Source organism: Mesoplasma sp. JKS002658 (assembly GCF_023566355.1).
GTDB classification, from domain to species: Bacteria; Bacillota_I; Bacilli_A; order Mycoplasmatales; family Mycoplasmataceae; genus Edwardiiplasma; species Edwardiiplasma whartonense.
Genome location: NZ_JAKNSW010000001.1, coordinates 230,687 through 346,029, shown reverse-complemented (window position 1 = coordinate 346,029; position 115,343 = coordinate 230,687). Strand labels below are relative to the sequence as shown.

Below are 115,343 nucleotides of genomic sequence, written 5' to 3'. Positions count from 1 at the left end.
TATAACGTTGTGGGAATCAGTAATGATGATGAAAAAGCTAATGACGACTTTTCTTGTGAAAAAGATTTAGCTTATCCTTTGATTTCTGACTTAACTAGAGAAATTACCAATCAATTTAAAGTGATTGGTGAAAAACAGAGCGGAATTATTCGTAGTACATTTGTAGTTGATTCAGACGGAAAAATCTTAGTTGAGATGCGTAATGTAGAACCAACCAAACATATTGAGGAATTGCTTCAAAAATTAGCTAAATAAAACATTAAAACTGGTCTAACAAAAACCAGTTTTAATTATTTTTTATTGTTGATTTGTGAAGATTAAGAGTAGTTGTCATATATAATGAAGAACCATTAAAGGGGAAGGATATGTATTTAGTTTATAGCGCCGATCACTTTTTATTAAAAAACCAAGTTGAAAAAATTATTAAGAAGCATACTTTGGAATCAGAAGTTCAAGTTTACTCATGAATTGATGATAATTTGAATAGAATTTATGAAAATGTGAATACTGTTGCTTTGTTTGCTCAACATAAAACTATTATTATTAATGATTGTTTATTTTTGACTAACCAGACTTTGGATGAAAAAAAGTATCCAAATAAGAGTCAAAAGGAACTTATGCTAAAGATTTTAGCAAGTAAAAATGACCAAACAACTATTATTTTTAGTGTCCAAACTGATGAGATTTCAACCAAAACTAAAATTGCCCAAAAATTTGCTAATGAGTGTCGAGTTATTGAAGTACCTTTACTTGATAGTGCTCATTTGCAAGCTTATGTTAATCAACGTCTGCAAGCTAAAAAGAAAAAAATCACTGAACAACACATAAAATATTTTTTAACCATCATTCCCAATGATTTGGTGGCAATTAATCATGAAATTGAAAAACTCTCAGCTTTGTCAACACCAATAATTGATCAAAATACAATCGATCAGAATATCAGTAAATATCGCGAGGTAAATATATTCAACCTTGCTGAAGCATTTATCAATAACCAGACTAAAGCATTTATTGTTCAACTTCGTGATTATTTTGAACTCAACAATGATTGTGTGAGTTTGATTTATTTATTAGCAAGTGAACTAGTTTTTACGCGAGACTGTTTTTTACTTAAACAGCGACAAAAAAGTTCTCAAACAATTGCCACACTTTTAAATGCCCATCCTTATCGAATAAAAATGACTTTTAAGAAGTATAAACACTTAGATATTGATACATTAAATGATAAAATATTAGTGCTTTACGACTTAAATAGTTTATTAGTTCAAGGGAGCATTGACCCAACAATTATTGCCAAACTAGAGTTAATTAAAGTTATAGAAAGAGAAAATTAATGGACTCACAAAAAGTATACCAAAGTGTCATTGAACTCTTAAACGTCCTACTTAAGGATGAAAAGTTAAAGTACTGAGTACTTAAAGATGAGAAGTTTCAAAAGCAAGTAATCGGTTTAATTAATGATTTAGTTACTTTAGAAAAAGAGCACCAAGCTTCATTTGAAGACCAAGAATGAGCGGTTATCTTTGGAAAAGCTGTTGTTCTTTTAACTGATCAAAAACATAGGTTTCAACGTTTAGATAATCGGGATGTTGATGCGATGTACAAAGATTATACCGATTTGATTGCCTACATTGCTAAGAAATATGATTTTAAACAAAGTCGAATTGATCCCCACCAACGTATTCATCAAGAAGATATTTTAACTAGTGCGAAGTTGTCTTCTGCAACGATTAATAAGTTTGATGAACAAGAACAAGCAAAAATTAAAACAGCAAAAGAAGCTGAAAAAAAACAAACTGTTGAACCAGAAGTGGGTGCTGGTAATTTTGATGAAAATGTTCAAAGAAACCAAGAATCCAACCACCAATCTCATCAGAATAATTTCTTTAATCCTTTACAACAAGGTTTAGCTGATATGCCTTCATCACCAGCAGTTGATCCACGTTTCTATCCTTACAGTACCAAACCAAAATGAATGCCGATTTTTAAGATGATATTGGGAGTGATTGGAATCATTTCTGCAATTGTTTTGATTGCAGCCAATGCTTATGCAATTAGTGTTAGCTTTACGTTAAATGGTTCAGTTGATAAAATTGCCAATAATGGTGTTAATCCAATGTTGGATTGAACCATCATCGGAACAAACACTGAAAGTAAATGACATGTTTTGAGTGATGTCACTAACAAATATAATTTAGCAGCAATGGGATCTGGTGGATTTTTAAGCATTATTACCTTCGTCTTCTATGCGATTCCAGCAATTTATCTTGGTTATGCTTGTTTTGCTCGACCAAAATCTAACCGAGAAAAGTACCGTATCTCTTATTTTGCTTTATTCTTTACTATTCTTTTCTTTGCTCTATCAATTATTCAAATTTATCGTTTTGCTTCACCTGATAGTTTAAAACAAGGTTGAAAAAACTTCTATAGCAATAGTTTTGACAATTATAATGAAACAACTTTTAATACTTGGTGAGAAGGAATAATGAGGGTGTATCCAGTAAGATGGGTTACTATTTTTATCGATATCTCCCTTGCCTTTTTAGGAATTACCTTAATAATGTGTCTCTTTACCTTGATTGTTAATCCTCGTCCTGACCGTAATAAAATGGTTAAAGCTAATGCTGAATACCAACAAGCAATCGTTGCTACGATGCAGGGACAGTCTTATACTTATGATGAATCACTTTTTGACAATGATGAAGTAATAATTAAGAATAAATCAAAATTCCGTTTATGAGTTGAGAGTCTCTTCAAACATAAATCCAAAAAAGATTCGTCTGATAAAAACGATAATAATTAGTGTTAAAATGATAAAAACAACTGTTTTTTATCATTTTTTTTATTGTTGTAAAGGAGCTGGCAGCGATGTCTTATTATCAACAAGCGAGCAATTTTGAATATAGTGATCACGGACTTCAACGAGTGAAAGAACGTTTGAAGATGAAAGATAAGACCGATTGAGAAGTGCGCGAAGAAGTACGTCGATTGGTCAACCTTTCAACCCATGGTTTTGAAGATAATCATTATTATTATGTGGGGGTGGGTAAATCTAAAGACATGTTTTTCGTCTTTTCAAAAGATGAAAATGTTTTAATCACTTGCACCAAAATTTCTGTTGAAAAGCAAATGAAATTAATTAGTAAGGGATTGAACTAAAACTATGATTATTGGTATTTATGGCAATATTGGTTCAGGAAAAACTACTTTAGCAAAATATTTAGCTAAAAAATATCACTTTGTTTATTTAAGCTTAGATGAATTAGCTCATAATGTGATTATAGAAAATCAAGCCTTAAAAACTGAGTTACTTAATTTGAAAGATCAACAAATTGTTGATCTTTTTGATGAGAATCAAAACTTTGATTTTCAAAAATTAGCTAACTACATTTTTTTAGATAAAAAGAAAAATCACCTCATTTCTTCAATTATTTGAAAATACTTAAAAATCATGACTGATGAAATTATTCTTGTTTTGAAATCAGAAAAAGTTAACTTGTTAATTGAAGGGGCAGTTCTGCCATCAGCTAATCTAACTGGAATCGATAGTTACCTTTATTTAGCTAATCCAAAAATGATGAGTAAATGATCAAAAAATCGATGAAAAAAAACTATTAGTCAAGAAAGAAATCGCTCATTGAAAGAACTTAATTCGGTGATTAAAATTCAAAATGAATATAATCTTCACCACCAGATCGACTATTTTTTAGTTAACAATCCTCGAACAATGAAAACAAATGATCTCTTTATTAAAGGTGATGAATTAATAGCAAAACTCCTTCAAGAACAGGATAAATAAAATCGTTTTTAAACTATTTCATTTTTATTGTTTTTTTATTTGTATACAATGTTATAAATACGATATTCTCAGAAAAGGAAAATGACATGCGAAAATTAATAACAATTTTGGGATCAATTGGTTTATTTACAACTGCCACTACGAGTGTTGTTGCCTGTACAAACAATCAGCAAGAAAACCTTAACCCCACTCCAGATCCTGATGAAACAAAAATTCTCTTGAATGAAAAAATAACAATTAATGATGATAATTCAATTACTGTTATCCTCTTTTATTATGATGGTAGTGAAGTTGCTCTTTTTATTCCAGCAGACGATTCTTTAAATCCAATCATTAAAGAGTTGAAAATCGAAATGGATCAAATTAATCAAAGTTTAGATTCTAATAATAAGGAATTAACAACCACAATTGCAGGATTGTCTAGTTTTGAAAAAGCTTTGTTAAAAGATAGTCAAACAATAAGTAAAGTTCAAGTTGTTTTTGACGGGGTAGAAGCCGAATACAAAGCAGTTGAAAAAATCCTAAATCAAACCGATGAAAATAGCGGAAATTATCAACAAATTAAAAACCTTTTTGAAATAGCAAAAGATAAACTTAACCAAGCTCAAAAACAACTTACTTATGCAAAGAACATTTATAAAATGAATGTAGAAAATGAAGTGATTTGAAGAGATAAAATCACTTGATTAGAAGACAATGTGGCTACAATTAAAAGTGAAAAGTTAGCCAAAGAAAATGATTTACTAATAAGACTGCAAACTGCCAGATTAATTTAAAAACAACATAACCTTGATAAAAATAATCAAGGTTATGTTGTTTTTTGATGTTTATTAAAATGGATATTTTCGCGTTGAATATATTTTGTTTGTTCACGAAGTTTTCCTTGTCCAGCTTGAATGTCTTTCGCTCTTTTAAGCCCAGAATTGCTTAACAGTTGGTTAAACTGCAAGTTGCTTGTTTGAGTAATCTGGTGTTGATAAGGAACTTTGTTTATATTTATCGTATCTTTTAAACTAACACTAACTAAATAAACTCCTTTTTGAAAATCGATTGTTTCTAAAGCGATTTGCACTAAATGAGCATAAATCTCTTCAGCATCATTAGTGTAGTGATCAATTTGAGTTTGGCGGCTTTTGCGAGAATGGTGTTTTGCCTTATCAAAGTTTTCACGATTCTTGTTTTTTCAATAATAGTGAACACTTAAACCAACAGTTTTACTTACCATTTTTTCTTTTTGAGCTCTTTTGGCAACATGAAGGGTAATTTGGTGAAGAATATCTAAAAACTCTTCCTCTTCATAAATAATTTTTGATAAAGTCAAATCGTTACTGATGTTTTTATAATCTGGATGTTTGATTAGAACTTGATTAGAACTTCTTCCCAACGCTCGTTTTTTAAGCTCTAAACTATATTTACCAAAATGAGCATTCAAAAACCGGTCATCACTAAAAACTAAATCTTTAATTTTGTGAATACCAAGCTTTTGCATTTGTTTAACCAGGGATGGACCAATTCCATACATTTGGTTAATTGGTTTCAACCACAAGGTCGTTGATAGGGTCAAAGGATTAAGAGTACCAATGCCATTTGGTTTAAATTCTTTACCAATCATTTTTGCTAAGAACTTAGTGTTACTAATCCCAATCGAACAAGATAGTCCAAGCTGTCTTTTGATTGCAGTTTTAATCGCAATTGCCATTTTTCTTGGTGTGCCATGTTTTTTTCACTGTTGGGTGACATCTAAATAACATTCATCAATTGAAGCAATCTCCACTAAAGGAGTAAATTCTTCTTTAATGAAAGCAAACACCTGGTGGTTATAATCAGAAAATAAATCATATTCAGGATCAACTCGAATGATTTGGTGATGACTAACTTTTTTAGCCAGATATAAGGGCATCGCTGTTTTTACCCCCAATTTCCGAGCTTCATAACTTGAAGTAACTACGATTGATTTTCGGTCATTATAAGCCACTACAATGGGTTTATGAGCGAGATTTGGGTATTTTTGTTGAAGACAAGATGCAAAAAAAGCATCCATATCTAAATGCATAATAATTTTTTCTTCATTCATTTTTTCACCATTTCTTTTAAAGCAAAGTTCAAGCTTCATCAATGATTGTTTTAATTTCTTGATCACTAAAAATTCGCGCTTGGTATGAGTTGAAAGTTTCTTGTTTGCCTACCAATAATAAGTATTCTAAGTTACTCTTCTTCTGTCCTTTAATAGGAGATGGGGTTAAACCAAAAGTAAAGAAGTTATCGTCTGTAAATAACTTTAAAACTTTTTTAATCACTTCTAGATGAACATTTTTATCAAGAGCTCGACCGTTTTTGATTTTAGCTTGACTAGTTTCAAATTGGGGTTTAATTAAAAAGACACCAAAAGAATCTGGTTGTAAATTTAACTTGTTAAGTGCAGGAACAATATAAGTTAAAGAAATAAAACTGACATCACAACAATAAAAATCAATACTTGCACTTACTTGAGTGGTTGTAATATATCTAAAGTTAAGATTATCAAGTTGATCAACTCTGGGGTCTAGTTGCAAATTTGACGATAGTTGATCGTGACCAACATCAACAGCGATGACCTTTTTAGCATGATGAAGTAAGCAACATTGAGTAAAACCTCCAGTTGAAGCACCAATATCTAAACAAACTAAACCAGTTAAATTTAAAGCTCAGGTTTCAACTGCTTTAGCAAGTTTATACCCAGCCCGAGAAACAAATTCAACCATCTTAGTTTGTTTAACTTCAACCACATCATCTTCGCTAACTAAAAATGATGGTTTAGTTATTAAAGTTTGGTTAACATAAACATCTCGTTCACCTTGAATATAACTTCGAGCACGACTGCGACTTGGTGCTAAACTATGATCAACTAAATAAACATCTAAGCGATTTTTACTCATCTTATTCAAAGTTTTCTAACTGATTATCTGCTAAAACTTTTTGAATTCTTGCCTTATTTTGATTTAGTTTAACCTTTGCTTGATTAAGATTTTTAACTCCTTGTTCAAAGAGTTTCATTGCTTCATCCATTGTGATATCACTATCATTTAACTGGTTAATCATTTGTTCAGTTGTTTTCATTAGTTCGTCAAAAGTTAATTCTTTTTCTTCATTATTCATCCTCTTCACCTCTTTTCTTGGTTTCTTTTACAACCGTCGTAATTTCATCAAACCAGCGCATGATTTGTAATTCTTCACCATTATTAATCACTTGATTCGCACTTAGAATTTGATTGTTTCTTTTAATTAAAGCATAACCTTGATGCAGTGGTCTAGTTGGATTTAACAAGGTCAAGGTTTCTTGGTCGTGATTTAACTTATTTTCCCACTTTAAAGTCAGATTCTTGATAATCATTGTTAAAAATTGGTGGCTGGTAGCAATTTTAGTGGTTAAAGTTTGGTCTTTTTGTTTAATCAGTTCCATCAAGTTATTTTCATTATGAATAATTCTTACTTGTTGAGTTTGGATTAATTTAGTAGCAATTAACTTCATTAACGATAAGTTTTTAGCTATTAGAGTTTGGTTATGAAGGGTGAAGTTTTTAATTTCGTTAACAATTTGTTGGGTGTTAATAGTTAAAGTATGAACTTCTTCTTGATAAACTTGTCGAATTGCTTTTTTTAATGTTGTTAGTTGATAAATCAGAGTTTGTTTAATCTCTTCGATATTGGGAGTGGCAAGTTCACCAGCAGCAGTGGGAGTTGGGGCACGTTTATCAGCAACATAATCACTTAAAGTAACATCTGGTTGGTGACCAACAGCAGAAATGATGGGAATGTGAGAATTACGAATTGCTTTGAGAGTTGGCATTTCGTTAAAAGCCCAGAGGTCCTCATAACTTCCTCCTCCTCTACCAACAATCAAAACATCCAAATTAGTAACAAAGTTATTAGCCTGGATGATTTTAGCACCAATATCAATACTTGCACCCTCACCTTGAACTTTAGCAGGAAATAAAAAAATATTTGTTAATGGTCACCTTCTGGTGATTGTAGTAATTAAGTCGTGAATCACAGCCCCAGTATCAGCAGTAACCACCCCAATATTTTGAGGATAAAGGGGCAGTGGTTTTTTTAATGAACGATCAAACCAACCTTGTGATTCAAGTTGGTTTTTGCGTTGTTCATAAATAATTTGAAGTTCACCAATTCCTTCAATTTGAACATCATGAACCACTAAGCTAATTTTTCCATAAGGGACATAGTAATCGATTTTTCCTACAACATTAACTTTCATGCCATCAGTTGGGTGGAGTTGACGCAATTTTTCTGTGTGAGTTTTTCACATCATGCACCCAATTGTCGAAGTTTCATCTTTTAATGAAAAATAAACGTGTCCAGATTTGTTAAAAACCAGATTACTTAACTCACCAGTGACATAAACATCCTGAAACACCAAAGCATCATCAATAGTTGTTTTCAACAATAAATTTAACTCATTAACACTTAAAATTGGTTTAATAGTCCCATCCCCTTAAAACTTAATAAATTGGTCCAGAATCGCATTGACAAACTTAAAGTCAAAGTCTGGCTCGACTGCCTTGCAATATTCAACTAAATCATTAATAATAATTGCTTTTTCATTATCTGTATACTGAATTTCTCAAGCACCTTCTAAAAGCATTGCTTTAATAAGGGCAGGAATCCGATCCATTGTTCAGTTATTTTTTAATTTACTTTCAATTTCGCCAAGAATTTCTGGTGATTTGGTAGCAATATCTAACGCAACGCTTTCAATTGTTGAATCAAGAAAAACCATCTGAGTTTGGTCGAGAATGTCTTGTTTCATATAATCAACATCATTATTCATCAATAAATAATGATAAAAAAGGTTGACTAAGTTTTTCCGATCTTTTTTTAAATTAACGGTTAACATTACTGATTACTTTCTAAAGTTGCAGTACCAGTAACTCCTGTGTTGGTAATTGTTAAGTTAGGTGGAAGCGAACTTGCAAAAGCAGCATCAAGTTGGTAAAGACCAATTTGTTGATAATTGCTATTAGTAATCGTGCCATTATTAATATAATTTAAAACAACAGTGACAACACCAAGAATAAATTTACTTCTTCAATTCTTTACACCCAATTCTGAATCATTAATTTGAGCATTAATACTTTGATATTGCTTGCCATCTTGATCAACTCCTGGAAGATAAAAGGTTCCTGTATTACTAGTGCCTGTCTTTAAAGCAGCGATCCAGTGGTTATTAAAATTATTAGTTGTATCTCCTCAATGGTTTAAACTCATTACTCCATTATCTTGAAGATTTTGACGATCAACTGGATTTAAACTTAACAAAAACTTGGCAGTAGCAAGAAAATCTTTTTGAAAAATTGAGTGAGGGTTATTAATATCATCAGTAATTTTTGTCGCTCCAGCAATACCTGATAAAGTATCATTATCATTACTTAAAACTTTGTAGCTGCCACCACTAACAACTTTAAAACTTAATAACTCACTCTTTTTGGTAAATGAATCAGTTTTTTGTTGAACTTGAAAAGTTGCTTCATAAGCACCTGAGATTTGATCATCGATACTTTGCACATTTTGAATCATGACACTCATACTACTATCACTAAGAATTTCAACAGCTTTATTATAATTAGCAAAACTAGAAGCAATCAAGTTTTTTACTGCCAAACTACCCTGAGCACCTTCATAATAATCTTTAATACTTTGTGGAGTAAATCCTTCTTGTGGATAAAGTAAAATTTTTCCTTCACCCAATTTATTAAAGTTTTTTGCATTGAAATCAGTAAACTTTTGATAATTTACAGGCGAACTTGCCTTATAAGTACAAGCAAGAACACTACTACTGCTAGTAGCACTAATACCAACAGCACTAAGAATGGTTAATCACTTTTTCATAGTTTCTCCTTTTAAAGCTCACTGCTATTAATTATCTCATTAATTAAAGAAATAAAAAACCCTAATCTTGGTTTTCAATTTCACTCATAAAGTCAAAAAATTGGTGATTCTTTAACATTGCAATTTCTTCTTTATAGGGAGGGATTTCTCCAATTCAAGGGGTTTCTAAATATTTAGGAATCATTATCAATTCAGGATCATGAACAATTTTATCTAACGCTTCAAAACCAAGCATCCCATACCCAATATTGGCGTGGCGGTCTTTATGTGAATTTAGTCCAAACTTTGAATCATTGAGGTGAATACAATAAAGTTTATTTAAACCGATTTTTTGGTTAAATTCTTGTTTGACTGCATCTCACTGGTTTTTAATATCATAGCCACTATCGTACAAGTGACAAGTATCAAAACAAACTCCCAAGTCCTGGTTATTATCAACATGGTCAATTAAATAAGCCAACTGGTCAAAGTTAACCCCAACTTCACTACCCTTACCACTCATTGTCTCTAAAGCAATTTTTATTCCCTGAGGTTTTTGCTCAATTACTTGGTTTAAACCTTTGACCAGTTGATTTAAACTTTGTTCTAAACTAGCTCCAACCCCCGCCCCAGGATGAACCACAACGATTTTGACCCCGATCTGATCAGCTCTTTTTAATTCTTGGACTAAAAAATCTACTCCAAAACTAAAGGTGCTGGGATTGATTGAATTTGCCATATTCACAACATAAGGAGCGTGGATTGCTAGTGTATTTAGATCAATCCCTCCCATTTGAGCTTGATGACGAAATTCTGTCACATTCAATTCTTCAATCGGGGTGCGTTTAGTAGTTTGTGGTGGTCCTGTATAGAACATAAAACAATTAGCACCCTCAATTTGAGCTTCAGCAATTGTTCCCAAAAGGTAGTTAGTGCTCTTTTTCATTGGAATAAAACTTCCTAATAAAAGCTTAGAATCTTTATTTATCATTTTGTTTACCTGTTAATTTCTTTCTACTGTTAACTTCATCATTTTTTAATAAAACTTTCAGTTCATCTAAATTTTCAACCACACATAAATCCCGAAGATAAGCTACAAATTCAGTTCGAATCGCTTGGTGATAAAGGTCTTGATTAAAGTCAAATAAGTTGGTTTCAATCAAATAATCACCATCAGAATTGATTCAATAACAACTCATTCCCAAAATCGGAGTTTCTTGAGTGGTTAACCAGTTAATAGTGGCATAAACACCTTGCTTTAAAACAAAGTTAGGGCTAACTTTTACATTTGTTGTAGGATAGTTAATTTTTCTTCCTACCTGTTTGCCTTGATCAATTATTCCTTGATAAGAAAAATAACCACCTGTTAACTGGTAATATTCCTCTACTTTTCCCTTGTGCAATGCTGCAGTTAACTTAGCAATCATTGACCCTTCAGTAATTGTTGGAATTAAGTGCACCGCGCGCGAACCAAAAGTTTTATTTAAAAATTTTTCACTAATTATTTGATTATTTATCAAAAAGTCACTGTTCATAACTACTTGATCAGCATGTAAATTTTTTTGAATTCCTCTAAACAAGTTTTCTAAACCAAATTGTTGTTCATAATCGCCCACCACATAGTTAATTACATAATCAATCTGCTCAGATTTTGCCCATAATTCAATAATTTCATCACTGAGCAAACTTTCTTGTCTTGAAGTAGTTGTTTGCAGATTCATCAAAGCGATTTTTTCACCATTTAAACGTAATTGTTTTGCTCTGGTGATTAATTGGTTTTCATTATCTCCCCAATGACTAAAATTACTAATAATCATAATATTATGATCAACCTTTCACAACATCATTAAGAGTGGATTGTAGTTAATTATCATTTGTGACTCCTGTTTACTTTCTTAATTATACTAATTAAGATTTAAAAACACAGAAAAATCCCACCCTGAATGTCACTAACCATTCAGGGTGGGATTTTATTTTCTTAAAATGGTGTCCGCTGAGGGGATCGAACCCTCAACCCACAGATTAAGAGTCTGTTGCTCTACCAGTTGCGCTAAGCGGACGCTAAGAACATATTTATCTTATAATATATTCTTAAAAAATATAAGGTGTTTTGGTTTGTTTTTTAAAATCAGGTTCGTTGATGGCGGAAGTAAATCTCTTTTAAGAAGTCAACTCCAAACATTAAAATTACCATCGCTCCAATAATCATCAAGTAGAACTCTCATCACGGCGTAACCATATCAAAGGCAGTTTGAATTTTAGGAATCACAGGAAGGGCCAAAAAGAAAGCTACTCCCGTAATTAAAGCAATTGTCAATGGTTTACTTGGTCGACTTTGATAGAATCGGGCATAGTTATCTCTAGCTACCAAGATAAAGGTAATATGAGAGAGACTATCACCAATAAAGATTGAAGTTTGAATTTGCTCTAACTGGTGGATTCAATCGCCTTGTTCTTGACGAATGTTAGTTAACAGGTGCGGGTTAAAAGCAAAGGTTAAAACTAAGGTCATTACAATGTTTAATCCAACTAAAATTATTGCATTTGAGAGGGCAAAAGGAATAATCGACTTTGTTTTTCACTGACTTGGTTTAATCAAATACTGATCGTTAATTTTGTCATAAATAATTGTGTATTCAATCACATTATAAGCCATATTTTGAATCAACAATTCGATTGCTGAGATTGATTCATGATTAAAGAAAAGAATTCCAAACAACATTTTTAAAGTTAATGAAATTGTTCCAGTAACCTTTAACTTAATGTATTTAACTGTGTTCATCAACCCAATCCGTGACTCTTTAATGGAAGTAATTAACTGCATTAAATCCAAATGATTAATCACCAGAGTGGCACAATATTTACCAAAATCATCACTATTAGTTAAGGTAATACCAATATCAGCTGTTAAAAGTTGGAAACTATCTTCACTATCAGCACCTAAAAAACCAATGGTGTTATTTAACTTTTTAAAGAGACGAATAATCCGAGTTTGGGCATTTAAATTCAAGTTAAAAAAGACATTTGCATTCCTAATTTTTTCAGTTAATTGTTTATCAGTGTAGTTAATAATTTCATTACCATCAACTGCTTTTTTAATTTTAAAATTAAGGTCTCGCGCTAAAGCAATTACTTCTCCTAAACTCTTTTTTGAAAATAACAAAACGTTAATATCTTGGTGTTGAATTTCTTTAACAATCGAACTGCTGCCACTTTTAGTTGAACTCAATAAATCAATTCTTCCTAAGAAGATGTAGTCATCATAAAAAAACGTTCCAGTCGAATAATCTTTTGTTCCTTTTTCAAGATACTTATAATCAATTCCAATACTATAAAAAGCACCCTTACGGTTATCCTGATAAAGATGGTCAAGTTTTTGTTCACCAGTTAACTCTACTACTTGGTTATCTTTTTTTATTGCTAAGGTAGCAAGATTTAATGCTTTGTCGATTTTATCACGCTTAATGATTAATTCTTGTTGTTGCTCTTGGTCGTAAAAATGAAGATAAAAACTATTCTGGTTGGTAGTGCGATTAATAAAAACATAACGTTTCTTTAAAGTTTCCAAGCGATTTTGATACTTGGATGTTTTTAAAAGTAAGTTATTCAACTCTAAATTTGCAGAAGGTGAAACACTGATTGAAAGTAGCAAATAATCAAGAATAAGTTCGTTTTTATTGCCATCAATTCCGGTCATACTTTGAATATGGAAATCTTTATCCACAAAGATTTTGTCTACATCAATCGCTAAAACATCCATTGATCCGATATTTTGAACTGATGAAAGTTCTCGAATTTGAATTTTCTTCTTTGCCAAACGCGAACGAACCCGAGAAAAAGCAGCACTAAGCATCATTGGTAAACCATCAGGACTTAATGCAATTGCTACTGCCATCGCAAATAAAACAGCACTAATTCAAGTTTGACCATCACTAAAACCACTTCGTGATCCAGATAATAAAGCAACCATAATAAAAATTGTGGGAACAAAAATAATTAAAAGGTAGATTAAAATTCTGGTCACCCGTTTAACCTGATCGTCAAACGTACTTTTACTTTCTCGAGTCCGAATTTTTTCAACCTGTTCATTGTAAACGTTTTTGTTAAGATCACTAAAACTTAATGCTCAACAAGTTCCGCTAGTGACTTTACTACCACGATAAATGATATCAGTTAAATTAAAAATGTTTGGTGAAAACGAGCTGTTAAAGTACTTCTTATTAACAGGAGTGGTTAAACCAGTTAATAATTCTTGACTAACATAAAAGTTATCTGCATAAACAATGCGAGCATCTACTGGAACAATGTCGCCTGGTTGAAGATAAAAGACATCACCTCGAAGAAGGTTAAGTGCATCAACATCAGTTAAATGACCCATTAAATCATGAGCCTGGAGAGGGTTAGCAAACGGATTAGTTGCTGGATTTAAAACAACGTTGCGTAAAACTTTGACCGTTTCAATGTGATGGTTATAAAAGGTTTGGTTTCCTTTTCAAATACCATAATTAGTATATTCAGTTACCACTACAGAAATTCCAACTGAAATAAAAACTAATAGCGCTCCAGCTAAGTAAGTATAAGCATCTTTAGCGCTTGGATTTAATCCATACATCACCAGATTATAAATAATAATCGCTACTAAAATTAAAGTAAAAACATCTTTAAAAGATTCCAAGAAGTACTTAAGCCAGGGAAAGTGTTCTTTTTTGGTTTGGTTTTTAACTTTTGAAGCTACATATTGTTCGGTTAAACCAAAGCTTGGTGCATCCAAAGAATCTAGGATTTGACCAATAGAACTATTAGCATACTTAATAATTTTTTTAGCCGAAGGTGTCTTGACCACTTGGTTTACTTCTGTTTTTGGCATCCTGAACCCCGATCTATGAATAAGTTTTGAAATCTATTATTCATTTTATTATATTAACTAATAATTAGATACTGCAATTTTTTCTTTTTTTAATTTCCAAATGAGAATGAAAACTCCTCTTATTTTAAAAGGGGAGTTTTCAGACTATTATTCGTTTCGTGTAATTGACTCTTCATCACTATAGTTTGGTTTTTGGACAAAGTCGTGCTCTTTTTGTTTTCACCACTTAAATCCATCATCTAAGCGAATTGCTCGACACGCAAAGTAGAGTTCTTCATCAAAATCAGGTTTTAAAGTGTTCCAGTGGTATTTATAACCAACCCGTCCATGTTTAGTTAATCATTGGTGACTCTTTTTCTCAGTAGCAAAGATCTTTGCTTCTTTGTCTCTGCCCAGGTTCTCCATTGCTTGAACGACAATTTTTCCACGAGGTGAACCCCAATTCATTTGTCGCATCAATAACCGACTACCAACACTCAAACCAAGGGTCATAAATAATACAAAGTAAATTAGAAGAATACCCAATTGTGTGAAAATGTAATTAGTTGTTAAAGCAGTTGTTCCTGATTCAGAAACTCCATAAACAATCGCTCCTAGTCCCTTTAAAACATAGGTGAAAGGAACAACATAACTAATGGCATGGAAGAAGGCAAACTGACTGAGAGCTGGAAAAGTTCCCCCTCCAGCTGCTAAAGAAAGGACTAAAACAATAACACAACAAAATCGTCCAACAGCCTCATCTTCAATTGTGAACCAGACGCCCTGAATAATGGTCATGAAAATTAAAACGCTAAACATCAATCATAACCAGATATAAACCATCGTGCTAACTCCAAGTTGGTGTCACCCTACTGCGTAGGTGACTCAAGTAACAAGTGTTCCTTGAACTAAGGCAATTGTAGCAAAGAGCATTCATTTTCCCACATATCAACTTGTAGCAGTTGCTTTTTTGGTTCTTTTAGCCCGATCAAAAATAAAACTTTGTAGTAATGAACCAACATATAGTCCAATTAAGAGGAAGAATTGCCCTAAACCAATTCCATATAGACCGTATTTGGAACCTTTAATCGTCATCGTAGTCAACTTTTGATTAGTCATTCCATAACTATTTTTAGCAAGTAGTTGTGCTAAAATTCTTGGCAGTAACTCGCTAATGTTAGTAGCTCCTAAAAGATAAGTAGAATTGTTTTTAATATTGATGTTTAAATTCGTAACAAACTGATCGTTGGTCATAATCGCCTTGGTAGTAAAAATTGGTGAAGAATTAAAATTATCATAATTAATATCAGTTCCTGTGATTTGCTTCCAAATTGTTGAAACAATCTTACTTAAATATTTGGTGCTAGCAAGACTTTTTTGACCAGTAGTAACTTGATAAGTTTCATAGTTAAGCGTAACAAAGGTTTGATCTACTGGAGCATTACCCAAAACTCCCTTAACTACAGCAATTACCTTGTTTAGTAAATCAATCACACTTTCTGCATCTCCACTAATGCCAAGCGCTTTAGCAATCGCGATTATTCTGGTTAATAAAGGCGAGTTACTTGCTGTATTTAACACAGTTTTTAACAAATTAATAAACTTACCACCAACTTCATCAGCAGTAGCATTTGGATCTATTTCTCCATTATTTAACCCAGCATCAATATTTCCAAAAACAGTGTAATCACGAATATTAGCATTAGTGGCAGTATTAACTGGTAATTTCGAAGCATCAGGCATGACATAAGTAGTAGCATCTTCTAAAGTTGTTTGCGTGGTTGAACCTTCAATACCTCATAAGACATCTTCACCATTACTTGAACCAATTAACTTCTTAATTGTGGCTCCCTTATAAGAAATGTTAGCCCCAGTATTACTAATTAGTGCGTTGTTTAATATTGTTGGAATCGCTTTGATAAAAACTCCACCAATAACGTTACTAATCGTGGTTAAATAATATCCAAAAATGAAATTTCGCTCAAAGGTAGTTCAAACATCAAGAGGTTTCATACTAGTAACCAATTGGGTCAAAAAGTCTCCATCAAGATCAGTAGTGGTTCCATCATCATTTTGAGTAGCATTACTTTTAGCAAGCATTGTTCCCATATAAGTTAAAAGTTTTTCAATAAAACCATCAGGAATCTTCATTTGAACATAGTACTTTGTTCCTTCTCACTGATGATCAATCTCTTTTTGATTATTTAAATAAGTAATATTAGTTAACTGATAAGTACTATTAATTTTGTTGGATTTAAAAGTGTGAGTTAAATCACTCTCATTAGCACCTGAGGGCTGAAGAACACTTTTAGCAATGGTTCAACCACTCATCACCTTTAAGTTAAAAGTAGGATTGGTTGAATCATAACTAAAACTAGCATTATCTCCATCAACATGAGTGGCTAAGGTAATTGTGGGTGCACTGGCTTGATTATTTAAGACATCCAAAATTGTTGCTTCAAGGTTGGCGATTTTTACGTTCGTATCAATTAAGCTATTAGGAATTAACCAAGCACCATTACTCGATTGGTGGATGCTTTTTGTTTCATCAGCACTATCATAACCCATTTGGCTATTGATGTCATTAACACCAACATCACTGATACTTTCTAAAGGACCAAAAAAGTAAGGATTAGTTGCACTAGTGGTCGTGGTTGGGTTTTCTTTAGTCGATTGAACCATGACTACAGCTTGATCTTGATCCATGATAACCATTGGTGCACGACCAATATTTTGAATCGGGTTTCAGAAAGCAACAATACAAATAACTCCATAAATAATTGGAATAATCGAAATTCCTGCAAACTTAATTAAACGTTTAGGACTACTTAACACTCGGTCTTCAAACTCTGTGATATAAGTTTTTCAGACTAATCCAAACCAGGTACGAATCCTTTTTCCTAAAGCGGGCTTTTGTGAGAGATTGCGATCTTCCTTTTTTTTTCAAACTGACCCAAATCAAGCACCACTTTTTTGTCCTGAATTATTTTTTTTGGGTGAGTTTCCATCTTTGCTCATGATTTAGTTCCTTTCAAAATTTGGTAATTTAACTTAAAAAGATTGATTACTAAAAACTAGTGATTTAAAATTTGTGGTTTTCTGAGATTTTGGTTGAATAAAACCTTCAGCAATTATAAAAGATTTTATCTAACAAGCCTAAGAAAGTAAACGAAAAAAACTTCAATTGCTTTTTTATTTTTCTTCACTTAACGTTTTTTGGCGCCGTTGAATAAAGACTTCTTGTAGTTCACATTCAGCAATTTTAGTCTTTACTCCAACAAGTTGTACTTGCGCAGTTTCTTGTTCTAAACGGCGTGAATAAACCATCGTGTAAATTACTCAACCAAAAATTGGTAAGAACCATCATAATCACAATTTACCGCGAATCCTTTTATAAACTGCTTTTTCTTGTTCTTGATAACTTTGTTTAGTTAGAGTGGTTGTAGTGATCAATTGTTCAAGTTCGCTTTCATTCATTTGACTAGGATCAATTAGATTATATTTACTTTGTTTTGTGCTCATAGCATTTCTCCTTCTTGAGGTTAGAAAAACCCTTTTATTTATTAACGATTAATTTATAATAACATTATTGTATAAAAAAAGGATTGGGTTCGTTTGCATTATCTAGGAATAATTCTCGCTAGTATTACCGCTTATTTAATTGGTTCAATTTCTTGATCAATTATTATTGTTCGGTGAAGACGAGGCATTGATGTTCGTTCAGTAGGATCGAAAAACGCTGGAGCTACTAACACTACAAGACTGCTAGGGAAAAAATGAGGTTTAATTACAGCCTTGTTAGATGGATTTAAAGTCGTTGTGGCAGCTCTAATTGCTGTTCTATTCTCTTTAATCCCCTCTTCTTTATTTAGTGAGACTAGTTATTTTATTCCTGCGGTTTTTGTTTTAATTGGTCATTGTTGACCAATCTATTACAAATTCAAAGGAGGTAAGGCAGTCTCTTGCTTCTTGGGTTTGATTTTTATCTCTAATGTATGATACTTGTTCATCTTCTTAATTGTCTGATTTATTGCTGCTGGTTTTAGTAGAAAGGTCAGTGTTTCTTCAATTATTGGGGCAATAGTTGTTGGGTTAATTATTTGATTACCATGATTAAATGGTTTAAGTTCGTTTGCTTGAAGATGAAACTCGTATGATGTTTGGGTTCAAGAAGCTTGAAGCAGCGTATGATTAAGGTTTGCTTGGATGAATTATCTTCATATGCCAATCGCTGAACACGTTACTCATCTTAAAGGGTTTGCTAGTGGAATGTTAGAAATTCAAATTGTCAACTTAATCGGAGGAGTCATCTTATTGGTGCGTCATTGACCAAATTTCTCTAGAATTGCCAAACACGAAGAACCCCAAACTTTCCCGAAATTAACTGCTCAAGAAAAGGCTAAACTTCGTTATTTACACAATCAACCCCGAATTACTGCTGAAGAACGTAAGGAAATTCAACGGTTAGAAAAGATTGATAAGTTGTCGCAAAAAGCGTTGAAAATTCAAGAAAAAATCGATAAGTTAGATCAACAAAAACCCCCAAAGGATTAGAACCTTTGGGGGTTTTTGTTGATTATTTTGCCCGTTTAACAGCATTCATCGTTTTTTTAATGTCAGCTTCTGAGGGCTTTCGTCCCATACTTAAATACATTGCTCGAATTTGAGCTTCATTAATTGGGGGGTTATTTTTCAATTGCTTGCGAACAACTGCTCGGGTAATAAAAAACCCAGCAATTCCTCCAACAACTAAAGAAACAAGAATCACTCCCACTAGTAGACCTGCTAATGCACCACCAGTCATAAGGTTCCTCCTTTTTATCTCATCGTTTATTTTACCAATTTTAAGATTTGATTACTAATTTTTTGACTATCAAAACCTACTTGACTAATAACTTCTTCACCTGGTCCTGAAGCACCAAAAGTATCAATTCCCAGATTTAAACCATTATCTCCAGTATATTTTGCCCATCCAAAAGTAGTTCCCATTTCTAAAGAAACTTTAAATGTATCTGGACGAATCACTGATTGACGATAAGCAAGGGGTTGTTGGTCAAATAATGAAGTAGAAACCATCGAAACAACGTTAACTTTGATATGATGAGAGGCAAGAATTTTTGCCACATCAAGAGCTAAAGAAACCTCACTTCCACTAGCAATTAAACTAACTCGGGGTTGATCAACACTTTGAATCAAATATCCACCTCGAGCAACTTGTTCAATAACGTTTTGGTGATTCAATTGCACCAAATCTTGACGCGTAGCTACAATTACACTAGGAACTTTCTTTCCTTGCTTGATTGCTCAGTGATAAGCACCAACCACCTCTTGATAATCACAAGGACGAAATAAAACCACATTAGGAATTGAACGAATCATTGCTAATTGTTCAACAGGTTGATGAGTTGGTCCGTCTTCTCCAACTGCAACACTATCGTGAGTGAAGATATAAAGAACTTGTTGTTCCATCAATGCAGAAAGTCGTAGGGCTGGTTTTAAATAATCTGAAAACACAAAGAAAGTTGAAACAAAAGGTAAAATTCCTTCGTGCAAACTTAAACCATTTGCAATGGCAGCCATTGCAAATTCCCGGACACCAAACATAATGTTTCTTCCAATTAAATTTTGTTCAGAAAATTTTCCATCAGCACCAACCACTTTAGTTGAACCACCCAAATCAGCTGATCCACCCATCATGGTAGGAATTTTAGTAGTTAAATTATCTAAAACCAAACCAGAAGAAACTCTTGTTGCTTGAGGCTTAGTCGGAATTTGGTTTAACATAGCATCAAAATCAACCTGATAATTCTTCTTTAAAGCTTGATCTAATGTTTTTGCTAATTCAGGAAACTGGTGTTGATAAATTTTAAACAAATCACTTCACTGGTTATATGCTTGTTGACCGCTTTTTAAGGTGTGTTCTTGATAAAATTGATAAACCTCTTCAGGAACATTAAATTCTTCGTATTGATAATCCCAAGTCTCTTTAACATGGTTTAAATCGTTGCCTAGCGGTGCTCCATGGACACTTGGTGTTCCTTGTTTTGTTGCGCCATGGCCAATGATTGTTTTAACTTCGATATAGGTTGGCTTATCACTTTTTTTAGCTTGTTGAATTGCCTGAGAAATTGCTTCTAAGTCTTCGCCATCCTCAACTCTAATACTATTTCAATTCTCTGCTTTAAAGCGTTCGATAAAGTTCTCTTCTTGACTAGAAGCGATAAAATCATCTAATTGGACATCATTAGAATCATGCAAAAGAATTAGTTTACTGAGTTTATTTTTCCCTGCAAATGAAATCGCTTCTTGAGCAACCCCTTCTTGCAAGTCGCCATCCCCACAAAGCACATAAGTAAAATGATCGATAATCTCAAACTCGGGTTGGTTAAACTTTGCTGAAAGAAATTTTTCAGCAACCGCCATCCCCACTGCAATTCCAATTCCTTGTCCTAAAGGTCCAGTGGTTGCTTCTACACCACTAATACCTAGTTCGGGATGTCCAGGAGTTTTACTTCCAGTTTGACGAAAATTCTTTAAATCATCAATTGATATATCAAAACCAGCAAGATGAAGAGTCGCGTACAACAAAGCACTTCCGTGTCCTGCACTCAAAACAAAACGGTCACGATTAAACCATTGAGGGTGAGTGGGGTCTACTTTTAAATTTTCAGCATACAACGAATACATCATTGGTGCAGCACCCAAAGCAATTCCTGGATGACCCGAATTCGCCTTATTAATCATTTCTACTGCCAAAATTCGTAGAGCATTAAGATTGTTATTACCTTTATTATTAAACATTTTATTATTACCCCTTGTTGATTCTTTTTGATTATACCCTCCAAAACAGACAAATCCCTCCCAGAAAGAAAAGAAAACAAGAAAGTTTAATCCTTCTTGTTTTCTTCCTTTTTTTCTTGAGAACTAACATCTCGTCCTGGTGAATCTACCACTTTAATCGTTCTTAACTGACTTCGTAATCCTTCTTTAAAATTTTTAATGAAACGTTCACGAAGTAACTCACGATAAGCAGCTTCTTCAATAGTTAGCGTGCGAATTTTACTTAATTTAGTTAAACGGTTAATCTCTTGCACTAAGCTCTCTTCGTCTAATTGCTCGATTGATAAAAATTCGTTCTTAGACATTAAATTGTCCATTCTCAATCATTAATTGCATAATAAGCAGCACCAACAATTCCCGCATCGTTTCCTAACTCAGCAACTGAAATCACTACATCTTTTTTATACATGTCAACAATGATATTATCCAATCCTTCTCAAACAATATCAACTAGGTCTTGACCCATTTTTGAGCCTCCACCCCCTAAAACAACTGCTTTTGTATCTAAAGCATAAATCATTAAAGACATATGGGTTAACAAGGGTTTATAAATTTCTAATAACAATTCTTTTAACTGAGGATCTTTGGTTTTCTTATAAACTGTAGCAATATCTTTCATTTCCAAACGCTCGATGTTAACACCGTTTACTTCAAGAAGTTTTTTTACTGGATGTTCAGGGTTTTGATCAAAGATTTTTTTCATCGCTCTTGCCACTCCGACTGCTGAAGTGGTTGGTTCTAAACATTCTTTGATTCCACAATTACATGAAAAAACTTCTTGCATGTGACCACCATGACCAAACTCACCAGCAAAACCGTGTTCACCAGTGACCAACTTACCATCCAGGACAATCGCGCCACCAACTCCAGTACCAAGAATATAAAAAATCTCAGAATTATACTTAGAAGCAGCACCAGTTCAAAATTCACCAAGTGCTGCAGCATTAGCATCATTTAAAACATAAACTGGTTTGCCAATAAACAACTTTTCTAGTTCTGCTTTTAAATTAAAGTCAAACCAATTTAAGTTTCCTGCAATCTTAATAATTCCGTTTTTATGATCAATAAAACCTGGTGAATCAAACCCAATCCGTTCGATATCAGTTTTATAGTCATAACCCCATTCTTTTAAACTTGCCATAACTTGATTAACCAAATTAGGAAGTAAGTTCTTCATGTCGTTTTTGACTTCACCTTTTTGTTCAATTTCACCATATTGATTAATAACACCGAACTTTGCAGATGTTCCCCCCAAATCAATACCTAGTACTTTTTTCATACTTAACCTCATTTCATGACATTCTTATTATAATGATTAAAACACTGTTTTACTTGAAAATAAACAGCTTTTCTTTTAAATCAGTGCCTTTCTTGTCTCGACTAATAAATTAGAATTTTTTGCAGGAACAAAATATCAAACCTCATCCTTAGGGTGAAGTAAAAAACTAACTCAACCCAATTCTTGAACAAAAACATCAATTTTTTGATACCAAAGTTTCTCATTCAGAACAACCTGTTTTTGTTGATAACTTTCTTGATACAACAACCCAGGATGTAGAGTAGTGAAATTTTTATTTAAATAACTTTCAAAATTAGCAGGTTTGGTACGGTGAAGATTGACCATCGGGTTTTGATAAAAATGAATATCTCGAGGTGAACTTAATTTTAAAGTTAAAGCAAATAAATTACCATAAACAAAAGTTTGGGGCTGATCGATTTGAAAGGTTACTTGCTTTAGTTCTTTTTTAAAGTAAAGGTATTTTAACTCTGATGGAGCAATCAAGGAAGTAAAGGAATTCTTTTCAATAATCCCTGGTGTATCAACCAAGGTGATGTTGTTATACTCTAGTCTGATTAAATCAATAGTAGTGTTTAAAAAAGGTGATTCAACAATGCTTGGAGTTTGATCCAAAGCAGTGATTAAACTGTTTAAAATTGAGGATTTTCCCACGTTAGTTCGACCAATAAAGTAGTTATTTTTGAACTTTTTCACAGCTTTTAATAGTTCGTCAATTCCTTGTTTATTAACTTTAGAGAAGAAAATAATTTTCACACCCGCTAAACCAGTGGAAGCAAATAAGGATTCTAAGTAAGTTGCAATCTTCTTTAATTTTACTGCTTTTGGCAATAAATCAACTTTATTGATAACAATTGTGCTCGTGCTTGGATTTAAACTTTTTTCTAAATTAGGAATTCGACTAGCATTCAAATTAAAAATATCTAACAAATAAAAAAAATGATCATTCTCATCTTGTTTGTGAATTAAATCAACTACTTGTTGCTCAAACTTCACTCCATCAATAGAGGTATCAATCACCACTAAATCGTTATAGTTTTTAATCCGAAAGCATCGATAGCAATAGTCTCCTTCAATTTTGGGAGTATAACCTCAATTTTGGGGATCAATAGTTTGTAATTCTCGTCCACAACCCTTACATTTTTTCATCACTAACCACCTTGCTATTTTTATTAACTCCATAAACATAAATAAAATTAATCAAATACAATAACTTTAAAACATCATTTTGGCAATGACGGCGAACTTCTCTAATTTTTTCATTATAACTATTGAATTGTTCTACATCAGCGAATTTGGGAATTGTATAAAACTCCAAAGCGCTAATACACAGTTGGTAAATATTGGTTTTTTCAGCTAAAAAATTACCTTGATAATAACTATCAAAATAATCAAAAAATTTAGCTAAGCCGGGAAGTTGAACTGTTTTTTCACCCATTTTACCTGGTTTCAAGTTTTTTTGGTTGTAGAATTCAATACCAGTTTGATTAAAATTGGTAAAACTAAACCCGTTTTCTAAGGTTTTATAAATATCAAAAGTATTAATTTCAATTTTTTGAGTAACTTTTGAACGAAAGAAAAGTTCAGTAGTTTTATTGTTTAAAAGCGTGGGATGTTGGTTAATTCAACGTTCTAAAATTCTAACATCATTGCTTTGTCCAGCAAAAACTAAAGTTTTAATCTCTTTAGTTAAGCAAGTATTCACAAAAGAGGTCAACATTTTATCCATCGTCTTTTTAAAGTTAAAGTGCTTTTGTTCATACCTACGTCGGACATAAAGAGTAGAAATCGCCTTTTTATTCTTTCTTTGTAATAAATCCATATAACTTTGAGCAAAAGAAAAAGACAAAGTGTAAATCAGCGAAGGTTCTGCTTCATTATAAAGCTGGGTATCAAAATTACCCTTATCGTGAGAACGGTTAAAAAATTCTGTATCCATAACTACAACTGGAAACTTAATTATTTTTAATAAATGTTCTTTTACCAACTTTTGATCCACATAAAACTTTTGGTACTTGTTCAATTTATAGTGATCGCCCTCTTGTTTAAAATCGGTCTTCTTCATCATAACCTCAATTCTATTTAGTTGATTGCGAACCCAAATTAGATATAATATAAATTATATAAGAAAGTTAGGTTAGTTTTTACATGAAAATTTTTAAAAATTCAATTGACCAATCAACAGTAAATTGAACCCAAGAAACAGTCAAACGTTTGGTAAAACAGATTCAAAGTGACTTTAGTAAGTTAGATGACGATTCTGAATTACCCGCACAATTGCCAAACATTATCATCGATAAACAAGAGTTAACTAACGAACTGAACAAAATCACCCGTGAAGCATCTTATTTAAAAAGTTTTTCTGATGCAGTTGGTTTTATCAACAGTCAAAAAATTAACATTACTGATAAAGATGGACAAATTTCTTTAGTTGACTTGCAAAACTTGGTTCAGTTTAATCCCACTACTGGAATTGCTCCCCCAATGGCAAAACTAATGATTAAAATTCAATTTGGTCGCACTTTTAATCAAGCGAGCAAAGTCTTAGATTTTATTCGTGATTTGCAAAATAAGATTGGCAAAGAAGAATTGGTGAAAGAAATTGATGCTGTTGATGTTGAATACCTTTTAAACAAAGGAATCAAAGAAATCGGTGTTGACATCGAAAATTATATCGAAAGAAATAAAAATAATAAGAACAAAGATATCAGTAAGGATATTAGTGAAGAAGTAGCGGTGATTAATTCTCCAACGGTTACTTGAGCTGAAAAGACTCAAGCTAAAGATGTTATTGTCATGTTTGCTGATAGAAGTTATCAAAGTTATGTTAATAATAATTTGTCAATTGATACTTTGCTAAATGTTGAAACTAAACAAAAAGAATGGAAAGAGTTTATTGCCATTTCTGCTTTAATCAATCAACTAACCTTAAAGATTGATTTTGGTGATTGTCTATTAAAACAAATCCAAATTGATGCTAAAGTTGAGTAATTACTCAACTTTTTTTATGAATGCTTCACCCTTAGCTGTAATCATTCGTCCTTTATTAGTTCTAATTACATATCCTTCACCAATTAAATAGGGTTCGATCATTGATTTAATTATCTTTCAAGGAATGTTTAAACGTTGCATAATATTTTCTAATCCCAATGGTGAAGATGAGGTCAACACTTGGAGATATTTCAAATCATCACTAGTTAATCCTTGCTCATAAAGTCCCATTTGGTGTAAAATTTGCTTAAGATTTTCTTGATTGTTAAGATTTTTGATTTTTCCTGTTAAATAAAAATCATTAATTCTTTTTGTTAAATTAAGGGCAATTCGTGGAGTTTTACGAGCATAACCTCCTAAATAAGTCGCCATCATTAAATTTAAAGGTAAATTAATCGTTTGTGCATAACCAGCAATTATAGTGCCAATTTCTTCACAACCATAATCATCCAGGCACAAATAAATAGGAAACCGATTAAGAAAAGGAGAAGCGAGTTGATCTAATTCTGTTGTTGCAGTAATTAGGGTAAAGGGTGGTAAAGTAATTTGAATATTTTTAGAATTGTATTCTTGACCAATAATTAAACTAATTTTGCCTTCATCAATCACTGGATAAAGAATTTCACTAACCTGGGTACTAATTGCATGAACTTCATCAATAAAAATAATCTCATTTGGTTTCAGAGTTGTCAAAACTGAAATAATATCACTTGGTTTTTGCAAACTTGTTCCGTTAAGTATATGAATCTTTACTTTCATAACTTTGGCAATTAATTTTGCTAAAGTAGTTTTTCCCATTCCACTTTGTCCATAAATCAACGTGTGATCAAGGGGTTTTTCTAAAATCATTGCTGATTGAACATACATTTTTAAATTGGTAATAATTCTATTCTGTCCTTGATACTCAGCTCAAACATCACTATCTTGATTCATTAACTTCTCCTCCTAACCACGTTAATAAAAACTGCAAACATTCTTCATCATTTCTGGTTAAATCTAAATTTTTAATGACATTTAACACTTTAATTCGAGAATAACCAAGACGGGTTAAACAACTAATCAATTCCTCTTCACGCGAAGAATAAGTCACGTTAAAAAGCGTTTTTTGGAGTTTTGTAATGACATTTTTAGCCATTTTAGTGCCAATTCCTTTTAATTCAAGTAATTTAGCTTCATTATTAGTTTTAACAATCATCAAAATTTCTTGGTAAGTGTAACTTTTCACCAGCAATTGAGCGTTTTTCAAACCAATTCCAGGAATTTTTAATAATTCTCGAAATAAAGTTCGTTCGTGTTGGTTATAAAAAGCTAACCAAATAGTATTAAATTCATTGTGATAAACTAATAAATAAACCTTTTTGGTAGAAACTTGTGCTTTATAAAAGATTAACTGATAAATAAAGGTTTGATCTTGAACCAGAAAATAAAGTTGATCTTCTTCTAAATAATGATTTGATGACTTTAATAAGAGACTGTCAAGCATTTTTACCCCATTAAAGAATACGGAGAAAAACAAAAAAAGTACCAAATATGCCTTGGTACTTTTAAAATTATGCAATGAACATTACTTGTATCGACGATTCTGCTTTTGCTTGTAGATACGTTTTTCTTTTTTGCTTAAGTAGTATTCCCTTTTTCTTGCCTCAGCTTTATTTACTGAAGCTACTTTTTGGAAACGCTTTAAAGCCTTATCAATTGGTTCACCTTCGTGCACAATTACGCTTGCCATGATCTATTTCACCACCAATTCATTTCCCTTATATTATACCTGAAAATTGGTTAAAACTAAACAAATTAAGTGGTTAAAAATCATTAGAAAGGCTTATTTTTTCTTAGTTTTTGAAGTTTTAATCTTCTTTGTTTTTGCAGCTTCTTGTTTTGCTAAAGCACGTTGTTTTTTATATTCTGTCTTTTTTTCTTTTTGCAAAGCTTTAAGTTTAGTTTTGAACGCTGCTTTTTCTTTTTTCATCAATTCTTTTTGTGGTTTTAAACCATCAAGTTGTTTTTGATAATCACTCTTTAAAGTTGCTTTTTCATCCTTGTCACTAGCTAATTTTAAAGCCATTTGGTAATCAGCTTTTGCTATTTGACGTTCTTGTTGATGGCTTAAGGCTCACATCTTCACTGTATGTTTATATTTCAGTTTATCAATTTCACTTGTGTTTAGTAATTGATCTTCTTTAAATTCTCAGTGAGCGTTAATCTTGTTAATTTTTTCAGCGTGAACTAATTTTGCTTTGAAGACTTTGATATTTTCATTAATCTTTGTTCTTAAAGTTTGCGCTGCTGCTTGATCTTTTTTATCACGGGTAGTTTTAATAAGTTCTTTGAAACTCTTTTTCAAGTTTTTTAGATAAACCTGACGTTCAAGATCGTCATTACGCATTTTAACAATGCCTTCAATCATTTCTAAATATTCAATTCCTTGATTAGAAACAACATCAATTGTATACTTGTGATCTTTTTGTAAGGTTTGATTCAATTTATCTTGGGTAAAGGCGTTATTAACCACTAATTCTGGTGATTTAACTGTGACAATCACTTGACCTTTATCTTTTGGCTCTACATCAGAAATGTTTTCTAAACCTCCAAAGTAAAGTACTAATCCATCATAATCTTCTTTAATACGTTGGTATTTTGAAGTAGAAACTCCAATACCTTGTTCTGCTGCTTTTGATCCTGGAGCAGCAAATTCAAACTTAATAAAGATTCATCTAAATAATGGGAACGCAACTGCCGCTCCAATTAAACCAAGAATAAATGGAATATAGATGTTAGTTTGTGCTACTGCTTCATGTTTTCTAGTTGCAGTTGGAATAATTCCGTTAACCACAAAGTCTAACAATCCTTGAGAGAAGGTTGAACCCAATCTCACTTGGAACAAGTTAGCTGCACCAAAGAAAAGTCCGAAGAATGGAGCATAGAATCCAAAGAAAATTAATGGAGCTGAGAAGGCAAATAAGAATTCGATTGGTTCAGTAATTCCTAAACCAACACAAGTTACAACTGCCCCCATGTAGTATCCAAATTTCTTTTTACGAGCTTCTTTATCTAAAGTTGACCACATAGCCATTCCAACTGTTGGAATGATTAATAAATCATTGGCATATCCTCCAGAAATAAAGCGAGTAACTTTTAAGTTAACTGCTCAAGCATCACGAAGGTCGAAGTAAGGGTTATTATTTACCAATTCCATGGTCATAAATTGATCCCCGACAATCGTTCAGTTAATACTACTATATGCTTGGGTAAACAAATCGTTTAACTGCGCATTTTGAGCATCAGTAATAGTTTTATTTGAATCTCTAAATGCTTGAATAATACCATCATACAATTGTTGACGAATAGCTTCAAAACCATTAGATCCAGTTCCGTTTACTCCGATTGTATTTTTAATAAAGTCATACAAAGTTGTTCCATCACTTAACTTAATACCATTTAAGTAATTTGTGACATCATGAGCATAGAAGTTTAACTCTTGGCCAACACCAGGAGCTAATCCTCCATAAATTCTAGCCACAGCTGCACCAACGATTTTATATTCGTTAGCTCCTAATTGACCTCCAGCTGAAGTTCATCATAACGGTCCGTAGAACGCTGGGTGGGCTTCAAATGGAAGTAATAATCTAGTTACAAATCCATATAATAGGGAATCTAATCCAAAGGGTAAGTAGCTTAATCCAATTCCGATATATCCCAATCCGTAGTTAACTGCTGGTCAAACAATAATAAACGTACTTGCAACAATTGGAGCAAGGACAATATTTAGTAAAGCGACAAACTTTTCTCCTTCAAAGAAAGCAAAAGCAGTTGGTAATTTTAGGTCTTTGAAACGGTTATAAGTTCAAACATAAATGAACCCTAAACAAATTCCTCCTAAAACTCCAGTGTTTAAACTTTCTAATCCTTGTCATGAGTTGTGAACTAAGTATTCTTTACCACCAAGTTCACTAACAGCTCCTGTTCCCAATCCCAAGACGCTGGTTAATTGAGTACTCTTTTCTAAATCATGTCAGAACCAAATTGAAAACTTAGTTCCGTTAATGTCCCCACCATTTCAACGAATGAAGGGAATCGAAAAGGCGACAAAGGCTATGTAGGCAAGTAACCCTGCATAAACTGCCATTCCTTTATTGCCAGTAAATCCGATAATAATTGCAAGCATGAAGAGTAATCCCATGTTAGAAAGAACAGTTTGACCCATTCCCTTTAAAACTAACCCCAGAGTAGCCACTCCTTCATTACCAGCATATGTTAAGACAACCCCACCAATAGCAGCCAGTAAACCAGCTAAAGGCAAGGTGACAACAACTAATCCTAATGAATTACCAAGTTTATGGAAAAAAGTTTTCGCTTTAGTTTTGTTATAACTCTTGACTAAAAATTCTTCTTGACTGCGAGCTAATTCATCAACATTTTGGTCCTTAATAAAATCATTTACAGTTTTATTTGTAGCACCAATAATTTGCTGTTTAGGCATCTTTTATTTTCCTTTCTCTTTTTTATAGTTAAACCAAACATCAAAAAAGGCAGCAGCCTTTTTTCAACATTTAGCAACACTACATAATTTATAAAATTTTTCCAGACAATACAAGATGAAACAGAGAATTCTCTGGTTTTATTTTCCAGTTTTATTTCCAAAAACTACTTATCAATTTCTTCAAACCCAACTCATAACTCTTCTTGAGTTAAATTGTTTTTAATTTTGATCCGAATTTCCTCTTCGTCAGTAACACTATTCTTGATTTGGCTAGCTTGAATGATTGTTCAAATCTCTTCTTGATAAAAAACTTCCTCACCAATTGTAAAAATTTCTTCGATCATCGTCAATTCTTCATTAACTTCTGCTTGAGATACTCCCTCTTCATTACTTGAAGGTTGCTTTTGAATAAAAGCAACCAGTTCTTGGTTATTATCAATTTCCAAATTATTAGAAATTGTTGTTGGTGAATGGTCACTTTTTGCCTTGTTTAGCATTTTTGCAACACTATTTAAAGTCTTAATTTCCAAATCAGTTAATTGACCACTTAGTTCATCAACTTGTTGTGCTAAAGTGGTGTACTTTTCACTCAATTCGTTAACTGAAGTAAGAATCGTTTTTAACAAACCACTGAAAGTTTCTTCCATATTGTCGTTATACAAGTTACGAATATGAATTGAATCTGATAAGTCAGTCAATGCTTGAACAATCTTTTGTTCCTTATCTAGCAAATCAGCAACTGTTACTCCTGTTTTTTCAACTTCATCAGACTGACTAACTCGCTTAACCTCTTCACCAACCACTCTAACTTGAGTATGTTGTAGTTTACTCATCATTTCATCATACTTTTGACGATCACTTTCACGAGTGTTTAAATCACCTGCTAAAAAAGTGGTTGTATCATCAAGCAGGGTGGCATCAGTTTTGGTTTCAGTATCACCAATCACAGGATGATCATACCGGTAATCCATTTTATTTAAAAACTGCTCAAATGCAGCGCTAGTATCCTTACCATTCTGACAAACTGACTCTAAAAACTTCACGTAGTTGTAAGTGATTTTCATCATCTCTTTATCAAAATCTTGTAAAAAGAAGTTTAAATCGCGCATGACCTGGCGTGCTTCTTTACCTTCCTTAACTTCAGTCAAAATTTTTTCTTGAAGTACTGGAGTTAAACTAGCAATAATCTTTTTCCGAACTGGTGTCATTAAATTCTCCCTTATCGTTTATGTTCTAATGATTAATATTCTTAATTATAACGTTTTGCCTGTAAGAAAACCTCAGCAGTTGAAAAATTGATGTCAAAAAAACTTCCCTTAGGGAAGTTTTGCACCAATATTTACTTAATTGCTTCGCGAGCTTTTTGAATTGATTGGTTTAAAGTTGCACAAGATTGGTTAAATTGTGTTTGTTCTTCTTTGGTTAAATCCCATTCAATAATACTTTCTCACCCTTGAGCAGAAATAATTGCTGGTACTCCTGTATACAAATCACTATTTTCATACTCACCACTCAGTTTCGCACCAACCATTAAAGTTGAACGTTCATCATTGAGAATAGCTTTAACAATTCTGGTTAAACAAGCACCAATTCCATAAAAAGTAGCTCGTTTTAATTCAATAATTCGATAAGCCATGTTAATTGCTTGAGTTCGAGTTTCATCTAATTGTTGTTGAGTAATTTGATTACTTTCAATGTATTTACTTAAAGGTTGACCCATAATTGTCGCATGTGATCAAACAGCTACTGATGAATCACCGTGTTCTCCCATTAAAAAGGTTTCGACATTAGTTGGAGAAACTGCTAATTTTTCTCCAACTAATCTTCTTAAACGAGCTGAGTCTAAAGTAGTTCCACTCCCAATAACCTTGTGAGGGTCAAAACCAGTTACTTCTTGATACACTAAGGTTAAAACATCAACTGGGTTAGAGGCAATCACAGTAATCCCACTAAAACCAGAAGCTTTTACTTCCAAAGCAATTGACTTCATAATTTGGGCGTTACCAGCAACCATATCTAAACGGGTTTCTCCTGGTTTTTGAGGACGACCAGCAGTAATTACCAGAACATCAGCATCCTGACAATCCTGATAACTTCCCGCCTTAATGCGAGCAAAGGGGGTCGGAAGGACAGCAGCAGTATCAGCTAAATCTAATGCATTTCCTTCTGCAGCGTCTGGAAAAGCATCAATCAGCACATAATCAGCAGCAATTCCTTGGTTAATTGCAGAATATAAGAAGGAAGTTCCAACTGCACCAGCCCCAATCAAGACAACTTTGTTTGCGGTGTTTTTCATTCTTTTTATCTCCTATCATCAATTTGTTTTCTTTACGAAAAATCACTCTATTTTGATTATATAACGATAAGCAACAATTAGCAGGGGGTTTTCTAAAGTTTCTCCACCCTCAGTTTTATTCAAGCTTAGTTGATAAAAAAGTGCTAATTTTTAGATTCAACTAGTTGGGAAATTGGTGAATGAAGATAATCTTAACTAATTTTAACCCATCTAAAAAAGGGCAGAATTAAAAATTTATTAATCAAGAGCATTGTTACATGTGCAAGTAAAACCCCAATGCCAGTTCAAAACATACTAAATCCTAAGTCGCTTCACCAGTGACTTAAAGAAACCGCTAAAGAAAAGAACATATCTAGATAAAAGATTAAACCAATCACAAACCCAATCCGACGAATGATAACTACTTGTTTATCGTGGTCATCTTTAAAAAGATAAACTGTCAAACAAATCCCAAAAGTTGCTACCATATGACCACTAGGAAAGGCACCTTCATCAGGAATTGCTGCTGCTAACAAGTTATTATCTCCGTTTCAATTCCCTTGTCCGGTTGGTTTATATCAAGGATAAGTTTGGTTTGAATCAAAGTAGTTTCAACCCCTACGAGGATTGTTAAAGAGATCACGAGGACTATTTTCAGGAAAATTGAAGTAATAATGGTTATTAATTGCAATCTGGTTGGCAGGATGATTTTGATTTCAATCATCAACTCAAGTCTGCACCAGTTGTTGTTGATTTTCGACATACTGATAATACCGTTCACCAAACAAGGCTTTTAATTGTTCAGCAGTGTAAGGATTAGGGTTAAAACCTGCGTTACGATGCCAAGTAGTTGGACTTTGATTCAAGTAATGAGCAAAACGTTCTGGAGCTTGACTTTGCATTTTGACAAATAAATCACCAAAGCGAATGTTATATAAATACGGGCGACCAAAACCAGTTTTTAGAATTAAAACCGGGATATAAATAAAACCAATACTTAGTAGTGCCACACAAGCACGCTTTCAATACTGCTGAACTAAAAAGTCGTGACGACGAGCTAATTTTTGGTGCACATACCAAGTAGCAGTTCACAAATAAACTAACTGAATTGTTAGTGAAACAACAAATCCAGGGATTAGATAGCTTCACCCAGTTTGAAACCAGTACCAGTATCCCTGACCAAACCCTTGATCACCAAAAAAGAAGGTAACAGAGCGAAGGGTAACTCCAGCAGTTCACCCTCCAGACATGAACAAATAAATTCAAACAGAAGTTGTGTGATAATGGGCAAACCATCCGTGAGGACGAGCTTTTTTCATCGCTAAAAGAAAGGATTCAATAACAATATATCCCATTGGAAAAATAAAAGTAATTACTCCTTCAAAGCCATCTAAAACCCGAAACATAGTTCAAAACCGGATAAACTTGTACTTCATTCCATGATCCAGGACTTCAGAAAACTTTAAATCCACAGAATAATTACTAGCAACAATTCAACTAATCAAGCCAAAAATACAAAAGATAGCAAGCACACCAAAAGCAAGGAGATTTTCTCAACTATAAGGGTTTTTAATTTTTCTTAACATTTTAAATAAATGCCTTTCTTCGATTAAAACTAAAAAATGACAAGAAAAGAGCAGTTTGTTGTTTTCTTGTCAAATCTATAACTATTTTTTTCTTGATAAGTTAACTCCAATTTGATCCACATTACGTTTTGAGAGTTTTTTCGCATCAAGCGAATTATTTTTGGTGAGGTTGGTTTCAATTCTTTACTCACTTAAAGAACGGATTCACCAAAACCTTTGTCCCCAACATTGTTACTCCATAAGCTGTTATTAGGGCTGGTCCTAACCAAAACATCGTAAAACCAAGATCACTTCATCAATGGCTTAACGAAATTGCCAAAGAAAAGAACATATCCAAACAGAAAATTAATCCTGCAACAAACCCAATCCGACGACCAATTACAACACTTTTTTGACGATCACCTTTAAAGATATAAACTGTCATACAAATTCCAAAAGCGGCTGCCATATGGCCACTAGGAAAAGCTGATTGGTGAGGAATCGCTTCTTTTAACAGGTTGTTATCGCCCCTCCACTTTCCTCATCCGGTTGGTTTATATCAAGGATAAGTTTGGTTTGAATCAAAGTAGTTTCAACCTGTACGAGGATTGTTAAAGAGATCACGAGGACTATTTTCAGGAAAATTGAAATAATATTTATTGACTAAAGTAATCGGATTCTCAGGATGATCGGTATTTCAGTTTTGGATTCATTCTTGAATATAAGCCTTACGGTTTTGCACGTATTCAAAATAACGCTCTCCAAACAAATTTTTTAAATCAGAATCAGAATAGGCATCAGGATTAAAACCATAGTCTCATCCACCAACCCCCCCCTGGTTAAGATAGAAGGCAAATCGTTGGGGAAAATCAGTTTCCATCCGAGTCAGTAAGTCTGCAAACCTAATGTTATACAAGTATTCCCTACGGAGACCAGATTTAAAGACAGCAATTGGGATATAAATAAAACCAATAGTTAGTAGTGCCACACAAGCACGTTTTCAATATTGATTGGTTAAAAAATCGTGACGACGAGCTAATTTTCAGTGCACATACCAAGTAGCAGTTCACAAATAAACTAACTGAATTGTTAGTGAAACAACAAATCCAGGGATTAGATAACTTCACCCAGTTTGAAACCAGTACCAGTATCCCCGACCAAACCCTTGGTTACTAAAGAAAAAATAAACTGACTCTAAGGTAATTCCTGCACTTCATAAAGCGGCCATCAATAAGTATACTCAAGTAAAAGAAGCATGATGGTGAGCAAACCATCCGTGAGGACGAGCTTTTTTCATCGCTAAAAGAAAGGATTCTGCAATCACAAACACCATTGGCAGAATGAAAGTAACTACTCCCTCATATCCATCTAATACCCGAAACATAGTTCAAAACCGGATAAACTTGTACTTCATTCCATTATCCAAGGCTTCAGAAAACTTTAAATCCAAAGAATAATTACTAGCAACAATTCAACTAATCAAGCCAAAAATACAAAAAATCCCTACTACTGCAATTGCAATAATATTTTCTCAATAATAGGCCTGGGTTTTGTTTTTAGTCATTCTTATAATCAAAACTTTCTATTTAAAATTAAAAACTAAGAGAAATTTTACCACGAAAACCAGAAATTTCCGCTTTGTGTTTTGAGAATATTTTAAAATGAAACTTATTTTTCATTCTCCTCTAATGACTGTTCACTTAAAGCATTTTGAATTTCTGCTTTTAAATCTTCACTAACAGCAGAAGTAACTTCGATTTCACTCAACAGTGATTTTCCTTCATTAGTTCGTTTAATTCCTTGTTCAGAATAAGCAGCTTGTTCACTTCGATCTTGCTTAGCAATTGCTTCTAAACGCTTGTTTTCTTCTTGGTAAAGATAAATTTGTTCATTAACTCGACTCATCGATTCAAGCATCGAAGCAGCAATTAAACACAAGACCTCGATTAGATAAAACGGAGCAAAAACAATCATGATGGTTTTTGCAGGAGTTAGAGTTAAGGTAAAAATCAAAGTGATTAAAGCAAAAAAAGCACCACTAAGATAAACTCCGATACTCGAATAAAACAACTTTAAATCTTTAGCAGTATGAACGTAGGGAGTTTTTTTCTTCAAGTTCTGACGAATTAATAAATAAATCCCAATCAAAAAAGCACCAAGAAGGGTCAAGGTTAAACTTACCCCTTGTAAAGCAGCTTGATTGTGATGAAAGATGTTTTTTCAAGCTTGTAAAAACCCTAACAACGGACCAGTAAATAAAAACACCGACCCAATCGTAGAAATATACTTAGCTAAATTATAAGTCTTTGTGTTCATTTTGATAAACCACCTTTCCCTTAATAATCGTTTGTTCAACGACTAAATCATTTGATAAAACAACAAGATCAGCATCCATTCCTGGTGCAATCATTCCAGTATGATCAATGATGTTTAGTTGTTTAGCAATATTAGTCGCACTCATATGTGCTAGTTCAACCATCGGAATCTGACATAATTGTGCATAAGTACGCACGTTATGATCAAAACCAGCCGGAGAAGCCGCCAGGGTATCAGTACCTTTTAAAACCACTCTTAAACCTTTTTTTGTCACTGATAAATCGCCTAAAAGATAATCACCATCCTTCATTCCCTTAGCAATCATTCCATCAGTCACAATCACGATCCCCTTAGATCCTTTAGTTTTATAAATCATTTCCAAAACTAAAGGATCTAAGTGAATTCCATCAGAAATTACTTCACATAAAATGTCATCGCGATCCATTGCAGCAACTACTAGTCCAGGATGGTGGTGATCAACACCACTCATTTGGTTAAACAAATGAGTAACATGACGGACCCCTAACAAGTATTCTTGTTCAAGAAATTGCTTAGCTCCGATGTTACAATGTCCAGCACTTGGTAAAATCTTGTTTTGGATTAATCACTTCGTGTAACTACCATCCTGTTCTTCAGGAGCATAGGTGACAATTTTTAGGTTTTCATGGGTTAACTGATTTCATTGTTGGGTTAACTTAATGTCGGGTTTTTTTAGCAATGTAGCATCATGAGCTCCCTTTTTGCTAGGAGCAATAAAAGGACCCTCCAGATGCGCTCCTAAACAAGTAGCTTGTTCTCCGTGATTGAATTCAAGCATAAACTTTCCAAATTCAGCATAATACTGGTTATTTTTTTCAACCGTATTGGTAACTGAAGTTAAACAAAAACTAGTAACTCCTTCTTGGGGAGTTTTTTTCGCATATTCAACATAATCTTCAATCCGACCACTTTCAAAAGTAATTCCATACCCACCATGGACATGACAATCAATAAATCCTGGCATGATTCAAGACCAATTGAGATCAACTCCAAGTTGATCAGTTTCTCCTGGACAAATTTTAACAATCTTATCATCTAAAATTTCCATTCATCCCTTGACAACTTGGTCAACTAAAACAATTTGAGCATTTTTAATAATCATGATTATTCTCCTTACTTGCAAGTAATTGCTCTTTTATTTTAATGGTTAAAGTCGTGCTTCGCACAATATTTCTTTTATTAATTCCTTGGTAGAAAGTATCAAAATCACCAAGGATAGTCAAACTTTTCTTTGCTCGAGTGATTGCAGTATAAATCAATTGATTAGTCAAAAAGATTTGGTTCATTCCTTTTTCCAAAACTAAAATCACGTTCTGATATTCACTCCCTTGGGTTTTATGAACACTACAAGCATAACTTAAACCTGTAAAGTTAAAGTTATCAGCGTGAAATTGTTTGGTTAAATCATTAAACTTAACCATTGTGTCTTCTAAGTGATTATTAACGAGAGTAATACTTTCAATGATTCCTACATCCCCATTACTCAATCCCAAATCACCATCATTGACTAGATACATAATCTTGTCATCCTGACTAAAGCGAAGGTTCTTCTTAACTAAAGTTTGAGAAGTTAAAACTTCTGGGGTTTTTTTCAAAACTTTTTCTTGATAACTGTCTTGCAAGATGGCATTTAAAGTATTAATCCCCAAATTACCCTTATAAAAAGGAGCAATCACCTGAATGTTTAACAAGTTTGTCGCTGGAGCACTTTTAACAAACTTACAAAAAAGTTCTTCAAGAGTTTTTGCTTGTTCTTCAACACTTTGATCAAAAATAACTTCAACATTACTCAATCTTTTTAAATCATCAGGAGTTTGAATCTCTTTATTTAAAACCTTGTACGCTAAATCAATAATCCCATTACCATTCTTTTGACGATAAGGATTAGTCAAGCGCACTTGACTTAACTGTTCAACTGCTAACAAATTAGCAAACAAATCCCCATATCCCACACTTGGTAGTTGGTTTTGATCACCAACCAAAATAATTTTTTCCACCCCAAGACTAGCCTCACTTACCCGAGCAAACAAGAAGTTTTCAATCATTGAGGCTTCATCAAGAATTAGACAGTCGAAATCAAACTGATGATCACGATTAAACCGAAACGTTTTATTCTCTTCAGCACCTAAAAGTTTGTGAATAGTTGTTGCTTTTAAATGATCATCAATTTCGTTTAACCTAGCACTTGCTCGTCCTGTTGGTGCAGCTACCCGAATCTTAATTCGATCATTTAAATAAGTTAAAAGTTTATAAATTCCTTTAATTACCGTGGTTTTTCCAGTTCCTGGACCACCAGTTAAAAGTAAGAAATTTTTCTCAACAGCCATTTTTAACGCCTGTTGTTGTTCTTGGTCATACTTAAATTCTGGTAATTTCAATTCAAAAGCAAGTTCTGCTTCAACTTTAGCAATTAAAGAGTCAAGTACTTTTTCATCGACTAACAAACCTTCTTGTGCTTCGATACGTTGTTTAATTGTTGTGGCAATTAAATTTTCATCATTTCAAGATTCTGCAGAATAAATCCTCTGGTCAATAAAGTAAAGCAGTTTGAGTTCCTTCGCTTTTAACAATCCTTGATAGATAACTTCAGAATCAAACTGGTGGGTATAAGTTTGTAGTTTGAGAGTTAATTTTTTTACATTCGTGTAAGTATTACCAGACTCATACAAGAGTTCTTCACTCTGGTTGTGAGCAGCTCACGCAAGACGTTTGGGATCATCGACACTTAGTTTTTCAAAATAAACCGCTACTTTTTCCACTTCACTAAAAGGAGTTAAGTGGTGATCATAGGCATATTCATAGAAACTATTAGTTAAAATTTCATCAATTTCAGTATCACTTTCACTGTGTTCTTTTAAATAGTTATAAAAATCAATTTTAAGGTTTTGTTCATAGAAAATTTTTGTTAACTGGTTCTGATTAACAATCTGGGCTAAAACATGTTGAATTAAACTAACCTTTTGAGAACTTAAACCTTTAACTAAAGTTAAACTATCAGGGTCAGCATTGATTTTTTCAATGACATTATCCTGATAGTGTTCAGCAATTAAGGTTGCTGCTTGTCTTCCAATTCCAGGAAACAAGGCACTTGAAAGATAGTTAATCACTTGAGTTTTGCTTTTACCAACTCCCAGTGAGGCACTCAAAACATTAAAACTCTTTCCATACTTGTTATTGTCTTCAAATTCTCCTGTTAATTCATAATTCACATGAGCTTGTAAACTACCAATTTGGCCCTTAATTTTTACTGAAGCATTACTTTGTTCATCACTTTTAAAAAGTGCCACTCCCCACCCAGCTTGGTTTTGAAAGAGAAATTTAGTAATTGTTCCAGAAAGGATTAAAGGTTGTGTTTCATCTTGTGCACTCATTTTTCCATCCACTTTCTTTGTTGCTTTAATTTTATCAAACCTAAATCAAGACAAAGTCCAAACAAGAAAAAAGAGTGGGTTAAACCACTCTTTTGGTAAAAATACCTTAGCACTAGCTAGCACTTTAGTTTGTTTAATAACTCTAAACCCATATAACAACAAAGATTTAGGATATCAATTTAAATAGTGATTCTAATTGATTGACAAAGCATTTTTAGAGCAATAAACACTTGATCTAATTAGAAACAACTACTAACAAGCATAACCATAGTAGATGATGATGGTTAACTTTTTGGAGAGAAAAATTTAATAAAAAATATTAAAGAGAATTGTTTTAAGAAAATAATGTGTAGTTATCATGAAACCAAAAGTTAAAAATAAGAGAGAGCAAAAACTCTTGGAAGATAACCACTGTCCATATTTCAATCAACGCAGAATTCATGGCAATTCTGTTGTTAAAATAAAGAAATTAGGACTTGACGAGCAATAGACATCACCTTTAGCGGCATAAATAAAGGTTTGAAAGAGAGCATCTAGGAATAAATCCTATAGAAATTTAATTAAGAGAACAATGCATTTACATTAGTTTATCAACACCCAGATCCAATTAAATTGTTTGACCAACCATAAGAATAAAATTAACAAGAATAGTGATTAAAACATGAGATTAGAGAGAGAATTAGTTTTAAAAAATTCTTTTTTACTTACTTAAACGCTGGTAAAACTAGTTGGGGTAGGGTATCATAAATATTTAATTAGGTTAGAGAGCAAGCCTAATTAGTAGAAACGATCAGTCCGAACAGATCTTGTTGATTGTCATTATCAATCAACTTCATCCACAATATTTAAAACTAACTAAGAAATTAAGTTTATATCAAAAGTAAACGACTTGTGTATGTTTGTATTTTGTAGAGAGAATTGTTGCAATCCTTGAGCAGAGGACTGCTTTTTTTATCATCAAAATGACTAATGGCGAGTTAATCAAGAATTAAAATGACGATTTTTTAATTAATGTTGGACGAAAACATTAACTTTTAAGTCCCACTCACCACTACTTGGTTATTAAACTTTATTATCTGTACAGGCTTCAGATCTTAATAAAGTTTAGTGATTTCAATAACTTTTTTGGCATCATTATTATTGAAAAGCACAATTTCTAGTAAAAAAACTTATAAGGTACTAAAAACCAAAGCTGATTTTAATTAATTAGTTTTGCTGAGCCTGAATAGCATTCACATACCAAACATCCATTACTGGTCCAAAGACCTCATAATGTTGATGACTAAAAGTCATAACTCATAACCTTGAATCATGAATCCAAAGCTAATTAATCAGCAAGGTTTAGTGATAATTCACTTGTTTTTTACCATTTTTAATAGTAGAAAGCAAAGTACCTAACAGTTTATATCCTAAGCTATTTTACCGATTCGCAATTAATTTAAAACTTTGCAAAGTTTTTGTGAAAACTAAACTTGTTAACAAAAATAACCATTTCTGCTATCGTCAATTCCACAGAAATTCTTTTTAAAATTTCTCCTTAATTGCTAATTTTAGTATTACACTTTTTCGTTATTAAAACACCAAAAAAGACTAAAAAGTTGTATTTTAAGAAAAATAGCAAATATAAACCTTTTTATTTTGATACTTATTTTTAGTTTTCCACAAACAATAACTTTTTCCAAAAATTAAATAGTTTTTAGAAAAATCTCTAATTAAGACTTTTTATTATTCTTTTCTAAACATCAAAGCGATTATACTGATAATTTTATCGTTTTTATACCAATGATTAAAAAATCTAACCTTATTAAGGTTAGATTTCAATAAGAGAATAAATCAAAACTTTATTCTTAGTTCAATTTAGATTAATCTATTTACTTTTAGATTTATTACTCATTTTAAAGAAAGCTGCTGCCACTCCACCCAAGGAAATTCCTAAACCAAGACCTAATAACACGTAATCTGCAGCAATTAAAGTACCAGAAAAATTATCCTTAGGGTTGATAAAAGTTGAACCAGTTTTTCGATCATCAATTACCAAAGTTCCAGAAGCAGTAATAAATAGCGAAATTGCAGTAATCATCAAAGCAGCTCCAATGACTTCTAAAAACAACGCTACTCCTCCCAAAGCAGCATTAGTTTTAGGCATTTTCCCCAAAAAGAAGCCCACTAACGGAAGCGCAAGAACTGAAAAAGCAACGACTAACCCAGCGATTCCTAAACCATAAATATCTAACATCTTTCCTGAAGCATGATTTAAGTCACTTAGTCTTGCAGTATGCAAAATTGAATAACCATCTCCTCCATCAGTGCTAGTAGCAAAACCAATTAATTCAAAAGCGATTAATGAGAACACCAAAAAGCCTAGAATTCCTAAAGTGGCTCATAACATTCTAAAGTTAATTTTCATATTCTTTTTCCTTTTCTTTTCTTTAATATCTTTAAGTATAAAACAATTGCAACTTAATAAACAGAACAAATTTCTTATCCTTAATAAAAATCACTTTTAGAAGTGATTTTTATAGTTATTTAATTGGAGTGCTATTTTGGTTAAAACCACCAATCGTAATCGTTTGATCGTCATCAATTTCTGATAAAACTGGACTTGGTTCAATTGGTGATGAACTAGGAACACTTGATTCTTGTTGTACCACTGGTTTAACCTTAGTAGTTTGATTATTTAACTTCGGATTAGTAGTTGAAGTTGCAGAAGTTGATGCAGAATCACCTAATGATTGAGGATTATTTTCTTTATTGGTTCTGGTTTTGTTAAACATTTTAACAGTTCAGAAGTTGAAATTGAAGAATCCACGCGTAATTCCAGCTAAGGCAATCAATCACCCAATAACCAAAACAACCACGATTCCCGCAATCGCCCCACCATTAACCTTATAAGTAGCTAATCCATCAAAACTCTGAAAATCTCGAATGAATAAACCGATTCCAGCCAACATCAAGACTCCTGCTAGAACTGTTAAAACCATTGGAATAATTCCCAATCATTTGGTTAATTTCGGACTTGGACTTCAAAACATCATCGCAAAAGGAACAATGATTGTAATTCAAGCAATCACAATTCCTGCAACCGTTGCTCCATAAGTAGGGTTATGATCAGTTAAATTACCAATCGGAATTAATAAAGAAACAGGAGCTCCTAAAACTGTTGTTGAATTTTTTACCCCGAACCCCATGCTAACAAAAGCAATTAAAGATAAAGCACCAAATAAAAGAATTCCAATAATTGGATAAAACATCTTTCAATCAACTTTATGCTTTTTTGTTTTTACTTTTTTTTCTACAGTAGTATCTTTCATTTTTTATCTACTCCTTTTTTCCTTATCTTTTTTTATCTTTCTTTATTATAAAGGTTTTCTGGTTAAGTAACTAATTTAAACCTTATTATCGTCTTCATCAGCTAATAAATCATCAAAATTCAACTGAGTTTCATCAACATTATTCTTTGTGGTTAATCCAAAATCAAAGTCATCAAGAAGAGAAGAACCTAAGCTATTAACTTTTTTTTCGATATCTTCTTGCAATTGTGAATCAACTTTTTGTTTTGTCTCAAGGGTTACTTTTTTAGTTTTTTTAACCTTAGCAGTTTTTGGTTCTACCAGAATTGAAGAAGTTTGTTCCTCAACATATTCTTCACTTCCTAAAACCTTAGTGTGTGGATCAATCATTTCACGAGCAATCACATAAGCATCAACAACTTGCTTAATTGGCAATTTGGTAGCTGTTGCTCCTAATTGTCCGACTTTGGTTGCTTTAATTGGTAAAGCCTTAATGTCATCATCAGCGTTTAATAAAACAAGTTCATCATCTAAATTAACATTAAAGACCTTACTGATTACTTCTGGTTTGCTCTTCAAAGGAGTAAACAACTTAACCCCTTTCTTGGGACGAACATAAAGGGGGAGTTGGTCTTGACTTAGACGTTGGTAGCTATCTTGTTGAGTTAAGAATAAAACTTGTTCTTGTGGAGTTAAAGGGACTACACCGCTAATTAAATCATCTTTACTAGAAGCTTTTACTCCCTTAGAATTCAATCCTTGAATCGGGATATCTTCTAAACTATACCGTACTCCATAACCAGTTTTGCTCACTACTCCCACATATTTAGTTTCAGATGCGATTAAATTAGCACTAACTACTTCATCACCCTGAGCTAGTTTCATAATTCTAAAACCTTTGTTAAAACTTTTAGTTTCTAAATCACTCAGAACCACTCGTTTAGTTAACCCTTGTTTGGTTCCTAATAATAACTGTCCTTGACTGGAAGCAAAATCATGCAAACAAAAAGCAGTTAAAACCACTTCCTCACCACCCATAGAAGCAAACTCATTAATATGAATTCCGTTATCTTTTCATTTACTAAACCCGACTTTAAACAAGGGAATTGAATAGTAATTTCCTTGGTTCGACACCGCAATCAACTGGTCCATGTTAGAAACTTCTTGGTGATAAATTCACGCATCACCAGGTTTGCGACCAAAAGTTTCAATTTCATTTTTACCATAAACATCATTACTAATTGCTTTTAAATAACCATCCCTAGAAAGGTAGAGGTGCAAAGTTTTTTCCACAATGGTATCTTTAATTTCAACTTCTAAGTTTTCGACTTCTTTTTCAATCACCGAACGACGAGGACGACCATATGAGGCTTTAACTTGATTTAAATCATCAATAATTGCTTGGTTTAACGCTAAATCATCTTTTAATAAAGTTTTATATTCTTTAATTAAACCCTTTAATTCTTTTTGCTCTTGTTCTAGTTTAACAACATCAGTTGAAGTTAGCCGATAAAGTTGCATATCTACAATTGCTTGAGCTTGGGCCTGACTAAAGTCATAACTTTGGATTAAGTTTGTCATGGCATTACCACGGTTATCACTAGCGCGAATGGTTTTAATTACTGCATCTAAATTTCCCATTGCTTTGATCAAACCTTCGACAATTTCTAAACGCTCAAGCGCTTTGTTAAGGTTATACTTAGTTTTCTTTTGATAAACATCGACATAATGATTAACATAAGAATCTAAGATTTCTAATAATCCCACTTGACGAGGTTGTTTATTAATAATCACCACGTTGTTATAGTTATAAGAGATTGAAAGGTTAGTTTGTTTAAATAAAACTTTTCTTACGACTTCTAGATTAGCTTTTGCACTTAAATAAATCGCAATTCGAATGGCGTGTTCTCTTCCTGATTCATCTATCACTTCTTTGATTTCCAACCCAGGATTTTCATCAGCCACCAGACCAATATCTTTAACTAAATCTTGTTTAATTACTTCATAAGGAATTTCATCAATAATTAACGCGTGTTTTTCTTCGTGTCATTTTGAGTTTAAGATAACTTTTCCCCGACCCTTATGAAAGGCATTCTTGACCCCATCAACACCCTGAATAATTCCTCCCGTAGGAAAATCAGGACCCTTTAAAAATTTCATCGCTTCTTTTAAAGTTAACTCCGGGTTTTTGATATAAGCAATTGTTACATCAACCACTTCATTAAGATTATGAGGGGGCATGTTTGTGGCATATCCTGCAGCAATTCCAGTCGATCCATTAACCAAAATATTTGGAAAATAAGCTGGTAGTACGGTTGGTTCTTTTAACTTATCATCATAGTTTGGAGCAAATTCAACTGTATCTTTATCTAAATCACTTAATAATAACTCAGAAATTTTTTGCAGTTTTGCTTCAGTATAACGGTATGCTGCAGCACTATCCCCATCAATTGAACCGTTATTTCCCTGCATTCTTACTAACGGAACACCCATCTTTCAATCCTGAGACATTCGCACCATCGCTTCATAAATCGAACTATCACCATGGGGATGATATTTACCCATCACATCTCCAACAATCCGAGCTGATTTAAGAGTTGGTTTATTATAAAAGATTTTCAACTCACTCATCCCATACAAGATCCGACGTTGCACAGGTTTTAAACCATCACGTACATCAGGTAAAGCCCGGTCTTGGATAATATATTTAGCATAACGACCAAAACGATCTTCCATTAAATCATCAATTGGAAAAGAAATAATTTCGTTGTTTTTTGTTAAATCAGAGTTTTGTTTAGCCATTTAGTAGCCTTTCTTAAATAGTTATTTTCCAGAATTGGATTTTGGTTGGTTAAATCAAATGGTGGTTAGAACCTGTAGTAATGATCCTAAATCTAAAACTTGATTCAAGATTTTTCCACCATCAGTCAACGATCATTGTTTAGAGAATAATTTACTGGTGTAAACTACTGGTTCTTGAAGACTTTCAGCCTTTCGATAAAAATCCAAAGTTGTAATCAAGAGTTTTGTTGTTTTACTATAAGTAATCAAACCTTCATAAAGCGTTGCTAAACTATTACGAGTTCAGTTGAAGTTTAATTTCAATAACTGTTGTTCATTTAATAATACTTTTATTTTAGAACTTTTTTGTGCAGAAGAGAGGTCAAGATGAAATTTTGGTGAACCTTCAAAAAAATTAATCCGGAAAATTGCATCTTTGATTGTTTTAATTTCAACCACAATCTTTTGTTCTATTGAAGTTTTAGTTTCTTGTTCTAAGGGTTGGACCAATTCTTTAATATCGACTGTTTGATAACCTGCTAATAAATTAAAAAAATCTAAGTGAGCTAAACTAATTAATTGTTGTACAGTTCGTTTTCTGAACAACTTTTTGTTATTAACGTTTCACTTCTCACTCTTGGTATCAAGAAGATATAACTTTTCTTGAGTATTATAAGTAATTACTTTATCAAGAATAATTTTTAATAAAGTTTGTTGACGATTAGCAACTTGAAAAAATCAGGTTGTACTTGCTTCATCTTCAACTAATATTTCAACTTTATTAATGATTGTTTTAGCGCCATCCATTCGGGAAGAAACTACTTCGATCAAGATTCTTTCATCATTACTAACACTAATCAAATAATGATTAGGAACAAACCCGAGAAACTGTTTTAATTCATCAGCTTGATGATTTAACTCCTCAATAACATCGCTTATTTGATTGTTTAACACTTTTTTCATTTTTTTGCCTTCTCTCTTGTTAACTATTTTATAAGATAATGCCAGCTTCTTCATCTTCAAGTGTAAACTTAATGTTTTCTTGAATTCACTCTTTTCTTTTTTCGACATTATCACCCATTAAAACTTTAAACGCGCGGTCAGCAGCATGACCATCTTCTAAATCAACCTGAATTAACTTCCGTGAACTTGGGTCCATTGTAGTTTCTCACAACTGGGTATCATCCATTTCTCCTAACCCTTTAAACCGTTTTAATTCATAGCGTTTATTTTGATTAGCCTGGACAAATTTTTCTAAATCACTTTCATCTCACAAATAAATTGACTTCTGGTCACTAAAAATAATTTGGTATAAAGGAGGTAGAGCAATATAAACCTGGTGTTCTTCAATCAATTCTCTCATGTAACGATAAAAGAAAGTTAATAATAAGGTTTGAATGTGCGCTCCATCAGTATCAGCATCAGTCATAATAATAATCTTTTGATAATTACTATCTTCTAAATCAAATTCACTACCAACCCCAGCGCCAATTGCACTAATGATGGTATTGATTTCTTCGTTTTTCAATAAATCTGTAAGTTTTGCTTTTTCAGAGTTAATTACCTTTCCTTTTAAAGGTAGGATTGCCTGAATCTTCGAATCTCTTCCCTTACGAGCACTTCCTGCAGCAGAATCTCCTTCGACTAAGAATAATTCGTTTTTAGTTTTATCTTTACCAGAAGCTGCCATTAGTTTTCCAAGCATTGCTTTGGTTTTGTTTTTTCCTTTCGCGTTCCGAATTGCTTGACGTGCTTTCCGTGCTTCTTCGCGAGCTTTCCGTGCTAATAAAGCTTTTTCAATAATCGTCGTCGCTAACTCTTTGTTTTCTTTTAGTCAAAAAGTAAAATTCTGATTCATGATTGTTTCAGTAGCGGCTCTTGCTTCACTAGTTCCTAACTTACCTTTAGTTTGACCCTCATATTGAATTAATTCTTCAGGGACTTTGACACTAACAATTGCAGTTAAACCTTCTTTTAAATCATTACTATCCAAGCGAGCATCTTTTTCTTTCAATAAACCAATTTCTAACGCATAGTTATTGATTGCTTTATTCAATCCAGTTTTGAATCCAGTTAAATGCGTCCCACCATCAACTGTCTTAACGTTGTTCGCAAATCCTAAAACATTTTCTTTATAGTCTTCAGTGTAACTTAAAGCGATTTCCACATCAATCCCTTTTTCATTACCTTGAAGTTGCACCACAGGAGTTATCGGGGTGTGGTTATGAATTAGTTCTTTAACAAATTCAGCTAACCCGTTAGTGAATTTATAATCAACTTGTTTTACTTCACCATTTAATTGAGTTAAGTGAATTTCTAAACCAGAAGAAAGAAAAGCCGATTCTTTCAAACGTTCACTAATGGTTGAAAAATGGAATTTGGTTGATGAAAAGATAGTTGGATCTGGTAAGAAATTAATTGTGGTTCCAGTTTTTTTAGTCGTTCCTACTTTAGTTAAGGGTTTGGCAAGTTTACCACCATTTTTAAACTTAATTTCGTTGATTTCTCCTTCACGATAAATCGTGACATCAAAACGCGTTGACAAAGCATTAACTACACTTGAACCAACCCCGTGTAATCCTCCAGAGGTTTTATAACCTCCACCACCAAACTTTCCTCCAGCATGGAGTACAGAAAAAATCACTTCAGGAGTGGACTTTTTTAACTTCTTGTTCATTCCAATTGGGACACCCCGACCATTGTCTTCAACAGTAATTGAACCATCTTTTTCCATTGTGACGTTAATCTTAGTCGCAAATCCTGCCATCACTTCATCAATTGAGTTATCGACAATTTCTCAAACCAAGTGGTGTAATCCGCGAGTATCAGTTGATCCAATATACATTCCAGGACGTTTACGAACTGCTTCTAATCCTTCTAAAACTTCAATCGAATCATCATTATAAGCGGTAGTATTTTTCTCAGCCATTAATAAACTCCTGTCTTTTTTATTATCCTTGGTCGTAAATGTTTTCTAAAATTCATGCTTGGGTATCAAGAAAATCTTGACGTAACTCCACACTTAGAAAGGGTGACTTTTTATCTTGATATAAAAACTTAACCACAACTTCTAAGAGATCATCAAGAACCATTTCATAAGCAAACCCTACGTTGGTGAAATTAGCTTGTTGAATTTCATATAAGTTTATACCTTGCTGATTATCATTACTACTAATTTCTTTTAAAGAATTAATTGGTTTAATTTGAACTGGTTTCTCTAAAATGTGATCTAAATAACTTAACAAATACTTCGTTCAAAACCACGAAGCGTCAGGATTATTAGCATCCTGAAGATTACCTTGTAAATAACTTTTAAACTCTTGAGAATCAAAATCAACACCTTTAAAAACAATAAAATAAAGTTTATCTTTAATTTTACTTACCAAGAATAAACCATACAAAGTTTGTCCATCATCATACAAGTAAAAATTCTTAATAATCGGGTTATGGTTATTATCAATTTTTGTGTAGTTTAATTTCATAATTTTACCTCGTTCTAATCATACCGTAGTTAGTCCTTTTCAAAAAAGAAAAAAATAATTTAAATAATAAAAAAGACCTTATTAGTAAGGTCTTTTAAAAGAACACGGTCATATCTTTAGACAGAACATTGTATTAATCTGCCAAAAAGATTTTCATTGGGTGAATCACATTTTCAGGATCAATCTCGGCACGCTTATTCATTCTTCGGTCTAATCCAGCTAAAACATCACCATTCATCTTTACTCGGTCAAGAATGTCATTGTTTTCATCAATTTCAGTTCAATAATCTTTAATAAATCAAGTATAGAATTCACCAGTTAAATAATCATGGCGATCAACTGCTTTTCTCTTAAAATCTAAAGCAAGGTCTAAAGTTTCTTGGCGCATCTTAATATAGTATTCTAAAGCTTCTTTTGGATGAGCAATAGTAAATTTTTCAAATACTGGTGAAACTAACTGGTAATCTTCAGCTCCTAAACTTCCTTGTAAGTAATTAATAATTCGACGTTGGTGCATAAATTCATCAACAGATTGAACTTGATAAAATCAAGCAAAACCAGGAAAACCGTTTTTATTTAATTCTTTAGAAAGTTGCATGCAACGCAATTGAGTTGAAAGGTGTAAGTTTAAGAAGTCAGTAACTTCTTTGATAGTATCTTTATTAATCATTGTCTTTATCTCCTAATTAATTTATTTTTTTCAATATTTGGTCTTTTATTTGTTCAAGCGTTTTTGACTGAACTCCGACATTTTCTGAAATAGTTTCTATTCTATTGCTTATTTTGTTTAACTCTAGTTCATCAATAGTTATCTTAAAATCATCACTCATGTCAAAATTATAAAAAATTTTATCATTATCCAAGGGTTTATTCGGATTTCCTGGATCTTTTCCGTTTCACTTTAAATTAAAAATTGATGAATTGGATTGAGTTATTCAGCCCGCTCCAACCTCGCTTATTGCTCCTCAACTTCCTTTCATATTTTCACTATAAACATATATGACATGCATCTTTTTATTTACGACACTATTAACAAAAAAGGTTCGTAGATAATTATAAATATTTTCATCTTCAGGAATTCTTGATAAAACATCATCACAATTTGAATATAATATATCTTTGGGATCTATATTATTATCAACCAGAACATCATAAACAAAATCGCAAAACTTTTTATCCTTTCCGGAGTGACTAATCATAATCTTCTTTGTTATTGACTTTTCATTGTCTTTTAATTCTAATAATGTTCTAATTTCTTCTTTGGTTTTTTGTTTTTTTGAAGAATCAACGAAATCATCACTTTTATATTTTTCAATCTTTTCGAAAATTTCATTAATTTTTTTATTGTTCTTTTCAGATTTTTTGGCATCATCCGCACTATTCAATTTTGCTCTTTTTGAAAGAATTTTATCAACTTCTGGTTTAATCAAATTAATAAATTCTTTTCATCTAGGATCAGAGGTGGAATATCCTTCTCTATTCGATGACGCCATGTCATTAAGAGAGCTATCTTCAAATATATCAACCTCAAGTATTCCTAACAAATACGATTCTAGGGTTCGATTTTTTGTAATCTTTGGACGCAAGTCAAACAATCCAACCTTTTTATTTGAAACAATTGATATATAACTTTTTGAAAAATCTTCAATATCAGTTTTATTTTTCTTTGTAATTGTTTTTAATGCACCTAATCAACCTTTTATTTCTACTTCTTTTTTCGCCTTTAAACCTTTATTGTTATTAATCTCAATTTCTTTCTTGAGTGAGGGAATTGATTCAAATTTCTTTTCTTTTGACAATTCTTGATTCTTTATTTTTTTAAGAATTAATTCAATTTTATCTTCGGAATATCCATAAAATTTTACAAAAGCCAAGTCATCAAAAACGGAATAGTCAAACGAATCTAAAATTTCATTTTGTTCCTCTTTTTCGTCAATACAACAAATATGTAATTTAAAATCATCACTAAAAAAAGGAAATAATTTAGAAATATTAGTCTTATAAGTTTTAGCTTTTTTAGGAATAGATGATTTTACATTATTTATTTCTATTTTTGTGCCGTGTCCATTTTTGTTAATTTCTTTTCTAAAATTTATCTCATCGTCTTCTAGAACACTAAAAAAATCATCTTTTTGAATATTCAACGTAAAAATAAAGCCATTAGTTATATAGTCTTTTATTGATTCAACGTACATTGATTCAGATAAGGTTAAAGCAGATAATTTACCTATACCTTTTCTACCCATCTTCTTCCTATTTTTACTGGTAAAAACGTTCATATCATCTTCTCTTGAAGTTAATGCTATATCTAAATACTTATCATTAATATCATCATATGACATTCCGATTCCATCATCTTCAATTGTTATATTATTTTTTTTATGATCAATTGTTAAATAAACATTTTCTGCATCCGCATCATATGAATTTGCTATTAATTCTCCAATTATTGAATATACATTGGTATATAACAATGGACCCAGATATTTCAACACCTTAGGTTCAATTTGCATCTTAAACTTTTTATTATCATTCATTCTTTTTCACCATTTTCAAATTGTCCAATATCATTTCTCCTAAAACCTTAGCATAAATCGGAGGAACAGCATTACCTATTTGTCTAGCTATAACTGTAGTTCCGAGAGAAGAATCAAATTCATAATCAACAGGGAAAGTTTGGAGCAAGGCTCCCTCCCTAAGAGAAATTGCTCTGTCTTGCTCATAATGACCATATCTTCCTGTTCCATATCTATTAAACTGAGTTGTCAAAGTAGGAGATACATCATGTTTCTTCATTCTTCCATATACAGAACTATATGTACTGCCTGATTCTCTTTTGTAGCAATCTGGCAGAATATCCTTAGGTCAATCTCTTCAAGTACCACCTTCCCTTGAATTTTTGATTCTTTTCAAATTCAAATCACTTAATTTTGAAGATTGATGTAAAAAATCAGTCTTATTGATTTCTCCATTATTTATTTTAGGTAGATAACCTATGGTATCAAAAACGGTCTTTTTATTGAGGTTCTTAATCTTTTTATGTACAACAAAATCTCTAAAATTTTTTACAGTTTTTTTATTAACAGCTAAAAATAAAAGACGCATTCTGCGTTGAGGAGCTCCATAATCAGCCATATTAACTACTTTATAATCAACATGGAAGTTATTTTCGCGAAAATATTCAACGAACTGATTTAAAAATACATCATCCTTTATTAATAAACGCACATTTTCCATAACAACAAAATCTGGTTCCACTATCTTAACAACTCTTAAATATTCCTCAATTAAACCATAGGATTTATGATTTGATCTACTTTTGAAATCCTTGTTTTTTTGATAAGAAGAATAGGGTTGACACGGTGCACAACCGGCAATTAATTTATAATCGTCTTGTTTTAAGTCGCTAAAATATTTTTTGAAATCCTGTTCCCCCAATTTCTTTATGTCTCCACAAACAAAGTCAGGAAAACCATTATTTTTTTGGGAAAACGATTTTCTGCAAGTTTCATCTATATCAAAACCTGCTCTTATTTCAATGTTAGATTGAACTAAACCATTAGTTAAGCCACCTATTCCACAAAACAAATCAATCCCCACCACTTTTGTCACGAAACTTTTTTCTCCTTTTACTAATATAAATTGCAGTCTCATTAAAGAAATCAAAATTGAGATAATCTTTTTTTCCTATTATAATATAAATCAAATGTGATTTCGTAATTTGAGATTATTTTTGAAAGGATGTGATAACACAAATGAAGAAATATAACGTTTTAGAGTTGTGTGCTGGAGCAGGTGGCCTTGCTCTAGGTATTGAAAAAGCCGGTTTTAAAACTAAATATGTCGTAGATAATGACAAAGATTCAATCAAAACTTTAAAGATGAATAATTCAAAATGAATTGTCATAAATTACGATATTAGTAAATTGGCAAATGATGGAATAAAAAATATAATTTCCGTAGATGATATTGATTTAATATCAGGAGGTTTTCCTTGCCAACCATTTAGTTACGCGGGGAAAAAAATGGGTTTTAAAGATGAGCGAGGAAATTTGTTTTTTTCATTTGCTAAAATAATAAATTCAGTAAAACCAAAAGCTATTCTTTTTGAAAACGTAAAAGGTTTATTAACCAACGACAGTGGAAAAACTTTTAAAAAAATAAAAAAAACTTTAGAAAAAAGTGGCTATGTAATATACCATAAAGTGTTAAACGCTTGAGATTATTCTGTAGCTCAAAAAAGACAACGACTTTTTATAGTAGGGATAAGAAAAGATTTGAATATAAACAAATTTTCTTTTCCAGAACCATCAAAAAAGAAAAAAGTTCTTAAGGATGTTCTTAAGGATGTTCCGAATTCTCCTTTTACGCCGTATTCGGATAAAAAAAAGAAAATTTTGGAAATGATCCCACCCGGAGGATGCTGAAAAAATCTTCCAGATGACATAGCTAGAGAATATATGAAGGGAAGCTATGCATTGGGAGGAGGGAAGACAGGAATTGCTAGAAGAATATCATGAAATGAACCTTCCTTAACGTTAACAACCTCGCCATCTCAAATGCAAACAGAAAGATGTCATCCAGAAGAAACTCGACCTTTCACAATTAGAGAGTCTGCACGAATACAAAGCTTTCCAGATTATTGAAATTTTTATGGAAGCATCTCAAGTCAATACAAGCAAATCGGAAATGCAGTCCCAGTTGAATTAGCAAAGAGAGTTGCTATAAGTATCAAAAATTATTTAGAGGGAGTAGAAAATGAACGAGAAATTATTTAAGTTTATTTCAAAAGAAAGTTTAAGAAAATATGTAAAAACTGAATTAAAAAACTATAAAGAGGCTTATTCAAGCATAACATTAGAAGATTTCAAAAAAACTCCGACTGATCCATTTAAGTTTTTATTTGATAGTTATTTACTTGAAAATAAGCAAGACGAATTAATTACTGATGAAATATTAAGAAGACATGGAAAGAAAACCGAGAGCAAAATCGGATATTTTCATCAGTATATATTTGAATACACAAACTATAAAAAATGAAACGTGCCAAAGAAAGGGTGGGATCTAGTAAACGAAGAAGAACATATATATGTAGAAATCAAAAATAAATTTAATACAATGAATTCTAGTTCTCAATTGTCAACGTTTGAAAAAATGGAGAAAAAAATTAAAGATGACAGTAAAGCCACATGTTACTTATTACAAATAATGGCAAAAGGTAGTAAAAATGATATTTGAAAAATTAGTAATAAGGAATGCCATGAAAATATAAGATTAATTTCAATTGATAAGTTTTTAGAATTGATAACCAGAGAGAGCAAAATGTTCTATTATTTATGTCAAGGAATTAAGGAAATAGTTTCAGAAGAAACTTTTATTTCAACTAATAATATGAAAACAAGTATAGATTTATCAGAACAAATAAAATCTCAAGCTAATGAAGAAAAAAAGCCTTTAATTGATATAATCTTTGAATATGCCTTTGAAGATTATGAAGGTTTCAAATAAAAAATATCAATCAACTATAGACCATTATTTAACACAATTAAAAAACTCTTTGTAATTAGCAAAGAGTTTTTTAATTAATTACTTTCCTCAACTAAGGACGCAATTTTAGTAGCCACAATATCTACTGCAACATCATTTCCTTCATAATAAGGAACAATCAAGTCAGCAAAATCAATACTTGGTTCAACAAAGAATTGGTGCATTGGTCGTACAACATTTAGATATTGTTCAATCACACTATCCAAAGTTCTTCCTCGTTCTTTAACATCCCGTTCCAAACGTCGAATAAAACGCACATCATCAGCAGTTTTAATGAAAAGTTTGATGTCACCCAAATCTCTGATTGATTCAATATGTAAAGCGAGGATACCATCTAAAATAATGACATCGGCCGCTTTCATTGTCTTACTCTTTTTATCTCTTACGTGTTCTTTGAAATCATATTGAGGAACTTCAATTGTTTCGCGGTTTTTCAATGCCATTAAATGTTGTTCAAGTAATTCAACATCAAGTGCATTGGGATGATCAAAGTTAACTTTGTCTCTCTCATCACTATCCATGTGTGATAAATCATTATAGTAATTATCCATTGATAAATATTCAACAGACTTATCTTTTAAAATCTGTTGAGAAATCTTGGTAGCTACTGTAGTTTTTCCAGATCCTGATCCACCAGCAATAATAATAATTGTTACTGGTTTTTTTGTATTTTGTGTCTTCTCCATGTCAATACCTCAATAGTTTAGTATAGTGTTTTTAACGAACTTATACAAGATAAACAATTTATGATTTATTTTTAAAACAATAAAATAATTAATTATAATAATCGTGTAAAAGATAAAACTTGATAAATTCTTTAACTTGGTGAAAATAGTATTGTTAAAATATTAAGTTTGCTCTCTTTAACAATATTAATTGACTCATATTTAGCGATAAAAATTATCTGTTAGAAATTTTTAAAACATATCTTATAGTTTGACTATTAATTTCATCATTTTCTTTTGAAACAATTTGTTCATTTCTACCTAAAAGTCTAAATACCTTGATGTGTCTATCGCCATTGAAACCCTGATATTTGTCCCACAAGGATTCATTCGCATAGATAAATCAGACTTTATTATTTATAGTGTCTTCAAATTCTTTAGCTCTGTTAGTTAAAGAATTATCAGATTTCAATCATTGTCCTGCGGGTGAAAATCAAACAAGTTCCTTGGTTAAGTGATTGAATTCATTTTTATAACCATTTCGTCGATCACTATAAGCAGAACAAAGAGCAACATGCCTGTTTTTATCAATACCGTTAATAAAACCTCTAGTAACCTTTCCACCTTTTCAATTAATCATTTCATCATATTTTTTATAAAGAACTTTGGTAATTGTCAAGGCTTGTCGTTTGGTAAAAGTTGAATCAACATAATCTTCAGTCTCATTAGAAATCTTTGTTTCAATTAAATCCTCATTTGATAATTTAAATTTTAGTATATATTCCAATTCTCTCAAAAATGAATTAAATTCTCTTTTCTTTAAGACTTCTCAAATATCAATGGCATTGTTTCTTTTTAAACAATCTTCGTATTCTTTTAAACCTGCAAACAGCGAAACAGACACCAAACCATTGACAATTAAATAATCAGAGGATTTTCTTTCTTGAATCATCATTTGCAGTTCACGAATCAAAGCTGAATTATTTAAAATAGTAAAATCAGCATAAATATCACTAATCTTACGAAACCCATTTAATTTTGTTATTTTGTTCTCTTTTAATCAGGTAAGGTTATTTTCGGCATAAAACTGATAAACATGGTCAAAGTTATTAAGAACAAACTCTTCATAATTTTCATAACTAATTACATTATTCTCTCAATAACTTTCTAATAACTGAGCAATTCGGTTAAGATAACTTCTTTGAGTCATTTTAGCAACTTTGTCTTTGAAAAAATTCTTTGATGCTTTTTCAAAGTGAAATAAACTATCTCCTGCCACATAACCACTAATTTTGTCAAAGTTAACCTTTAAGTCTTTAACTTGTTTGTTATTTAAATCTTTACTCATTAAAGGTTCTAAAAAAATAAAAGGGTTGTAATTCTTATTAACTTCAGCATCAATGTTGTTAATAAAGTCAAATACTTCCAAACGTTTGCCGGGAAATTTTCTTAACCCCCTTCCCAATTGTTGTAAATAAACAATCAATGAACTTGTTGGGCGCAACAAAAATAAACGATCAACATTCGGAATATCAACCCCTTCATTAAAAATATCAACCACACAAAGATAGTTAATTGCTTTATGCTTAAAGTTTTCAATAATCGCCTTTCGAGCTTCTTTATTAGTTTCACCAAACAAGACAGCAACCCGTTCATTTTTCTGTGATAAGTAATTAGCAACACTATTAGCATGGTTAATATCGACGCAAAAGATTAAGACACTTACATCATGACGATTTAATCCGATATACTTCACCAGGTTTTCATAAACAAATTCATTCCGTTTCAAACTACTTAGCCGTTGGGATAACAACTTAGTTTGAGTAGTAATATCGACTTGATGTAAATCAACACTATCATCTTTAATAAAGTAGTAATCAAAGTTACTTAGTAAATTTCGGTTTAAAGCCGTGGCTAAATCCAACTGGTAGGCATACTCACCATCAAAGAAATAATCTTTGACATCAAAACCTTCAGTTCGTTTTGGTGTTGCAGTTAAACCAATAATTTGACTTGAAACTGCTTTTAAGGTTTCATAAACTTGTTTATAAGTTGAGGCTTGAATGTGGTGTGCTTCATCATAGACAACCAAATCAAAAGGTTTATCTTTAACTAGTTCTAAATGACGCGATAGGGTTTGAATCGTGGCAAAAATCTGATCATCACTTGGAGAAATGCTTGACCCATCATAAAAATCTACTCCAAACTGGTGATCTTTCAAAACACTTTGAAAGGTTCTACGAGCTTGACTCAAGATTTCTTGTTGGTGAGAAATATATAACAGTTTTGGTTTTCTCCCCATTTGACTAAATAATTGTTTATAAAAGAAAGCAACTAAAGCAGTTTTACCAGTTCCTGTTGCCATCACGATTAAATGTTTATTCTTTCCAATCTCAATTCTTTGGTTCAAAACATCCAAAATCTCTTGTTGATAAGCAAAAGGTTTAATAATTTGGGTAATAAGATCATTAGTAGTATTCTTGGTTGGGTGGTTTAACCTTAATTCTGTAGCATTTTGTTCTTGAACTAATAAGAACATTTCCTTGTTAATAATTAATTCATTAATAATCTTATGATCACTAAAGTCAACAAAACCAGGATCATTTCAAAGGAGGAAAAAATTCTCTTCTAAAGTTTTAATCAACGATGGTTCCCGAAATTCAGAAATCTTTAAGTTATACTCTTTCCCTGTGACCACACCAGTATAAGTTAAATTACTTGAACCAATAAAAGCAGTTGAAAAACTATGATTACGTTTAAAGAAATAATTCTTGATGTGTAACCTTTCTTGACTTGATGAAGTGAGGTTTTCAATCCTGATTGCCACTCTTGAAGGATAATCTTGGTATAACCTTTGTAATCCGCGTAACTCTAAATGTGAAGAATTACCATCATAAGTAGTAGTGATAATTTTTAGACTAATTGCTGCATCATTTTCTAACAAACTCCGCAGTTTGTTCACTGTTGGTTGAGAAATGAAGGGACTAATTAAATAAATCTCATCAGCAGTTTGGGCATTCTGGTGTAAATGATGATACAGCCTGCTTGTAATCAGTTCGTTCATACTCAAGTTTTTACTCAACTCAGGAATCACAGTAGTATTTTGGTGTTTGTTAACGACCACTTCTGCATTAAACTGATAATTAAAACGCTTGTTTAAATAGTCTAACTTTTCAGCTAAACTATTGAAGGTGATTTGGTCAAACTCTGCTCTTAGCTGACTACTAAACTGGTTGATAATCCATTCGTTGTCGACATCAACTACATCTACTTTCGTACTTTGTTTATTTTCTTCTTTACGTGTTAAATTATTTAACAGTTCTAAATAATCTTTGCCCATTAACCTATTTCTCTCTTGTTTTTACCCTATTTTGTTAACAAATTTTACAGACAATTAACAAGATAGCAAGTAAACGATTTGAAATAATCAAGAACTTGGTTAAAAAGAAAAAAACATTGCTCTTTTGCAATGTTTTTTCAATATTAGACAGTTATTTAAAACTTCTTTTGGTTCAAAGTACTTTGGGCAACCATTAACAATTCATCAACACTCATTTGGGGTTGATTGGCAACAACACTTGCCAAGATTGCTTCAAAAAATGGAGCGTTAGCAATTTTTACCCTCTTAGCTAACGATTCATCTAACATTGTTAACACCATTTGACTATTCATAATTGAAGAACCCATATCAGCAATGATTAACACCCCATCACCTTCATCGATTGCTTTGATTTTGTTTTTAATTGCTAAAACATCAGTACCAAAAGCTTGGTGGTCTTCAATTCCGCCTAAATAATCAAATTTAAACGGTTCACTTTTCATCTCACCAAGTAATTCCACCACACTTTTAGCCACGTGATAAGAATGTGAAATTACCAGGATACTAACCATTATTCATAACCAGACTAATTGTGGCAAAAATCAAACTAATTGTGACACTTCCTGGATCAATATGACCGATGCTACGGGCTCCTAAATAAGAAGCTCTTCCCTTTTTAGCTTCTAAATCAACAGTATCATCACTACCCTTTTTAGCTGCAGCAGCAGCTTGCGCAAAAGCTGTGGCTTCATCATCATTTGCTTGTAAAGCTATCAAAGCTGGAGCAAGAGCATCAAGAAGAGTTTTATCACCCTCTTGAGCTTTAGCAAGCGTTTTTATTGCTTCAATCCCTTGTGCTACACCAGTAACTCAAGCACTTAAAGGGGTGTTGTCTTCATCAGGGAGTGCATGACTAATTTGTAACGCTAAAGTACCTAATAACGGTCCGCTTGAACCCCCAATTTTACTCATTAAAGTCATTGCGACTTGTTTCATAATTTTTTTGGGAGTTTGCCCAGAAAGTTGAGGGATAATCGCTTTGACTTCATCAAAACCCCGTACAACATTAGTGCCGTGATCTCCATCCCCAATTGCTTGATCCAAATCATTTAAGTAATCTTTTTGTTCGTTCACTACTTGATCGATTTTTTCTAAAATTACAATTAATTGTTCACCATTCATTCTTAAAACACCTTCATTCCAATTGTATTTGCCCCAGCTAGCAAGAGTGGTTGAGTTTCATCATCAAGTTTAACCACTGAAATACTCATTCCAGGCATATCAATTGAAGTTAAATAATTACCAACCCAAGTTTTAACTACTTCAACTTCGAGATCTTTTAACATCATAATTGCTTTTCTAGCAATGATGTCTAATTCCATTTCTGGAGTTGCTCCTAACCCGTTGATTAGTAATCCGACCTTGCTATTAGCAGTTAGTTTTAAACTATCAATAATTTTTTCCATAATCATTGCAGTGAATTCATCAGCAGTTTTCATAGGTTCTTGACGTAATCCTGGTTCACCATGAATTCCTAATCCCACTTCAGCAATCCCATCACTTAATTCAAAGCCGCGTTTGTGGTTAGCAGGAACTGTTGCTCCGTTTAGACCAATTCCAAAAGTTGCCACATTAGCAACTACTTTTTGAGCAGTTGCTTTCACCTCTGCTAAACTAGCTCCACTCATAGCTTTTGCCCCACTAATCTTATGAACAAAAATCGTTCCTGCCAGTCCGCGCTTACCAGCTCCAACTGAACTTAAATCATTTAAAGCGATATCTTCATCAACAATCACAGTTTCAACCTTGATGTCTTCTGTTGCAGCCATTTGGGCAGCCATTTCAAAATTCATCACATCCCCAGTGTAGTTTTTAACAATTAACAACACCCCATTTTTGTTAGGAACATTTTGAATTGCTGCTAGGATTTGATCAGGAGTGGGGGAGGTAAACACTGGTCCAGCAATTGCAGCATCTAACATTCCTTTGCCCACATACCCAGCGTGAGCTGGCTCATGGCCACTACCCCCACCACTAATTAAACTAACTTTATTTTCATCAAACTCACTGCGAACAACGACTTCATAATCTGGCAGTCTTTTGAGAATTTCAGGAAAAGCCAAGGTCAAACCTTCTAACATTTCTGGGACAATATCATCAACTTTATTAATAAATTTCTTCATAAATCAAACTTTTTCTACTCTCTTCTTAATAATTCTAATTCTAACTGAAATTAGCCACTTACAACAGAAGTTTTTCTTATCAAGGCAAAAAAGGCAGACTTAGAAAAACCAAGTCTGCCTTTTAGGGTACAAATTTAACATAAATTAAATTCATATTCAGCAATTATATGAAATACACGTTGTTATATGGGATTGTTTTTAGTTATTAGTTAATTATTTCATTCATTGCCAAGTTCAAGAAAAGATCTCTACTTCCTCTTCTCAAACATCGTTGTGGTGTTAATCATTTCTAATTAACACTTATATTTTATGGAGTTTTGTTTACAAATACAACGAATTAAATAAAAAACCGCTATTTTCTACAACTTTTAACAAAATGTGATTAAAATTAAGCGATTAAGTTCGAAGTTTCACCTCATTAATTAGGTTTGTTTTAGGGATTATTTGCAAACAAAACGCACTTTTTGGTTCGAATTTTTCTTTGAAACAAAACCACTTAACGATATAATCAAGTCATTAGCGGCAGGAGGGAATGATGATGAAAGACCCCAAAATTCTTAATGACTTTTATGAAAAGTTTAAAACTTTTGAAACCCTTGATACTTCAAAAAACATTAATCCTGAAAACACTAACTTTGAATTCTTTACTTGAATCGACCAATTAAAAGAACAACTTTATGAAAACAATTTTGAATTAGCACAAACCTTAATTAGTCAAATCAAAGGAACACCTTACTTAGAATTTGAGTATTCTTGAAACTATCTCCAATCAAAGTTAAAAAAGCACCAAAACCACATGAATTTTGCAAACCAGGTCAACGCCACTCAACCTGCTTATTATGATCTCCAAACGATGTTTACTTTCGTTTTTTCCTTGCTTAACCGGTTAACAATGCTTCATTATATTGAAAGTAATATTGACTATTTTTATAACCTAATTGAAGAAGAATTAGAAAAAGATGAAACCGCAAACATTTCTAAAATCATCAGAAACAAGTTAAAACGCGTAACCTTCAACAATTGAAGATATAACCCGTTCATTACTCAATATGAAAATTCTTTTTTATGAAGTGAGTTTTTAAAAGAAGCCCGAAACATCGATGAACACTACGGAGTTTTATTCAAGATTGAAGATCCTAAAGCCTTTGAAAACACCACTTTTAACTTCTTCACTGAAATCATTCTTTCAGTTTATCTCTTCTTATTCTATTTAAAAGTTTATCTTGCAGAATATGCCAGTCACAAAAATAAAGGAAGTTTCTTCATTAAGTAACTATTGCTGATAAAACTGCTTTAAAAAGTTGTATGCAGTCGTGATTAAATAAATCGCTGCTTGACGTTCGGGATCTTCAGGATTTAAATCAGGGTGAAAGTTTTTCGCTAACTGGTGATAAGCTTTTTTAATTTCAGCCACACTAGCTCCTGGAGCTAAATCTAACACCATCAAAGCATCTTCAACATTATCAATTACAATTTGGTTAAAATCGTGGGGTGAAACATTGGTCGCAAAATCAGCAAATGCGTTTTTATTAAAAGCGTTTTTTTTGCGCATTTTAACAACATCCATTGGTCACTTCGCATAGAGTTGTTTTAAATAACCCTTCAAAATTCGGGTTGCTTTAAAAGTTAAATCGTTGAAAAATTCAAAAGTTTCATCATCTAAAAGTTCCATTAAAAACCCGGGATCATCATCATAATTTGCCAACGACTGGTAAATTGAAAGAATTTTACTTAGATAAATTGGCAAACGAAGACAAAGTAATTCTAAATAATCTTGATAATAAGCAATAAAAAGGTTTTGATAGTCAATTTCAATTAACTGATTATCCCCACTAAGATTATTTTTCGCATTAAACAAAGTTTCTTGACCATTTTCAAAAATAAATAAAAAGTGATCGTTAAGCTTTTCTAATTCCTGGTTGGCAAATAAATCTGCCACCTCTTCACAAGCTAACTTTTCAAGATAACTTAAGGTATTAAAAAAATCACTACCAGTTAAACTAGTAATCTGTTCTTCAAAACCATAATCTTTCACCAGAAAAGTTCGCTTGGTTGCCAAAAATGCTTCTGCTAAACTCATTGACAACTCATCACCAAGAATTTCATGATAACTTGTTTTGGTTGCCTGATCATATTTTTTAGCATTTTCTTGACTTAATTGAACAATTATTTGGTCGGCTAATTTTTTAATTTTCATGTCTCAATTTTCCCCTCTTAACAGGAAAAAACAATAAATCACTTTGACAAAATGATTTATTGTTTTTGCTGTTGTTTAATCGTTTCAACCACTTGTTGAGCTAAAACCTTACTATCATTATTATTACCATTAATTACTAAAAATGGTACACAATCCTTTAATTTTTCATATCATTTATCATAAGTTTGGTTCAGAATGTTTCAAAACATCGGATCAACATTCTGTTCACTTTCAATTCCCCGAGCACGAATCCGCTCAATTGACACCTGACTATCAACTTTTAAATAAATCACCAAATCATAAGCGGGATCTTGATGATTAAACAAGGAAGGAATTGTTGCAATTTGGAAATAGTCACTATAGACTTGTCAATCTCGAGCATCAAGTTTTTCTAACTGGTAGTTAGTATCAGCAAAAATAATTGTATCCATAACTCCCCGATCAAAAAGGACATCCTTTTGGTCAGAAGATTGTTTTAACTGCTTCATTCTCGCAGCAAGCATCCAAATCTCCATTTTATAAGTAATTGCACGAATATCTTTATTATTACTATAAAGCTGGGAAAAATAAGGATTTTTTTCTAGAGGCTCTCAAAAAGTAACATAGTTAGGAAGAAAGGAATGGATATTTTCTATTAAAGTAGTCTTCCCAGCTCCAACCGTCCCAAAAATTGCAACTCGCATTATTAACCCCCATAACAATAATTTAATTCTAACAAAAAGTTAACTGATATTTAAAAAGTTTCTCAGCATCAAACTTAACCTCATCGCAGCTTTTGGCAGAAACTCGTGAAACTGCTGACTATTCTCCTTGGTTTTTTCCAAAACGTCACTAATAATTTTAAGTGCGATCATTGGGTGATTGAAATGATCGGCTACTTGATAAAAACTCGCACATTCCATATCAACAACAACGATCGGTTCAGCTAATTTATCAAGATACTGACAAACTTGTTGTGGTTGCACAAAAAAAATATCACTTGTTGCTCCATTGCCTAAAACTATGCTTTCATCCAAAATTAAAGTTTGAACTTGTTTGATTAAAGTTTGAGCAGCAGAGTAATACTTCTTCATTGAAGGAATTTGACCATAATCATAACCAAAAGAAGTAGCATCAGCAGTAGCATAATAGGCATGATTAACTAAAACAACATCATTTTGGTTTAGCGTTAAATTAACCCCACAAGCAGTGCCAGCATTAATGATTCATTCAATTTTCTGGTCTTGATACTTCGTTAGTAGGTAAGTTAATCCTCATGATGCATTACTAATCCCTACCCCAGTTCAAGCAATCGTTAAGTCTAAATCAGGTTGATAAAACTCCGGAATTAAAGAACCTTCAACTCGTTGTGCTTCAAGGTCAATCACAAACTGGTTTAATTCTTCTTCCATCGCTCCAATCACAATCTTCATCTAATTCTTTCCCTCTTTAATATAATATTGATAAGTTTTAGCCAATCTCTCCCCAACTTCATGGTTTTGGTTTTTGTTCACTACCTGATCATATTGGTTTTTTAACAAAGTTTTAAAACCTTGGTTTAAATCCTTGAAACACAACTCGCGAAACTCTTTTACACCATCATAATTCCGTTCACTTGAAATTTTATCAGCACAAAAAACAATTTTATCTAAAAGACTCATGTTTTGTTTACCCACTGTGTGGTTAAAGACTGCTTGGATAATCTCTTCATCACCCATAATTCAATCGTGTTTTAAGTGTAATCCTCCAACAAAACTATGTCATACTTGTGAGGGTTCAGTTAGTAAATCTGGAGCTCACTTGGCTAAATATTGCTGGAGTTTTGGTTTTTCTCACTGCTTGGCAACATCATGCAAAGTTCCTGCAATTAAGGCTTTTTTAGCATCCAAATGGTGGTGAGTTGCTAAATCGTGCGCCATTTGCCCCACATTTAAACAATGCAAGTAACGATTGTTATCCATTTGCGCTTCTAAACGTTCAGAAAGGTATAACAGATGGTAATTAGTATAATCATTAATTGCTGGAACTTGTAAATCCAGGTGTTTTAAATTACGAATATCAGTCGAACTTAAACCTAAACGGTTGAAATTAAAAACCTCTAAGTGGTATTTATCAACGACTTCGTGGTTATAATCATCACTTCTTAAAAAAACCTTAAACTTAATCATTTGGATCAATTCATCAAACTGGTCTCAAGATTCAAACCGATCTAACTGGTCACTACCCATAATAAAAGCAAATTCCACATCTTGATCATCGTACAAGTCTAAAAAATATTTAACTGTATGATAAGTGTAACTAGCGTGGGGTTGATCAATTTCGTGAGTGTTAATTTTTAAAAAATCATAATCTTTTATTAAAAGGTTCAACATTGCTAAACGATCAGAATTGCTACTATTTTGTTGAGATTTAAACGGATTTAGATAAGTAGGAATTAATCAAACTTCTTCAAATCCTAAATCAGAATAACAAGCTTTAGCGATGTTTAAATGATCGGTGTGAACTGGATCAAAACTTCCTCCAAACAGAGCAATTTTTTTAGTCGTACTCATGTTTGATAATTCTTTCTAATTGTTCACCAACCCCGTTTTCATCAACTGATTTAATAACTTTATAAGCTAAATCTTTTAAAGCTTGGACCCCATTATCAACCACATAACCGTGTTCAACTAACTTAATCATTTCTAAATCATTATAATTATCACCAAAACAAACCACTTGTTGAGGATCGGTATTAATTAATTCTGCTCACTTCTTCAAACCAAACTCCTTATTAATTCCTTTTTTTAAGGCATCAAAAAGCATGGCATCAGATTGAACATAGTTAATTTCATCTTGATAGCTATCAAAGATTGCTTGCATGGCCTTGCGTTCTTCATCATTTTCTACAACACAGACCAACTCTAAGGGTTTAATACTTTCATCAGCAATCGCGTCTGCGATTGCATCAAGATCAGGAAAAATGGTAATTTCAAACTTATGTGAAGGTTTTTGCTTTTGATTATAAGCATTTCACGCTTTAATGCGGTTAGAATCAGCAGTACCAACAATTGCAGTGGGAGTATAACAAATCAAATCCAAATCAAAATTATCCGCCTCACGGAAAATCGTTACACAAGTACGTTTATCGAGATATTCAGCAGCCAAGACCTCACCCTTATGATCAGTAATTAACGCCCCATTACAAGAAACAATCGGAAGTTTAATCTTTAATTGTTCAATCACCGCTTTATTTACCACCATATTTCGACCAGTAATGAAACTAAACTTGTTACCACTAGCTTTTTGATATGAAGCAATATCAGTTAAAGTTGTTTTTAAAAAACTAAAATCCATAAGCGAAATCGTCCCATCAAGATCACTTAGCACGTAGGGTAAATTATTTTTATCGTTTGCCATTTTTATCACCTCCTTTATTGTTCTTTGACTCATTTTCGAGAATTAATATAGTCCGATCCTCGTTGAGTTTCACTTTGACAAAGATTTAAATAGTCTCATTGTCGCAAGACTTCACTACTAGCAATTCCAACACAATTGGCTAAATTGATACTTCGAGCAGCTTCAACCATTGGAATTCGAAACATCGTTTCTTGATAGGCATAAAGGATTTCTTTATCAATCCCAGTCGATTCCTTACCAAATAGTAAATAAACTTCGTCGTTTATCGTAGTGAAATCAAAACTTGACAAGGGTTTATTCCCATAACGTGTTAAACAATAAAGCGAAACGCAAGGATGCTTAGTAATAAAGTCGTCCCAATTATCATAACGAAAAAGTTGTACCTTTTTATACTCATTAGCACTACTTCGCGCCATATTGTGTTCATTGAGAATAAAACCCAAGGGTTCAATAACATGAAGATTCATGTCAAAAGCAACACAAGTACGCATAATTGCCGCGGTATTTTGCGCAATCTCTGGTTCAAATAAAACAATGTTAATTTTGCGCATTCTGCTTAATTATCCTTACTTTCTAATCACTGCATTAATTTTGTTAAGGCTTGGCTTCGTGATGATAAACTATTTTTTTCTATTCCGATTTGAGCAAGAGTTAAATCAGAATCATTCAAAGCAAAGACCTGATCATAACCAAATCCATCAACACCCTGAGGTTGGTAAGTAATATAACCTTCTAATTCACCTTCAAAAGTTTGTTCATTCTTGGTAATTGGATCATAATAAACCAAGCAACTAACCATCCTACTTTGGCGTTGGGCCTTAGTTTTCAACCCTTTATCATCAATTAATCTTAGTAATTTAACATTAATTTCTGTATCAAGAGTTAAAGGTAACGCTCATCTTCGTGAATAAACTCCAGGAAAACCATCAAGTCCATCAACAAGAAGACCACTATCATCACCAATTGAAGGTTGATTAATCATTAAAGCTAAAGCTTTAGCTTTAATGAGCGCATTTTCACAAAAAGTCGTGCCATTCTCTTCAATTACTAAGGAATTTGGTAAATCTAATAAGGACTTAACTTCATAACCACCTAACATCTTTTTAAATTCTTGAATTTTATGAAGATTAGTTGTCGCAATTCAAATTTGTGGTTCACCCATCATCAAAGTCCTTTGTAAAAATTGAGTTAATATTATTTTATACTTTATTTATTTTAATAGGAAAGGTTCAGAAATGAAAGTCGGTCAAGGTTTAACCAACAAGATTAGTTTAGAAAAAGGAATGATTAGAAAAACCTCTTCACCAACGGTCGACTATTTTTTAAACCGTAAAGCAGAGAGTGAACTTTATCAACAATTTCAAACTCTTCCTGATCAGGATTTTTACTTAAAACCCTTAACTTGAGGAGTTGATGTTGATCAACACTTTTTTAGTACCTGAACTTATTATCCAAACAGTTATACCTTATTAGACCAACCAGAAAAACTTAGCGATCCTACAACCTTAACTGCAATGATTAAGATCATTGAAGCATACCATCATTTAGAAGTAGAAATGCCCTTCTTTGAAGCAAGAGAATATTTAAATAAGTTTGTCACAAAAATTCAAAACCCCCTAGTTGATCTATCGAGTTATCAAACCAAACTTGATCAAATTATCACCAGATGATACGAACCAGAATTTAAGGTTTGTTTATCGCACAACGACATGGTTCCTGGCAACTTTCTTTTTGTTGATGATCAGTTAAAACTGATTGATTTTGAATATAGTTGTTTCAACCTTGCTTTATTTGATTATGCTGGCGTAATTAGTGAAACTTTACCTTCAAATCAAATCAAAGCTTTTGTTGACCTTTTAGGCTTAAGTGACAAAGAAAAAACCAAACTCAAAGATTTGGTTTTTTATGCTTATTTGCTTTGAATCAACTGGGCAACTTATATGTATGAAAAGATGCACCAACCAGTTTATCAAGAAATTGTGCAGTTAATGAATCAAAAATTACAAAACTTCGCTAAACTTCCTTTTTAGTCTTTTTTGCTTGTCTTTTAACAAAACGTTCACGCTTTTTAGCTTCCTTGGCTTCAAGTTTAACTTCATGTTTATCAATCGTTTTATTATTAAAAGCTTCTAATAATTTTGCATCCAATTGCTTTTTAAATTCGTCTAATTCCTTGGCTTGAGCTTCACGAATTTCATGGTTTTTTTGCGCGCGAACTAAACGAAGCTGAGCTTTGGTGGGAATTGGTTCACCATTCTGATAAGCAAGTAACAAGGTTTCTTCATCTTCTTCAACCTTATAACGATAATTTCGGGCAAAGGAAGTGACAAGAACTCCTAAAAATAATCCACCAATGGCAATAAATAAACCAATCAGGAATCGAATAATTATTTGGACACTGAGATTTAATTTACTATCAACTAACCAACATCCATTCATTATTAAAGTAAAAAAGACTAAAGAAAAAATTAAGGTGAAGGTAAAACTATCTGCATTTTGTCAGCGGTAAAAAAAACTAACAATTTGAATAGTTCATGCTCACAACAAGATTGCTAAACAAATTAAAACCAAGAATCCTGCGTGGGGATTTAATAAATCGTTGTAATGGTTAAAAGCATGATATTTTTTAAGTTCAGGACCAACAAACACTCAAACTAAAATAAAAGGGATAATCGTTTCGATTAACTGCCATAAAACTAACCATCCAAATCTAGTTCTAGTTAAGTTAAATTCTCGGATTTTATTTCAATAAGAATCTTCTCCTACTTTTTGTTTCTCATTATTAAGTTGTTTACTCATTTTTCTTAAATTCCCTTGTAATAGGGTAATTATAACTAATTTTAACCAAACAAAAAAGCAACCCCAGAAGGGGTTGCTTAAACTCATTTACTTATGGAGCAGGTGAAGGGAATCGAACCCTCACAGTCAGCTTGGAAGGCTGAAGTTCTACCATTAAACTACACCTGCATTTAACACCTTTTAATAATACACAATATCATCAGAGAGTGTCAATAAATTTTTGGTTTATTCTTAAAAAATCACCTTTCTTAAAACAAAAAAAGGAGATCAAAATCTCCTTTTTAATTACTTGGTTTAACAATCCTCTATAGCGGTAAGTCTTTTCTAGTAAAGATAAAAGCAGAACCAACATAAGTTCCAATCCCAATTCCTGCTAAAATAATCATTCCTAAAATAGCAGTTGGGTTTAAATCAATCTTACCCTCTTTTATTGTGTAGCCTTCAACATAGAATAAAGTATTAATGGTTAAATATTTGGTATATTTTCCAATCGAACCGATTTGGGATAAAATTGACATCAAAATAAAGAAAACAATAATTCCCCCGCCGATAGCAAAAGTTAAGACAGATTTGTTAAAAACACTAGAAATAATAAACATAAATCCTGAAGTAGCAAACAACAACAACATGAAACCAAACATTTTTAGTGTAAATAATCCTAAATCAACATCAGTTTTTTGCAGAGAAACTGTAGGAAGAATAATAATTAAATTAATCAAGAAGAAAAGCAAAGCATAAGCAGCAAAATAAATAATCTTAGTATTAATAATCTTTCAACGGCCAATTCCTGCTGTCGCAGTATAAGTAATCGTTCCCTTCTGTACATCACCAGTAACAATCCCATTTCCTGCAACAATAATAAAAATCGCTGACATTTCTAAAGCAATTGAAGTGAAAAAGACTGCATCAATAACCTCTGAAACCACCTTAATTCCGTCATCAGCTTCAGCTACAGCAACAATTGCAATTACTGCAAGAGCAGGAACAATTAAACAAAGTAATTCAAAAATCCAGTAGGATTTAATTTGTTTATTAAATAAAAATCTATTCATGACGTTTTCCTTTCTTACTTTCCTCTTCTTTATAAAAGTGTAAAAAGTATTTTTCAAGATCGAACTTATTTTCTTCAAAACTAACTGGTTTATACTTTTCAATTGCTTTTAAGAAACTTCCAACATAAGTTCTAGGCACAGTAAAAGTCACTGTAGTTTTTTCTTCATTAATTGTTTTAATTTTGTAAGTTTTTGGTTTTGAGGTATAGGGTTGATCAAATTCAACCGTGTATTCTCGAGTTTTTCCCGAATTGATTTCACTTAAATCTAGTTGAGAAATAATTTTTCCTTGTTTAATAATCGCTACCCGATCACACGTATTTTCAATTTCTTGAAAAATATGCGAAGACATCAACACGGTATGACCCTTAGCTTTTTCACTTTTAATTAGTTGGACAAACTTATCTTGCATTAAGGGGTCCAGCCCACTAGTAGGTTCATCAAGAATCAAAACATCAGGGTGATGCATAAAAGTCAAGATTAACCCGACTTTTTGTTTCATTCCCTTTGACATTTTCTTAATTTTGACAGTGGGATCAAATTCTCAATACTTAATCATTTCTTCAATTTCAGTCCAATTTTTTAGTTTTCTTAATTGATAAATGTATTTAATATAACTAATCCCAGTTTGGTTTTCTGGTAAAGCTAATTCTCCTGGTAAATAACCAAGCTTCTTTTGAATTTTAGTTGAACCTTTTCAGCAATCAAGGTTATGAATTTTTGCCTTACCTTTTGCTGGTTTAATAAAACCCATTAAATGACGAATAGTAGTTGATTTACCAGCCCCATTAGGCCCTAAATAACCAAATACTTCGCCTTCATTGACACTAAAACTCACATCAAAAATTCCTTTATTGTTTTTGTAGTTTTTGGTTAAGTGTTCAACATCAATAATTTTATTTGTCATTATCTCATGCTCCTTTAATATTTTTTAATCAAAAAGTATCTAACTTTGGGTGGAAAAAGTTGGCTTTTCATGTATTTAGTCAGCAAAACTACTTTGAAAGTACTTATCAATTCTTGAGTCAATAATCAACTTCTGATTAATTGTTTAACTTTGTTATTAAAAATCAAAATTATCTTGATAAAGAATAGTGCTAAAGAATTTGAAAAAACTTTATCAGAAAAAAGATTTTTTTCAGTGATAAAAACAACTTCTAAATTAACATAAACTTCAATTAAGTTTTGTGAACTAACTACAATCAAGTGGAAAACCGCAAAACCAAGTAGTAAACCAATAATTGCTAGGTTTCACAATAAACCCAATCCCGATTCACGGTATTGCCAAAAAACAAAAATTTCATGAATCGAAATAATAAAACTCATACTTAAAACAACGTACTTAAAATCATTTTCTTGGTTAGCTTTTAACGATTCAGTAATAAAAATTGATATCATCATCACCGTAATTATTGAAAAAAACACTAGAGTAAGATTAATAAATATTCTATTAAAGTAAATTACTTTAAAAGCAGAAGAGACAATTGCAAAACTAATAATCAAAACCATCAAGGACTGATATAAAAATTTAATCCTTTTCCGGTTTTTAGTCATTATCAATCCATCCTTTTTTAAAGATCCAGGATAATTCTACCAAAAACTAACCAAACTTAGTATCTTTTAACTTACAAAAACCACTCAACTCTAAAAATAGAAACTTGTTTAAATTGTTAAAAAAATAAACTTAAAAGTGTTGAGTTCTCTTTTTTGTAATATAATAAAGACAGAAGTGAAATGAAACAGAGGTAAAAAAATGAAAAAACTTTTAGTCACTCTATCAGCCTTAGGAATTACTGCTTCATCTGCAGCAACCGTAATTAGTTGTGGTAGCACAGATAAAGATCCTGTGAACGATGCTATCATCAATAGTATTGCTGCAGAATTAGAAGAAAAGACTACCGCTAGTTATTTAAGTGTCGATGTTCCTAACAACGAACAAAGTCAAGATCAGGTTAAAGAAAAGATCGTCAGTCAAAGTGTTAATTTGAGTAAATATAAAAAACAATTAACAATTAAGGTTGCAAATTTTAGTGCAGCAAGTGAAGACGGAGATAAAGGAAAGATAGCTTTAGAAGTACTTCACAAACAAGAAAACATTAAAAATCCTCAGGATGGTTCTAATGAATTTGTGTTTAATTTCCTAACCAAAGATATCGTAGAAGATATGAAAGAAACCATCCCTGGACTAACTAATCAAGTAACTGATTTGTTAAACAACAATCCATCAGTTAACCTAGCAGATTTTAAAGTTGACTTAGGTGATGCTCCAGTGGTTGGAGGAAAACAAACAATCAAGAATTTAATTAACACAGTTATTCCTACCATCAAAGCTTTTCTTCCTGCCAAAATTCCTGCTAATTTTACAGATGATGAAAATTGAGCAAAATTTCAAGGATTGATAGCCACTGCTGAAACACTATTGAAAGACAACAATACAATTAATGAATCAATTACCCCAATGGAGGGAATTAGTTTAAATGTTAGTCTAAAAATTACTGATGTTTTAACAAGTATTCTTCCAGATTTAATTCATTTATCAAACTTTATTGAACAACAAAGTCAAACTGGAAATACCAATCTGATTTTAAATTTAATTCAATATTTCTTTGCTAAACCAAGCGATATTAACGATGATGGTTTTGGTCAAATTAATCAAGGTATTAAAGATGTTAATAATGAAGGACAAACAATTACTTTTACAAATAACTTAGAACGTTTGGTTTATGATCTTTTTGAAGGTTGACAAACTTCAACTGGATCAAAAGTGCCAAACACAACCCCAATCAAGCTTGATTACAATGGCCAACCAATTAGATATCAATCTAATCTAACTGATGAAAACAATATCGCCATTGGAGTTTTCGACTTTATTCCTGAAGTTAATCTTAGCAACTTTATCGACTTTATTCTAGGAACTAATCATTCTTGAGATGATAACCAAGACGAACAAAAAACTTGGGAAGGTGGTTATGATTTACAAAATCCACTTTCATTCTTCTTCACTCTTGGAGGAAAAATTCTTGGATTTGATGATCCTATTCATTTCCAGATTCCAACCAATAATTTGGCTGATGCAATAAAAGATTCTTTAAAAACTTTTTTAAACTCAAACCCAGATTTAGAAAATAAACTTGATTATCTAAACTTGAATTGAACTCAAGGAGAAATGACTGTTTGGTATCAAACTGATGGTAATTGATTACAAGCTAAGACATTTGCAGACTTATTAACAGCAAAAGATCTTCGTATTGAATTTATCAACAATACTTGAGAAGTTAAAAATAAACTAGACAATCAAGTAAAAACAATCATTAATAAAGTTTTAACTTTAAACTTAAACCTTACTACTCCAGTTTCAACTGGTTCTGTTTCAGAATAAATAAGTAGATAAAGTTCTATAACAAAAAAACAGAACCATTATTGGTTCTGTTTTTTTAAATCAATAAGGATTTATTTTCTTAATCCTAAAGCAGCTACCACTTCTTTATAACGGTTAACATCTTTACGAGTTAAGTAGTCTAGTAAGTGACGACGTTGAGCAACTTTTTTTAATAAAGTTCTTCTGGTTGGAACATCTTTTTTGTGAATTTTTAGATGTTCAGTCATGTTATTGATATCCTCAGTTAAGATCGCAATTTGCACTTCTGGTTTCCCTGTGTCAAGTGTTGAACCTCCAAACTGTTGAACCAACTCAGCTTTACGAGTTTTTGATACCATTTTATTTTCCCTTTCTTTAGTTTTGCTAAATACTGTTTAAACTTAGTAAAAATTCTAAGGGCAGAATCTAAACTTAGTAAAAACAAATACTTGATAATCATAGCATATTTTCAGGTCTAAACCTTAATTTTCAAAATGATAAAACCCTTTTATTTCAAAGTTTTTCCTAGATATTTAACTAAAGTAATAAATTCTGGTTTTTTGTTCTTGAGTTGATCAAAATCAAGCAATTCAACCGTGTGGTTAGTCAACAAAATCGTTGCAGCTTGTTTGTCATCAACTCTTCCCTCGTAGCAACCCTCGCTTAACTCTAAATTGGGAAAAACTACCTTTTTTGTCGAGTGGTTATTTGCCTCTACATACAATTTAAACGGAGTGTATAAAAGTTTGTTTGCTTGGTTAATTTTACCCTTTTTTAAAAGATCACGAATTTTAGTCGAAGAAAGTGAACGCGAGTTTCGATTTAAAACATAAACATTCTCATCACCGAAATAACGTTTTAAATCTGTTACTGTTCCTTGTTTATCAGTTCCAAAGGTAAAGTCACTACCTTCAACTAACATCTGACACTTTAAAGTCTTTTTTAACCAACCCATAAATTGGTTTTGACTATAACTTTGCAAATTTTCATTCACCACTAACTCAATGTAATAGTCAAGAGCAAAATAGTCCTCAAAGATGGTCTCTTTTTCCTTTGGATGCATCATCTGGTCATTAACTTGATGATTTAAAGAATTAAAAGAGGAATCAAAACTTAAAACAATTAACTGTAAATAGTTCTTAACTGCTAGTTTAGTAGCAATTTTAATCAATTTCTCGTGATATTGGTGTAAACCATCAAATTTTCCAATCACCACCAAACTCCGCTTGATTCCTGGAATCTTTTGTAAATCATTAATATCAGCTCTAATTGTAATCATGTTAATCCCCTCTTCTTAATGGTTAAAACCACCTTTTATACTCTTATATTGTCCGCTCTCTTCTCGAGCATACAAAGCAACCAAATGGTGTTGATAACTTAAAAACACGCGATCAAGAGTTAAGGGAAGGGTAATTTTTCTTCCGTTTTCCACTTGATAAAACTCTGTTTCATTCAACTCATGAATGGTTCAATCACTTAGTTTTACTGCTTCGTAATTAGGAATTAAATCTGCTCAAGTTAACTCATCAAGGGTTTTTGTTTCATCAAGATGAAAAACTCCCGATTGCAAACGATTTAACATCACCACATGAGCATAAGTATTCAAATCAGTAGCAATATCAACAACCAAACTCCGAATATAAGTTCCCTTACTTACTGTAGTGGTCAAATAAAAAATATTATCTGGTTCTTGAATAAATTCATCAATCCGACTTTGATAAATTTCTACAGTTCTTGGGGAAATTAGCACATCAACCTCATGATTTCTTGCGTATTTATAGAGTTCTTTTCCTTGTACTTTGATTGCGCTATAGATTGGTGGTGTTTGTTCATAAACCAAACCATTGTATTTTTCCACTACTTGTTGTAATTGATCAATGTTCTTCACTGTATGATTAAGATCAGTTTTAACCACTTCACCTTCACTATCATAAGTAGTAGTGTGCTCATAAAGCTTAGCTCCAACCTGATAGGTTTTAGTTTGGTTTAAGAACAAATCTGAAAGCTTTGTCCCTTGATTTACCAAGACAACGACCACTCCTGTAGCTAGAGGATCTAAAGTTCCTGCATGACCGATTTTGTTGACTTTTAACTTGGTTTTAATAGTTTGAATTAACTGGTTGGTGGTCATTTCTTTTGGTTTGTTAACTAAAAAAATCCCTGATGGTTGTTGTGTCATTACTCTCCCTTATTGCAGTAAGTTAATTTTACCAGGGATTTTTTGATAAAGAAAATACTACTCCTTGACTTTTTTGAGTAGTATTTTAACTATTTATCAGCTAAGATTTGGTCAATCCGGTTAGCACGATCTAAAGAATCATCATAGACAAAGCTTAAATCTGGTACTTTCCGCATTTCTAACTTTCTGGCTAACAGTTTGCGAATTAAATTCTTTTTTTCTTCTAAATGAGTTTGAACAATATTCTGGTTAATTGTTTGGTTTGAAAAAGCAATAAAAGAATAATAAACCTTAGCTAACTCATTATCATTAATTAAGCGTACCTCACTAATTGAAACCGCTTTCAAGATGACATCATCAATCTCTTTAATAAGAATTAAAGTTAATTCTCGACTAATTATTGACTCTTTGCGGCCTTGAACTTTAGGATTTTTCATTTTCAATCTCTCCAATCTTCGTAATTATACTAGTATTAATTATTAGCAACAGTCTCCACTAGATAAGACTCAATTATATCGCCGATCTTCAAGTCATTAAAGTTCTTAATCGTAATTCCACATTCAGAACTAGTTTTTGCCTCTTTAATATCGTCTTTTTCGTGTTTTAATCCAGCAATTTCACCATCATAAATAACCACACCATTTCTCAAGACACGCACCTTATCTTTTCGTTTAATAACCCCATCAACAACATAACACCCAGCAATGGTTCCCACAGCAGAATGTTTAAACAAGACACGCACTTCAGCTTGTCCTTGCACCTTTTCAACCATTTCTGGATCTAACAACCCCTTGGCTGCTTGTTCTAATTCCTCAACTACTTTATAAATCACGTTGTGTAGTCTTAAGTCAACTCCACGTTCCTCAACTACCCTACGCACTTCAGCACTAGGACGAACATTGAACCCATAAAGAATTGCATTTGCAGTTTGGGCTAAAGAAACATCAGTACTGGTAATTGCTCCAACACTAGCACGGATAACTTCAATCTTTACTCCTGGAATTTCAAGTTTATTTAAAACTTGTTTTAACGCTTCGACACTACCTTGAGTATCAGCTTTAATAATAATATTAAGATTCTTTAATCCCTCTTCTTCGATCTGAGTTTTGATTTTATCTAAAGTCACAATCTTACTAGTTTGTTCTGCTTCGCGAGCTTGACGATCAGCTTGGGCTGTGGCAATTTGACGAGCAGTCTTTTCATCATTTAAAACTAAAAATTTATCTCCTGGTAAAGGAACATCATTTAATCCTATAACCAGCACTGGCATGCTTGGTTCAGCTTGACTAACACTTTTATTTTGGTCGTCACGAAGGTCTTTAATTGTTCCATACGTTCCCCCAGCTACCAAAACATCACGTAAACGTAAAGTTCCTTGTTGCACTAACACTGAGGCCACTGGTCCTCGGGCTTTATCTAAATGAGCTTCTAATACCACCCCTGAAGCAAACTTATTGGGATTAGCTTTTAAGTCTTCAACTTCAGCTACTAAAAGAATGTTTTCTAATAACTGGTCGAGATTTAATTTGGCTTTTGCGCTTCCTTCAATGAAAGGAACCTCTCCACCCCACTCTTCGCTAATCACTCCTTTTTCCATCAATTCTGCTTTTACCCGGTCAGGATTAACTCCTGGTTTGTCCATTTTATTAATGAAAACAATCATCGGTACTTTAGCTTGACGGGCATGATCAATAGCTTCTTCAGTTTGAGGCATTACCCCATCATCAGCAGCAACAACTAAAACAATAATATTAGTTGCGTTCGCTCCTCTGCTTCGCATTTCAGTAAACGCTTCGTGTCCTGGAGTATCAATAAAAGTAATCTTTTGTTCAGTTTGAGGCATCACAATTTGATAAGCTCCAATTGCTTGTGTAATTCCCCCAGCCTCTGAAGTAGTGATATTAGAATGACGCAAAGCATCTAAAAGGGTGGTTTTTCCATGATCAACATGCCCCATTACTGTAACCACTGGAGGAATGGTCACTAAACTCTTAGGGTCATCTTCAACTTGAAAGGTTTCAAGCAAGTTTTCTTTAGTAACAATATTTTCTTTTTTAAAGTCATAACCATTTTCAATTGCTAATTCAGCAATTTGGTCTTCACTCAATAATGTATTTTGATTTAGCATTAAACCTTGCTTAAAAAAATACTTAACAATTTCAGTCACTGGTTTATTGATTTTTAAAGCAAACTCAGCAATTGTTAAAGGACCAGTATAAACAAACACCCCATCAACTAACCCAGTTTGTTTTTCTTCTTTTAACTTATTTTTAATCGTTTTGGTATGTTGGTTTACCCGTTGTCGTTCCAAAGCCTTTTTTGATTGATTTTTATTATGGTTTGGTTTGTTTTTCTTGTTTTCTGCCATTTAACTCCACCTCTTTTTACTCTTCTTGATATGATTTGAGCAATCAAGCCAAGTTTTTATCACTAATTCCAATTGCACTAATGTTATTTGGAGTTTTTAAAATCTGGTTTAACTCGTATTTGCTAATCTCACTGTCGATTACTTCTATTTTATAATAGTTTGCTTTATTAACAACTTTTTTCTTCTGACTTACTCCCATTTGCGCAGTTAGAATTACCAGAAAAATCTTTTGAGACTGGATCATTTCAAGCAAACGTTGACCATAAACGACCTGATGGGCTTTTGTAGCTAAACCAATCGCTTGTAAGAATTTTTTTTGTTGTCTAACTATCAATGTTCTTTTACTTCAATTTCTAACTGGTCATAGATATGGTTAGGGATGCGGATTTTTAACCCTTTATCTAATAAACGTTTTTTACGCGCTTGTCTAATAGCTTCTAAACTTGGAGCAAGATAAACTCCCCGACCCTTAATTGTTTTAGTTGAATCAATCAAAATCTCATCCTTAGGAGTTTTAACTACCCGAATTAAACTCTCAAAAGGTTGCAAAGTTTGTGAAACTACTTCTTTTCTTAAAGTTAGTTGTCCCATTAGTTAATCATAGTATGAGTCATACTCATCGCCTTCGTCGTCGTCATCACTATCATCCCCACTTATTACTTCATCCAAAGCTTGAAGATTTTTACTGATTTCATCCAAGTCACTTTCATCATTTTTTTCAAGGATTGAAGAATGTTCAGAAGTTTGAGAAATCGTTTGATTTCCTTCCTCATCAGCAATTTCAGCTTGGAAACGTTCTAATTCTTGTTCTAATTCTTTAAGAATATCATCATTGGTTTGAACAACAGATTTTTGATAATTTTGACCATCTCTAAAACGGGGTTGACTAGTACGAAGATTATTATTCTTAGGACCTTTTCTTCGACGCATTGTTGAGTCGATAAATTCTTTTGAAGCAAGTTCATCAGGAGAAATATTTCCGTTTCACTTATTTTCAATTCCTATTTCTTGAGCTTGTTTTACTGAAATAATATTAATTTTCATCTTCAAAAGGTTAGCAACCAAGCGAGCAGCGACCCCACCACGACCAATTGCTAAAGAAAGTTGTTCGTTAGGTACAATAATATCAGCTTCGTTGTTTTCTAAATCAACATCAACTGAAACAACTCTAACTGGAGCCATTGCACTCATAATGAAGGTGTTTAAATCTTCGTCTCACAAAACAATATCAATCTTTTCTCCGTTTAATAGTTCTGAAATTTTACTAATTCGTGACCCATGCACCCCAACCAATGCTCCAATTGGTTCGACATTAGGATCTAAAGATTGGACAGCAACTTTTGCTCTGATTCCTGGTTCACGCGAAATTCCTTTAATATCAATAATTTCTTCAGCAACTTCTGGCACTTCACGTTCTAAAATTCTTCTTAAAAACCCTGGTGCAGTTCGAGAAATTGAGATTGGTGAAAAGCGGTTTTCTCTTTGCACTTCATCAACATAAAAAGAAACTAAATCACCAATTTCAAAATGATCACCAGGAATCAACTTTTTGTTTCATAAAGAGGTAGTGGCATCATCAACTTCAATTAAATAACCATCTCCCCGATCATTAGTACCAACAATTTTTCCAGTTAACAATTGGTGGTTTTTATCAGCAAACTTATCATATAAACGACTACGTTCTGCACCCTTGATTTTTTGTTGAATAATTTGACGGACTTGGTGAATTGCTAATCGAGAAAATTCCTTTTCAAACGGAATTTGACGATGAATAATATCTCCTTCTTTAACCTTGTCACCAAACTCTTGACGAGCATCATCAAGACTAATTTCTAACCAGTCATCAAGATCATCTTGAACTTGATCAACAACCTTTAATAATAAATACATTTTAATCGATCCAGTTTGGTCATCTAAATCAACTTCAGTCAATGCTTCAGTGTCAAAAAAACGTTCGTAAGCTTTTTGAAATCCTTCTTTAATTGCTGTAATAATTTCGTTTTCATCAATACTTTTTTCATTAGCAATTTGGTTAATTGCTTCTAAAATGTTGGCGTAATTTTCCATTTACTTTTTCTCCTTTTTCTTTAAAACTTTACCGCATGGCGAATAAATTTAATCTGGGCAAACTCAAGGTCTAACTTTTGTGGTTTTCCTTTAACAAAATAACTAAACACATATTTCTTGTTTGTCTGGTCAAAACCTAAAAACGTCGCATAAGTCTTAGTAATTCCTTTTTGGGGATTATTAAGTTCTAAATAAACATAATCATTTACTGCTTGGTTTAATTCTGTTTCATTACGAATTGGTTTTTCGATTCCAGCACTAGCAACTTCTAAGAGATAAGGTTCGATAAATTGGTTATCTAAAGTGTCTAAACCTGCTGAAATCGCTTCATTAATTTGTACTAATAAATCAAAATCAAGTGGTTTATTCCCTTGTTTAAACTCAATTAACACTTGTAAAACATCTTCGCTATCAGAATTCTGGTAGCAATTAAGTTCATAAATTCTAAGTTCATGAACAGCAAGAAGCGGTTGAATCAACGCTTCTAATTGTGGTTGAATTTTCTTTAAATCAATCATTTTTCCCCTTATTAACCTTTGGAAATAAGAAAGGAAGGTTATTAACCTTCCTTGGAGTGCTATTTCCTTAATGTCCTTTTCTATTATATACTTTTTATTTAATAAAACAAGATTAATCAATCACTAAAACATAATCAGCTAAAGATTTTCGTATCTTTTCTTGATTGTTTGCGTGAGTTTGTTCTGGATTAACCTTTCCTAATGCTAAACCAATGCCCACGACTTCGTGAGGGTGAAGATAACCTTGCTCTTGTAAAAACTTGGTTAATTGAACTTGATTAAATCCTTCATGAGGAGTGGTATCAATATGTAGTTGTTCTGCTTGAATCATTGATGCAGTCATATTAATGTAAGTTTGAGCAATTGATCATTGCGTTGGATTAAACCCCTCACCTCAAGTTAAGCGTTCATCCCAACTACTAATAATATTACTTAAATCAATTTCGTGTTTAGTTAAAGTCTCAGGATCAAGGATATACTTTCTGGCTTTAAAAATTGATTCGCTTAAAATATAATCACCATGATCAACGACAAACAAAAGGTAAACTGAACAATCAACTAATGCTGTTTGATAATAAAAATAGGGTAAAAGACTTTGACGAAAAGTTTTATTTTTAATTACGATGATTCGACTATTCAGAATCCCAAAACTGCTTGGTGAAAAACGAGCTGCTTTGATAATTAATTCTAAATCATCTTCATCAAGGTTAAAAGTTGGGTCAAACTTACGGACACTATGACGATCTTTTAATAAGTCTGCAACCAAACGACTATCCTTACTTTTCATTCTTAACCCCACTTTCTTTAAAAATCAAAACTAATTTGTTCATCATTAGTTAACGAATCAGTAATCTTCAGTTCTTCAAAAATTTTCATTTGGGTATTAGTAATTTGGGTACGGGCTTTTAAATCGTTAACTGAGCTAAACTTCTTCAATCTTCTCGCCAATTCAATTGAATTAGCCACTGCCCCTCCTAACGAGTCAATGACATTAAAGGGAGGAATAATAACTTTTTCTCTGGTTTGCTCATCAATCTTGACCCCAAACCTTGTTCCTTGCGACAAGTTAAAGTCAATGTTTTGCATCTTAATTCCTCGAGCATACATTTCGACTAACACTTCATAAACAGTTTTTAAATCTTGTTCTTTTTTACTAATCGGCAAGTTATGTTCTTGTTTATAAATGATTTCTCGTAATGATTGTAAAACACTATCATAACCCCCCAAAGCAACCTTTAAATCAAAGGCATCAGCACGAGTAGTAAAATAAGTTGCATAATATTCTGCAGGATAATAAATCTTATATCACGCCACCCGGTATGCCATTAAAACATAGGCTGTAGCATGAGCTTTAGGAAACATATACTTAATCTTTAAGCAAGATTCAATGTATCATTCAGGAACATCGTGTTTACGCATTAACTCCATTCACTCTGGTTTTAGACCTTTTCCCTTTCGCACCGATTCCATAATCACAAACGCATCATGAGAAGGTAGGTGTTTTTCTAATAAATAGACCATAATGTCATCCCTACACCCAATTACTGTTGAAATATTGGCTTGGTTCTTTCTGATTAAATCTCTAGCATTACCCAACCACACATCAGTTCCGTGAGATAAACCAGAAATTTGTACTAAATCAGCAAATGATGAAGGTTTAGTTTCTTTTAACATTCCCCGAACAAATTCAGTTCCAAACTCAGGAATCCCAATTGCTCCTGTCATTTCACCATTAATCTGCTCTGGTTTTAAGTTCAACGCATCTAAACCATAAAACAAGGAATAAACTGTTGGATCTGATGTTGAAATACTAATCGGATCAACTCTGGTTAAATCGCCAAGCATTCTTAGTGCAGTTGGATCGACATGACCTAAAATATCCATTTTTAACAAGTTATCGTGAATTGAATGGAAATCAAAGTGAGTTGTTAATCACGAAGCGTTTTGGTCATCAGCGGGATAGTTAACAGGGGTAAAATCTTCGATTTCGTATTCTTGAGGTAGAATAATAATTCCTCCTGGGTGTTGACCTGTAGTTCTTTTAACTCCTTGAGCTAAAAAAGCTAAACGTTCTTTTTCTACCCTTCGAGGTTGATGATATTCATCGTGAGTTTTTTCAAAATAACCACTAACATAACCAAAGGCAGTTTTTTCAGCGACTGTAGAAATTGTTCCCGCACGGAAGACGTTGTGTTCACCAAACATTTCTTTAGTAAAATTATGCGCTTGGGGTTGGTATTCTCCAGAAAAGTTTAGATCGATATCAGGAACTTTATCTCCATCAAAACCTAAAAACGTTTCAAAGGGAATATCATGACCATCTCCCATTAAAATTTCCCCACATTTGGGACAGTTTTTTTCAGGTAAATCATAACCGCACTTAATATCAGCAGGAGTCTCAAAATCAGCATATTGGCAGTTTAAGCATCGATAATGCGCTTTCAACGGGTTAACTTCAGTGATATGAGCAGTAGTAGCTACAAATGAAGATCCTACCGAACCACGCGATCCTACCAAGTACCCATCGTGTAACGAACGTTCTACTAACTTATGTGAAATTCAATAAATCACCGCAAATCCGTGTTTAGTAATTGAAGCAAGTTCTTTTTCTAACCGTTCAGAAACAATTGTAGGCAAATTCTCTCCATACATTTCATGAGCAGTTTGATAACACTTATCGTGTAATAACTGGTCAGCGTTTTCAATGTTTGGCGCAAAACTTCCGTCTTTGACTGGTTGGATTCCTACATCAATCATGGCACTAATTTTTTGCGAATTAGTAATCACAATCTCTTCAATCAAACTTTTGTCATCTAATCACGCAAACTCTTCAAGCATTTCTGCAGTTGTGCGAAGGTATTGGTCAGGATAATCCTTAACTTTCCCCCGATAATCATATAAGGGGTGAGATTGCCCACCCAAACCTTTGGTGTTGATATAAATATCACGAATAACCTTCAATTCAGGATCAACATAATGACAATCACTAGTAGCAACAACTGGTTTATTTTCTTCTTTAGCAGTTTGAATAATCAACTTAATTACTGCTTTTAATTCCGCTTCATCTAACGCCCCATTTTGAATTAGATGTTTATAAACACTTAATGGTTGAATTTCAATATAGTCATAATAATTAATTTGTTCACGAAGTTTTGCTTCAGTATCAGTACGAGCACTTTCAAAAACCGCTCCATTAACACATCCCGAACCAAATAAAAGGTTATTCTGAGCGTGAAATTTGTCTAAAGTGGACTTTAAAACCTTGGGTGAAGTGAAGTATTCTTGAGTGTGAGATAAAGAAATTAATTTATAAAGTTCTTTCAACCCTTCCTGATTTTTAGCTAAAACATTGACATGAACTCCCCGAGCACGAGTAAAGTTCGCATCATTGTGATGATCAACAGGACGAATTAAATTCCAATCCTCATCTTTGACAATTGGGTATTGTTTCTTAATTTCGGCTCACATGCGCTCGAAAACATCAGTTAAAACATCAGCATCATAATCTCCCCGGTGAGCTATTTTGTCATCATACAAAATCCCAGTTTTTTTAGCAACAGTTCCTAACCGGTGATTTTTAAGGTTTGGTCAATAAGCTCTGGCAATTGTTAAAGTATCGATTACAGTATTTTCCAGAGGTGGGTAACCAAGTTTTTTTGCATAACTTTGTAAAAAGTCAAAGTCGAAGTTCGCATTGTGAGCTACTAAAATTGCCCCATTAATCGTTTCATAAATGGTTTTAAAAGCAGTTTCAATCCCTGGTTTATCAGCAAGCATTTCATCTGTGATGTGCGTTAAATCTTTGGTAAATTGCTTTAGAGGGTGAGTTGGTTTAATTAAGATATCAATCTTTTCTCGGCGCCCAGAAACATAGTCATAACTTACCGCACCAAACTCAATAATTTCATCAAACTCTGGACTCAATCCTGTAGTTTCTAAGTCAAAAACTACCCATTTTGCTTTATTTAAATCAACACCCTTTGGATTAAATACATACCAAATATTTTCATTAACCAAGTTTAACTCTGAACCATAAATTAACTTAAATTGATCTTGAGCATTCCGTCCTTTATTAATTTTTCTTAAAGTGGCATAAGCATCAGGAAAGGCTTGGACATTTAAATGATCAGTGATTGCAATCGCTTTTCAATCCCAGTTAACCGCTTGGTTTAAATAATCACTTCCTGTGGAAATACCATCCATAACCGACATCTTGGTGTGTGCATGCAATTCTACCCGTTTATTTGGTGCATCATCAAGTCGTTGGTGAATTGCTCGGTCAATCTTTTTAAAACTATCAGCGACAAAAATTTGTTCTCGGTCAAATTCAGAGTAGTTAGTTCGTCCTTTAAACGCAATTCAATCACCTGGTTTGGCTTTAACTTGTTCTAAACTTGCTAGATCACGATCTTTTAATTCATCATCAGTTAAGTCATCAAAGATAGTGGTAGTCTCACCCTTTGCAAAGTAGGTTACTTTAATCGAATCAGTCCCATCACTAACTTTTAAAGAATAAATCTTACGTCCTGACTTGGAGGTTCGAATCTCCTTGTCTAATAAATAGGCATGAATCACAATATTTTGAGCATTATCATCAACATCAAGAAGTTTTTCATATGTTGGTATTTCTAAAGAGGCATTATTCTTTCCTCCCTTATAACCACCAACCATCACTTTTGGTTTGCTTCCGGTTTGACGAACAAATTCGTTTTGACGACTTTTTTCCATTTCAACTAGTTTAGAATATTGAGAATTATGTTTTTCTAGAATTTGGTGCGGGTCTAGAGTTTCATCTAAACTAACTTTAACTTTCATATCTTTTAATCCGTACTGGTGAAACTTAGCTTCATAGTAAGTTGCATCTTTTGCTACTTCTTCAAACTCCATTTTACTAGCGCACTTAATTTGAAATTCGTTCATCAAGGCATCAAAATGGCAATTACTAGTCAAAACCATCTTTACTCCACCCTCAACTAACTGCGCTTTACTAGTTTTAATAAAATCAAAATACTCAGCAAAAATCATCTCATCAAGCACGAGGTGATCAACACTGATAATTAACTTCATTTTCATAACAGAATTATTTTTAAAGGCAGTTTCAACCTTTTTAACAAGACTAACTGGTAATAATTTTGGCGCTTGAAAATAAACTCGAGCTTTATTCTTTCGTCGGTCAATTTCAACTCTTTCTTGGGTACATTGATCAATTATCAATTCTTCTTCAGCAGTTAAAGATAAACCAATTCCTGCAAACATTTTATTAATTTTGTCATTTTTAATCATTTTTTATTACACCCCATCACATTTTATCCTACCACTAAGTCTTTAATCCTTACTATTACTAAAGACCAGTTGTATGAAAAATCAACAAGAACAGAATCACCAAGATTCTTATAAAAAACGCTTAGTCAATTAAATTAAACCAAGCGCAAGCGTTCATGCTTTCTCATGTACTTAAAAAGTCGCTAAACTAATAAAGTACAAAATAAAGAAAACAAATAAGAAGGAATCCAAACGGTCTAATAATCCCCCATGACCAGGAATCAAGTTTGAAAAGTCTTTAACGCCAAAAACTCGTTTATATCAAGAGAAGAAGAGATCGCCCACCTGTCCAGCAAAAGAAATTAAAATCGTCAACAAGAAAAGGACAACTCCAGGAATTGCATGACCTTTATCGTTGACTTTTACTTCCATGATGTAAGCAAAAGGAGCATAATCTGGGAGTAGATAAAAGAACAACAACGCATAGACACTACCACTAACAATTGCGATAGCACTACCAATTCCGCTTCCCTCCCAAGTTTTTTTAGGACTGATTTTTGGTGCCAAAGGTGTTTTACCAAACTTTCGGCCCCCAAGATAAGCAAAACTGTCAGTAAAAATAATTGTTCCCCAAGCTCAGATGATTGTATTGAAAGTAAAAAGAGGAAAAGGATCCTTGTCAAACTCCATTGACAAAGCAATTTGATTAAATCCTTTAAATCCAAACACAACTACCAATGCATACAAAACTAACATTATTGATTGCTTTCAACTATCAGTGAAATTACCCTTAGCAAAATAAGGAATTGCAGCAAAAACCACCACACCTAATAAAATTACTAAAAAGACAATATACCAATGATACCAATCGTGCAAGTTAATATCTTTAGTAAAGGCTCAGTTTTCGTGGTCTTCAAAAGGAAAAGCAAACAAAATTACCCCACTAATAATTCCTGCTAAATAAAGTGGTCAACTAGTTTTTTTGATTCCCAACGCTTTAATTAATTCATAGGTGCATCCCGCAACCAAAATGATGGTTAAAGCCCAATTAAGATAACTAGCAGCTTGAATGTGTTCAAGTCGATTATGACGCAAACCTTCAGTATAGAGTGCAGATAAACCAACATAAACAATCAAAAAAACTAATAAAAAAACCGAAGAAACCAAACGTTTAACAAAGTCACTAGACTCATAACGTTGCATAAAAGAAGGTTTTTTTGATTCTCGTGATTTGGTGGTTCTTTTCATCAACAATTACCCCTTCCCAACCAGTTAATTAATAACCTAATCATAACATTATTAACCTCAAATGGTAGAAAAAACCAGGTTCAGCATTAAAAGAAACCAGAAGATTAAGCTATTTAATTTTTTGAAGTTCACGCAAAGGAGTGGTTAGTGCTTCTGCTCCTTGAGCAGTAATCACAAAGTCATCTTCAATTCGCACACCTCCAACTCCAGGAAGATAAATTCCAGGTTCAACAGTTAAAGTCATTCCCGGAGCTAAAACAACATCACCAACCGGATTTTCATAAGGTTCTTCGTGAATTTCAATTCCTAATCCATGACCAAGACCGTGAGTGAAGTATCCTTGATAACCTTGCGATGCAATAAACTTATCAACTTCTTGGTGAATATCACCACATAACACTCCTGGTTTTAACAGACTAATCCCTAAACTTTGTGCCTGATAAACAACATCATAAACCTTTAATAATTCAGAGTTGCTTGGATGTTCACCTACTAAAAAGGTTCTGGTTTGATCAGAGGCATAACCCTGAAAATAACATCCCATATCTAAAGTGACAAATTCGCCTGCTTCAATCACCTTATCACTAGGAACAGCATGAGGTTTGCTCCCATTAACTCCACTAGCAACAATTGTATCAAAACTTAACTTATCCGCTCCATTACGCAAAAAAGCATCACTGACAAAGGTGGCCACCATTCGTTCAGTTATTCCCGGGCGAACATAACCAAGTACTTCTAAAAAAACTTTATGAGTAATTTCTGCTGCTTTTTTTAAAGCCTGAATCTCTTTTTCATCTTTAATCATTCTAATCCGATTAGTATTAACTGGTATTAATTCAATTTGATTAAACTTTGTAGTTCAAGTTAGGTAATCTTGATAAATTGTTCAATCACTTTCAAACCCTAAACTTTTAACCTTCTGATCAACTAAAATTTGTTTAATTTGGGCAAATAAATCACCTTTAAACAAGAAAAGTTCATTAACATTTTGTAAAGTTTTACTTTCTCTAGCAGCAGTGATATAACGACCATCCAAGAATAAATAACTCCCTTTTTTAGTAATTAACAAGTATCCAAGTGAAGAAGGAAAGGCAGTGTATCAAAACCGATTTTGTTCAGAAGTAATTAAAATTGCTTCCACCCCATTGGTGGTTAAAAGATTCTGAATTATTGCTTGTTTACTCATAAAATGCTCCTTTTGCTTTTAATAATATAAGAAATTATCTGCATAAAAAAGACCTTTAGTAATTTTTACAAAGGTCGGGGTCGAATTTATTTCTTTTGTTTATGTAATTGATGCTCGTTACAATTTGAACAATATTTTTTTACTTCAATTTTTGGTTTTTTCTTATCATTTTTTCCGATGTAATTTTCGTTTTTGCAAACGCTGCAACGTAAAATAATTTTTTCACGCATCTTTTTTCTCCTTGTTAATTAATAATCATATAAATTTAGCTAAAGTTACATGCTCTAACATGCCAATTTATCATAGCAATTTTTTTAATAACTTGCAAGATAAACTATGTATCTGAAAACTGATAAGTTATAATAAGAGTGGTTTTTCGTTTTTAACTAAAACCCAGTAAATAGGAGCGGCAAATGAGAAAATTGTTAACTATTTTAAGTACGATTACATTGTTTTCAACAGCAACAACTAGTGTAGTTGCTTGTGGAAGTAGTAATGACCACCAGAATACAAACATCAAGTTTAGTACCTACCAAAGTTGAGTTAGTGCTTCTAAAGAAAATAGCAATGTTTCGATTGTTTTTATCGGTGGAAGAGAAAACTCAGATACCTACAGTTACTTGTCTGCTTTGAACCAATGGGTCTATGGTACTGTCCCTGTAGTGGATAAAACTTTTGATAGTGATAATGTCAATAATCCTACCAAAGCAATTAGCGCTGTGCGTAAAAATATCGACCTAACTCAGTTAGGAGCAACAAGTTATCAAAGAAAAATTCGTGATGCGATTTTAAGTTCGACAATTACTCCTCCAATTGATGCAGCAAGTTTAGATAACGAAGATAATAACGAATGGTATGGGGTTGAAAGTGCTCAACAAGCAACTAGTATTGCTTTGAATACAATTCTAGTTAACGACATTACGACCTTTTGAAAGTCTTCTAATTTAGGAAAAAATATTATTACTGATTTGTTTGATAATCAATTTGAAGCTTATTGAGAGTTTATGCAAGCAAAGAGTACCACACCAAATGATGATGCCGACCAAAGTAGTGATACAGTCAAGTCGCTGGCCAAAACTAAACGGTTAACCGACTTTAATACGATGATTAAAGATGGTAGTGGTCCTTACTTTTTGGTGTTTAGAAACGGTAAGTTGATTAATATGACTTCAGGTTATGCCAACTACTTTGAATATAATCCTGATTTAAAAAATGATGGTACTGGGGCTATTGATGTTTATATTCAAGCAGCTAATGATTTATCTAACCTATTTAGTTATTTAGTAGGTTCAGCTACCAGAGGCTATGGTTCTTGAGTTAACCAAACTTATGCACAATTTAATGCTCAAACCAACAAATCTATCTGGGCTAGCAACAAAGATCTTGTCGATACTTGAACTAACCGAACTTTTGTAGGAACAAACAACGTTCCTGATTCAAGTGCTTTAACAAATTTAAACAATAGCAATGATGACAGCAGTGCAAAACTTGTTTATAACCTTGATTGACAAAAATACAAATAAAAAAGACCTTGTAAGAATAAGGTCTTTTTTTCATTAAAATGCTTGATAAACAGAACGAATGACAATGTCGTTTAAACCTGTATCTTCAGGCATCTCGATTGCATTCTTAATTGCTAATGCTACTCGTTCTGGAGCAATTGCTTGAGCTGCCTTTGCACCATCTTCCACCTGTTTTTTCATTTTTTCATCTGTAATTGAATTAGGTAATTCAGTATCAACATACCCTGGATAAATCCCAGTTACCCGAATATTGTCCCTATCAGCAGCAACTTCTTGACGTAATCCTTCAGTAATGGCGCGAACTGCAAATTTAGTGGCACTATAAACTGTTGCTCCAGGTGCAACCTTGAAACCAACTACTGAAGAAACATTAATAATTTGACCGCTTTTCTTTTCGCGCATCGTAGGAAGAGCAGCGCCAATTCCGTATAAAGTTCCTTTAATGTTAACATCAATCATCGCGTCTCATTCTTTGACCTTTTTTTCTTTCATTCAGGCTTGGGGCATAATTCCCGCGTTGTTAATTCAAACATCAATTTGACCATAAGTATCTAAAGCGAACTTGGCTAAGGCTTCGACTTGATCATTTTGGCTCACATCAGTAACTTTATACTGTGCTTCTCCACCCATTGTTTTAATCTCTTCGACCAAAGCCTTTAGCCGGTCTTCTCTCCGTGCTGCTAAAACAATTTTATAATCTGGTGCTAGCATTTTGGCTGTAGCTTCCCCAATTCCAGAGCTGGCTCCAGTAATCACAATCACTTTTTTCATATTTTTTTCCCTTAATCTATCTCACTTGGTTGATCGGACGAATAACAATGTCGTTTAAACCTGTGTCGTCAGGCATCTCGATTGCATTCTTAATTGCTAATGCCACTCGTTCTGGAGGAATCGCATTTTGTTCATAGTACTGCTTTAAATCACCATCAAGAATATTTACTAATTCAGTTGCAACCGCCCCTGGATAAATCCCAGTTACCCGAATATTGTCCCTATCAGCAGCGACTTCTTGACGTAATCCTTCAGTAATGGCGCGAATTGCAAATTTAGTAGCACTATAAACTACCATCTCTGGTGAAACCACTAAACCTTGGACTGAAGAAACATTAATAATTTGACCGCTTTTCTTTTCGCGCATCGTAGGAAGAGCAGCGCCAATTCCGTATAAAGTTCCTTTAATGTTAACATCGATCATCGCGTCTCATTCTTTGACCTTTTTTTCTTTAAGATAAGAAATTGGCATTAATCCAGCATTATTAATTCAAACATCAATTTGACCATAAGTATTTAAAGCAAACTTGGCTAAGGCTTCGACTTGATCATAAGAAGCAACATCAGTAACTTTATACTGTGCTTCTCCACCCATTGTTTTAATCTCTTCGACCAAAGCCTTTAGCCGGTCTTCTCTCCGTGCTGCTAAAACAATTTTATAATCTGGTGCTAGCATTTTGGCTGTATCTTCCCCAATCCCAGAGCTGGCTCCAGTAATCACAATCACTTTTTTCATTAGTTTTTCCTATGTTTCTATGCTTGGTTAATTGAACGAAGCACAATATCATTTAAACCTGTGTCTTCAGGCATTTCGATTGCATTCTTAATTGCTAATGCCACTCGTTCTGGAGCAATTGCTCCCACTGCCTCCTTAAACTTTTCAACTTGTTGCTTCATTGCTACATCACTAATGGTATTAATGATATTTGTATCAACAACACCCGGATAAATCGCTGTTACTCGAATATTGTCCCTATCAGCAGCAACTTCTTGACGTAATCCTTCACTAATTGCTCTAGTGGCATATTTAGTAGCACTATAAACAACTCCACCAGGATGAACACTAAAAGCTAAATCAGAAGCGATGTTAATAATTTGACCACTCTTCTTTTCGCGCATCCCAGGAAGAGCAGCGCCAATTCCGTATAAAGTTCCTTTAATGTTGACATCGATCATCGCGTCTCATTCTTTGACCTTTTTTTCTTTCATTCAGGCTTGGGGCATAATTCCCGCGTTGTTAATTCAAACATCAATTTGACCATAAGTATCTAAAGCGAACTTGGCTAAGGCTTCGACTTGATCATTTTGGCTCACATCAGTAACTTTATACTGTGCTTCTCCACCCAGTTTTTTAATTTCTTCAACTGTTGATTGCAACTTATCTTCACTTCGAGCTGCTAAAACTAATTGATAATCTTTAGCTAACATCTTTGCACTTGCTTCACCAATCCCAGAGCTGGCCCCAGTAATTACTACCACTTTTTTCATTAGTCATCCTTCTTTCTGTTTACAGTATATTATAGAACTTTCTTTTTCAGGGAGGGAAGATAATTCTTGAAATGAAGTAAAAAAAATCACCTTGAAGGTGATGTCTTACATTGAAATGGTCCTCGAGGCCGGACTTGAACCGGCACGGGCGATTAAGCCCGCTGGATTTTAAGTCCAGTGCGTCTACCGATTCCGCCACTCGAGGAATAAAAAACCAAAATATATAAAGATAATGGTGACTCGCCGGGGACTTGAACCCCGGACCCACTGGTTAAAAGCCAGTTGCTCTACCGACTGAGCTAGCGAGTCATAATGGCTGGGCCAGTTGGATTCGAACCAACGCATGAAGGAGTCAAAGTCCTTTGCCTTACCGCTTGGCTATGGCCCAAAAATGGTGGAGGGGGAGGGATTCGAACCCCCGAACCGAAAGGAAGTGGGTTACAGCCACCCGCGTTTGGCCACTTCGCTACCCCTCCATAAATGGTGCTGACTATAGGAATCGAACCTACGACCTACTGATTACTAGTCAGTTGCTCTACCGGACTGAGCTAAGTCAGCATAATCTAAACATAACAACTTTTAGATTATATCTTGTTTAAAAAATAAAAGTCAAGATAACAATCAGGATCCTTCCTGAGTTGTTAGTAACAAGTTTATTCTGTATAAACACTTAGTTATTATTAATGATTTTTCTTTCAAAATCAAGACAAAAGCAGGTTTTTATCTAGAATTTAAGAAATTTATTTTAATCAATAATTTTGAAAAAATCAGAAAACTTTCTTTTCTTGCTTTTATGTTTTTTCTGGTGTCGTTTTGCTTGTTTTTTTTCGCTCATTCTTAATTCTTTTAGTGGCATTAATTCTTGATCGATGTATTCATCACGATTCTTTTCAATCTGGTTTTTTATCAGAGTTGCTAAATCAGTGGTTGAAGTTGCTAAATGTTTTTTACCATAAATTGGTTTACCAAAAACCACTTTCACCACCACGTGTTTATTTTTACGCGGATATTCAAAAACTTGATAAGAATTAATAATTGTCACTGGAATAATTGGAGCATTAGCCATTTGGGGCAACTTAAAGGCTGCTGGTTGCATTTCACCAACATCATTTGATCCAGAACGAGTCCCAGTAGGAAACAAAACTAAACTTCGTTTATAGTCCACAATTAAATCTTTAGCTTCCCGAAACGCTGCCAACGCACTGCGGGGTGATTGACGATCTAAAGGAATCGTATCAATTAAATTCAAAAATCGACTTGCTCTTTTATCATCTCAAAGTTCTTTTTTGGCAATAAAAGCAACTGGTTGTTGTTTAGAAAAATCATTAATTGCTAACAAGGCAATCGCATCAAAATTAGATTCATGGTTAGGCATCAAAACCACGCCTCGGTCTAACCAGTTTTCAATTCCTGCAACCTGAATTTCCACACCAAACAAAGGCAGTGCCTTTTGCACTTGCTTACTTAACCAATCATAACGGTATTGTTCGCTATAAGCTAAAGGGTCTTTTTTATTTTTCTTATTAATTTTTTTTGCTTTATGATAAATATGTAATGCCATCGGTCACATGTAAAGCATTTTCTTCTTGTCTAAATAAAACTTTTCTCTGGGTGAATTGGTTGCTTGATTTTTAGGTTTTTGATCACGCATCATGATTTTCCTTCTCTAATAGTGGGGTATACTTCTCTAATTATACGTTTGATTTAAAGCGATGCCAACGCTGTATTTTTTTTCATGACTAATTGAAATAAGAATATGAGCATACTCTGGATTCTTAATAACTGGCGCCCCATTTGCTTGATAACCAATATCAAGTTTGTGCATCGTTTCTTTAACAGTTAGGGTTTTAATAATCGCTTCTTTAACTGCTCATCGACCACTAACAAACTCTTGTTTTTGGCGTTTAGAGACAAATTGGTCGAGCATTTGTAATTCATGTTCACTTAACACTTTCCTTAAAAAAGCTAAACGAAGTTTAATTCGTTTGTTTTGAACAATATCAACCCCAATTTTTTCAACCATTATTTCTTTGTTCCTTTCACTAAAAATAGTATTTTCTACTTTAAATTAATGAACCAATTCCTAAACGGTTATTAGAAAACTGGGTAATGACAATATCAGTTCACCCGATTTTATGTAAAAGATTATTCGCTTTATCAATACTCATCAAGTGTCGGTCAACATAAAACATCAAGGTGTAGATAACCACCCCATCCTTACCAGGTACATAAATTGGAATTGTCAACATAATTGAAGGTAAAAGAATTCCAATGAGTAAAACTACCAAGGGTAAAGATAATCTTCAATTAGCATTTTTATAATCATAAGTAAATAAGAAACTAGTAGCTCCTCCTAAACATAATCCCACTAAAATCGGTATATATTCCATTCCTGAAACAAAGATTGGCAGGATAATTAAAAAGATGATTGGGAGAATTAATTTTGATTTACTTACTTGAGCAAACAAGGTTTTGCTGCCACTAACATTTAAAGCTAACATTCCTAAAGTCATTCCATAAATTGGTAAGGCACTCCCTGTAGTGTAATTAGGAGTCAATACCGAACTGAAATAACCTAACAAGAGATAACTAATCAAAAATGAAAGGATAAACTTTCACGTGCTCATGTAAAACTCGTTGAGTTTTAACAGTCCATACATACTAAATCCCACCGAAATAATGATTGCAAAACCAACAAACCAGTTTGATGATAAAGCACTCATTCCATACGTGAGCACCCTTCATCCTTGACCACCTAAAAAAGTTAAATGATAAGTAGTTCCTCCACTAAAAAGTTTGGCAATATCATCAGTATAATCATAACCTCAAATAGTTATTAATAACTGAAAGATTAACGGAACAATAATAAACAGCAATAAAAAGATACTGCTCCCATAATAAGGAGTTTTTTTAAAACGCATTGAAAACGAACTCAGCTTTTTTTGCAAATCAGCTTCGTTAGTTACACTACTAAGATCATCAAAATCTTCAACAGCCTGGCGATTTCTTTTACTTTTTTTATCAAGAATCTTAACATCTTCTTGAATAGAAAAATCAAGGGTTTGACTCATCGCTCAAAAACTGGTTAACTGAGTTCTAAGATACTTTTGATCAGTTGAAACTAACAAGAAATGATTAGGACTAATCTCACTAAATTTATTGGTTTTGGTTTCATCTAAATAAATTTCTAAAACCTTTAAATCCGCCTTATTAACGCCACGCGTTTTTGCCAATTTTCCTATTAGATGGGTAAATTCACTATCTTTAGCTTCGTCTAAATGATGAGCGATTTTAATAATCGCAACATCCATTTTACTAGAATAAAGAAAAACCTTTTGCTTATTTAACTTACTCAAAAGAGCTTGATAATGCTGGTTTTGAAAGAAAAAGATTAAGGCTTTTTCGTACTGTTTATAATCAAAATTCATCATTAAGCCTCACTTTTCAACTCTTCTATTTTATCATTAAACTCCTGAGGAAGACTACTAATAAATTCCATTTTCTTTCCAATAATTGGATGAAGAAAAGTTAACTTATAAGCATGTAAATATTGTCCATAACTAGTCGATTTTTCTTTTAGTTTTCCATACATCGGATCATTTATAACAGGATGATTAATGTAATTAAAGTGAACCCGAATTTGATGGGTCCGACCACTTTCAATTTTTATCAAAACTTCAGTCGCATGAGCAAAACGTTCTAAAACCTTAAATCAAGTTTTGGCTGATTTGGAATTTGTTGCAGTAACACTCATTTTTTTACGATCACTACTACTACGCCCGATTGGTGCATCAATCAAAGCTTCATCTTCTTCAATCACCCCTCACACCAAAGCAATATACTCTTTTTCAATCTCATGATTTTTAAACATTGTGGTTAACTTTTGGTGAGTGATATCGTTTTTTGCCACAATTAGTAATCCTGTAGTTTGCTTATCTAGACGATGCACAATACCAGGACGTTCTACACCCCCAATTCCTGATAAATCATCAACTTGATTTATCAAAGCATTAACCACTGTTCCTGATCAATTACCAAGCGAAGGGTGGACAACCATATTGTTAGGTTTATCAATTACCAATAAATCCTTGTCTTCATAAATAATCTTTAAAGGCAAATCTTCACCCTGAATTGTACCAACAACAAGGGAAGGAAGATTGATAATAATTACATCACCTTTAACCAATCGATAATTAGCACTTTGAGGAGAATTATTAATCAAAACACAACCGTCTTTAATTAACTTTTGCAAATAAACGCGAGAAAAATCGTATTCTTCTTTGAGATAAGCTACTAAAAACTTATCTAACCGAGCATTTTGATAATCAACATCTTTAATTTGAATTGTTTTTTCCATTTTGCTTTTCTCTCATCTTTTGCGATTTTTCCATTGCCCGTTGTTCTTTTTTATTCGTATTTCCTGACTGGTTTTTGATCGTTACCACTGGTTTTTCATCAATCACCAAACTTGGTTCGGGACTATTGACTTTTTGGTTAATTGTTCTCATTCGTTTAATTAAATGGTTTTCCACATCTCGAAATTGGTTAAGATGTTTCTGGTGATAAGCAGCATTAAGGTATAAAACAATTTCAATGATTAAGTCAATAATCAAAATAATGACCCCGATATTAACTCATACGTCGGCGAGGTTAAAGACATAATCACCAGAACCTAAGATTTTAAAATCTCAGACCAAAAAGTCAATCACCCCGCCCTTTTGTCCTTGATGATTGTCCCCACTAACCACAGGTGCTCAAGCCCGAGCAAGGAGATTAGCAAATGATCCTGAAAGAATAAAAACAATCGCAATTAATCACTTTTTATCGTTGGCAAAAATAAAAATTATTAGTGCCACAATGGTAACCAAAGTTGCTAGACCAATCGCTAAACCAGCATTACTTGCATTCGCTCCATAAGCACTTCCAGGATTAATCATATATTCTAACTTTAGAAAATGAGGGAGAAAACGGTGAACTTCACCTTGATCCATACTAAATTGAACTGCAATTTTAGTTGCTCAATCAATTAAAACTAAAACACTAAAAATCGGCAGGCAAACCATTAGTTTGAACCTTCAGGCAAAATTATGATTCTTTAACCAGAATTTAAGATTATCTATCCAAGTCAAATTTTAGCCATCCTTTTTATTGGTGAACAACCTTTAAACAACGTTCACACAAACCATCAATAGTTTGATCAAAAATTCCTCAACAACGTTCACATTTTTCACCAACTCGTGGCGTTACTTTAATTTTAGCGGTTTTTCCTACAAATGTTGGATTTTTTAAATCAGGACTAAACTTGATTTCACTAACAATAAAAATAGTTGCTAATTGCTCAATAACTTTAACCACTTCATAATCTTTAGCCAAACTCAACTCAACACTTGCTTCAAAACCTTTATTAATCAACTTGTTTTCCCGAGCAATTTCTAAAGCTTTGTTAACTTCTTCACGAAGTTTTAACACTTTTGTCCATAATTCCACTTCTTCTGGTTCTAAAGCAAAATTTTGTTCTCTCACATCTAGCAAATGAACTGAAGCAAACTTTTCATCATGAGGCAAATAACTATAAACCTCTTCGATTGTATGAGGAATTAATGGTCGCAAAATATCAATTAAACCTCACAAGATTTCAAATAAAACTGTTTGTATTTGTCTTCTTCGTGGTCAATCTTGACCATCAACATACAAGATATCTTTAATAAAATCTAGATAAAATGAGGACAAATCTGTAGTGATATAGTTAATAACTCCCTGATATACTTCATTAAAATGATAATTTTCATAACTATTGACTGCTTTTTGTTTAAACTCACTTAATCTAAAAAGTGCATAACGATCAACTGAAGTTAAAACAGGTTGATAATTTGTTTTTTGGTCAAAATCAAACAAGTTTCCTAAAATAAAGCGTAAAGTGTTCCGAACTTTTCGGTAGGTTTCACTAACCTGATTAATAATTTCTTGACCAATGCGTTGATCATCAGTGTAATCAGTTGAGCTTACCCATAACCTTAAAACATCAGCTCCATTAGTTTTAGCAAACGCAATTGGATCAATTCCATTTCCTAACGATTTGGACATTTTCTTACCGTTTTGATCAGTTGTCATTCCGTGTGATAGTAAAGTTTGATAGGGAGCTTTGTTATCAAAAATCACCGAATTAATCATTGAAGAGTTAAACCATCCACGGTATTGGTCATTTCCTTCTAAGTAAAGGTCGTATGGTCGGTGTCAATTAGAAAAACGCGCCTCTAAAGCCAAAGCACTAGTTCCAGAATCAAACCAAACATCTAAAATATCTTTTTCTTTTCTCAAATTTTGGTTTTGATATTTTGTAGGAAGGAAAACATCTGCAGGTTCTTTAAACCAAGCATTAGTACCAAGCTCTTCGATTTTGGCAATTGCATAAGCAAGGATTTCTTCGTTTAACACCAACTCGTTGTTTTGGTCATAAAACCCAATAATTGGTACGCCTCAAAGTCTTTGGCGAGAAATGGTTCAATCATCACGTTTAGCTAAAACTTCTGCTAAACGTTGTTGCGCTCATTTTGGCTGCGTTTTCACTTTGTTAACGTGAGCAAGGATTTCTTTTTTTACAGGACGTAAATTAATGAATCATTGTTTAGTTGCCCGATAAATTACTGGTTTTTTAGTTCTTCAATCATGAGGATAAGAGTGGTTCAAGAATTTTAATTTTAATAAATGGTGGTTATCATGCAAACGATTAGTAATAATTTTATTAGCATCATCATAAAAGACTCCGACCAATTCTGGGTCTAACGTTTTGATTTCGGCACTAAACCTTCCCTGGTTATCAATGGGAGCAAAAATTGGTAAACCAACCTTTTTAATTAAATTATAATCATCCTCACCAAAACCAGAAGCAATGTGAACTAAACCAGTTCCTGCTTCACTAGTAACGTGTTCACCATGATAAACTTCACTTTTTAACTGAGAATATAAGGGATGATAATATTTCAAGCCAACTAAATCCTGACCTTTGAAGGTTTTCAAAACTTCGACAGCTTTTCATCCCAGTAATGTTTGTAAACTTGACAATAAATCTGTACCAACCACAAATAAATGTTCTTGATCATTTTCATCAACAACTTTAACAAGACAATATTCTAAATTCTGACCAACTGCAATTGCTTGGTTGGAAGGCAAGGTTCAAGGGGTTGTAGTTCAAATGATTAATTGAGTTTGGGGAGGTAATAAATCATTTGGTTCAATATCAATCCCAACATAAACAGTTGGAGTTTTTACATCGTAATACTCAATTTCTGATTCAGCCAACGCCGATTCACTTGAAGGTGACCAGTAAATTGGTTTTAAATCACGATAAATCAAACCTTGATTAAACATCTTTTCAAATGATCGTAATTCACTGATTTCATAGTCATGATCCAGAGTTTGATAGATTGTTGCATTATCAGTAAAAATTCCCAAACGTTGGAACTGATTTTTTTGGTTATTAACTTGTTTTAAAGCAAATTGTGCGCACAATTCTCTAAATTTAATTGGTTCAAGTTGTTTACGATCAACCCCTTGTTGGGTAACTGCGTTTTCAATTGGTAAACCGTGGGTGTCTCATCCCATCACAAAAGGAGCCTGATAACCAAAAGAGTTTTTTCATCGCACAATAAAATCTTTTAAAGATTTATTTAAAGCATGACCAATATGCAAATCACCATTTGCATAAGGCGGACCATCATGAAGAATGAACAACGGTTTGCCTTCATTTAACTTCAATTTTTGTTGATAAATCCCCTTAGTTGCTCAATCTTGTTCAATTAATGGTTCCTTATCTTTGAGATTAGCCCGCATGCTAAAATCAGTTGTTCCAATTAATAACGTATCTTTATACTTGTTTGCCATTTTTGATTTCCTCCTAAAAAATAAAACTTCGCCCTTTAAAAATAAAGGAGCGAAGTCATCGCGGTACCATCCTTTTTGATAAACTACTGGTTTATCCACTTACTTAGGACTTAACGGCGCCATTACCGCAGAATTCTACTCTCTTAACGATTTCTTTTCCGACTTCAAAAAGGTGATAACAAGAAGGTTGTGCTAATTCTCACCACTACATTAGCTCTCTGAAAATTTCTTCTCATTGTGTCCTTTTTATAATGCTAAAAGCATGAACTAATTATAACTTAAATAAGAAAATTTATTAATAATCTTACTTTCCATTATTCCGGTTTTTGAACCAAAATTCAATTCAAGACTCATGTTCTACTTGTTCAACAATCTTTTTGGTACTTGGGGATTTATTCTTCAGCATCTCACTGTGTTCTTGATGCAAATTTTTTACTTCTTCTGAACTTTTTGCTCTTCTTAACTGACTAATATAACGAGCTGAAGATTCTTTAACCACAAATTCGCCATATTTGTTCCGACGATGGAAAGCATAAAGGTAATTAAAACGGATTTTATAAAGAGTTCAATAAAGGATAATCATGATTACAGCTAACAAGTAAGGTAGTCATCCCATTCCCTGATAACCAAAATCAAACTGATCATGTTGATAAAAAAAGTTTGGTGAATCAACAAATCCTGCTTGGACAATGTTCATGACATACCTAAATGGGTGAATGTACAAAACATAGTTCAACCATTTCACAGAAATAATTCGTTCAAAGGGGAACCCTAAACCAAGAAAGTACATTGTCGTGAAATAAATTGATAATCCCACCATTTGACCAAGTTTATTACTCTTAATGTAAATGAAAATAAAACTAGCAATCACATAAGAAGTTAACCATGCCAAAATAAATCCGACTCAAATCATCCCTTGATTAGAATGCCCTAACAAAGTTCGTTGTTCGTCAAAAAAAATTAAAGCAACCACTAACATAAATGTACAAATAAACATCGTTGAAAGAACGTTAAAAGTGACTGAAGCTAAATTATTTAGTCAAGCAGGCAGTGGAGTTAAGGTTAACTGGTTATCTCATTTTTTTGAGCGAAAGTCCAAATTAGTTTTTAGATGAATATATAAGGCGTTCCGAACTAAACCAACCGAAATTCCTGAAATCATTAAAAACGGGTCATCAGATTTAAAAGCTAATCAACAAATCATCGTGTACAAAGACACACCGATTCCTAAAAATAAGTTCATAATGTTTTGACTTCAGTAAAGAAACTGGATTTTCAATAACTGAACAAAGATATGTCAATAGTGAATTCAACTTTGCTTAAACATTAGCTTTGCTCCTTACTTGAATTCTTGTTTTTTGATTTCTCTGGTTTTTTATGTAAGTTAATCTGATGAATTTCGTAATTATTGTTAGCATTGATATAACTAATTAGATCATTTAACTCTTCAACACTAGTGGTTTTTTTGATTTCACTAATGTAACGCAAGTGAATTTGCACCCCATTATAATCTTTGTACTTTCTTAAACCATAGTTATAACGATAGTTCAGAATCATTAAGGCAATCATTCCAAATAACAAGGTTCAACCAATTGAAGCCAAAGCAGGAATTCATCACCCCAAAGTTCCATAACCAAACCCATGCACTCCTAATCAAGAATTAGGATCAACTCCACCTCCAATAGTGTCATTAGTTATTAAAGGGAAACTCATATCCCCAGCATTGCCGATTCAGGCTGCTTGCATGATTGAAAGTGAATAACGGTGCGGGAAAAGGTATAAGAAAATATTCAACCCTTGGTAATTTCCCACCACGTTTCAAGGAATTCCTAAACCCAACAAATACATTGGTCCAAAATAAGAAAGCAAGGAAACTACCAAAACCACATCTTTTCTTTTAAATAAAGTATTTCATAGCAACGCCATTATGTTAGAAATAATAACATTAAGCACGAACCCGACAATAAATGGTCCTCACTGTACTTGGGACAAGACTATCCGCTGACGAGAAAAAATCATCGCCAAACCAAATAAAAGTGCACTGATAAAGATGTTAATAAACCAGTTGAATGAAAGAATAGAAAAAACTAATAATGTTCGAGGTAAAGGTGTATTAAAAATCTTTTTAAAAAACCGTTTCTCTTTTCAATCTGAAACAGTCAAATTGAAATTATATTGAGAGTTACGAATAATACTAATTCCAATTGCAGAAGCCAAAATAAAGGGATCAGTAGAAAAACCATCTTTGGTTGGTTTGAAAGCAATTCAACAAACCATTGTAACTGAAGTTAAAATAATTCCTAAAACAATATTAATTGGATCAGTAAAGTAATTAATCGTTTGAATTCGTCATAGTCGACTCAAAATCTTCAAGTTTCGCAATTTCATTAGTGCACTTCCTTGCTTGTTTGCTTCTTTTGCTTACTATTAGATTTTGGTTTAATTTCACCAGTTGGAGTTGGTAATTCAACTTCTGGTTCAAGTTTTACTCTTTTATTAGCTAACAATTGGTCACTTTCACTGATTTTATCTAAGGGCTTAATGACAATTCGGTCTTTATCATCCAAAACCGCAGCTTTGTTCACTAAACCTTCGATTTCTAAGGTAATTGATTCAGCTTTTAAAGAATTTTTTTCTTTTTTTGATAAATCTCTAAACAATAATTTGGTAGTTAAAACTTCACGAAAATTCGTTCTGTTTTGATCGGCTTTTCTTCGTTCTAAACGAATAATTTTCAACTCTTCTTTAATGTAGCGTTCCTTTAAGATTTCCAGTTCTCGTTTACTATCCTTAGACATTTCTACTTCACTATCATCACCATTAATCACTAACTTCTCATTATCCAAACTATCTTTTAAACTATCTTCTAACAACTGAATAATTTGGGCAAAATCACGTTCTAATTGGGTTAATTTTTTTAGTCGTGGATCTTTACGTTTCAACTTAACAAGTTGTTTTAAAAGTTTTTTAATTCTTTTAATCGTCTTTTTTACTTCATCACGAATAACATCAACACTTTCTTTGTTAATGTCAGATGTGGCTGTACTATAAAGGTTCTTTGAAAGTTCAGAAACCAAAAAAATAGCATTTTTGATGTCTAAATCAAATTGTTCATAACGTTTAGCAAGTTGGTTTTCTACAAACTGGTGATAATCAGTTTCTAGTTGAGTTTCTAGTGCTTTATACTTTCTAATTAAAGAACGAAGCGAAGGTTCGACGCTCTTTTTTTTCTCATCACTTTCTTCACTTAAAGAAACAGTTTTGATATAGTTAAAGATACTTTGATATTGTTGTTGAATTAATTCAACACTTAAATCATCAATAATCTTACCATGATGCAAATAAACGACCCTTTTTACTAGAGTTGTTAAAATGTAGTCTTCAGGAGCCACTAAAACGATCGCGTTGTCTTCTTTTAAGTAATCTTCGAACAAAGCAACAATTTTAGTTTTATGTTCAAAGTCAATTGCTGATGAAAACTCATCGACAACTAAAATCTCTGGTTTGTGTAACATTGCTAAAAAAATGGCAAATAACTGCAAATAAACATCTGGTAATTTAGAAAGATACTTATTTTCATTCTTTTCAACTTCAAAAATACTCTTTAATCGAGCAATTCATTCTTGGTCTTGAACGTTATAAGTATTAATCCATAAAGTAACAATATCTTTTACCCTAAACCCATTAGGTCAAGCCTGTTCTCGAGCTTGATAACCAATTGATGCAAAAATATTTTCATTGTTAAAGTAATAATCAACATTACCAGTTGTTTGTTTGATTACATTACCGATTAATCTTGCAAGTGTGGTTTTTCCTGAACCATTAGCACCCATTAAAGCAAGACATTCACCTCTTTTAACCTGAAGAGTAGCTCGGCGAACTGCTCAAGTTTTACGATCAAAAGTCTTAGAAACATTATCTAGTTCCGCAACAATGCTAGGATTTAATTTATGAATTTTCTTTTCAACCTCTGATGAATTTTCATTAAGATTATTTTCAACCTGCTGATCCATTACTAACTCCACTTCTTCTTAATTTTCAACCCTGGAAGTATCTTTATACTACTTAAATAATAAACCTAAACCTTAGGTTTTTGGTTGTTATTTACTACTTTTTTAACAAAATCAATGCTAGTTTTTAAGTAATCTTCTTTAAACTCAATTAATGATTTGGTGTGATGATAACCATCGTACACCTTTAACTGATTAGTAGTACTCCGTTCCATATTATTTTTTTCATTATGCATGCGAAAACTATCTAAATAATCAGTAACTTTATCCCACCGATTATGAACATAAAGAATAGGAAACTTCTGTCCCTTTTCTTCTAATAAACCAGTGAAATCTAGTTCTGATAAATTAACGTGATAGTCATTTTTATAAATTTTAATCATCGTATCAATTGTTTCGTTGGCGTACCCTTCAAAAAAACCTGGAGAATTGTTGCTAATCATGCGTTTTAATAACTTAGGAACTGACATATATGCTGAATCAGACACTCCTCAGATAATGTTTGCTTCCTTGATAAGTGATGGTTCAGTCAACATTAAATAGTTAAGAGTAAACCCTCCCATTGAAGTACCAACCAAACCAATATGATCGATTTTATATGATTTTTTTAATCAATTGATTGCTGCAATCAAATCCCATTTTTCTTTGTATCCTCAAGTCACCACATCAACACCACTTTGACCGTGATTACGGAAATCAAAAGTTAAAATATTATAACCCAAAACACGATAATGCCATGTTAAGTACAGAACATCAAACCGGTTAGAATTATAACCATGAATTCCAATAATTCATTTATCAGAAGGAATATCATTAAGTCAAACACTTGCTGCGATTTTGTTTTGATCAAGACTTGGAAAAGTAACGTTTAACGACGGATTTTCCTCATCAATTCCTACTTTCTTGTTAGAATTTCTAGTAACTGGAGAAAACCCAAAAAGCTTAATAAAATCTAAACGATAAATCTCTTCTTCAGTTTGAAACAAAGGGGCTGAAAAATGATTATTTCATATATTAATCATCATCTTAGCAAAAGTATTTGATTTTTCTTGATCTGATGGCGGTTTTTTCATTCTTGTCTTCTCACTTTATTTATTTTAATTATTATAACCAAGTTCTGAAAAAGATTTTAGTTTTAAAATGAAACAAAAAAACGAAATAAACAACTTATTTCGTTAAAACAGGAATCTCTAATTCATAAACATTAACCTTAATTTTTGTTATAAAACCATGTAAGGCATAAATTGCTCCACTTAAAAAGTTCAAGCCTTTAGTTCGAGAAAGTTTATTTAGTCCCTCCAAAGAAACAATAACTTTCTTTTTCACCAACAACTGGTCAATCACCAAAGCTAATTCTTCAAACCGTGTAGGATGATGATGAGTAATCATTGATGGTTGAATCAAGGTAGGTTTTGACTCTAAGGGTAAGGAGGTCAAAAAGAAGGTGTTGTCATCCACTTCTAATTCTTCAATTAAGGTTTTTTTCTTTGCTCACATCCGATTGGCCCTCCTATTTGTGTTGCACAAAAGACGGGATGTCGTCTTCATCATCATTGTTAAAAGTGAAGTTAGTCATCGTTGATTCGATTTCTACTTCTTCATCACTTACTTTAATCATTGAAGGTTGGGTTTTATCAATTGATGGTTCTTCAACACGAGATGAAATGGTTGGAGAAGCGCTACTTTCTTTTGAAATTTTGGTATTCAAATTAAGACTAGTTGCATTAGAAGAATAGTCATCCTCATCAAATCCTGTTGCAATAATTGTGACAATCACATTATCGCCCAACTCAGGATTTGATGCCATTCCAAAGACAATGTTTAACTCTTCTTGAGTGGCTTGCTCAATCAAATCAACTGCTTGATAAGCATCATTTAAAGTCAATTTTTCTCCACCAGTGATATTAACAATGGCGTTTCTTGCTCCCTGAATAGAAGTATCTAACAATGCGGAGTTGACTGCCTTTTTAGCCGCAATTGCCGAAGCATTATCACCACTACCAATCCCAATTCCCAATAAAGCTTTACCCTTATCTTTCATTACAGTACGAACATCAGCAAAATCAAGATTAATTTGTGAAGGTACAGCAATTAAATCAGTAATGGTTTGCACTCCCTGACGCAAAATGTTATCTGCTTCTCTAAAAGCATCATCAATAGGAACTTCTCCTACCAATTCCAAAAGACGATCGTTGGCAATAATAATGATTGAATCAGTTTCTTTTTGGAGTTCTTTAATTCCTTGTTCGGCATAACGAAGGCGTTTTTTACCTTCAAATCGGAATGGTTTGGTTACAATCGCAATTGTTAAAGCGCCAAGTTCACGAGCAACCTTAGCAACAACAGGAGCTGCTCCTGTTCCAGTTCCTCCTCCCATTCCAGCAGCCACAAAGACTAGTTGCGAACCTTGCAAGACTTCTTTAATTTCTTCGATCGATTCAAGAGCAGCTTGTTTACCAACCTCAGGATCAGCACCAGCGCCCAACCCGTGACAAAAATTCTCTCCTAAAACAATTCTATTTGGAACAGGAGAAATATTTAAAACTTGGACATCAGTATTAGCGACAATAAACTGCACGTTTTTCATGTTGTGATCATACATGCGGTTAACTGCGTTGCTACCTCCACCACCAACACCCACAACTTTAATTAAAGCTTCAGGGTTTGCTCATTCTTTGCTCATTGTTGTCTCACTCTCCTTTTAATTATTTATGTTCGTTAGCACCAACAACATCCTGAATTTGAGGTTTTGCTGGAGATGGAATTGGGTATGAAGTTTCAGAATCAAGGGGTTGATCAAGATTCATTCCTTGAATTTTGCTGTTTTCTTGTTCTTGAATAATCAAAGCCCAATTATAAAGGTTATTAAAATCAACACCATAATTTCCATCAACTTTTAATTTCGCTAAGGTCAAGAACTTAAGGTGTTTTGAACCAAGATAAACTTCAATTTCAGGAATTTGTTCAATTAAACCACAATGAATTTGATAATCGACTCCTGCAGGATTAATTCCTAATTTAAAGGCAATGGTATCTTTAATATTCATCAACATTTCATCTAAGTTTTTGGTTAAAACTTTTAAAACTTGTTTCATAGTATAAGTAGTAATTAAAGCCTTGTTGTTTCTTGTTCGCAACACACTAAAATCTTTAGTTTTACTATCAAAAGTGGTTAAATCAGCATAGTTTTTCACCACATTAATTAAACAAGCTAAATCTTTGTTTGGATCTAAAGTCAAATCGTTGGCGATTCGTTGGTACAAGTCTTTAATCCCTCAAGCCATTTTTTCGTGAATTAAAGTTCCTTCTCCATTATAATATTTAACTCAAGTTTCACTTTCTCCTCATTCCACAACTAAAGATTGATAATCATATAACCAGTTGTTTAATTGAGGGTTACAATTAATCTTACTTAAGGCATTAACTTTACCAATTGCTAATTCTACTTGGTTAATTGCTTTTAATAATGGCTTGAACCAAGTACTTTTAACATGTTGTCATTCTGAAACAAAACTAATATCATCACTGACTAAAACTTGTTCATTAATTGGAGTTTTACTTCAGTGATTATTAACTTTAACCCCTAAGCAACTACAATCAATTGCCACTTGTTCATGAGTTTGGTTAATTTGTTGTTGGTATTCCTTAACAAACATATTTCATTGGTTTTGCACTAATGTTGTGGTTAAGTTAATTTGCTCAGCATCATGAGGCTCTAAACTAAAAGTAACGGTTTTAGCCTCATAATTAATAACTTCATTAGGAATTAAAAGGTTAATCTTTTTAACTTGACTTTTATAAACAGGAAAGATCGTAACAAATCGTTTCAAACTAGTTGCTAAAAACTGAGTTAACTTGCTTAACTCGTTAGGATTAAATTCGTGATCAATTTGGTTAAAACTACTAAAAATTTTAGCTTTTTGACTAAATAAAACCTGAATGGGTTGGTCTAAATAAATGTCGATAACAACATATTTTGCTCAACCGTTACGATCAAGTTCTAAAAATTGATAAATTTTATGAGTTTGATTATTCATTATCATCTCTCCTCTCTATTTTTACTTATTTTTTCTCAACCACTCAAAGTTTAGCACTATGAGCACGGGGATTAAGAGTCAGTTCTTTTTTTGAAGGTTTAATTGGACTTGGAGTTATCAATTTAAACTTTGTTTGATCATCCACTTCTAAGGGAAGACTTTTTAAAACCTGGTGGTATGGACTAATTGTAACTTCTTTAATGAGCTTTTTAACAATAGCTTCTTCTTGAGATTGGAAGGTAATTAGACATATTCTTCCTTGGGGTTTAACTAAATCAAAAGCCTGACGCAAACTCTTTTCTAAACCATTCATTTCGTCATTGACATAAACTCTTAAGGCTTGGAAAGTTTTTTTAGCAGGATGTTTTTTTTGTTTCAACACCTTTTGAGGTAGAGCCTTTTTAACCACTCCAACCAATTGCAAGGTCGAAGTTAAGGGTCTGGTTTTGACAATTTCACTAGCGATTTGCCCAGCAAATTGTTCATCTCCATACTTAGTTAAAATTTCACTTAATTGAGTTTGAGAATAAGTATTCACAACTTCTTGAGCGGTCAAACTCTGCTCTTGATCCATTCTCATATCTAAAGGTCCATCGTTTCGGTATGAGAATCCTCGCTCATTTTGGTCAAATTGGGGAGAAGATACTCCCAAATCATACAAGATACCATCTACATTAGTGATATTTTTGGTGGCTAATAATAACTTCAACTGGTCGAAATTACCTTTAATAATTTTAAAATTCGAACCAATTTTACTTAAAGTTTGACCGCTTTGCTTAATTGCTTGTTCATCACGATCAAGAGCAATCAGTAATCCCTTTGCAGATAACTGCTGTAGAATTGCTGAAGCATGACCCCCACGACCAAGTGTACAATCAACATAAATACCATCAGGTTTAACCTCTAACATCGCAACGCTCTCATTTAATAAGACTGAAATGTGTTCCATTTTAATAGTCCTTGCCTAATTCTGCTGCTGCAGTTTCAAAGTTAGCATCAGTATTCTTTTCATATTGGTCGTATTTTTCACGATCCCAAATCTCTCAATGGTCAACCACTCCGATGACATAGACATCTTTGTTCAAGCCAGCAATTTTAATTTGTTCTGCAGAAATTCTAATACGACCCGCTTTATCAATTTCCATCAATTCCGAGTTGGCAAAGATTTGTCGACTAAGCATTCGTGAACGTGGATCGGTATTCTTATAATTAAGAATGTTTTGGGTATATTTACTAAATTCTTCAGGAGTTCTCACTTCTAGACAACCTTCAAAACCTTTGGAAATATACACACTTTCGCCCATTTTGTTTCTAATCTTTGATGGAATCGTTAGCCGCGACTTATCATCAATTGTATGAGCATATTTACCTATGAGTAGTTCCATGACAATTCGCCCCACTTCCTCCCACTCTCAAACATTATAAATAAAAAAGAGAACTTTTTCATTAATCAATTACCAAAAAAAACTGAATTTTTTTCAAAAAAAAGAGGATGAATTCATCCATTTTTCACTCCTCTTTTTTTAAATATCTGTTCTTAATCTTGTACAGTAATTGCTTCTTTGCCTTTGTAGAAACCACATTCTCTACAAACACGGTGCGGTTTAATCATTGCTCCGCAGTTGTTGCAAGAAATGATTGCTTGACTTTGTAAAGCCAAGTGACTGCGGCGTTTGTTTTTAGCAGCTTTACTTGTTTTTCTGAATGGTACAGCCATAATTACACCTCCCCTTATTTCTTCTCGTCTCTTTTAGAATCGTTTGAGCTATTAAATTCTTTTAATTTCTCTCATCGCGGATCTGGTTGCTTCGAACGGTCATTCTCATATTCTTCTTCAGACATCAAACTCCAACCAGAACCAGTCTTTGAAATTATACCATGGTTGTGAGTTAAATTAATAGGAATTGAAGCATTAATTTGCTCAATTGCCAAAGTGCTAAAGTCAACTTCCTCATCAACAATTAAGTTAACATTTTCTTTAGTTTGAGGATCAAAACTATATTCATCATCTCATTCTAAGCGGTCAGTATGAGTAATCACTGCCCCATCCCGAGCATCAATTGCTTCTATTTGATAATCAATGATTGCATTCACGATGATGGCATCAGTGCCTTGATCATAAAACACGTCTCCTTCATATTTAACTCCTAGATATCTAGAAATTAAAGGAGAGTGAATTTCATATTGTGCTAAATCAGTCAACTGCTCATGCAGATGAATTTTCTCTTTTGCTTGACGAATTGTTTTTTTTCTCATTTTAACGAACCTTTAAACCTACCTGTTCAACATTACTTAGTACTTGGTTTCAAGCTTGATTCAATTCTTGTTCATTTAATTGGTGAAGAGAATTATTAAAAGTGATTTGGAAAGTTCAAGCCATTAACTCTTGAGTTTTTAATTGGTCATCAACATAAACATCAACTAATCGGCAATCAACTACATCAAGCACACCTGCTAAGATAATGTTAGTAATTTCACTATAACTGATTTTAGCAGATACTTCTAAACTAAGATCTCTTTTTGTTGCTTGAAATTTTGATCAAGGTTGAATAGTAGTTTGTAAATCAGCACCTTTAAATAAACTATCTAAATCTAGCTCTGCTAAAAAGGTTGGGGGGAGTTTTAGCTTAGCTTCGGTTTGGGGATTGAGACGAAAAATAAAACCAAGTACCTTGTTATTAAACTTAATCTTTGCATTTTGATAAGGATGCATTCCTTCAAAAACCTTATCCCCCTCTAAAGGTTCATAACTAATTTTAGTTGGCTCTAACTGGTATAAACTAAAAATATTTTCAATTAATCCTTTTAAATCATAAAAATCAGTTAACCGTTTTTCACGAAAATCCCGATTAAATTCACCACTAAATAAAATTCCTAAATGAGCAACTCGCTCTGAACCTTTATAATAAAGGTCAGCAACTTCAAACAACTTTAAATTTCTATTACCTCGAAGCGCATTATTCTCAGCAACCTCTAATAAACTTTGAATCAAGTTTACCCGATAAACTTCATGTAATTTTGATAACGGCGAAGGTAGTTTTAATGGTTTTGCCAAATTAAACAAGTTTCACGCTTTATTAACACCACTTTCAATCAATGAATAAGTTTTGATATTAGTTAAACCTTGACCAACTAAATTTGTAATCATTTTAGTTTGTAAATCTAAAGCAAAATCTTTTCTTTGAGCTTGTGCTAAAAGGTTTAGTGGTTCAGAAGGCACTTGGTCATAACCCTTAAATCGGGCAACCTCTTGAGCCAAATCCTTAGCATTGTGTAGATCGATACGATTGGGATCAACAACAAAAGTTAAATTATCACCACGGATGGTAATCTCAAAATCAATAAACTTAAATAAAGCTCTAATTTCATTGACATCAAAACTAGTTCCTAATAAATGGTTAATGGTCGTCAAACTGGTCTCAAACTTATTATTTACTGGTAATGGGCCTACCAAGTATTCAACTTTTTGGACCTCTTTGATTGCAGCATAATCATCAAAAATATCTTTTAACGCCTCAGTAGCATCTTCAAATTTATTAGCATATAAAGGTTTGATATAACGTTGCAAAGCGATTGTGCTTTGGTTCAAGTTCTTCTGTTGTCCTCGCATCAAAACAGGATTAAAGTTAAAGTACAAGACCAACATACGCTTAGTTTTCTCATCAACTAAAAAGTTTTTCTCCACTCCCATTCCCAAAACTTCAACCACTCGAGCACCATTTTTTAAGACAATCAATTCTTGATCATTCATCTTGGTAGTTGTTAAATTCAACTCAGCATTCTTTAATTTATCATAATCAATCAGGATTGCTGGTTGACCAATTTCTAAAGTCATCTTGTTAGCTAAATCATAAAGATAGTTAGTTTGACGACTAACTTTGTTAAACTTTAACCACAAATCATCATCAACATCCAATCACCCCTCATCGTTATTAATCTCAAATAAACTGAACCCAGCAGTTTGAACTTGACTAGTTAAAGCAGGATTGATCTTCAAACTAAAGTCAACCTTCTTTTTTTGATTCTTAACTTTATTAGTCAAACGATAATAATTAATTGGTCGTTGAAAGTAATTTCCTAGTTCTTTTAATAACTGCACTGCTGAAAGGGCATCACTACGATTTAAGGTCAAATCCACTTCCCAACTAAAATCATTAAAACCAATTTTTTCAATCCCTTCACCAATTAAAACACTTAAATCATTATAAGAATGAATTACATAAATACTTTCATTCTCTTGCGAAGTTAAATCAGTGGCAGGAATTCCAATTTCATTTAACGCACAAATCATTCCTTGAGATGAATAACCATGAATTTCTTTTGTACTCATAATCAATCCGTTAGCAAGACTTGCTTTAATTGGAGCTACAATCACAAAGGTCTTTGCTTCAACATTACTAGCCCCACAAACAATTTGAACAACTTTATCAGAACCAATTTTTACTTGGTTGACAGTTAAATGCGTTCCTTCGATGGGTTGAGAGTCTTCGATATAACCAATCACTAAACCTTGATTCAAGTGTTGATAATCAACAGTTTTATCAACTTCAAATCCTAAAGAATTCAAAGCAGTGGTAATTTGATCATTACTAATTTGATCCAAATTCATAAACTTTGCTAATCAGTTTCTTGTTAAAATCATTTTTTCTATTCCCTTCTAATTTCCATAAAACTTAAATTGGTTTAAAAACTGGAGGTTGTTTTCATAAAAGTCGCGGATATTGGTAATACCAAATTTGAGCATCGCAATTCGTTCAACCCCAATCCCAAACGCCAAACCACTTAATCCTTGGGGATCTAATCCGTTAGCTTGAAAAACCTCGTCGTGGATTAAACCTGCTCCTAAAACTTCGATTCAACCACTTTGTTTACACAACTCACACCCTTGACCATGACATTTAAAACAAGCGATATCAGCCTCAACACTTGGTTGAGTGAAAGGAAAGTAACTAGGACGAAAGCGAACCTTGACATCAACATTAAATAAACGTTGGCATAAATAGGTTAAAATTCACTTTAAATTTGCAAAACTGATATCTTTGCCAACAACAAACCCATCAATTTGCATAAATTGGTGAGAATGAGTAGCATCATCATCATCACGGCGATAAACGTTTCCATAAGAAATTGCAGCAAGATAATCCCCACCTTGTTCACTTAGTTGGGTTAATAAGTGAGCAGTCATATTAGTTGAATGGGTTCTTAACACTGTTTGTTCGTCCAAATAAAACGTATCTTGCATTTCGCGAGCTGGATGACCCTCAGGTAAATTTAACTTTTGGAAATTAAACAAGTCAGTATCAACTTCACTGCCATTAACCATTTGAAAACCTAATCCTTCAAAGATTGTAGCGATTTCATTAATGACAAGATTTAAAGGGTGTCAAGAACCAAAAGGATGGTTCTTCCCTGGTAGGGTAACATTAAGTTTTTCTCGAGCTAACTGCGCATTAAGTTTTTCTTGGTTAAATTTAGTTGCTAATTCATTTATCTTTTCTGTCATCAAGCTTCTAGTTTCATTCACAAGTTGACCAATTGTTCTTTTTTGGTTTTCATCCAAATTTCGCATTTCTTTGACCACTTGGTTTAACTCTGCGTTTTTGCCCAAATAGGTGATTCGCACTTCATCTAATTGCGCACTATTTTCAACTTTCACTATTGCTTGGTGAAAATCTTTAATTAACCTTTCAATCTTACTTTCCATAAATCCTCCCCAAAATAAAGTGTCATATTACTATATTCTACTATCTATCAGCATAAACTAAAAGAAAATCACTTTTAGTATTGTTGTTTAAAACTACAAAATAAAAACAAAAGCAAGTCAAACCACCTGAAATCTTTTGTTTTTTTAAATTAAGCTCCAAGATGTGCTTTAGTTTTTAAATTTTTAACACTTCTGGTTGTTTCGATGATTTTTTGATCATAGGCTTGTAAAAGCAGGAAATAAACTGCATCATCATTTTGATAATGGCTAATTTGACGAAGATAATAACGGATCCTTTTCATCATGTTGAGTTCAAAAAAACTCATTAGATACTCATCGTATTTTTGTGGATCATAAACCTGATTTCCTTCTTTTAAATTAAACTGCATAATTTCACCAACCACACCAGGAATCATTCCTTTATTCAAATAATCTTTAACTTGTTTATAAAAATTATTAAGAAAATCCTCATAAAGATTCTTGATCATCACAGGGTTGTCAAGTTCACTCAAATAACGAATCAAAGCTTGATTAATTTTTTGATAAAAACTACGCAGTTCATCAATTTTTACTTCAATCAAGTTTACTTCTTCATAATTTAATTGAAAATCTAAACTTAAAGCAAGCTGAGACAGAAAACTAGTCTTAGAAATAATCTTTTCAAAACCTTCAAAGAACCACTTTACTTGATATTTTCCCACTACTATTTGTTGAACCTTGGTGGTCTTATTGCTTTGAAACTCCAAAGATAGTTGTTTAAAATCCATTGTTCTTCTCCTATCCAAATGATGTAACTTGTGTTAGTGCAGTTCGGTTTACCTTTCAATCAGAAATCGCTCAACCCACAAAGAGAATAAAACCAATCACTAAGAAGGTAATCACTGGAGCTTTTCAAGAAAAAGTCATAAAGATATAGATACTTCAATGACTAGCAGCAATCTCTAAAACTCCTCATCAAATTAATAAAGAGAGTAAATAAGCAATCACAAAAGAAATTAAGGCCCCAATGATATAACTACCCATTACAATTCAGTTAACTTCTCGTTTTTTATAACCAAGCGAACGGAGGGTTAAAATTACTTGCGCTTGTTCTTCAACCACAATGTTCATAACTACTACTAAGATGATTAACAATAAAACTGCTTCAAGAATGATAAACAAGGCTAAAATATTATTTACCCTGCTAGCTGCATCATTAACCCCTACCCGCACAATATTATAAGGAGTAATTCCTGATTGATTAGAAATTGAAGCGATGTTAGGATTGGTAATCATTTTTAAGTTTGAATCAATTTTCATTCCCTCAATAAAACTGAAATCAAACATTCCGTTAAAAATTGAACCAAAAACTGAAGAACCTGGAGCAATT

104 protein-coding genes, 7 tRNA genes and 1 pseudogene (2 of these 112 running past the window's edge) are annotated in these 115,343 nt (G+C 32.9%); 14 read left to right on the top strand and 98 right to left on the bottom strand.

Annotated features, from left to right (window positions below):
* The 6 genes from LD125_RS01645 to LD125_RS01620 all read left to right on the top strand — a co-directional run.
* Positions 1-255, top strand: partial view of a peroxiredoxin gene (locus tag LD125_RS01645; RefSeq protein WP_250136783.1) — the 3' portion only. The gene continues 153 nt to the left of window position 1, outside the view; 255 of the gene's 408 nt are visible here — the last part of the coding sequence; its start codon lies beyond the left edge, outside the window; the stop codon is at positions 253-255.
* Between the two features lie 110 nt (positions 256-365).
* Entirely contained in the window at positions 366-1,334 is a 969-nt protein-coding gene (gene holA, locus LD125_RS01640) for a DNA polymerase III subunit delta (protein WP_250136782.1), read from the top strand.
* Positions 1,334-2,803, top strand: a complete 1,470-nt coding sequence (locus tag LD125_RS01635) for a hypothetical protein (RefSeq protein ID WP_250137418.1) — start codon at positions 1,334-1,336, stop codon at positions 2,801-2,803. The genes holA and LD125_RS01635 overlap by 1 nt, the downstream gene beginning before the upstream one ends.
* A 65-nt stretch (positions 2,804-2,868) precedes the next feature.
* A complete protein-coding gene (locus LD125_RS01630) occupies positions 2,869-3,159 on the top strand; it encodes a hypothetical protein (RefSeq protein WP_250137419.1) in 291 nt (96 codons plus the stop codon).
* A gap of 4 nt (positions 3,160-3,163) precedes the next feature.
* Positions 3,164-3,799 carry a dephospho-CoA kinase gene (locus tag LD125_RS01625; protein ID WP_250136779.1) on the top strand — a complete coding sequence of 212 codons (636 nt, stop codon included), beginning with the start codon at positions 3,164-3,166 and terminating at the stop codon, positions 3,797-3,799.
* An 86-nt stretch (positions 3,800-3,885) separates the two neighbouring features.
* The gene (locus tag LD125_RS01620; RefSeq protein ID WP_250137420.1) at positions 3,886-4,575 is read left to right on the top strand and encodes a lipoprotein; all 690 of its coding nucleotides are present in this window, start codon (positions 3,886-3,888) and stop codon (positions 4,573-4,575) included.
* A gap of 32 nt (positions 4,576-4,607) precedes the next feature.
* Here LD125_RS01620 and LD125_RS01615 read toward each other — a convergent pair whose 3' ends face one another.
* From LD125_RS01615 to LD125_RS01560, 12 genes are all read right to left on the bottom strand, one after another.
* Complete coding sequence (locus LD125_RS01615) at positions 4,608-5,873, bottom strand: Y-family DNA polymerase (protein WP_250137421.1); 1,266 nt, start codon at positions 5,871-5,873, stop codon at positions 4,608-4,610.
* 16 nt (positions 5,874-5,889) lie between these two features.
* On the bottom strand, positions 5,890-6,714 hold the full coding sequence (locus LD125_RS01610) for a TlyA family RNA methyltransferase (protein ID WP_250136776.1): 825 nt from the start codon (positions 6,712-6,714) through the stop codon (positions 5,890-5,892).
* Between the two features lies 1 nt (position 6,715).
* Complete coding sequence (xseB, locus tag LD125_RS01605; RefSeq protein WP_250137006.1) at positions 6,716-6,934, bottom strand: exodeoxyribonuclease VII small subunit; 219 nt, start codon at positions 6,932-6,934, stop codon at positions 6,716-6,718.
* Entirely contained in the window at positions 6,927-8,264 is a 1,338-nt protein-coding gene (gene xseA, locus LD125_RS01600) for an exodeoxyribonuclease VII large subunit (RefSeq protein WP_308700561.1), read from the bottom strand. Before xseA ends, xseB begins: the two co-directional genes overlap by 8 nt.
* 24 nt (positions 8,265-8,288) lie before the next feature.
* Complete coding sequence (locus LD125_RS01595) at positions 8,289-8,690, bottom strand: transcription antitermination factor NusB (protein ID WP_250136773.1); 402 nt, start codon at positions 8,688-8,690, stop codon at positions 8,289-8,291.
* Positions 8,690-9,682, bottom strand: coding sequence for a lipoprotein (locus tag LD125_RS01590; protein WP_250137423.1), 993 nt, complete (start codon positions 9,680-9,682; stop codon positions 8,690-8,692). The genes LD125_RS01595 and LD125_RS01590 overlap by 1 nt, the downstream gene beginning before the upstream one ends.
* Before the next feature lie 61 nt (positions 9,683-9,743).
* The gene (locus LD125_RS01585) at positions 9,744-10,652 is read right to left on the bottom strand and encodes a deoxyribonuclease IV (protein ID WP_250136771.1); all 909 of its coding nucleotides are present in this window, start codon (positions 10,650-10,652) and stop codon (positions 9,744-9,746) included.
* Positions 10,642-11,535 carry a riboflavin kinase gene (locus tag LD125_RS01580; protein ID WP_250137424.1) on the bottom strand — a complete coding sequence of 298 codons (894 nt, stop codon included), beginning with the start codon at positions 11,533-11,535 and terminating at the stop codon, positions 10,642-10,644. Before LD125_RS01580 ends, LD125_RS01585 begins: the two co-directional genes overlap by 11 nt.
* Before the next feature lie 110 nt (positions 11,536-11,645).
* Positions 11,646-11,721: transfer RNA gene (locus LD125_RS01575), tRNA-Lys, on the bottom strand.
* Between the two features lie 62 nt (positions 11,722-11,783).
* Entirely contained in the window at positions 11,784-14,528 is a 2,745-nt protein-coding gene (locus tag LD125_RS01570) for a cation transporting ATPase C-terminal domain-containing protein (RefSeq protein WP_250137001.1), read from the bottom strand.
* Between the two features lie 147 nt (positions 14,529-14,675).
* A complete protein-coding gene (locus LD125_RS01565; protein WP_250137425.1) occupies positions 14,676-17,525 on the bottom strand; it encodes a hypothetical protein in 2,850 nt (949 codons plus the stop codon).
* Positions 17,526-17,699: 174 nt separating this feature from the next.
* Positions 17,700-18,029, bottom strand: coding sequence for a hypothetical protein (locus LD125_RS01560; RefSeq protein ID WP_250136767.1), 330 nt, complete (start codon positions 18,027-18,029; stop codon positions 17,700-17,702).
* 93 nt (positions 18,030-18,122) lie between these two features.
* On the opposite strand from LD125_RS01560, the pseudogene plsY reads away from it, so the two are divergent.
* Positions 18,123-18,887 (top strand): annotated as a pseudogene (gene plsY, locus LD125_RS03905) (glycerol-3-phosphate 1-O-acyltransferase PlsY); the annotation flags it as partial.
* A gap of 196 nt (positions 18,888-19,083) precedes the next feature.
* On the opposite strand, the gene LD125_RS01550 reads toward plsY, so the two are convergent.
* The 6 genes from LD125_RS01550 to LD125_RS01525 form a co-directional block, all read right to left on the bottom strand.
* A complete protein-coding gene (locus tag LD125_RS01550; RefSeq protein WP_250136765.1) occupies positions 19,084-19,311 on the bottom strand; it encodes a YneF family protein in 228 nt (75 codons plus the stop codon).
* 26 nt (positions 19,312-19,337) lie between these two features.
* Positions 19,338-21,308 (bottom strand): transketolase, encoded by a 1,971-nt coding sequence (gene tkt / locus LD125_RS01545; RefSeq protein ID WP_250137427.1) that lies wholly within the window; start codon positions 21,306-21,308, stop codon positions 19,338-19,340.
* 86 nt (positions 21,309-21,394) lie between these two features.
* A complete protein-coding gene (locus LD125_RS01540) occupies positions 21,395-21,652 on the bottom strand; it encodes a DUF896 domain-containing protein (RefSeq protein ID WP_250137428.1) in 258 nt (85 codons plus the stop codon).
* Entirely contained in the window at positions 21,652-22,626 is a 975-nt protein-coding gene (locus tag LD125_RS01535) for an ROK family protein (protein ID WP_250137429.1), read from the bottom strand. The genes LD125_RS01540 and LD125_RS01535 overlap by 1 nt, the downstream gene beginning before the upstream one ends.
* A gap of 75 nt (positions 22,627-22,701) precedes the next feature.
* The gene (locus LD125_RS01530; RefSeq protein ID WP_250137430.1) at positions 22,702-23,793 is read right to left on the bottom strand and encodes a GTPase; all 1,092 of its coding nucleotides are present in this window, start codon (positions 23,791-23,793) and stop codon (positions 22,702-22,704) included.
* Positions 23,780-24,709: a hypothetical protein gene (locus tag LD125_RS01525; RefSeq protein ID WP_250136760.1), complete on the bottom strand. Its 930-nt coding sequence runs from the start codon at positions 24,707-24,709 to the stop codon at positions 23,780-23,782. The genes LD125_RS01530 and LD125_RS01525 overlap by 14 nt, the downstream gene beginning before the upstream one ends.
* Before the next feature lie 83 nt (positions 24,710-24,792).
* On the opposite strand from LD125_RS01525, the gene LD125_RS01520 reads away from it, so the two are divergent.
* Entirely contained in the window at positions 24,793-25,635 is an 843-nt protein-coding gene (locus LD125_RS01520) for a hypothetical protein (protein ID WP_250136759.1), read from the top strand.
* Here the strand turns inward: LD125_RS01520 and ruvB are convergent, their stop codons facing one another.
* The 20 genes from ruvB to LD125_RS01420 all read right to left on the bottom strand — a co-directional run bounded on the left by ruvB (position 25,636) and on the right by LD125_RS01420 (position 52,846).
* Entirely contained in the window at positions 25,636-26,568 is a 933-nt protein-coding gene (ruvB, locus tag LD125_RS01515; protein ID WP_250136758.1) for a Holliday junction branch migration DNA helicase RuvB, read from the bottom strand.
* On the bottom strand, positions 26,555-27,118 hold the full coding sequence (locus LD125_RS01510) for a helix-hairpin-helix domain-containing protein (RefSeq protein WP_250137431.1): 564 nt from the start codon (positions 27,116-27,118) through the stop codon (positions 26,555-26,557). Before LD125_RS01510 ends, ruvB begins: the two co-directional genes overlap by 14 nt.
* Before the next feature lie 81 nt (positions 27,119-27,199).
* Positions 27,200-27,364, bottom strand: a complete 165-nt coding sequence (gene rpsU, locus LD125_RS01505) for a 30S ribosomal protein S21 (protein WP_250136756.1) — start codon at positions 27,362-27,364, stop codon at positions 27,200-27,202.
* A 93-nt stretch (positions 27,365-27,457) separates the two neighbouring features.
* A complete protein-coding gene (locus tag LD125_RS01500) occupies positions 27,458-30,115 on the bottom strand; it encodes a PTS transporter subunit EIIC (RefSeq protein ID WP_250136994.1) in 2,658 nt (885 codons plus the stop codon).
* A 164-nt stretch (positions 30,116-30,279) separates the two neighbouring features.
* Positions 30,280-31,323, bottom strand: a complete 1,044-nt coding sequence (locus LD125_RS01495) for a hypothetical protein (RefSeq protein WP_250137432.1) — start codon at positions 31,321-31,323, stop codon at positions 30,280-30,282.
* Between the two features lie 131 nt (positions 31,324-31,454).
* Positions 31,455-32,411, bottom strand: a complete 957-nt coding sequence (locus LD125_RS01490) for an L-lactate dehydrogenase (protein WP_250136753.1) — start codon at positions 32,409-32,411, stop codon at positions 31,455-31,457.
* A 191-nt stretch (positions 32,412-32,602) separates the two neighbouring features.
* Positions 32,603-33,976: a phosphatase PAP2 family protein gene (locus tag LD125_RS01485; protein WP_250137433.1), complete on the bottom strand. Its 1,374-nt coding sequence runs from the start codon at positions 33,974-33,976 to the stop codon at positions 32,603-32,605.
* A gap of 154 nt (positions 33,977-34,130) precedes the next feature.
* Positions 34,131-35,519: a hypothetical protein gene (locus tag LD125_RS01480; protein WP_250137434.1), complete on the bottom strand. Its 1,389-nt coding sequence runs from the start codon at positions 35,517-35,519 to the stop codon at positions 34,131-34,133.
* A 104-nt stretch (positions 35,520-35,623) separates the two neighbouring features.
* On the bottom strand, positions 35,624-36,271 hold the full coding sequence (locus LD125_RS01475; protein ID WP_250137435.1) for a hypothetical protein: 648 nt from the start codon (positions 36,269-36,271) through the stop codon (positions 35,624-35,626).
* Positions 36,252-37,412, bottom strand: a complete 1,161-nt coding sequence (nagA, locus tag LD125_RS01470) for an N-acetylglucosamine-6-phosphate deacetylase (RefSeq protein WP_250137436.1) — start codon at positions 37,410-37,412, stop codon at positions 36,252-36,254. Before nagA ends, LD125_RS01475 begins: the two co-directional genes overlap by 20 nt.
* The gene (locus LD125_RS03900; RefSeq protein WP_250137437.1) at positions 37,402-39,681 is read right to left on the bottom strand and encodes an AAA family ATPase; all 2,280 of its coding nucleotides are present in this window, start codon (positions 39,679-39,681) and stop codon (positions 37,402-37,404) included. The genes nagA and LD125_RS03900 overlap by 11 nt, the downstream gene beginning before the upstream one ends.
* 1,867 nt (positions 39,682-41,548) lie before the next feature.
* Positions 41,549-42,088: a hypothetical protein gene (locus LD125_RS01460; protein WP_250137438.1), complete on the bottom strand. Its 540-nt coding sequence runs from the start codon at positions 42,086-42,088 to the stop codon at positions 41,549-41,551.
* Between the two features lie 115 nt (positions 42,089-42,203).
* Complete coding sequence (locus tag LD125_RS01455; protein WP_250137439.1) at positions 42,204-42,992, bottom strand: hypothetical protein; 789 nt, start codon at positions 42,990-42,992, stop codon at positions 42,204-42,206.
* Between the two features lie 75 nt (positions 42,993-43,067).
* A complete protein-coding gene (parC, locus tag LD125_RS01450) occupies positions 43,068-45,752 on the bottom strand; it encodes a DNA topoisomerase IV subunit A (RefSeq protein WP_445641293.1) in 2,685 nt (894 codons plus the stop codon).
* A 42-nt stretch (positions 45,753-45,794) separates the two neighbouring features.
* The gene (locus LD125_RS01445; RefSeq protein ID WP_250137441.1) at positions 45,795-46,715 is read right to left on the bottom strand and encodes a hypothetical protein; all 921 of its coding nucleotides are present in this window, start codon (positions 46,713-46,715) and stop codon (positions 45,795-45,797) included.
* A 28-nt stretch (positions 46,716-46,743) separates the two neighbouring features.
* Entirely contained in the window at positions 46,744-48,681 is a 1,938-nt protein-coding gene (parE, locus tag LD125_RS01440) for a DNA topoisomerase IV subunit B (protein WP_250136984.1), read from the bottom strand.
* A 22-nt stretch (positions 48,682-48,703) separates the two neighbouring features.
* Positions 48,704-49,234: a hypothetical protein gene (locus LD125_RS01435; RefSeq protein WP_250137442.1), complete on the bottom strand. Its 531-nt coding sequence runs from the start codon at positions 49,232-49,234 to the stop codon at positions 48,704-48,706.
* Positions 49,235-49,367: 133 nt separating this feature from the next.
* Positions 49,368-49,904, bottom strand: coding sequence for a ferritin-like domain-containing protein (locus LD125_RS01430; protein ID WP_250137443.1), 537 nt, complete (start codon positions 49,902-49,904; stop codon positions 49,368-49,370).
* Positions 49,905-49,920: 16 nt separating this feature from the next.
* Positions 49,921-51,771: an ATP-binding protein gene (locus tag LD125_RS03895; protein ID WP_250137444.1), complete on the bottom strand. Its 1,851-nt coding sequence runs from the start codon at positions 51,769-51,771 to the stop codon at positions 49,921-49,923.
* Entirely contained in the window at positions 51,761-52,846 is a 1,086-nt protein-coding gene (locus tag LD125_RS01420) for a DNA cytosine methyltransferase (protein WP_250137445.1), read from the bottom strand. Before LD125_RS01420 ends, LD125_RS03895 begins: the two co-directional genes overlap by 11 nt.
* 143 nt (positions 52,847-52,989) lie before the next feature.
* Between LD125_RS01420 and LD125_RS01415 the strand changes: the two genes are divergently transcribed.
* On the top strand, positions 52,990-54,012 hold the full coding sequence (locus LD125_RS01415) for a DNA cytosine methyltransferase (protein WP_250137446.1): 1,023 nt from the start codon (positions 52,990-52,992) through the stop codon (positions 54,010-54,012).
* Positions 53,993-54,742 carry an Eco47II family restriction endonuclease gene (locus LD125_RS01410; RefSeq protein WP_250137447.1) on the top strand — a complete coding sequence of 250 codons (750 nt, stop codon included), beginning with the start codon at positions 53,993-53,995 and terminating at the stop codon, positions 54,740-54,742. Before LD125_RS01415 ends, LD125_RS01410 begins: the two co-directional genes overlap by 20 nt.
* Positions 54,743-54,816: 74 nt before the next feature.
* On the opposite strand, the gene udk is transcribed toward LD125_RS01410, so the two are convergent.
* From udk to dhaK, 5 genes are all read right to left on the bottom strand, one after another.
* Positions 54,817-55,467: a uridine kinase gene (gene udk, locus LD125_RS01405; RefSeq protein WP_250137448.1), complete on the bottom strand. Its 651-nt coding sequence runs from the start codon at positions 55,465-55,467 to the stop codon at positions 54,817-54,819.
* Positions 55,468-55,681: 214 nt separating this feature from the next.
* Complete coding sequence (locus tag LD125_RS03890; protein ID WP_250137449.1) at positions 55,682-58,786, bottom strand: DEAD/DEAH box helicase family protein; 3,105 nt, start codon at positions 58,784-58,786, stop codon at positions 55,682-55,684.
* 155 nt (positions 58,787-58,941) lie between these two features.
* On the bottom strand, positions 58,942-59,337 hold the full coding sequence (gene dhaM, locus LD125_RS01395; protein ID WP_250136736.1) for a dihydroxyacetone kinase phosphoryl donor subunit DhaM: 396 nt from the start codon (positions 59,335-59,337) through the stop codon (positions 58,942-58,944).
* Positions 59,330-59,947 (bottom strand): dihydroxyacetone kinase subunit DhaL, encoded by a 618-nt coding sequence (dhaL, locus tag LD125_RS01390; RefSeq protein WP_250136735.1) that lies wholly within the window; start codon positions 59,945-59,947, stop codon positions 59,330-59,332. Before dhaL ends, dhaM begins: the two co-directional genes overlap by 8 nt.
* Before the next feature lie 2 nt (positions 59,948-59,949).
* Positions 59,950-60,948, bottom strand: a complete 999-nt coding sequence (gene dhaK / locus LD125_RS01385; RefSeq protein ID WP_250136734.1) for a dihydroxyacetone kinase subunit DhaK — start codon at positions 60,946-60,948, stop codon at positions 59,950-59,952.
* A gap of 538 nt (positions 60,949-61,486) precedes the next feature.
* Here dhaK and LD125_RS01380 point away from each other — a divergent pair.
* Positions 61,487-62,221, top strand: a complete 735-nt coding sequence (locus LD125_RS01380; protein WP_250136733.1) for a hypothetical protein — start codon at positions 61,487-61,489, stop codon at positions 62,219-62,221.
* On the opposite strand, the gene LD125_RS01375 is transcribed toward LD125_RS01380, so the two are convergent.
* Genes LD125_RS01375 through rdgB form a run of 7 tightly spaced genes read right to left on the bottom strand, consistent with a single transcriptional unit; the run spans position 62,222 to position 67,688 of the window.
* Complete coding sequence (locus tag LD125_RS01375; RefSeq protein ID WP_250137450.1) at positions 62,222-63,145, bottom strand: J domain-containing protein; 924 nt, start codon at positions 63,143-63,145, stop codon at positions 62,222-62,224.
* A gap of 56 nt (positions 63,146-63,201) precedes the next feature.
* The gene (locus LD125_RS01370; protein ID WP_250136731.1) at positions 63,202-63,828 is read right to left on the bottom strand and encodes a deoxynucleoside kinase; all 627 of its coding nucleotides are present in this window, start codon (positions 63,826-63,828) and stop codon (positions 63,202-63,204) included.
* 39 nt (positions 63,829-63,867) lie between these two features.
* On the bottom strand, positions 63,868-64,557 hold the full coding sequence (mtnN, locus tag LD125_RS01365; protein ID WP_250137451.1) for a 5'-methylthioadenosine/S-adenosylhomocysteine nucleosidase: 690 nt from the start codon (positions 64,555-64,557) through the stop codon (positions 63,868-63,870).
* Positions 64,558-65,676: a nicotinate-nucleotide adenylyltransferase gene (locus LD125_RS03885; protein ID WP_250137452.1), complete on the bottom strand. Its 1,119-nt coding sequence runs from the start codon at positions 65,674-65,676 to the stop codon at positions 64,558-64,560.
* Complete coding sequence (locus LD125_RS01355; protein ID WP_250136967.1) at positions 65,663-66,523, bottom strand: Cof-type HAD-IIB family hydrolase; 861 nt, start codon at positions 66,521-66,523, stop codon at positions 65,663-65,665. The genes LD125_RS03885 and LD125_RS01355 overlap by 14 nt, the downstream gene beginning before the upstream one ends.
* A gap of 14 nt (positions 66,524-66,537) precedes the next feature.
* Positions 66,538-67,074 (bottom strand): tRNA (cytidine(34)-2'-O)-methyltransferase, encoded by a 537-nt coding sequence (locus tag LD125_RS01350; protein WP_250136727.1) that lies wholly within the window; start codon positions 67,072-67,074, stop codon positions 66,538-66,540.
* Between the two features lie 5 nt (positions 67,075-67,079).
* On the bottom strand, positions 67,080-67,688 hold the full coding sequence (gene rdgB / locus LD125_RS01345; RefSeq protein ID WP_250137453.1) for an RdgB/HAM1 family non-canonical purine NTP pyrophosphatase: 609 nt from the start codon (positions 67,686-67,688) through the stop codon (positions 67,080-67,082).
* A 70-nt stretch (positions 67,689-67,758) separates the two neighbouring features.
* Between rdgB and LD125_RS01340 the strand changes: the two genes are divergently transcribed.
* Positions 67,759-68,553, top strand: a complete 795-nt coding sequence (locus LD125_RS01340) for a phosphotransferase family protein (protein WP_250136725.1) — start codon at positions 67,759-67,761, stop codon at positions 68,551-68,553.
* Here LD125_RS01340 and LD125_RS01335 read toward each other — a convergent pair.
* The 5 genes from LD125_RS01335 to LD125_RS01315 form a co-directional block, all read right to left on the bottom strand.
* Entirely contained in the window at positions 68,537-69,322 is a 786-nt protein-coding gene (locus LD125_RS01335) for a DxFTY motif-containing membrane protein (protein WP_250137454.1), read from the bottom strand. The genes LD125_RS01340 and LD125_RS01335 overlap by 17 nt on opposite strands.
* 94 nt (positions 69,323-69,416) lie before the next feature.
* Positions 69,417-69,490 (bottom strand) — tRNA-Gly (locus LD125_RS01330).
* A gap of 137 nt (positions 69,491-69,627) precedes the next feature.
* Positions 69,628-70,374: an ABC transporter permease gene (locus LD125_RS01325; RefSeq protein ID WP_250136723.1), complete on the bottom strand. Its 747-nt coding sequence runs from the start codon at positions 70,372-70,374 to the stop codon at positions 69,628-69,630.
* Entirely contained in the window at positions 70,367-71,281 is a 915-nt protein-coding gene (locus tag LD125_RS01320) for an ABC transporter ATP-binding protein (protein ID WP_250136722.1), read from the bottom strand. The genes LD125_RS01325 and LD125_RS01320 overlap by 8 nt, the downstream gene beginning before the upstream one ends.
* A gap of 14 nt (positions 71,282-71,295) precedes the next feature.
* Positions 71,296-71,928 carry a hypothetical protein gene (locus LD125_RS01315; RefSeq protein WP_250137455.1) on the bottom strand — a complete coding sequence of 211 codons (633 nt, stop codon included), beginning with the start codon at positions 71,926-71,928 and terminating at the stop codon, positions 71,296-71,298.
* Between the two features lie 199 nt (positions 71,929-72,127).
* Between LD125_RS01315 and LD125_RS01310 the strand changes: the two genes are divergently transcribed.
* Positions 72,128-73,753, top strand: coding sequence for a hypothetical protein (locus tag LD125_RS01310; RefSeq protein ID WP_250137456.1), 1,626 nt, complete (start codon positions 72,128-72,130; stop codon positions 73,751-73,753).
* 71 nt (positions 73,754-73,824) lie between these two features.
* Here LD125_RS01310 and rpsO read toward each other — a convergent pair whose 3' ends face one another.
* From rpsO to rpmG, 14 genes are all read right to left on the bottom strand, one after another.
* The gene (gene rpsO / locus LD125_RS01305) at positions 73,825-74,091 is read right to left on the bottom strand and encodes a 30S ribosomal protein S15 (protein WP_250136719.1); all 267 of its coding nucleotides are present in this window, start codon (positions 74,089-74,091) and stop codon (positions 73,825-73,827) included.
* A 149-nt stretch (positions 74,092-74,240) separates the two neighbouring features.
* Positions 74,241-75,011: a hypothetical protein gene (locus LD125_RS01300; protein ID WP_250137457.1), complete on the bottom strand. Its 771-nt coding sequence runs from the start codon at positions 75,009-75,011 to the stop codon at positions 74,241-74,243.
* A 15-nt stretch (positions 75,012-75,026) separates the two neighbouring features.
* Positions 75,027-75,911 carry a tRNA pseudouridine(55) synthase TruB gene (gene truB / locus LD125_RS01295; RefSeq protein ID WP_250137458.1) on the bottom strand — a complete coding sequence of 295 codons (885 nt, stop codon included), beginning with the start codon at positions 75,909-75,911 and terminating at the stop codon, positions 75,027-75,029.
* A gap of 89 nt (positions 75,912-76,000) precedes the next feature.
* Positions 76,001-76,348 (bottom strand): 30S ribosome-binding factor RbfA, encoded by a 348-nt coding sequence (rbfA, locus tag LD125_RS01290; RefSeq protein ID WP_250137459.1) that lies wholly within the window; start codon positions 76,346-76,348, stop codon positions 76,001-76,003.
* 35 nt (positions 76,349-76,383) lie between these two features.
* On the bottom strand, positions 76,384-78,279 hold the full coding sequence (gene infB, locus LD125_RS01285; RefSeq protein WP_250136960.1) for a translation initiation factor IF-2: 1,896 nt from the start codon (positions 78,277-78,279) through the stop codon (positions 76,384-76,386).
* Between the two features lie 16 nt (positions 78,280-78,295).
* On the bottom strand, positions 78,296-78,613 hold the full coding sequence (locus LD125_RS01280; RefSeq protein ID WP_250136712.1) for a L7Ae/L30e/S12e/Gadd45 family ribosomal protein: 318 nt from the start codon (positions 78,611-78,613) through the stop codon (positions 78,296-78,298).
* Positions 78,607-78,870: a YlxR family protein gene (locus tag LD125_RS01275; protein ID WP_250136959.1), complete on the bottom strand. Its 264-nt coding sequence runs from the start codon at positions 78,868-78,870 to the stop codon at positions 78,607-78,609. Before LD125_RS01275 ends, LD125_RS01280 begins: the two co-directional genes overlap by 7 nt.
* Positions 78,871-78,873: 3 nt before the next feature.
* Complete coding sequence (gene nusA, locus LD125_RS01270; protein ID WP_250137460.1) at positions 78,874-80,346, bottom strand: transcription termination factor NusA; 1,473 nt, start codon at positions 80,344-80,346, stop codon at positions 78,874-78,876.
* A 20-nt stretch (positions 80,347-80,366) separates the two neighbouring features.
* Positions 80,367-80,864: an LSm family protein gene (locus tag LD125_RS01265; protein ID WP_250136709.1), complete on the bottom strand. Its 498-nt coding sequence runs from the start codon at positions 80,862-80,864 to the stop codon at positions 80,367-80,369.
* Positions 80,865-80,976: 112 nt separating this feature from the next.
* Positions 80,977-81,651 carry a nitroreductase family protein gene (locus LD125_RS01260; protein WP_250137461.1) on the bottom strand — a complete coding sequence of 225 codons (675 nt, stop codon included), beginning with the start codon at positions 81,649-81,651 and terminating at the stop codon, positions 80,977-80,979.
* Between the two features lie 17 nt (positions 81,652-81,668).
* Positions 81,669-86,147, bottom strand: a complete 4,479-nt coding sequence (locus LD125_RS01255; RefSeq protein WP_250137462.1) for a PolC-type DNA polymerase III — start codon at positions 86,145-86,147, stop codon at positions 81,669-81,671.
* Positions 86,148-86,318: 171 nt separating this feature from the next.
* Positions 86,319-87,374: a phosphatidate cytidylyltransferase gene (locus LD125_RS01250; protein WP_250137463.1), complete on the bottom strand. Its 1,056-nt coding sequence runs from the start codon at positions 87,372-87,374 to the stop codon at positions 86,319-86,321.
* A 109-nt stretch (positions 87,375-87,483) separates the two neighbouring features.
* Positions 87,484-88,560, bottom strand: coding sequence for a M24 family metallopeptidase (locus LD125_RS03880; protein ID WP_250137464.1), 1,077 nt, complete (start codon positions 88,558-88,560; stop codon positions 87,484-87,486).
* An 86-nt stretch (positions 88,561-88,646) separates the two neighbouring features.
* The gene (gene rpmG / locus LD125_RS01240; protein ID WP_250136704.1) at positions 88,647-88,790 is read right to left on the bottom strand and encodes a 50S ribosomal protein L33; all 144 of its coding nucleotides are present in this window, start codon (positions 88,788-88,790) and stop codon (positions 88,647-88,649) included.
* A 183-nt stretch (positions 88,791-88,973) separates the two neighbouring features.
* On the opposite strand from rpmG, the gene LD125_RS01235 reads away from it, so the two are divergent.
* Positions 88,974-90,083, top strand: coding sequence for a lipoprotein (locus LD125_RS01235; RefSeq protein ID WP_250136703.1), 1,110 nt, complete (start codon positions 88,974-88,976; stop codon positions 90,081-90,083).
* 33 nt (positions 90,084-90,116) lie between these two features.
* On the opposite strand, the gene LD125_RS01230 is transcribed toward LD125_RS01235, so the two are convergent.
* The 29 genes from LD125_RS01230 to LD125_RS01090 all read right to left on the bottom strand — a co-directional run.
* A complete protein-coding gene (locus LD125_RS01230; RefSeq protein ID WP_250137465.1) occupies positions 90,117-90,854 on the bottom strand; it encodes an SDR family oxidoreductase in 738 nt (245 codons plus the stop codon).
* Positions 90,855-90,870: 16 nt separating this feature from the next.
* Complete coding sequence (locus tag LD125_RS01225) at positions 90,871-91,590, bottom strand: SDR family oxidoreductase (protein ID WP_250137466.1); 720 nt, start codon at positions 91,588-91,590, stop codon at positions 90,871-90,873.
* Between the two features lie 17 nt (positions 91,591-91,607).
* Positions 91,608-92,342, bottom strand: coding sequence for an SDR family oxidoreductase (locus LD125_RS01220; RefSeq protein WP_250137467.1), 735 nt, complete (start codon positions 92,340-92,342; stop codon positions 91,608-91,610).
* 116 nt (positions 92,343-92,458) lie between these two features.
* A tRNA-Leu gene (locus tag LD125_RS01215) sits at positions 92,459-92,547 on the bottom strand.
* A 28-nt stretch (positions 92,548-92,575) separates the two neighbouring features.
* Positions 92,576-92,651: transfer RNA gene (locus tag LD125_RS01210), tRNA-Lys, on the bottom strand.
* Positions 92,652-92,655: 4 nt separating this feature from the next.
* A tRNA-Gln gene (locus LD125_RS01205) sits at positions 92,656-92,730 on the bottom strand.
* A gap of 4 nt (positions 92,731-92,734) precedes the next feature.
* Positions 92,735-92,818, bottom strand: a tRNA-Tyr gene (locus LD125_RS01200).
* 5 nt (positions 92,819-92,823) lie between these two features.
* Positions 92,824-92,900 (bottom strand) — tRNA-Thr (locus LD125_RS01195).
* 187 nt (positions 92,901-93,087) lie between these two features.
* Positions 93,088-93,996, bottom strand: a complete 909-nt coding sequence (locus tag LD125_RS01190; protein WP_250136699.1) for a lysophospholipid acyltransferase family protein — start codon at positions 93,994-93,996, stop codon at positions 93,088-93,090.
* A 33-nt stretch (positions 93,997-94,029) separates the two neighbouring features.
* On the bottom strand, positions 94,030-94,365 hold the full coding sequence (locus LD125_RS01185; RefSeq protein ID WP_250136951.1) for a holo-ACP synthase: 336 nt from the start codon (positions 94,363-94,365) through the stop codon (positions 94,030-94,032).
* Between the two features lie 40 nt (positions 94,366-94,405).
* Entirely contained in the window at positions 94,406-95,773 is a 1,368-nt protein-coding gene (locus tag LD125_RS01180; RefSeq protein WP_250137468.1) for a hypothetical protein, read from the bottom strand.
* Entirely contained in the window at positions 95,773-96,699 is a 927-nt protein-coding gene (locus tag LD125_RS01175) for an RluA family pseudouridine synthase (protein WP_250137469.1), read from the bottom strand. The genes LD125_RS01180 and LD125_RS01175 overlap by 1 nt, the downstream gene beginning before the upstream one ends.
* Positions 96,677-97,405, bottom strand: a complete 729-nt coding sequence (locus LD125_RS01170) for a signal peptidase II (protein ID WP_250137470.1) — start codon at positions 97,403-97,405, stop codon at positions 96,677-96,679. Before LD125_RS01170 ends, LD125_RS01175 begins: the two co-directional genes overlap by 23 nt.
* An 82-nt stretch (positions 97,406-97,487) precedes the next feature.
* Entirely contained in the window at positions 97,488-100,223 is a 2,736-nt protein-coding gene (ileS, locus tag LD125_RS01165) for an isoleucine--tRNA ligase (protein ID WP_250137471.1), read from the bottom strand.
* A gap of 304 nt (positions 100,224-100,527) precedes the next feature.
* Positions 100,528-101,550 (bottom strand): hypothetical protein, encoded by a 1,023-nt coding sequence (locus LD125_RS01160; RefSeq protein ID WP_250136693.1) that lies wholly within the window; start codon positions 101,548-101,550, stop codon positions 100,528-100,530.
* On the bottom strand, positions 101,550-102,611 hold the full coding sequence (locus LD125_RS01155) for a hypothetical protein (protein WP_250136692.1): 1,062 nt from the start codon (positions 102,609-102,611) through the stop codon (positions 101,550-101,552). The genes LD125_RS01160 and LD125_RS01155 overlap by 1 nt, the downstream gene beginning before the upstream one ends.
* Positions 102,611-104,236 (bottom strand): ATP-binding cassette domain-containing protein, encoded by a 1,626-nt coding sequence (locus LD125_RS01150; RefSeq protein WP_250137472.1) that lies wholly within the window; start codon positions 104,234-104,236, stop codon positions 102,611-102,613. Before LD125_RS01150 ends, LD125_RS01155 begins: the two co-directional genes overlap by 1 nt.
* Before the next feature lie 65 nt (positions 104,237-104,301).
* Positions 104,302-105,306 (bottom strand): alpha/beta hydrolase family protein, encoded by a 1,005-nt coding sequence (locus tag LD125_RS01145; RefSeq protein ID WP_250136946.1) that lies wholly within the window; start codon positions 105,304-105,306, stop codon positions 104,302-104,304.
* Positions 105,307-105,400: 94 nt separating this feature from the next.
* Positions 105,401-105,730, bottom strand: coding sequence for a cell division protein SepF (locus tag LD125_RS01140; RefSeq protein ID WP_250136689.1), 330 nt, complete (start codon positions 105,728-105,730; stop codon positions 105,401-105,403).
* A gap of 13 nt (positions 105,731-105,743) precedes the next feature.
* Positions 105,744-106,916: a cell division protein FtsZ gene (gene ftsZ / locus LD125_RS01135; RefSeq protein ID WP_250137473.1), complete on the bottom strand. Its 1,173-nt coding sequence runs from the start codon at positions 106,914-106,916 to the stop codon at positions 105,744-105,746.
* 22 nt (positions 106,917-106,938) lie between these two features.
* Complete coding sequence (locus LD125_RS01130) at positions 106,939-108,270, bottom strand: hypothetical protein (protein WP_250136687.1); 1,332 nt, start codon at positions 108,268-108,270, stop codon at positions 106,939-106,941.
* A gap of 25 nt (positions 108,271-108,295) precedes the next feature.
* Positions 108,296-109,219, bottom strand: coding sequence for a 16S rRNA (cytosine(1402)-N(4))-methyltransferase RsmH (gene rsmH, locus LD125_RS01125; RefSeq protein WP_250137474.1), 924 nt, complete (start codon positions 109,217-109,219; stop codon positions 108,296-108,298).
* 1 nt (position 109,220) lies between these two features.
* Entirely contained in the window at positions 109,221-109,655 is a 435-nt protein-coding gene (mraZ, locus tag LD125_RS01120) for a division/cell wall cluster transcriptional repressor MraZ (protein WP_250136685.1), read from the bottom strand.
* A gap of 152 nt (positions 109,656-109,807) precedes the next feature.
* Positions 109,808-109,987, bottom strand: coding sequence for a 50S ribosomal protein L32 (gene rpmF, locus LD125_RS01115; protein ID WP_250136684.1), 180 nt, complete (start codon positions 109,985-109,987; stop codon positions 109,808-109,810).
* 14 nt (positions 109,988-110,001) lie between these two features.
* On the bottom strand, positions 110,002-110,526 hold the full coding sequence (locus LD125_RS01110) for a YceD family protein (RefSeq protein ID WP_250137475.1): 525 nt from the start codon (positions 110,524-110,526) through the stop codon (positions 110,002-110,004).
* A 1-nt stretch (position 110,527) separates the two neighbouring features.
* A complete protein-coding gene (pheT, locus tag LD125_RS01105) occupies positions 110,528-112,912 on the bottom strand; it encodes a phenylalanine--tRNA ligase subunit beta (RefSeq protein WP_250136944.1) in 2,385 nt (794 codons plus the stop codon).
* A gap of 15 nt (positions 112,913-112,927) precedes the next feature.
* Positions 112,928-113,974, bottom strand: coding sequence for a phenylalanine--tRNA ligase subunit alpha (pheS, locus tag LD125_RS01100; protein ID WP_250136681.1), 1,047 nt, complete (start codon positions 113,972-113,974; stop codon positions 112,928-112,930).
* A 149-nt stretch (positions 113,975-114,123) separates the two neighbouring features.
* On the bottom strand, positions 114,124-114,741 hold the full coding sequence (locus tag LD125_RS01095) for a hypothetical protein (RefSeq protein WP_250137476.1): 618 nt from the start codon (positions 114,739-114,741) through the stop codon (positions 114,124-114,126).
* Between the two features lie 10 nt (positions 114,742-114,751).
* Positions 114,752-115,343: the 3' portion of an ABC transporter permease gene (locus LD125_RS01090; RefSeq protein ID WP_250137477.1), read on the bottom strand. 3,836 nt of this gene lie beyond the right edge of the window; 592 of the gene's 4,428 nt are visible here — the last part of the coding sequence; its start codon lies off the right edge, out of view; it ends in the stop codon at positions 114,752-114,754.